Source organism: Marinomonas rhodophyticola, from assembly GCF_026113935.1.
Taxonomy (GTDB): Bacteria; Pseudomonadota; Gammaproteobacteria; order Pseudomonadales; family Marinomonadaceae; genus Marinomonas; species Marinomonas rhodophyticola.
The window spans coordinates 1-115343 of record NZ_JAPEUL010000011.1 but is presented as its reverse complement, the minus strand read 5'-3'; the positions used below and the strand labels follow the sequence as shown (position 1 = coordinate 115343).

111 protein-coding genes and 4 pseudogenes (1 of these 115 running past the window's edge) are annotated in these 115343 nt (G+C 41.8%); 34 read left to right on the top strand and 81 right to left on the bottom strand.

Going from position 1 to position 115343, the window contains the following annotated elements; translation table 11 throughout:
• Nucleotides 1–475, bottom strand: the 5' portion of a protein-coding gene (locus ONZ52_RS20095) for an ABC transporter substrate-binding protein (protein WP_265220435.1). Its footprint begins 1076 nt before the window's first position; the window shows 475 of its 1551 coding nt (coding positions 1–475); the start codon lies at nucleotides 473–475; its stop codon lies beyond the left edge, outside the window.
• A 197-nt stretch (nucleotides 476–672) separates the two neighbouring features.
• On the opposite strand from ONZ52_RS20095, the gene ONZ52_RS20090 reads away from it, so the two are divergent.
• Nucleotides 673–1617: a LysR family transcriptional regulator gene (locus ONZ52_RS20090; RefSeq protein WP_265220434.1), complete on the top strand. Its 945-nt coding sequence runs from the start codon at nucleotides 673–675 to the stop codon at nucleotides 1615–1617.
• A gap of 98 nt (nucleotides 1618–1715) precedes the next feature.
• On the opposite strand, the gene ONZ52_RS24900 is transcribed toward ONZ52_RS20090, so the two are convergent.
• The 3 genes from ONZ52_RS24900 to ONZ52_RS20080 are packed head-to-tail and all read right to left on the bottom strand — an operon-like array spanning nucleotide 1716 to nucleotide 4556.
• Complete coding sequence (locus ONZ52_RS24900; protein WP_321160386.1) at nucleotides 1716–2000, bottom strand: hypothetical protein; 285 nt, start codon at nucleotides 1998–2000, stop codon at nucleotides 1716–1718.
• On the bottom strand, nucleotides 1963–3039 hold the full coding sequence (dsdA, locus tag ONZ52_RS20085; protein ID WP_321160385.1) for a D-serine ammonia-lyase: 1077 nt from the start codon (nucleotides 3037–3039) through the stop codon (nucleotides 1963–1965). Before dsdA ends, ONZ52_RS24900 begins: the two co-directional genes overlap by 38 nt.
• Before the next feature lie 29 nt (nucleotides 3040–3068).
• Nucleotides 3069–4556 carry an amidase gene (locus tag ONZ52_RS20080; protein ID WP_265220433.1) on the bottom strand — a complete coding sequence of 496 codons (1488 nt, stop codon included), beginning with the start codon at nucleotides 4554–4556 and terminating at the stop codon, nucleotides 3069–3071.
• Between the two features lie 434 nt (nucleotides 4557–4990).
• Here ONZ52_RS20080 and ONZ52_RS20075 point away from each other — a divergent pair, with 434 nt between their 5' ends.
• Genes ONZ52_RS20075 through ONZ52_RS20055 form a run of 5 tightly spaced genes read left to right on the top strand, consistent with a single transcriptional unit; the run spans nucleotide 4991 to nucleotide 9299 of the window.
• Nucleotides 4991–5674 (top strand): thermostable hemolysin, encoded by a 684-nt coding sequence (locus ONZ52_RS20075; RefSeq protein ID WP_265220432.1) that lies wholly within the window; start codon nucleotides 4991–4993, stop codon nucleotides 5672–5674.
• Nucleotides 5674–7149, top strand: coding sequence for an AMP-binding protein (locus tag ONZ52_RS20070; RefSeq protein ID WP_265220431.1), 1476 nt, complete (start codon nucleotides 5674–5676; stop codon nucleotides 7147–7149). The genes ONZ52_RS20075 and ONZ52_RS20070 overlap by 1 nt, the downstream gene beginning before the upstream one ends.
• Nucleotides 7146–7817 (top strand): iron-containing redox enzyme family protein, encoded by a 672-nt coding sequence (locus tag ONZ52_RS20065; RefSeq protein ID WP_265220430.1) that lies wholly within the window; start codon nucleotides 7146–7148, stop codon nucleotides 7815–7817. The genes ONZ52_RS20070 and ONZ52_RS20065 overlap by 4 nt, the downstream gene beginning before the upstream one ends.
• A 10-nt stretch (nucleotides 7818–7827) precedes the next feature.
• Entirely contained in the window at nucleotides 7828–8664 is an 837-nt protein-coding gene (locus ONZ52_RS20060) for an SDR family oxidoreductase (RefSeq protein WP_265220428.1), read from the top strand.
• Nucleotides 8661–9299 (top strand): tetratricopeptide repeat protein, encoded by a 639-nt coding sequence (locus tag ONZ52_RS20055; RefSeq protein ID WP_265220427.1) that lies wholly within the window; start codon nucleotides 8661–8663, stop codon nucleotides 9297–9299. Before ONZ52_RS20060 ends, ONZ52_RS20055 begins: the two co-directional genes overlap by 4 nt.
• 91 nt (nucleotides 9300–9390) lie before the next feature.
• Here ONZ52_RS20055 and ONZ52_RS20050 read toward each other — a convergent pair whose 3' ends face one another.
• The gene (locus ONZ52_RS20050) at nucleotides 9391–10539 is read right to left on the bottom strand and encodes a N(5)-(carboxyethyl)ornithine synthase (protein WP_265220426.1); all 1149 of its coding nucleotides are present in this window, start codon (nucleotides 10537–10539) and stop codon (nucleotides 9391–9393) included.
• 296 nt (nucleotides 10540–10835) lie between these two features.
• On the opposite strand from ONZ52_RS20050, the gene ONZ52_RS20045 reads away from it, so the two are divergent.
• Complete coding sequence (locus tag ONZ52_RS20045) at nucleotides 10836–11957, top strand: DNA alkylation repair protein (protein WP_265220425.1); 1122 nt, start codon at nucleotides 10836–10838, stop codon at nucleotides 11955–11957.
• Here ONZ52_RS20045 and ONZ52_RS20040 read toward each other — a convergent pair.
• The 4 genes and pseudogenes from ONZ52_RS20040 to ONZ52_RS20025 form a co-directional block, all read right to left on the bottom strand.
• Complete coding sequence (locus ONZ52_RS20040) at nucleotides 11954–13288, bottom strand: GGDEF domain-containing protein (protein WP_265220424.1); 1335 nt, start codon at nucleotides 13286–13288, stop codon at nucleotides 11954–11956. The two genes, ONZ52_RS20045 and ONZ52_RS20040, sit on opposite strands and share 4 nt — an antisense overlap.
• Before the next feature lie 65 nt (nucleotides 13289–13353).
• A pseudogene (locus tag ONZ52_RS20035) lies at nucleotides 13354–13889 on the bottom strand (GGDEF domain-containing protein).
• A gap of 473 nt (nucleotides 13890–14362) precedes the next feature.
• Nucleotides 14363–14710: a hypothetical protein gene (locus ONZ52_RS20030; RefSeq protein ID WP_265220423.1), complete on the bottom strand. Its 348-nt coding sequence runs from the start codon at nucleotides 14708–14710 to the stop codon at nucleotides 14363–14365.
• A 130-nt stretch (nucleotides 14711–14840) separates the two neighbouring features.
• Nucleotides 14841–16046 (bottom strand): sugar transporter, encoded by a 1206-nt coding sequence (locus tag ONZ52_RS20025; protein WP_265220422.1) that lies wholly within the window; start codon nucleotides 16044–16046, stop codon nucleotides 14841–14843.
• A 277-nt stretch (nucleotides 16047–16323) separates the two neighbouring features.
• Here ONZ52_RS20025 and ONZ52_RS20020 point away from each other — a divergent pair, with 277 nt between their 5' ends.
• Complete coding sequence (locus tag ONZ52_RS20020) at nucleotides 16324–17937, top strand: methyl-accepting chemotaxis protein (RefSeq protein WP_265220421.1); 1614 nt, start codon at nucleotides 16324–16326, stop codon at nucleotides 17935–17937.
• Nucleotides 17938–18157: 220 nt separating this feature from the next.
• Nucleotides 18158–19228 (top strand): Fe(3+) ABC transporter substrate-binding protein, encoded by a 1071-nt coding sequence (locus ONZ52_RS20015; RefSeq protein WP_321160384.1) that lies wholly within the window; start codon nucleotides 18158–18160, stop codon nucleotides 19226–19228.
• Nucleotides 19229–19269: 41 nt separating this feature from the next.
• On the opposite strand, the pseudogene ilvY reads toward ONZ52_RS20015, so the two are convergent.
• Nucleotides 19270–20159 (bottom strand): annotated as a pseudogene (gene ilvY, locus ONZ52_RS20010) (HTH-type transcriptional activator IlvY).
• 224 nt (nucleotides 20160–20383) lie between these two features.
• On the opposite strand from ilvY, the gene ilvC reads away from it, so the two are divergent.
• Nucleotides 20384–21856 carry a ketol-acid reductoisomerase gene (gene ilvC / locus ONZ52_RS20005; protein WP_265220420.1) on the top strand — a complete coding sequence of 491 codons (1473 nt, stop codon included), beginning with the start codon at nucleotides 20384–20386 and terminating at the stop codon, nucleotides 21854–21856.
• Between the two features lie 269 nt (nucleotides 21857–22125).
• Nucleotides 22126–23562: a molybdate ABC transporter ATP-binding protein ModF gene (modF, locus tag ONZ52_RS20000; RefSeq protein ID WP_265220419.1), complete on the top strand. Its 1437-nt coding sequence runs from the start codon at nucleotides 22126–22128 to the stop codon at nucleotides 23560–23562.
• Nucleotides 23563–23636: 74 nt separating this feature from the next.
• On the opposite strand, the gene ONZ52_RS19995 is transcribed toward modF, so the two are convergent.
• From ONZ52_RS19995 to ONZ52_RS19980, 4 genes are all read right to left on the bottom strand, one after another.
• Nucleotides 23637–24182, bottom strand: coding sequence for a DUF4276 family protein (locus tag ONZ52_RS19995; protein WP_265220418.1), 546 nt, complete (start codon nucleotides 24180–24182; stop codon nucleotides 23637–23639).
• Nucleotide 24183: 1 nt separating this feature from the next.
• The gene (locus ONZ52_RS19990; RefSeq protein ID WP_265220417.1) at nucleotides 24184–24789 is read right to left on the bottom strand and encodes an AAA family ATPase; all 606 of its coding nucleotides are present in this window, start codon (nucleotides 24787–24789) and stop codon (nucleotides 24184–24186) included.
• 35 nt (nucleotides 24790–24824) lie between these two features.
• Entirely contained in the window at nucleotides 24825–25352 is a 528-nt protein-coding gene (locus ONZ52_RS19985; RefSeq protein WP_265220416.1) for an AAA family ATPase, read from the bottom strand.
• Between the two features lie 85 nt (nucleotides 25353–25437).
• Nucleotides 25438–25686, bottom strand: a complete 249-nt coding sequence (locus ONZ52_RS19980) for a type II toxin-antitoxin system Phd/YefM family antitoxin (protein WP_265220415.1) — start codon at nucleotides 25684–25686, stop codon at nucleotides 25438–25440.
• Between the two features lie 198 nt (nucleotides 25687–25884).
• Here ONZ52_RS19980 and aphA point away from each other — a divergent pair, with 198 nt between their 5' ends.
• Nucleotides 25885–26595 carry an acid phosphatase AphA gene (gene aphA / locus ONZ52_RS19975; RefSeq protein ID WP_265220414.1) on the top strand — a complete coding sequence of 237 codons (711 nt, stop codon included), beginning with the start codon at nucleotides 25885–25887 and terminating at the stop codon, nucleotides 26593–26595.
• Between the two features lie 91 nt (nucleotides 26596–26686).
• Here the strand turns inward: aphA and ONZ52_RS19970 are convergent, their stop codons facing one another.
• Both ONZ52_RS19970 and ONZ52_RS19965 read right to left on the bottom strand, forming a co-directional pair.
• Nucleotides 26687–27277, bottom strand: coding sequence for an HD domain-containing protein (locus ONZ52_RS19970; RefSeq protein ID WP_265220413.1), 591 nt, complete (start codon nucleotides 27275–27277; stop codon nucleotides 26687–26689).
• Nucleotides 27278–27379: 102 nt separating this feature from the next.
• On the bottom strand, nucleotides 27380–28426 hold the full coding sequence (locus tag ONZ52_RS19965) for a Stealth CR1 domain-containing protein (protein ID WP_265220412.1): 1047 nt from the start codon (nucleotides 28424–28426) through the stop codon (nucleotides 27380–27382).
• 1259 nt (nucleotides 28427–29685) lie between these two features.
• On the opposite strand from ONZ52_RS19965, the gene ileS reads away from it, so the two are divergent.
• The 3 genes from ileS (at nucleotide 29686) to ONZ52_RS19945 (ending at nucleotide 35499) form a co-directional block, all read left to right on the top strand.
• Nucleotides 29686–32859 carry an isoleucine--tRNA ligase gene (gene ileS, locus ONZ52_RS19960; RefSeq protein ID WP_265220411.1) on the top strand — a complete coding sequence of 1058 codons (3174 nt, stop codon included), beginning with the start codon at nucleotides 29686–29688 and terminating at the stop codon, nucleotides 32857–32859.
• A 437-nt stretch (nucleotides 32860–33296) separates the two neighbouring features.
• Entirely contained in the window at nucleotides 33297–33512 is a 216-nt protein-coding gene (locus ONZ52_RS19950; protein WP_265220410.1) for a YgaP family membrane protein, read from the top strand.
• Between the two features lie 25 nt (nucleotides 33513–33537).
• Nucleotides 33538–35499 carry a putative bifunctional diguanylate cyclase/phosphodiesterase gene (locus ONZ52_RS19945; RefSeq protein ID WP_265220409.1) on the top strand — a complete coding sequence of 654 codons (1962 nt, stop codon included), beginning with the start codon at nucleotides 33538–33540 and terminating at the stop codon, nucleotides 35497–35499.
• Between the two features lie 39 nt (nucleotides 35500–35538).
• Here ONZ52_RS19945 and ONZ52_RS19940 read toward each other — a convergent pair whose 3' ends face one another.
• On the bottom strand, nucleotides 35539–36315 hold the full coding sequence (locus tag ONZ52_RS19940; protein ID WP_265220408.1) for an SHOCT domain-containing protein: 777 nt from the start codon (nucleotides 36313–36315) through the stop codon (nucleotides 35539–35541).
• 291 nt (nucleotides 36316–36606) lie between these two features.
• Nucleotides 36607–36745 (bottom strand): annotated as a pseudogene (locus ONZ52_RS19935) (glutathione-dependent disulfide-bond oxidoreductase); the annotation flags it as partial.
• A gap of 111 nt (nucleotides 36746–36856) precedes the next feature.
• On the opposite strand from ONZ52_RS19935, the gene ONZ52_RS19930 reads away from it, so the two are divergent.
• Nucleotides 36857–37369, top strand: coding sequence for a hypothetical protein (locus ONZ52_RS19930; RefSeq protein ID WP_265220407.1), 513 nt, complete (start codon nucleotides 36857–36859; stop codon nucleotides 37367–37369).
• Nucleotides 37370–37503: 134 nt separating this feature from the next.
• Here the strand turns inward: ONZ52_RS19930 and yghU are convergent, their stop codons facing one another.
• Both yghU and ONZ52_RS19920 read right to left on the bottom strand, forming a co-directional pair.
• The gene (gene yghU, locus ONZ52_RS19925) at nucleotides 37504–38352 is read right to left on the bottom strand and encodes a glutathione-dependent disulfide-bond oxidoreductase (protein WP_265220406.1); all 849 of its coding nucleotides are present in this window, start codon (nucleotides 38350–38352) and stop codon (nucleotides 37504–37506) included.
• Nucleotides 38353–38397: 45 nt separating this feature from the next.
• Entirely contained in the window at nucleotides 38398–39174 is a 777-nt protein-coding gene (locus tag ONZ52_RS19920) for a ferredoxin--NADP reductase (RefSeq protein WP_265220405.1), read from the bottom strand.
• A 336-nt stretch (nucleotides 39175–39510) separates the two neighbouring features.
• Here ONZ52_RS19920 and msrA point away from each other — a divergent pair, with 336 nt between their 5' ends.
• The 3 genes from msrA to nfsA all read left to right on the top strand — a co-directional run bounded on the left by msrA (nucleotide 39511) and on the right by nfsA (nucleotide 41863).
• Nucleotides 39511–40137, top strand: coding sequence for a peptide-methionine (S)-S-oxide reductase MsrA (gene msrA / locus ONZ52_RS19915; protein WP_265220404.1), 627 nt, complete (start codon nucleotides 39511–39513; stop codon nucleotides 40135–40137).
• A 274-nt stretch (nucleotides 40138–40411) separates the two neighbouring features.
• Complete coding sequence (locus tag ONZ52_RS19910) at nucleotides 40412–40981, top strand: porin family protein (protein ID WP_265220403.1); 570 nt, start codon at nucleotides 40412–40414, stop codon at nucleotides 40979–40981.
• Between the two features lie 144 nt (nucleotides 40982–41125).
• The gene (gene nfsA, locus ONZ52_RS19905; RefSeq protein ID WP_265220402.1) at nucleotides 41126–41863 is read left to right on the top strand and encodes an oxygen-insensitive NADPH nitroreductase; all 738 of its coding nucleotides are present in this window, start codon (nucleotides 41126–41128) and stop codon (nucleotides 41861–41863) included.
• A gap of 5 nt (nucleotides 41864–41868) precedes the next feature.
• Here nfsA and ONZ52_RS19900 read toward each other — a convergent pair whose 3' ends face one another.
• From ONZ52_RS19900 to ONZ52_RS19890, 3 genes are all read right to left on the bottom strand, one after another.
• Nucleotides 41869–43107 (bottom strand): NAD(P)/FAD-dependent oxidoreductase, encoded by a 1239-nt coding sequence (locus ONZ52_RS19900; protein WP_265220401.1) that lies wholly within the window; start codon nucleotides 43105–43107, stop codon nucleotides 41869–41871.
• Between the two features lie 267 nt (nucleotides 43108–43374).
• Nucleotides 43375–43758, bottom strand: coding sequence for an Hsp20 family protein (locus ONZ52_RS19895; protein ID WP_346433253.1), 384 nt, complete (start codon nucleotides 43756–43758; stop codon nucleotides 43375–43377).
• 184 nt (nucleotides 43759–43942) lie between these two features.
• Nucleotides 43943–44893, bottom strand: coding sequence for a LysR family transcriptional regulator (locus ONZ52_RS19890; protein ID WP_265220400.1), 951 nt, complete (start codon nucleotides 44891–44893; stop codon nucleotides 43943–43945).
• Between the two features lie 157 nt (nucleotides 44894–45050).
• Here ONZ52_RS19890 and ONZ52_RS19885 point away from each other — a divergent pair, with 157 nt between their 5' ends.
• The gene (locus ONZ52_RS19885; RefSeq protein WP_265220399.1) at nucleotides 45051–45608 is read left to right on the top strand and encodes an NAD(P)H-dependent oxidoreductase; all 558 of its coding nucleotides are present in this window, start codon (nucleotides 45051–45053) and stop codon (nucleotides 45606–45608) included.
• 303 nt (nucleotides 45609–45911) lie between these two features.
• Here the strand turns inward: ONZ52_RS19885 and ONZ52_RS19880 are convergent, their stop codons facing one another.
• A complete protein-coding gene (locus tag ONZ52_RS19880) occupies nucleotides 45912–46958 on the bottom strand; it encodes an RpnC/YadD family protein (protein WP_265220398.1) in 1047 nt (348 codons plus the stop codon).
• Nucleotides 46959–47180: 222 nt separating this feature from the next.
• Between ONZ52_RS19880 and ONZ52_RS19875 the strand changes: the two genes are divergently transcribed.
• The 5 genes from ONZ52_RS19875 to ONZ52_RS19855 all read left to right on the top strand — a co-directional run bounded on the left by ONZ52_RS19875 (nucleotide 47181) and on the right by ONZ52_RS19855 (nucleotide 53113).
• On the top strand, nucleotides 47181–49325 hold the full coding sequence (locus ONZ52_RS19875; RefSeq protein ID WP_265220397.1) for a TonB-dependent hemoglobin/transferrin/lactoferrin family receptor: 2145 nt from the start codon (nucleotides 47181–47183) through the stop codon (nucleotides 49323–49325).
• Nucleotides 49326–49407: 82 nt separating this feature from the next.
• Nucleotides 49408–50520 carry a hemin-degrading factor gene (locus ONZ52_RS19870; RefSeq protein WP_265220396.1) on the top strand — a complete coding sequence of 371 codons (1113 nt, stop codon included), beginning with the start codon at nucleotides 49408–49410 and terminating at the stop codon, nucleotides 50518–50520.
• Nucleotides 50478–51269, top strand: a complete 792-nt coding sequence (locus tag ONZ52_RS19865) for a heme/hemin ABC transporter substrate-binding protein (RefSeq protein WP_265220395.1) — start codon at nucleotides 50478–50480, stop codon at nucleotides 51267–51269. Before ONZ52_RS19870 ends, ONZ52_RS19865 begins: the two co-directional genes overlap by 43 nt.
• A gap of 51 nt (nucleotides 51270–51320) precedes the next feature.
• Nucleotides 51321–52334, top strand: a complete 1014-nt coding sequence (locus ONZ52_RS19860; protein WP_265220394.1) for a FecCD family ABC transporter permease — start codon at nucleotides 51321–51323, stop codon at nucleotides 52332–52334.
• Nucleotides 52334–53113: an ATP-binding cassette domain-containing protein gene (locus tag ONZ52_RS19855; RefSeq protein WP_265220393.1), complete on the top strand. Its 780-nt coding sequence runs from the start codon at nucleotides 52334–52336 to the stop codon at nucleotides 53111–53113. Before ONZ52_RS19860 ends, ONZ52_RS19855 begins: the two co-directional genes overlap by 1 nt.
• A gap of 206 nt (nucleotides 53114–53319) precedes the next feature.
• Here ONZ52_RS19855 and ONZ52_RS19850 read toward each other — a convergent pair whose 3' ends face one another.
• Entirely contained in the window at nucleotides 53320–54324 is a 1005-nt protein-coding gene (locus ONZ52_RS19850) for a glycosyltransferase family 32 protein (RefSeq protein ID WP_265220392.1), read from the bottom strand.
• A gap of 58 nt (nucleotides 54325–54382) precedes the next feature.
• Nucleotides 54383–55753: an MATE family efflux transporter gene (locus ONZ52_RS19845; protein ID WP_265220391.1), complete on the bottom strand. Its 1371-nt coding sequence runs from the start codon at nucleotides 55751–55753 to the stop codon at nucleotides 54383–54385.
• Nucleotides 55754–55965: 212 nt separating this feature from the next.
• Here ONZ52_RS19845 and ONZ52_RS19840 point away from each other — a divergent pair, with 212 nt between their 5' ends.
• From ONZ52_RS19840 to ONZ52_RS19820, 5 genes and pseudogenes are all read left to right on the top strand, one after another.
• Nucleotides 55966–56880 (top strand): LysO family transporter, encoded by a 915-nt coding sequence (locus ONZ52_RS19840; protein ID WP_265220390.1) that lies wholly within the window; start codon nucleotides 55966–55968, stop codon nucleotides 56878–56880.
• A gap of 391 nt (nucleotides 56881–57271) precedes the next feature.
• Nucleotides 57272–58204 carry a glycosyltransferase gene (locus ONZ52_RS19835; protein WP_265220389.1) on the top strand — a complete coding sequence of 311 codons (933 nt, stop codon included), beginning with the start codon at nucleotides 57272–57274 and terminating at the stop codon, nucleotides 58202–58204.
• A gap of 449 nt (nucleotides 58205–58653) precedes the next feature.
• Nucleotides 58654–59385 (top strand): BamJ family beta-barrel-assembly machinery protein, encoded by a 732-nt coding sequence (bamJ, locus tag ONZ52_RS19830; protein ID WP_265220388.1) that lies wholly within the window; start codon nucleotides 58654–58656, stop codon nucleotides 59383–59385.
• Between the two features lie 240 nt (nucleotides 59386–59625).
• Nucleotides 59626–60948 carry an O-antigen ligase family protein gene (locus tag ONZ52_RS19825; protein WP_265220387.1) on the top strand — a complete coding sequence of 441 codons (1323 nt, stop codon included), beginning with the start codon at nucleotides 59626–59628 and terminating at the stop codon, nucleotides 60946–60948.
• 298 nt (nucleotides 60949–61246) lie between these two features.
• Nucleotides 61247–62419, top strand: a pseudogene (locus tag ONZ52_RS19820) (undecaprenyl-phosphate glucose phosphotransferase); the annotation flags it as partial.
• A 3-nt stretch (nucleotides 62420–62422) separates the two neighbouring features.
• On the opposite strand, the gene ONZ52_RS19815 reads toward ONZ52_RS19820, so the two are convergent.
• The 34 genes from ONZ52_RS19815 to ONZ52_RS19650 all read right to left on the bottom strand — a co-directional run bounded on the left by ONZ52_RS19815 (nucleotide 62423) and on the right by ONZ52_RS19650 (nucleotide 90578).
• Complete coding sequence (locus ONZ52_RS19815; protein ID WP_265220386.1) at nucleotides 62423–63385, bottom strand: glycosyltransferase; 963 nt, start codon at nucleotides 63383–63385, stop codon at nucleotides 62423–62425.
• The gene (locus tag ONZ52_RS19810; RefSeq protein ID WP_265220385.1) at nucleotides 63340–63561 is read right to left on the bottom strand and encodes a hypothetical protein; all 222 of its coding nucleotides are present in this window, start codon (nucleotides 63559–63561) and stop codon (nucleotides 63340–63342) included. Before ONZ52_RS19810 ends, ONZ52_RS19815 begins: the two co-directional genes overlap by 46 nt.
• Before the next feature lie 10 nt (nucleotides 63562–63571).
• Complete coding sequence (locus ONZ52_RS19805) at nucleotides 63572–64171, bottom strand: glycosyltransferase family 4 protein (RefSeq protein ID WP_265220384.1); 600 nt, start codon at nucleotides 64169–64171, stop codon at nucleotides 63572–63574.
• A gap of 380 nt (nucleotides 64172–64551) precedes the next feature.
• Nucleotides 64552–65280 (bottom strand): GDP-mannose 4,6-dehydratase, encoded by a 729-nt coding sequence (locus tag ONZ52_RS19800; RefSeq protein WP_265220737.1) that lies wholly within the window; start codon nucleotides 65278–65280, stop codon nucleotides 64552–64554.
• Entirely contained in the window at nucleotides 65277–65429 is a 153-nt protein-coding gene (locus ONZ52_RS25095) for an NAD-dependent epimerase/dehydratase family protein (RefSeq protein ID WP_265220383.1), read from the bottom strand. The genes ONZ52_RS19800 and ONZ52_RS25095 overlap by 4 nt, the downstream gene beginning before the upstream one ends.
• Nucleotides 65430–65498: 69 nt before the next feature.
• Nucleotides 65499–66533: a GDP-mannose 4,6-dehydratase gene (gene gmd, locus ONZ52_RS19790; protein ID WP_265220382.1), complete on the bottom strand. Its 1035-nt coding sequence runs from the start codon at nucleotides 66531–66533 to the stop codon at nucleotides 65499–65501.
• 15 nt (nucleotides 66534–66548) lie between these two features.
• A complete protein-coding gene (locus tag ONZ52_RS19785) occupies nucleotides 66549–67301 on the bottom strand; it encodes a glycosyltransferase family 2 protein (protein WP_265220381.1) in 753 nt (250 codons plus the stop codon).
• A 5-nt stretch (nucleotides 67302–67306) separates the two neighbouring features.
• Nucleotides 67307–67639: a hypothetical protein gene (locus ONZ52_RS19780; RefSeq protein WP_265220380.1), complete on the bottom strand. Its 333-nt coding sequence runs from the start codon at nucleotides 67637–67639 to the stop codon at nucleotides 67307–67309.
• Entirely contained in the window at nucleotides 67617–68711 is a 1095-nt protein-coding gene (locus ONZ52_RS19775) for a nuclear transport factor 2 family protein (RefSeq protein ID WP_265220379.1), read from the bottom strand. The genes ONZ52_RS19780 and ONZ52_RS19775 overlap by 23 nt, the downstream gene beginning before the upstream one ends.
• Nucleotides 68708–69340, bottom strand: a complete 633-nt coding sequence (locus tag ONZ52_RS19770) for an HAD family hydrolase (protein ID WP_265220378.1) — start codon at nucleotides 69338–69340, stop codon at nucleotides 68708–68710. The genes ONZ52_RS19775 and ONZ52_RS19770 overlap by 4 nt, the downstream gene beginning before the upstream one ends.
• The gene (locus tag ONZ52_RS19765) at nucleotides 69333–69968 is read right to left on the bottom strand and encodes a PI-PLC domain-containing protein (protein ID WP_265220377.1); all 636 of its coding nucleotides are present in this window, start codon (nucleotides 69966–69968) and stop codon (nucleotides 69333–69335) included. Before ONZ52_RS19765 ends, ONZ52_RS19770 begins: the two co-directional genes overlap by 8 nt.
• Nucleotides 69969–69970: 2 nt before the next feature.
• Nucleotides 69971–70558: a DegT/DnrJ/EryC1/StrS family aminotransferase gene (locus ONZ52_RS19760; protein WP_265220376.1), complete on the bottom strand. Its 588-nt coding sequence runs from the start codon at nucleotides 70556–70558 to the stop codon at nucleotides 69971–69973.
• On the bottom strand, nucleotides 70536–71129 hold the full coding sequence (locus ONZ52_RS19755; RefSeq protein ID WP_265220375.1) for an aminotransferase class I/II-fold pyridoxal phosphate-dependent enzyme: 594 nt from the start codon (nucleotides 71127–71129) through the stop codon (nucleotides 70536–70538). Before ONZ52_RS19755 ends, ONZ52_RS19760 begins: the two co-directional genes overlap by 23 nt.
• A gap of 109 nt (nucleotides 71130–71238) precedes the next feature.
• Nucleotides 71239–72018, bottom strand: a complete 780-nt coding sequence (locus tag ONZ52_RS19750) for a GNAT family N-acetyltransferase (protein ID WP_265220374.1) — start codon at nucleotides 72016–72018, stop codon at nucleotides 71239–71241.
• A 41-nt stretch (nucleotides 72019–72059) separates the two neighbouring features.
• Nucleotides 72060–72884, bottom strand: coding sequence for an MATE family efflux transporter (locus tag ONZ52_RS19745; protein ID WP_265220373.1), 825 nt, complete (start codon nucleotides 72882–72884; stop codon nucleotides 72060–72062).
• 600 nt (nucleotides 72885–73484) lie between these two features.
• Complete coding sequence (locus ONZ52_RS19740; RefSeq protein WP_265220372.1) at nucleotides 73485–74255, bottom strand: hypothetical protein; 771 nt, start codon at nucleotides 74253–74255, stop codon at nucleotides 73485–73487.
• A gap of 57 nt (nucleotides 74256–74312) precedes the next feature.
• Entirely contained in the window at nucleotides 74313–75329 is a 1017-nt protein-coding gene (locus ONZ52_RS19735) for a glycosyltransferase family 2 protein (RefSeq protein WP_265220371.1), read from the bottom strand.
• 4 nt (nucleotides 75330–75333) lie between these two features.
• On the bottom strand, nucleotides 75334–76422 hold the full coding sequence (locus ONZ52_RS19730; protein ID WP_265220370.1) for a UDP-N-acetyl glucosamine 2-epimerase: 1089 nt from the start codon (nucleotides 76420–76422) through the stop codon (nucleotides 75334–75336).
• Nucleotides 76419–77357: a glycosyltransferase family 2 protein gene (locus ONZ52_RS19725; RefSeq protein WP_265220369.1), complete on the bottom strand. Its 939-nt coding sequence runs from the start codon at nucleotides 77355–77357 to the stop codon at nucleotides 76419–76421. Before ONZ52_RS19725 ends, ONZ52_RS19730 begins: the two co-directional genes overlap by 4 nt.
• Nucleotides 77358–77365: 8 nt before the next feature.
• Nucleotides 77366–79069, bottom strand: coding sequence for a glycosyltransferase family protein (locus ONZ52_RS19720; protein WP_265220368.1), 1704 nt, complete (start codon nucleotides 79067–79069; stop codon nucleotides 77366–77368).
• 124 nt (nucleotides 79070–79193) lie between these two features.
• Nucleotides 79194–79754, bottom strand: coding sequence for a glycosyltransferase (locus ONZ52_RS19715; RefSeq protein ID WP_265220367.1), 561 nt, complete (start codon nucleotides 79752–79754; stop codon nucleotides 79194–79196).
• A 169-nt stretch (nucleotides 79755–79923) separates the two neighbouring features.
• Nucleotides 79924–80838, bottom strand: a complete 915-nt coding sequence (locus ONZ52_RS19710) for a glycosyltransferase family protein (protein ID WP_265220366.1) — start codon at nucleotides 80836–80838, stop codon at nucleotides 79924–79926.
• 125 nt (nucleotides 80839–80963) lie between these two features.
• Entirely contained in the window at nucleotides 80964–81590 is a 627-nt protein-coding gene (locus ONZ52_RS19705) for a hypothetical protein (protein WP_265220365.1), read from the bottom strand.
• Nucleotides 81590–81793 (bottom strand): hypothetical protein, encoded by a 204-nt coding sequence (locus ONZ52_RS19700; RefSeq protein WP_265220363.1) that lies wholly within the window; start codon nucleotides 81791–81793, stop codon nucleotides 81590–81592. The genes ONZ52_RS19705 and ONZ52_RS19700 overlap by 1 nt, the downstream gene beginning before the upstream one ends.
• A 42-nt stretch (nucleotides 81794–81835) precedes the next feature.
• Nucleotides 81836–83185, bottom strand: coding sequence for a glycosyltransferase family 4 protein (locus tag ONZ52_RS19695; RefSeq protein ID WP_265220362.1), 1350 nt, complete (start codon nucleotides 83183–83185; stop codon nucleotides 81836–81838).
• Nucleotides 83182–83421 (bottom strand): hypothetical protein, encoded by a 240-nt coding sequence (locus tag ONZ52_RS19690; protein ID WP_265220361.1) that lies wholly within the window; start codon nucleotides 83419–83421, stop codon nucleotides 83182–83184. The genes ONZ52_RS19695 and ONZ52_RS19690 overlap by 4 nt, the downstream gene beginning before the upstream one ends.
• A gap of 14 nt (nucleotides 83422–83435) precedes the next feature.
• Nucleotides 83436–84659 carry an ABC transporter ATP-binding protein gene (locus tag ONZ52_RS19685; RefSeq protein ID WP_265220360.1) on the bottom strand — a complete coding sequence of 408 codons (1224 nt, stop codon included), beginning with the start codon at nucleotides 84657–84659 and terminating at the stop codon, nucleotides 83436–83438.
• Complete coding sequence (locus ONZ52_RS19680) at nucleotides 84659–85453, bottom strand: ABC transporter permease (RefSeq protein ID WP_265220359.1); 795 nt, start codon at nucleotides 85451–85453, stop codon at nucleotides 84659–84661. Before ONZ52_RS19680 ends, ONZ52_RS19685 begins: the two co-directional genes overlap by 1 nt.
• A gap of 29 nt (nucleotides 85454–85482) precedes the next feature.
• Nucleotides 85483–86970 (bottom strand): phosphomannomutase, encoded by a 1488-nt coding sequence (locus ONZ52_RS19675; RefSeq protein WP_265220358.1) that lies wholly within the window; start codon nucleotides 86968–86970, stop codon nucleotides 85483–85485.
• A gap of 15 nt (nucleotides 86971–86985) precedes the next feature.
• Nucleotides 86986–88383 carry a mannose-1-phosphate guanylyltransferase/mannose-6-phosphate isomerase gene (locus ONZ52_RS19670; protein WP_265220357.1) on the bottom strand — a complete coding sequence of 466 codons (1398 nt, stop codon included), beginning with the start codon at nucleotides 88381–88383 and terminating at the stop codon, nucleotides 86986–86988.
• Between the two features lie 183 nt (nucleotides 88384–88566).
• Nucleotides 88567–89586, bottom strand: coding sequence for a UDP-glucose 4-epimerase GalE (gene galE / locus ONZ52_RS19665; protein ID WP_265220356.1), 1020 nt, complete (start codon nucleotides 89584–89586; stop codon nucleotides 88567–88569).
• Nucleotides 89587–89816: 230 nt separating this feature from the next.
• Nucleotides 89817–89954, bottom strand: coding sequence for a hypothetical protein (locus ONZ52_RS19660; RefSeq protein ID WP_265220355.1), 138 nt, complete (start codon nucleotides 89952–89954; stop codon nucleotides 89817–89819).
• A 22-nt stretch (nucleotides 89955–89976) separates the two neighbouring features.
• Complete coding sequence (locus ONZ52_RS19655; RefSeq protein WP_265220354.1) at nucleotides 89977–90279, bottom strand: hypothetical protein; 303 nt, start codon at nucleotides 90277–90279, stop codon at nucleotides 89977–89979.
• Nucleotides 90276–90578, bottom strand: a complete 303-nt coding sequence (locus ONZ52_RS19650; RefSeq protein ID WP_265220353.1) for a nucleotidyltransferase domain-containing protein — start codon at nucleotides 90576–90578, stop codon at nucleotides 90276–90278. Before ONZ52_RS19650 ends, ONZ52_RS19655 begins: the two co-directional genes overlap by 4 nt.
• 182 nt (nucleotides 90579–90760) lie before the next feature.
• Between ONZ52_RS19650 and ONZ52_RS19645 the strand changes: the two genes are divergently transcribed.
• On the top strand, nucleotides 90761–91795 hold the full coding sequence (locus tag ONZ52_RS19645) for a T6SS phospholipase effector Tle1-like catalytic domain-containing protein (RefSeq protein WP_265220352.1): 1035 nt from the start codon (nucleotides 90761–90763) through the stop codon (nucleotides 91793–91795).
• A gap of 1100 nt (nucleotides 91796–92895) precedes the next feature.
• Here ONZ52_RS19645 and ONZ52_RS19640 read toward each other — a convergent pair.
• The 19 genes from ONZ52_RS19640 to ONZ52_RS19555 all read right to left on the bottom strand — a co-directional run bounded on the left by ONZ52_RS19640 (nucleotide 92896) and on the right by ONZ52_RS19555 (nucleotide 111794).
• Entirely contained in the window at nucleotides 92896–94872 is a 1977-nt protein-coding gene (locus ONZ52_RS19640; protein WP_265220351.1) for a polysaccharide biosynthesis protein, read from the bottom strand.
• Nucleotides 94873–95184: 312 nt separating this feature from the next.
• Complete coding sequence (locus ONZ52_RS19635) at nucleotides 95185–95649, bottom strand: sugar transferase (protein ID WP_321160383.1); 465 nt, start codon at nucleotides 95647–95649, stop codon at nucleotides 95185–95187.
• The gene (locus ONZ52_RS19630) at nucleotides 95634–96605 is read right to left on the bottom strand and encodes a UDP-glucose 4-epimerase family protein (protein WP_265220350.1); all 972 of its coding nucleotides are present in this window, start codon (nucleotides 96603–96605) and stop codon (nucleotides 95634–95636) included. The genes ONZ52_RS19635 and ONZ52_RS19630 overlap by 16 nt, the downstream gene beginning before the upstream one ends.
• A complete protein-coding gene (locus ONZ52_RS19625; RefSeq protein WP_265220349.1) occupies nucleotides 96595–97770 on the bottom strand; it encodes a glycosyltransferase family 4 protein in 1176 nt (391 codons plus the stop codon). Before ONZ52_RS19625 ends, ONZ52_RS19630 begins: the two co-directional genes overlap by 11 nt.
• Nucleotides 97767–99359: a heparinase II/III family protein gene (locus ONZ52_RS19620; RefSeq protein ID WP_265220348.1), complete on the bottom strand. Its 1593-nt coding sequence runs from the start codon at nucleotides 99357–99359 to the stop codon at nucleotides 97767–97769. Before ONZ52_RS19620 ends, ONZ52_RS19625 begins: the two co-directional genes overlap by 4 nt.
• 53 nt (nucleotides 99360–99412) lie before the next feature.
• A complete protein-coding gene (locus ONZ52_RS19615) occupies nucleotides 99413–100738 on the bottom strand; it encodes a hypothetical protein (RefSeq protein WP_265220347.1) in 1326 nt (441 codons plus the stop codon).
• Nucleotides 100739–100771: 33 nt separating this feature from the next.
• Nucleotides 100772–101128, bottom strand: coding sequence for a glycosyltransferase (locus ONZ52_RS19610; RefSeq protein ID WP_321160394.1), 357 nt, complete (start codon nucleotides 101126–101128; stop codon nucleotides 100772–100774).
• A 556-nt stretch (nucleotides 101129–101684) separates the two neighbouring features.
• Complete coding sequence (locus ONZ52_RS19605; protein ID WP_265220346.1) at nucleotides 101685–101855, bottom strand: hypothetical protein; 171 nt, start codon at nucleotides 101853–101855, stop codon at nucleotides 101685–101687.
• On the bottom strand, nucleotides 101827–102837 hold the full coding sequence (locus ONZ52_RS19600; protein WP_265220345.1) for an O-antigen ligase family protein: 1011 nt from the start codon (nucleotides 102835–102837) through the stop codon (nucleotides 101827–101829). The genes ONZ52_RS19605 and ONZ52_RS19600 overlap by 29 nt, the downstream gene beginning before the upstream one ends.
• Nucleotides 102838–103362: 525 nt before the next feature.
• Nucleotides 103363–104256 (bottom strand): hypothetical protein, encoded by an 894-nt coding sequence (locus ONZ52_RS19595; RefSeq protein ID WP_265220344.1) that lies wholly within the window; start codon nucleotides 104254–104256, stop codon nucleotides 103363–103365.
• Nucleotides 104257–104261: 5 nt separating this feature from the next.
• Entirely contained in the window at nucleotides 104262–105530 is a 1269-nt protein-coding gene (wecC, locus tag ONZ52_RS19590) for a UDP-N-acetyl-D-mannosamine dehydrogenase (protein ID WP_265220343.1), read from the bottom strand.
• A 171-nt stretch (nucleotides 105531–105701) separates the two neighbouring features.
• Nucleotides 105702–106817: a non-hydrolyzing UDP-N-acetylglucosamine 2-epimerase gene (gene wecB / locus ONZ52_RS19585; protein WP_265220342.1), complete on the bottom strand. Its 1116-nt coding sequence runs from the start codon at nucleotides 106815–106817 to the stop codon at nucleotides 105702–105704.
• A 231-nt stretch (nucleotides 106818–107048) separates the two neighbouring features.
• On the bottom strand, nucleotides 107049–107279 hold the full coding sequence (locus tag ONZ52_RS19580; RefSeq protein WP_265220341.1) for a WxcM-like domain-containing protein: 231 nt from the start codon (nucleotides 107277–107279) through the stop codon (nucleotides 107049–107051).
• Nucleotides 107276–108157, bottom strand: a complete 882-nt coding sequence (gene rfbA, locus ONZ52_RS19575; RefSeq protein ID WP_265220340.1) for a glucose-1-phosphate thymidylyltransferase RfbA — start codon at nucleotides 108155–108157, stop codon at nucleotides 107276–107278. Before rfbA ends, ONZ52_RS19580 begins: the two co-directional genes overlap by 4 nt.
• Complete coding sequence (gene rfbB / locus ONZ52_RS19570; RefSeq protein ID WP_265220339.1) at nucleotides 108154–109239, bottom strand: dTDP-glucose 4,6-dehydratase; 1086 nt, start codon at nucleotides 109237–109239, stop codon at nucleotides 108154–108156. The genes rfbA and rfbB overlap by 4 nt, the downstream gene beginning before the upstream one ends.
• A 289-nt stretch (nucleotides 109240–109528) precedes the next feature.
• On the bottom strand, nucleotides 109529–109807 hold the full coding sequence (locus tag ONZ52_RS19565) for a MarR family EPS-associated transcriptional regulator (RefSeq protein ID WP_265220338.1): 279 nt from the start codon (nucleotides 109805–109807) through the stop codon (nucleotides 109529–109531).
• Between the two features lie 340 nt (nucleotides 109808–110147).
• Nucleotides 110148–110282: a HepT-like ribonuclease domain-containing protein gene (locus ONZ52_RS25495; RefSeq protein WP_409419874.1), complete on the bottom strand. Its 135-nt coding sequence runs from the start codon at nucleotides 110280–110282 to the stop codon at nucleotides 110148–110150.
• A 197-nt stretch (nucleotides 110283–110479) separates the two neighbouring features.
• Nucleotides 110480–110770, bottom strand: coding sequence for a nucleotidyltransferase family protein (locus ONZ52_RS19560; RefSeq protein WP_265220337.1), 291 nt, complete (start codon nucleotides 110768–110770; stop codon nucleotides 110480–110482).
• Nucleotides 110771–111074: 304 nt separating this feature from the next.
• Entirely contained in the window at nucleotides 111075–111794 is a 720-nt protein-coding gene (locus ONZ52_RS19555; protein WP_265220336.1) for an HI0074 family nucleotidyltransferase substrate-binding subunit, read from the bottom strand.
• Between the two features lie 355 nt (nucleotides 111795–112149).
• Between ONZ52_RS19555 and ONZ52_RS19550 the strand changes: the two genes are divergently transcribed.
• The 3 genes from ONZ52_RS19550 (at nucleotide 112150) to ONZ52_RS19545 (ending at nucleotide 114176) form a co-directional block, all read left to right on the top strand.
• A complete protein-coding gene (locus tag ONZ52_RS19550) occupies nucleotides 112150–113526 on the top strand; it encodes an MBL fold metallo-hydrolase (protein ID WP_321160382.1) in 1377 nt (458 codons plus the stop codon).
• Nucleotides 113486–113599 carry a hypothetical protein gene (locus ONZ52_RS24895; protein WP_321160381.1) on the top strand — a complete coding sequence of 38 codons (114 nt, stop codon included), beginning with the start codon at nucleotides 113486–113488 and terminating at the stop codon, nucleotides 113597–113599. The genes ONZ52_RS19550 and ONZ52_RS24895 overlap by 41 nt, the downstream gene beginning before the upstream one ends.
• 127 nt (nucleotides 113600–113726) lie before the next feature.
• Nucleotides 113727–114176 carry a type II toxin-antitoxin system HicB family antitoxin gene (locus tag ONZ52_RS19545; RefSeq protein ID WP_265220335.1) on the top strand — a complete coding sequence of 150 codons (450 nt, stop codon included), beginning with the start codon at nucleotides 113727–113729 and terminating at the stop codon, nucleotides 114174–114176.
• A 160-nt stretch (nucleotides 114177–114336) separates the two neighbouring features.
• On the opposite strand, the gene ONZ52_RS25490 is transcribed toward ONZ52_RS19545, so the two are convergent.
• Nucleotides 114337–114420 (bottom strand): hypothetical protein, encoded by an 84-nt coding sequence (locus ONZ52_RS25490; RefSeq protein ID WP_428981195.1) that lies wholly within the window; start codon nucleotides 114418–114420, stop codon nucleotides 114337–114339.
• Between the two features lie 55 nt (nucleotides 114421–114475).
• Nucleotides 114476–115285 carry a Wzz/FepE/Etk N-terminal domain-containing protein gene (locus tag ONZ52_RS19540; RefSeq protein WP_265220334.1) on the bottom strand — a complete coding sequence of 270 codons (810 nt, stop codon included), beginning with the start codon at nucleotides 115283–115285 and terminating at the stop codon, nucleotides 114476–114478.
• Nucleotides 115286–115343: the final 58 nt, after the last annotated feature.

The following is a 115343-nucleotide window of genomic DNA, read 5'->3' as shown; positions in this document are numbered from 1 at the left end:
GTTTCAACACTAAACGCACGGTGTAATCATCGACTTTTTCTGCACGCTCAATCCAGTCGACATTTTGGCGTGTGACAATTTTTGACTCAGGCGATGTCACATAATTAAATGTAAAAGCCACATCATCGGCGCTAAATGCATCACCATTTTGGAAGGTCACACCTTCGCGTAACGTGAACAACAAATGTGTGGCATCTTCCCATTTCCAACTGGTCGCTAATAAAGGTTTGTATTCACCAGTCTTGGTATCACGATAAATTAACGTATCCCAAGCCAAATGAGACAAAATAATCCCTTCCCGCACATTGTTGTGATAAGGACTGACGTTTTCTGGCTCAAGTCCCACGGCATATACCAAAGTATCATTCGCTTTATTGGCTAATACGGGAGCTGAGATACCAACTAAAGAACCAGCAACAAGAGTAGCGACCAACGTTCTACGTAGAGCAAAGTGGTTAAAACTGAATTTTTTCATCGTTTCGTTCCTTTTGACCTTTTTAATTTGATATTCACGCAATGCAACTTTCATTCACACTATGCAAAAACAACCATTGCCACAATTAAAAAAAATGCAAAGAAACGTTGCCAAAAAAGCATGCCTATGGCGAAATGACAGACATCATAAAATCTGATAAAAACCATTAATAGTTGATAAAATTCAGGAAAAATGCCATGAAAGCCGCATTACGCTTACAAGACACTGCGCTACGTTATTTTTTAGAGGTTGCAAGGTATGGCTCTATTAGTGAAGCATCTTTGCACCTAAATGTGGCAGCCAGCGCGATAAGTAGGCAGATAAATAGCCTAGAGGATATTCTCGGTACAACACTCTTCGAACGCCGCCCTCGCGGGATGGAATTGAGTGCAGCAGGGGAAATGTTAGCCGTGTATGCACGTAAGAACGCACTAGAATCGGACAGAGTTGTGTCAGAAATTGCCGCTTTAGAGGGCCTAAACCGAGGTCATGTAAACATCTCTTGCTCGGAAGGTTTTGCGATGGAATTCTTACCACGCAACATCGCAAATTTTCGCAAACAACACGAAGGCATTCATTTTCATATTTATGTCAGTTCACCTGCAGAGGTATCACGACGCGTCAGCCACGGTGATGCAGACATAGGCATAACATTAAATTTATCTCCCGCCAAAGACATTCAAGTTGCATATCGACAACCCTCCCCCGTCGTTGCGGTAGTGCATCCCAACCATCCATTGGCAAACAAAAAAACCGTTACTTTAGCGCAACTACAGCCCTATCCGATTGCCCTACCAGAAGAAAACACTACCGTAAGACAGCTGTTCGATATCTGTTGCAGTCGCTTAAACCTGTTATTCGATCCGGTTCTGGTCTCTAACAACATGGCGACCTTGAATCGCTTTACGACTTATGAAGGCGGCGTGCATCTTGCGGGAGAAATCTCTATGCGCCATCAACTCGCGTCTAACGAACTGGTTGCTATCCCCATTCGGGATCGAGGCATGGACATCCGCAATATTGAGGTGCAAACCCTCTCTGGCCGCACCTTACCTGCTGCCGTAAGAGTATTTCTAAATTACATGATTGAAAAAATGCAGCATGAAGAGAACATTGAAGATATAAACTTGGCTCTTTCATAAAAGCGCCGCAGCAGCCATTAAAAAAATAGGGTAAAAAGAGCCAAAGCATTACTTTTGGCTCTTTCAGCAAGACAAATGTGCTTTAAGACAATAAGACTTTAAGACAGCAAGGCTTGGCCTTTTTGATAGTAGGCTTTTCTTTCTTCTTCCGGCACCATGTCACCGCCCGTCGCCCAGATGATATGCGTCGCTTGCGACATTTTATCTTCAATTTGATGTGCGGTTAGGTAATCGCCACTCTCAGCTAACACTCGCAGTACGCCACTTACGCCAGCTGCGCCAGACGGCTCCACAGGAATGCCTTCTGCATCCACCAGCATGGCCAAATGGCGAGACATATTATCGTCAGAAACCGTATAAACACCACTGAGCAGCGAATCCATCCATAGGACCAACAAAGGCTGAAGGTCGGCCAACCGCTAAGCCATCGGCACAGGTTTGATTATCAATACCTAACTCTTGGACTGAGATACCATTATGCAAGCCTGTTTCCATACCTAACACCATGCAAGGCGAATGGGTTGGCTCAGCAAAGAAACAATGCACATGATCACCAAATACTTGTTTTAAGCCAAAAGTAATACCGCCAGGTGCGCCACCAACACCGCAAGGCAAGTAGACAAACAAGGGATGATCTTTATCGACAACAATGCCCTGCTCGACTAGCTGTTTTTGTAGACGTAACGCCGCTACGCTGTAGCCTAAAAACAGCGAAGTGGAATCTTCGTCATCGATAAAATACGCCGTGTCTTTTTGCATGGCTTCCTGTCGCCCTTGCTCTACAGCAACGCCATAATCAGCTGTATGTTCAACGACATTAACGCCCTTACTTCTCAGCAAGGCTTTTTTCCATTCACGAGCATCCGACGACATATGAACCGTGACATCAAAGCCCAGTTTGGCGCTCATAATGCCGATACTCAGGCCTAGATTTCCAGTTGAGCCAACGACGATCTGATGCTTGGAAAACAGCGCTCGAAAAGGCTCAGAATCAAATATTCGATAGTCGTCACTGTTTTTCAATAAGCCATTACCTAACGCCAAACGCTCGGCATGCAACAAGACTTCATAAATACCACCGCGCGCTTTAATGGAACCCGCAATCGGCAATTGATTATCACACTTCATCAACAAGCGACCAGAAATGTCGAGATTCACCGAGTCTGATAAGGCATGCTGCATAGCAGGAATGGCTTTCAATTCAGATTCAATGATTCCATTAGTAGCTGACGTTTCGGGAAACACTTGAGCAAGGTAAGGCGCAAAACGCGTGAGTCGATCCGAGGCATCGAGCATATCTGACATTTGTAGGGACAGATCAGATTGCACCTGATCAAAGCGCACTTTTCTCGGATTGAACCAAGTGATTTCCTGCAACGCAATAAGCGACTGCACAACGGAATTAGAAATATAATCAGTCACTCAAATACTCCATAAAAGACCTCGATAGATTAGAAGCCCATAAAACCTTCGGCATGTTTCAACGCGGGTAAACGAGACAACAAAGCAATATCGACTCTTGGGCGTGCTAAATCTGGCGTTTTATCTAATAAGGCTTCTAACGCTTTGGCAAACGCCAAGGTAGATAAATCATCACCGCGTCGGCCAATAATTTGCAAGCCAAACGGCATGTTGTTTTTGTCTCGTCCCACTGGCAAGGTTACAGACGGGTGACCTGTTAAAGTCGATGCATACGCCATAGAAAGCCAGTGATAATAACTTTGTGTCGGCTTACCATCAATCTGCTCTGGGTAAAGTTCATGCCAATCTCGCGGACTAATGGTAGTGGTGGGCGCTAGAATAAAATCATACTCGTCAAAAAATACCTGCCAGGCACGATACATCACCGTTTGTTTGTTTAGCGCACTTACCACGTCTAATGCGCTGTATGACTCGCCCTCTTTAATATTCATCAGAATATTTGGCCCCATTTGCTCTGGGTATTGGTGGGACAAATCGCGATGATGACCGGAAAAATTAAGCGCTCTTAATACCGCAAAAATATGATCGGCGTTGTCGCAATTAGGATGGGCGTTGTCACATTGGGCGAATACAGAACCAAATTTGTCGATTTTTTCTTGGAAGGATTCTTTGATCAAATTTTCCGTCATGGCAAAACCAAAGTCGTTGGTAAACGCCACTTTCGCACTACTCAAATCAAAGTCTGGCAAATGACGATAAGCATCGGCGTTGTGTTGCCCAACGCCTTCCACCACAGACACCCAAGGATCTCGGCGATCTGGACGAATCATCTGCGATAACATCAAACCAACGTCTTCGACAGAACGCGCCATCGGACCATTGGTTGAAATAGGAATTAAACCAATTGGCCGACTGTGTCCAGGCACCACACCTGGAGAAGGACGAAAGCCCACCACGCCACAAAAAGCCGCTGGATTTCGCAAACTTCCACCCGTATCTGATCCCGTTGCTAATGGTGTCATACCACAAGCCAACGCCACCGCCGAGCCACCAGACGATCCGGCCGCTGAACGCGTCACATCAAACGGATTCGCCGTTGCGCCATACACCGCATTGCGTGTATTGCCGCCTGCACTCCATTCCGGATTATTGGCTTTCCCCAGCGGCAAAGCGCCTGCTTGACGTAGCTGCGCGACCATTGGGTCATCGGATGTGGCCATATTGTCTTTGTAAATAGTACTGCCAAACGTCGTCGGGAATCCCTTCAGGTCGACCATGTCTTTCACGCTCAATGGCAAACCATGCAATACGCCCAACGGTTCCCCCTTATCAATAGCTTGTTGAGCCAGCTTTGCTTGGGCCATAAGATCGTCTGGATCACAGGCAACGATCGCGTTGACAGCATGATTCACGGCATTCATTCGTGTAATACAGCTTTGTGCTAACTCCATAACAGACAACGACTTTTGCGCCATCAAGCGGCGCGCTTCAGCGGCATTTAGATCACAGGCTTCCATCCATACCTTCTTAGTGAGTTCTTCACATCTTCATTAAAATAAAAAGATGTTAAGCCGCAAAAAAGCATCGAAAAAGCGGAATAATTCGAAAGACGCCATGCATTTTAAGCAAGGCAAAATCAAGAGCGAACCTTAGGATCAAAAAAGCAGCCTATCTTGTCAAAAAATATAGCGATATTTTTATAGTGAATAGCCATCCATTGCTTAATTTCAAGCGCTTTCTTAAGAATCCTTAAGAAAACTTTTTTCTGAAGAAATCAACACTTCTTTAAAAAATCAAAAAACGACCATAACCCAATGAAAATAAAAGCTTTTCCTTAATAAAGGATTGGCGAAATTAATTTATTAATATTAATAAATTAATGATTAGACATAAGGTTTCCTTAATTCTATGTCTCTAATCTGAAGCTATATAAATTAAGGGGTATCCCATTATGCAGCCTTCAGATTCAGTACATACCAACATCCAGCGGAACAAAGTCGCAACACCGACCATGCCCTATGAATTTGTTGCCGCGAGCGTTGATGGTGGTGCTCGACGAGATTTAGAAAACTTCGTAAAAGACGGTTTTGCGAAAAAGTATCAAGCCGATATCAATACGTTTATGCCGATTCTACTTGGCATAAAGGCACAAGGGTTAAGAGCAGTAATGGGCGTTCGTCGCGGCACTCAACCATTGTTTGTCGAACAGTATCTGCCTATGTCGATCACCGATAGCCTGCAAAAACACGGCGTTTGGACAGAACGTTCGAATGTGGCGGAGCTGGGGAATCTGTATAGCCAAAACCAACGTTTTACCTTGCCATTGTTAATGACGGTGGTCATGGGATTGTATCTTTCTGAGGTGAACTATTTGGTCTTTGCTGGCACAGATAAGGTACGTCAGCTACTTAATAAGCTGAAATTACCACTGACTTTTTTAGCCGATGCAAACCCTAACTTGCTAAAAAGTGACGGCACTCAATGGGGCAGCTATTACGACAATCACCCTAAGGTCATGTTTCTGGATGTAAAAAAAGCCGTCGCACTAGCGCTGCAACAACCTGAACTTGAAGCCTTAATGGATCTTGTACAAGCCAACTTTCAACATTTATTGCTACAGCTAAGGAACGCATAATGTGGTATTTCTCTTCTCCAGAATGGGCCAATAATGTCGCCCTAATACAACAAGATAAAAAGCTCACTTATCAAGCATTAGCCAATGCCGTAACTGCTCGTAAAAACTGGCTGATAGAGCAACAAGTGTCTCGGGTTGCCATCGCCATGGACAACACCATTGAGTGGGTTTTATTTGATCTGGCTTGCCAAGACGCAGAGCTTTGCTGCGTGCCAGTGCCGAGCTTTTTTAGCCCTCAACAAACGGCTCACTTGCTAAATGAAAGCGGCATCGAATTGATGCTGACACAAGACAACAACAGCCCAGCTAACCATGACGCAACAGACAGCCCGTTTGAAGGGGTTTATGTCTCTCGTTTAACCGTACAAAACAAGCCACAAATTCCAACTGGCACTCATAAAATCACCTTTACATCGGGCACCACAGGCAATCCGAAAGGCGTCTGTTTGAGCAATGAATCGCAGCTCAATGTCGCCCATTCCCTTGCCAAGGCGGTCGCCCTGCAAGACGTTCGTCATTTGTGTCTATTGCCTTTGGCGACCTTGTTAGAAAACATCGCGGGGATTTATTCGCCTCTTTTGGTTGGCGGCACCATTATTTTGGCAAACCAAGAAGAACGCGGCTTTAGCGGCAGCCGTTTGACTCAGCCACAACAATTACTAGCATTGATCAGCCAACAACAGCCTACCAGTTTAATTTTGGTACCAGAGTTACTGTCACTGTTTCTTGGTGCCTGCCTGCAGGGATGGAAGCCGCCGACCTCGTTACAATTTATCGCGGTTGGTGGTGGTAAAGTCGCGGCGGGGTTGGTGCAAAAAGCGCACGCCCTTGGTTTGCCAGTTTATCAAGGTTACGGTTTGTCTGAATGCGCCTCTGTGGTGTCATTAAATACGCCAGCACAACAAGATCAAGCCTCCGCAGGTGCCGTGTTGCCTCACAATCAACTACACATTGAGCAAGGCGAATTGGTGATCACTGGCAACCTATTCCTTGGTTACCTCAATCAACCAGAAAGCTTCTACCCAAAAGAAGTCCGCACTGGTGATTTGGTCAGCCTAACCAATGGCTTTTTGAACATTGATGGGCGCCAAAAGAACATCATCATTAACTCGTTTGGTCGCAACGTGTCACCAGAATGGGTAGAAGCCGAACTTATGGCGACAGGGTATTTCCGCGAAGTATTAGTGTTTGGTGAAGCAAGGCCTTATTGCGGCGCCTTACTCAGCCCTGCAGCAAACATCACCGAAGAACAAATTCAACACGTGATTTCCATGGTGAATCAACACTTGCCAGACTACGCCCGGATTGGCACTTGGCTTCCACTCGAGCAGCCATTAATGACGATTCCTGGCATGGTCACCGCGACAGGAAAACCAATTCGTCACAAAATTTTGGTGCATTTTGCCGACCAGATTGAACCTTTATACCAAAACACTTTTTCACAATTGAACACCGCACTTGGAGAATCCCTATGACACTTTACCAACGCCTACAACAGGAAACCCTAGCCGAAAGACAATACTTGGTGACCTCACCGATTATTCAGCGCTGTTTCCATGGCCAAATCACTTTAGAAAACTACGTCGACTTTTTGACTCAAGCCTATCATCACGTCAAACACACCGTGCCATTATTGATGGCAGTGGGCAGTCGTTTACCCGAAGAAAAAGAATGGCTACGGGAAGCCGTTGGCGAATACATAGAAGAAGAAATGGGCCATCAAGAATGGATCCTAAACGACATCGCAGCCTGCGGCGCCGATAAAGAAGCCGTCCGTAAAAGCCAACCCGCATCTGCAACAGAATTGATGGTGGCGTATGCTTACGACACGATCAATCGTATCAATCCATTGCGTTTTTTCGGCATGGTTTTTGTACTTGAGGGCACCAGCATTGCCTTAGCGGATAACGCCGCAGAGCAAATTAAAAACAAACTCGATTTACCTGCGAATGCCTTTAGCTATTTGCGTTCACATGGCTCATTGGATCAAGAACACATTGTCTTCTTTGAAAATCTGATGAATAAAATCACTGATAAAAACGAGCAAGATCAGATCATTCACAGCGCAAAAATGTTTTTCAAACTGTACGCCAATATTTTCCGTGAGCTAGACAATGCGGCGGCTCAAGCCGACGCGGCATAGGAGAAACATCATGCAATGGCAACAACAAACCTGTTTATTAACTGGCGCGACGGGGGGCATAGGTCAAGCCATCGCGAAAGCCTTAGCCAACAAAGGGGTAAGTTTGATTCTGCAAGGTCGAAGTGAATCGCGCTTACAACAACTTAGCAACTCCTTGACTGGCGAACATCAGATACTCGTGGCGGACATCACCACAACCCAAGGCCGTGAAAAGATCTGCAGTATGGCTGAATTGAACACCATCAGCATGCTGATTAATAACGCAGGTGTTGGGCAATTTTCCTTGTTAGAAGACACTGAAGAAGCCGTCATTGTAGACACCTTAGAAGCCAACTTATTGGCACCGATATTACTCAGCAAGGCATTGCTGCCTGTGTTGCAAAAAACCAATCAGCGACAAGCTACACCATCGTACTTGGTCAACATTGGCTCAGCATTTGGCAGCATTGGTTTCGCCGGACAATCTATCTACTGCGCCAGCAAATTTGGTCTACGCGGTTTTACTGAAGCCTTGCACCGTGAATTAGCAGATACCAATGTTCATGTTCATTACTTTGCGCCACGGGCCACGGCCACCAGCATTAATAGCGATCAGGCCATGGCGATGAACCAAGCCTTGGGCAATAGCATCGATTCACCAGAAAGCGTTGCTAATTCACTCATTCAGCAACTTGAAACAGGTCACGCCAGACAATTTGTCGGTTTTCCTGAAAAACTCTTTGTCAAAATCAACGGTGCTTTCCCACACATTGTGGACAAGGCGCTGTTCAAAAAACTTCCCATTATTAAACGCTTTCTACGTCGTGAAAAAGACGTCGAGCAAACCGCACAAGAGGTATTATCATGAAATCATTTATCACAGCTAGCCTACTCACCCTCGGCTTAGTTTCCTCTACTTGGGCCGCTGGCACCTCTAGTTTGTTAGAGATTCAACAGCGTTGGGCACAAATCAATTACCAAATAGAAGGCGACGACGCCAAAGAAGCGGCCTTTAACGACCTTGCGCTCAAGGCGCAAGAATTAGTTAATGCAGAACCTAACAATCCAGACGATCTGATTTGGCTTGGTATTATTCAATCCAGCACCGCAGGCGCAAAAGGCGGATTAGGGGCGTTATCATTAGCAGAAGCGGCAAAACAATCATTCGAAGCTGCCATAACCATGAATCCCAAGGCATTATCGGGTTCTGCCATGACCAGCTTAGGCGTGCTGTACCATAAAGTACCCGGTTGGCCGATTGGGTTTGGTGATGACAAAAAAGCCAAAGAACTCTTAGTGCAATCCTATAAACTGAACCCAACAGGCATCGACAGCAACTATTTTCTTGCGGAATTTTTATACGACGATGGTGATTATCAGGGCGCCAAACAGCATCTCGACATCGCCAAAAAAGCCGCCCCAAGACCAGACCGCCCAATTGCCGATATGGGCCGCCACAAAGAAATAGAGGCTTTAATGGTAAAAGTAAATAAAGAGCTGTAATACACATATTCCCCCTACAATAAAGCGCAGCATAAGACCACAGCCAATGCGACCTATCTGACTGGAACATTGGCTGTTTTCTTTGGCTGATTTATATCGTTAAAGCAGCATAAGGCGGTGTCATTTCCCGATGTTGGAACGACAAGATCAGCGGATTCTTAATCACACCTTCGTCGATGTTTATCGCGCGGCGAATGGTTTCATTGTGCTGCCAATGTTCGCGGCCTTCTAAAACATTTTCGAGATAAACAATCAAGGCAGCAGAAATAGAACGTGTAGCGCTTTCCCACAAGTAACTTGGGGTATGATCAACCGCGTAATAATCGATCGTGTTGTACTGAAACATTGGTGCTTGGAAGCTAGTTGGCTTGGCAAAGAAAAAGCCCATGCCTTCGTCACAGCTGACATCGATAATCAAGCAATTTGACTTCAATGACGCCGCTTCGGATTCAATAACAAAGTTAGTTGGATGATCGGTTTCTTGGAAAGTCCCGTTGACGATAATGTCTGTTTCACGGATTAACTCCGTTAAAGGACGAATCGTGCCATCGTGTTCAACCACCACCATGCGGGCTTCGCCTTTTTGACCTTCGCGTACTTTTACATAATGACAGTCGAGCACTTCTTCCCGCACTTCATGATCTGGCCGCTGAATACAAATCGTTATATCCCGAAATCCATGGGCTTTAAGCGCATAAATAGCCCCACGACTGACGGCCCCAAAACTAAAGATAATCACCTTGCGTTGATTACCATAATGCCCATCGATGCCTTTTAATTGCAAAGCATGAATGACCGCACAGTAACCCGCCATTTCGTTATTTTTGTAAAAGGTATGGCGACCGACTTGCCCCTTTGGAGACCAAACAAACATATCCTCAAAAGCAATCAAGGTAAGCTTGCGATCCAGCGCAGCTTGAGTAATCTCACGTTGTTGAACACAGTGAACGTATCCCCATAAAATCCCGCCTTCACGCAATTCTTCTAAATCGGCCAAGACAGGTTTAGCAATAATTACCGCACCAATATCAGCTAATATCTCGTGCCGGGTGGCAATACCGCCTGTTTGTGCAGCGATCTCGTCGTCAGAAATATTAAACGCAGCGCCATAACCTTCTTCAAAAATTAAGCGATGACGAAGGTATTCAGGGATGCGCACTAAGTGTTCTGGATGAATGGGATAACGACGCTCATCTGTTTTTCTAGAGGTACCGATCACACCGAAAGTTAATTGACTCATACTGTTTCCTTAAAAAATAAAACCTGTGCGAGTTCATAAACGTACGATCAAAACGCTGACAAACTGATGTTAAACAAGATTGCTATGGTGATATTGTCTGTTGATGGATAAAAGATATGAAGTGAGCTGAAACACGGCTTAGCGGTGAACGCTAGTCGATCATGACGGGCATGAATCGTTGCAAAGACAAACCACTATAGCACTAAAATCGAAGGAAAACGGTTTTATCCTGACAAGAACTGACAAGCGGCACAGATAGCGTTATTCTACGATCCATCATCTAGGAAACTCAGCTCATGTCAGAACCCTTTAAGAACCTCTTCAATAGCAAAGTGATCCACAACATGGCAGACCACTTTTGGCGCCATTGGAAAGACTTTAACAAACAAGGTTTTATTGATGCCGCATCGCATCAGCTTGACGAACTAGAACTGAAAGCCCGCTCACAGCAAATCACCAGCGCCATGGAAGCGTATCTGCCTAAGGATTTTGACCACGCTGGACAAATATTACTCGCTAGCCTCGCGCCAGAGTCACCGCATGAAGGAGAAAATGAGCAAGACGGCATTTCGGGATGGGCCGTCATGCCAATGGGCGATTATGTGGGCATCCATGGCCTAGCACATCATGACCTTTCGATGACCCTACTCAATGCCATGACACGTCGCTTTACCTCTGAATTTAGCATTCGGTTTTTCTTACTGGCCTCCCAAGACAAAACCCTCGATACCCTCAAAAGCTGGCTCAAAGACGACAACAAACATGTGCGTCGTTTGATCTCTGAAGGCACTCGACCACGCTTGCCTTGGGCCATGCAATTGCCGCAATTTATACAAAATCCGGCGCCTGTTATTGCGTTACTTGAAGCCCTCAAGGACGACCCAGAAGACTACGTGCGTCGCTCGGTGGCCAACAATCTTAATGACATTGCCAAAGACCATCCTGACCTTGTGGCAGACATCGCCAAAACATGGATGCAAGGCGCTAACACAAATCGGCAAAAATTAATTCGTCATGCTTGTCGCACCTTATTAAAACAAGGTCACCCTAAGGTGCTCGAAGTGTTTGGTTATGAAAAACCAGAGCTAGGCAAGATTGAATTGGAAATACAACAAGAACACATTGCGCTAAACGAGAATCTTGAGTTTTCACTCAAAATACAATCCGTCAGCGACCAAGATCAAACCTTGATGATCGACTACATGATTCATCACCAAAAGAAAAATGGCACCACATCACCCAAGGTATTTAAATGGAAAAAAATCACGTTACCCGCAAGAAAAACGCTTTCGATGAGCAAAAAGCATCCCTTTAAAATCATCACCACGCGAGTCTATTATAAAGGAGAGCACGCAATAGACGTGCTTGTTAATGGCCAACCGATGGCCAGAAAGCACTTCTTTTTATCGACGGATTAACCCACCATCACACAATTACGTCCCGCACCCTTGGCTTCGTAGAGCAACACATCAGCACGCTTTACTATTTTTTGTTGATCGTCGCAATCTTGGTAATCGGTCACACCAACACTAATGGTAAAATGCGGAATGTGGTCTATTTTCAAAGTGGCGACGCTCTTGCGCAATTGTTCCGCCAGCGTCGCCGCATCGGCCAAACGAGTGTCTTTTAACAAGATAGCAAACTCTTCGCCCCCCACGCGGCACAATACATCGGTTTCTCTAAGCCGTTTTCGTAAGGTAGTCACCAGCAACTTAAGCACGCGATCTCCGACATCATGACCATGGTTGTCGTTGATTTTCTTAAAGTGATCAACATCCAGTAAAATCAAACTAAAATGATGACCTCGGTTCGCCAGTGCCAATTCGACTTTAATCTGCTCATCCCATTTGTGGCGATTAAAAGCACCGGTCAGTTTGTCTCGTGTCGCCAGCTCAATAAGTTGTGTTTCTACTTCATCACGATTATGCATTTCTTTCGAAAACTGTTTAACAAGCGCTTTTAAGTCCGTTTCTAGCTCATCCAGCTCATCTAACCCTGCCTGTCTAGTCGGGAGATGACTGCGATCCACAACAATGGAACGATGCAGAGACTCAATCTGTCCACGTAATGACCAGATACGCTTACGAAAAGTGATAATGATGTAAAAGGTTAAATAAGTACCAATGGCAAACGCGGACAAACCTAAAATGGCATTCATAGTCACAAAATGCCGTTCTTGATTTTCAACCGTTGCTGAGACGCTTATGGTTAACTGGTCTATTTTTTTAAGCAACTCATCGGCTTGTGCATCCAATTCCGCATCTTGTTTTTCTAACTCAGTCCAAACACTCGAAAGGGATGGTTTCTCCTGCGCAAAAAAGATGTCAACAAGGCGGTCAAAGTTCATTCGATGCTCATGTAACACGCTAATTTGCTGCATGAGCGCCTGATGATCCATTAATTTAATTCTGACACTACCAAAGCCAAGCCCTGTGCGAAGTATCTCCGTCGCCTTATCCAATTGTGTGGCTAACTGGGCACTAAATTCATCAAATCCTCTTATGCTATTGGCGTGTATAGAGGCATCGGCAAAAAACGCATCGCCTTGCTGGCGAATACTTTCCATTAATAAATGCTGTTTAAGTTGCAACATTTCAATGTCAGAAATCACTTCAGACAAGGGCACATCAATTTCAGCGACTTCGTGCATTTCTTGATAGATGCGCTGGGATTGATAAGCAGAGTAAACAATCACCACAAATAAAAAGGACAAGAGTACAAATGACAAACCGCTAATTTTTCGTGTCATAGAAACGTTTAACCAATGAAACATATAAAACTGAATACCTATCGTTAAACTAAGAATGCGAAAAGTTAACCAGCCACCACTCGATTACGTCCGGCCCCTTTGGCTTGATAAAGCAGGGTATCCGCGCGTTTTACGATATCGCTCTGGTCATCAAAATCCTGATACTCAGTAACGCCAAGACTAATGGTAAAAATAGGGATATTCTTTTCATCCAGTATCGAAATTTTTTTCGCAGCTGCTCGGCCAAAAAGTGGGCATCATCAAGATGAGTGTCTCTCAATAATACCGCAAACTCCTCACCGCCAATTCTGAACAACATATCCGTTTCACGCAGACGCTTTCGCAAAATTTTGACCAATAATTTCAGTACATTATCACCGACATCATGCCCATGGCTGTCGTTGATTGTCTTAAAATGATCAACATCTAACAAAATCAAACTGAAATGATGGCCTCGATTAGCCAGTGCCAATTCGGCCTTAATCTGTTCATCCCATTTATGACGATTAAACGCACCAGTCAGCTTATCTCGTGTTGCCAGCTCAATAAGCTGTGTTTCTACTTCATCACGGTTGTTTTTTTCCAAAGAAAAGCGCGCCATAAGTATCTTCAGATCTTTTTCAAGTTCGTCTAATTCATCCGTGCCATGATAACGAAATGATTGGTCGAGAGTGTCGGGAGACATAGAACGATGCAATGATTCAATTTGACCACGCAATGACCCCACTTTACGACGAAAAGACAAAATTGTGTACAGCGTCAAATAACCACCAATGGCGAAGGCAGACATCCCCAGCATAGCATTCACAATCATAAAATCGCGCTCTTGCTTTTCTACCGTCGCGGCAACCTTCATGGTGAGCTGCTCAATATTCACAAGCAGCTTCTCAGCCTCTGCATCCAATAAATCATCCTGCTTTTCCAGTTCATTCCAAGACACAGCATAATGTGCTTCTCCTATGCCTACAAAATCAGCAAACAAAGCTTCAAAGCCTATTCTATGACTATGCAGCGCCTTTATTTGCTGGATTAAGGCTTGATGATCGGCCACATTGATGCGAATGCTACCCAATGTCATACCGGAATGAAGAATACCAATGCTCTTCTCAAGCAAAGAAGACAGGCTTTGGCTAAAGGTATCAACCCCTTTGATACCTTCTTGCCGCAACCTATCGTTCGAAAAAAAGCCTCGCCCTGTAAGCGAATCTTCTCCATTAATAAATGCTGCTTCAATTGTAGTATTTCAATATCTGCAATCACCTCAGACAATGGAATATCTATTTCTGCAACTTCTTGCATTTCTCCGTAGATTTTTTGCGTCTGATAGTTTGAATAGATAATAACCACAAATAAAAATGACAGAAGAACGAAAGAAAGACTGCTGATTTTTCGTGTCGTAGAAACCGTTAACCAATGAAACATAAAAAATTCTTATTCGCTAAGATCAAAATAAAACGTCTCTGCGCCACCTTTACTCAAGGTTACCCCTGTTGAACACACAAACACTTGATGCGTTTAACACCAGCACCCTAATCAGGGTACTGGCTATACTTTATTCAACAACAGGAGCGCTCGGTTTTGCTGTACGTTTTAACAGCATGATAAGCACCACAAGAGCACCGACACCTAAAAGTGCCCCAGTAAAACCAACACTTTCTAAGCCAATATAATGAATAGCTTGACCACCAACCAAGGCCCCTGCACCGATGCCCAAATTAATGATACCGGAATACAAAGACATAATAATATCGGCGGCGCTGTTATCGACTTTTAACACTCGTATTTGCATACTTAAGCCAATAATCATGATAGAAGCGCCCCACAACAGGATACAACCAATCAGCAAAGAGTCGCTTGGCGCAACGAAATACAAAACACTCATGCACATAGAGGCCAGCGTCACACTCGTCAACAACATCAAGGTATTCGATTTATCACCAAAATAACTGAACAATACACTGCCCACAATGCCTGCCGTACCGAACAAGAGTAGAACTAAGGTAGTGAAACTGCCACTGACAGCACCGATATCTTTTAAAAAAGGCTCAATGTAACTGTAAGCGGTATAATGAGCGGAAAAAATCATAAAGGTAAAAAAGTACATCGCCAGCAAAATACGATTACTCAATACCTCAGGCACCTTACTAAGAGACCCAGAGAACAAACTTGGCAAACTCGGCAGCAATCGGTACATCGCTAACATGATAAATAGAGCAATCACGGCAATCACCGCAAAGGTAGTGCGCCAATCTAAAAGCTGACCGATAATCCGTCCCGCAGGCACCCCCAACACCATAGCAAGCCCCGTTCCCGTCGCCAAGACACTCAAAGCAAACGTGTGCTTGCCTTGAGGTGCCACTCGAATAGCAATGGACGCGGTAATCGACCAAAACACCGCATGAGCAAACGCAATACCAATGCGGCTGACCAAGAGAACAGTGAAATTCCACGCCACAACAGACAAGATATGGCTAACCACGAACAAGCCAAACAGCCACATTAGCAAAACTTTGCGCTCAACTTTGCGCGTCAGCAGCATCATGGGCAAAGACATTAGTGCCACAATCCAAGCATAAATCGTCAGCATCCAGCCCACCTGAGCCGGCGCAATCAAAAAGCTTTGTGCAATGTCAGACAATAATCCAACGGGCACAAACTCAGTGGTGTTAAAAATAAACGCACTGAAGCCTAGCACAAAAACGCGCAAGTACTGGACACGGCGAGAAACCGTTTCCTCAGAAAGTGGGATAGAAGTCATGATAACCTGCAGGAAGATGAGCGAGAAGTAATCGTATTATTGTCCACTTTTTTGCCCATAACGGAATAGTGAAATATGAATGTTTATTGACAGTTACAATAATTCTTATCCTGCTCAATCTAAAAAAACCAAACAGGCCTTTACACCTTACGAAATAATCGTTCACAAATAAGAATTACTTTGATTTTTCATAAGAAATGCCATACAAAATACGCACTAAAATGACGCACCAAGCCGCTCCAAAAAAAGCACAAAAATCAACGTTGAAGGAACCAGCATGAACAATTTATCTGTTAAGGCAAAATTCATTACGCTTATTTTATCTATCATCATTATATTTTTAGTCGCACTCAGTTTAATAAAAGCAAAAAGTACAGAATTAGCAAACCGCTTTGACCGATTCTATGAAGAAAACCACAATGTCTCACTCAACCTAGAACGAGTTAAAGAAGCACAGATTAATATCATTCTTAATGTACGAGGCCTACAGATTGCTTATCTATTATCACTTGATCAGCAAATTCCGAGTTACCTAGAAGCTATATCAAAGAGCTACAACACAACACCATCCTTGATAAATGAACTTAATAAGGGCTTTTCTGAGCAGTCTGACGAGTCCACTAAACTGCTAACTCTCGTCAATGATTTTCAAAGCAAGACAAAAACCTTTGTCAGCGCTATGGAAAACTCAGCGGATAACAAAGCGCCTTTCCCCGTATTTTCTGCTTTCATCGCCTCATATAATGACTTGATGGCATACTTCACAGCACTCACAGACAAAACAAACACGGACGTCATACAGGCCAAACAACAAACAGAACGCCTGATTACAGAAATCGAAATCAACTTCTGGGCCTCCATCCTAGTGGCACTCATTATTTCTATTGTCCTTAGTTACTTGATATCAAACAACATAGTTCGAGGCATTTTAACGGTTCGTAATGCAGCCCAAGATATGGCAGAAGGCTACCTAAATAAGCCCGTCCACTTATCAGGAAAAGACGAAATCGCCGAACTTGGACACGCCATTAATACTTCTGCGAAGAATTTACGCTCTGTTCTATCGGGCGTTTTAAAGTCTGTTGATACAGTAAATAAAAATAGCCAAGACGTGCTAGACGCAAATCGAGAAGTGGGCGAATACTCCATTAGAATTATGGAAAATACGGCGCAAGTCGCCGTTGCCCTAGACCAGATGTCAGCCAATAACCGCACAATATCTCACAATACCCAACACTCTGCGCAAGCGACCGATGAAATACGCACAGTGGCACAAAACAGCTTATCCACTGCCAATAGCACATTAGAGGCCATCAACCAGCTCGTAACTTCGCTAAAAGACACAGGCACCATGGTCACGGCACTGCGAAGTGAAACGAGCAATATTGAAACCATACTTGACGTTATTCACGCCATTGCAGAACAAACCAATTTACTTGCTCTTAACGCAGCCATTGAAGCTGCGAGAGCGGGTGAACAGGGACGAGGGTTTGCCGTGGTGGCTGATGAAGTCAGAAACTTAGCTCAGCGTTCACAAGAAAGTGTAGGGGAAATAGAAAAACTGCTGACGCAACTCAATGCTGCCAGTACAAAAGCAGTCAGTAGCATGGAAACCTCAATGACCTTAGCGGAATCTTCGCGCAGCCAAGTAGAGCAAACCAATGCCCTCACAGGCAATATTCTCCATAGTATAAAAAACGTCTCCGAACAGACAAGGCTTATTGCCTCCTCTGCGGAAGAGCAAACTCTAGTCTGTGAAGATATCAGCAAAAAGATGCACGCCGTGAAAGACTTAACCCAACACAACGCGGACATAGCACAGAATTCTGGACGAGAAATGGCAGCCAGTAGCGTAGATGTCCAACAACAGCTTAGCTTCTTTAAACTCTAACACCACAATAACAAGGTCTCTAGCCTAAAAGATGAGAGTATAAAATCATAGCAGTGAGAGGCCTTCTCCTATTTCCAGCGACATTCGCTACTACTTGAACAAAAAAATCATGCAAAATTGACAAAAAATAACAAGAACAGGAACTATTCCCATTATTGTTTGTCGACTTGTATGTAGAATAGCTTCCAATGCACACTGTTTACATAAAAAGGAAATAATAATGACCCTGTTAGTAAAAACGACCATAGCGTCCTCAATCCGCAAAGCCTCTACATTGCTTGCCGTTGTAGGCACATCTGCACTGTCTTTTAGCAGCCTATCAGCGCATGCTGCTGGCGAAGTGAACGTTTACTCAGCACGTGCCGAAGCTCTAATCGCACCGCTTTTAGACAATTTTTCTAAGGAAAATGACGTCAAAGTCAACCTGATCACAGGTGATGCCGATGCCCTATTGAGCCGCTTACAATCCGAAGGCAGCGCAGTCCCAGCTGACGTATTTATTACCGTTGACGCAGGTCGTTTGTACCGTGCAAAAGACGCTGGCGTATTACAAGCATTTGAAACAGATAAGCTTAAAGAGGTTGTGCCAAGTCACCTTCAAGACCGTGATGGCTACTGGTATGGCTTATCGCAGCGCGCCCGCGTATTTTTATACAATCCAGAAACCGTTAATCCAGCCGAGCTTTCTACCTATGAAGATCTAGCCGATCCGAAGTGGAAAGGCAAAATTTGCATCCGCTCTTCAGGCAATATTTACAACCAATCTTTGGTTGCCTCAATGATCGACGCGCATGGCGAAGCCAAAACTCTAGAATGGATCAAAGGCTTAGTCGCGAACTTTGCTCGTCCACCAGCAGGCGGTGACACAGACCAGATTAAAGCCGCGGCAGCTGGCGTGTGTGACATTGCCATTGCCAATACTTACTACTTCGGTCGCCTAGGCCAAAGCGAAAAGCAAGAAGAACGTGATGTCTACAACAAACTGGTTATGTTCTGGCCAAACCAAGGCGCTAATGAGCGTGGTGTTCACGTTAACGTCAGTGGTATTGGCATGACAGCGTCAGCGAAAAACAAAGAAAATGCCACCAAACTGGTGGAGTTTTTAACCAACCAACAAAGCCAAGCATGGTACGCCGAAGTCAACAACGAATACCCTGTTGTTGAAGGCATTGCGCCACCGAAAAACCTCACCGTCTTTGGTGATTTCAAAGCCGATCAAGTGTCTTTGAGCGTATTGGGTGAAAATAATCGTCAGGCCGTCAAATTGATGGACCAAGGCGGCTGGAAATAAGCGAAACCTTCACCTGATATAGCAATCAAGAAGAGGCGTAATCACGCCTCTTCTTTCATCAAATTCCAAAACGCGTCGACCAGTGGATTCTTTAGGCTTTTCTTCAGTGTAAACAAGCCAATATCATAAGGCTCCAACTCAGGCTTCACATCCAGTACTTTAATCCGGTCCACCAACGGGCTGTTATCCAACACAATCTTTGGCACCACGCCAATACCAAAACCCAAACTCACCATGCTCACGATGGCTTCGTTACCGGTGACTTGTGCGTAGATACGTGGCGCAATGTCATGTTGGCGAAACCATTCATCGACACGGGTTCGAGACACACCACTTTCCGAGAGGATCATTGGAATATTCGCCCACTCTTGCTCTGTAATGGGTGTGTGAGTCGGCACATTTGGCACTTGCTGTTCAAGTGGCGCAATAAACAGCAAAGGCGAAATAGCGATCGGTTTGAACGCCAAACCACGGGGCAAATTCGCTGGCCTCGCGGCAATAGTAATGTCTTCTTTGCCATCTAAAATATGCGCAATAGCGTGTTCTGGATCACCGGTACGCAGTTTAATTTCAATCGCCGGATAAGCAATACGAAAGCGACGCAATAACTCGTACAAAAAACTGTAACTGGCTGTGACCGAGCCATAAAGGCTAATTTCGCCACTAAGTTGATCGGAATTATCCGTCAGTTCGTGGCGAATCAAGTTCCATTGCCGACTGGTATCCGGGCGTATTTAAGGAAGGTCTGCCCTTCTTTGGTCAAGACCACCGTCCGATTATCGCGATTAAACAGCGCGACGCCTAACTCGTCTTCTAAATGTCGAATGTTACGCGACAGGGCAGAAATACTAATATGGCATTCGTCGCTGGCACGGCCAAAATTCAACGTTTCCGCCAAAGCAAGAAATTGTTTAAGTGTCTTAATATTCATCCTGAAACCTTCATACAATGACTGTGCAATCATCATAAAACATGTTTGCAAAAAATGGGACACTGTATTGCAAATATATCAATTTACGAAAAGATTGCGCTAGGATACATTAACCCTACTCGCAGGACGTCATGAAAAGCATGGCTTGGCGACTGTGTAATCCATTTTTAATATCGGCGTGTTTTTATCGCAGATACCGTAATTTATCTTATAGGATGTGTAACATGGCTAACTACTTCAATACTTTGCCGCTACGTGAACAACTAGCAGAACTAGCAAAATGTCGCTTCATGAACAGCTCTGAATTTGCAGACGGCGTAGAAGCGTTGAAAGGCAAAAAAATGGTGGTTATCGGTTGTGGTGCACAAGGTCTTAACCAAGGCTTGAACCTACGCGACTCAGGTCTAGATGTGTCTTACGCATTGCGCCCAGAAGCCATTGCTCAAAAACGCCAATCTTGGAAAAACGCCACTGAAAACGGCTTCACTGTTGGCACATACGAAGAATTGATTCCAACCGCTGACGTGGTACTTAACCTAACACCAGATAAGCAACACACTGCGGTTGTAAACGCTGTTATGCCACTAATGAAAGAAGGCGCTTGCCTATCTTACTCTCACGGCTTCAACATCGTTGAAGAAGGCATGAAAATCCGTAAAGACTTGACCGTTATCATGGTGGCGCCTAAGTGCCCTGGCTCTGAAGTACGTGCAGAATACGTTCGTGGCTTCGGTGTTCCTACATTGATCGCGGTTCACGAAGACAACGATCCTAAAGGCGAAGGTCTTGCGCTAGCAAAAGCGTACGCTGTGGGTACGGGCGGTCACAAAGCAGGCGTTCTAATGTCTTCTTTCATCGCTGAAGTAAAATCTGACCTTATGGGCGAGCAAACCATCCTTTGTGGTATGTTGCAAACAGGTTCTATCCTTTGCTTCGACAAAATGGTTGAAGAAGGCATCGACCCAGGTTATGCGTCTCGCTTGATCCAATACGGTTGGGAAACCATCACCGAAGCCTTGAAATACGGCGGCGTAACCAACATGCTAGATCGTCTTTCTAACCCAGCTAAGATCAAAGCGTTCGATCTTTCTGAAGAGCTAAAAGTGATCATGCGTCCTTTGTACAACAAGCATCAAGACGACATCATCAGTGGCCACTTCTCTCAAACTATGATGGAAGACTGGGCCAACGACGACGTTAACTTGCTGAAGTGGCGTGCAGAAACCGCTGAAACTAACTTCGAGAAAACACCAGCTGGCGATGTGAAAATTTCTGAACAAGAATTCTTTGACAACGGTATATTGATGGTGGCTATGGTTAAAGCCGGCGTAGAGCTTGCTTTCGAAACTATGACTGCAGCGGGCATCGTTGCAGAATCGGCTTACTACGAGTCTCTACACGAAACACCATTGATCGCAAACACCATCGCTCGTAAGAAATTGTACGAAATGAACGCGACCATCTCTGATACTGCGGAATACGGTTGCTACCTATACAACCACGCGTGTGTACCACTGTTGGCAGACTTCATGAAAGGCATCAAAACTGACGTGATCGGTAAAGGTCTTTCTGTAGAAGACAATGGCGTAGACAACAAACGCTTGATCGAAGTAAACACAGCGCTACGCTCTCACCCAGTTGAGGCTGTAGGTGCGGTGTTACGCGGTCATATGGCGGACATGAAAAAGATCGTTTAATACGATTATTACGCTCGCCAATACTTTGTTAAAAATAGACTCGAAATGCTCAAAAATCTGTAGGAACAGATTTAAACAGCTTTAGCTGGCCCGAAGGGTGGAGCGCAGGATGCGCGGAGTATTTATACTTATAAACTCTGCTTTCTCGTCTATTTTTGCCTCGTCTTGGCTTCGCTCATGACATCGTAATGTTTATATAAAAAGCCGAGTTATCGTAAGAAACTCGGCTTTTTTGTCTCTTTTTTCTCATTACCACATTAGGAAATACCATGGACAGCCTCCGCTTAGACAGTATTCTCTTCAAACAAGTAACAGTGAACTTTGATGATCGCTTTACCCTAAGCGAGATTGACTGGACCATTGAACCCAACCAACATTGGGTGATTACTGGCACCAATGGTGCTGGAAAATCGGCTTTAGCCGCTGTATTAGCGGGAGTTGGCGACATTGAACGCGGCACCGTCACTGGCCTTCCGAAAAACGTGGGATTGGTCTCTTTTGAAGCCCAAGCGGAGCTGATTGCTAAAGAGTTGAAAAAAGACGACGCCGACATCATGGATGTAATTTCCCTTGGCACGCCAGTACGGGAAATGATTTTCGATCACTGCCAGGATCCAGAACTTGCACAGGAACTAGTGGAAAAGTTTGGTATTTATCCACTGTTGGATCGCGCCTTTCGCAAACTCTCTACCGGCGAAACCCGCAAAGTCATGTTAATTCGCGCGTTGGCGAACAAGCCTGACTTGCTGATATTAGACGAACCCTTTGATGGTTTAGACGTCGACACCCTTGCCATGCTGCAAGCTCACCTTGCTTCCATCATAGACACCACACCCATGGTCATGGTGCTCAATCGCTTCGATGAAATGCCTGACTTTATTACTCATATTGCGTATGTTGATAATGGACGTTTGGCACTGACGGTAGATAAAAGCGACGACAACGCCTTCAACGAGCTGTACCAATTACTGCATTTGAAAACCACGAATCTAGACATCCCAGAGGCAGATCCAGTCAATAAACTGCCCGTACTAGACCCATGCCAGCCTCTGGTGAAACTCAACCAAGCCACCATTAAATACGGCGATACCATCATTGTTGATAAACTGGATTGGACCATTGAACGCGGCCAGCACTGGCAACTCAGTGGCCCCAACGGCAGCGGCAAAACCGGCGTATTGTCATTGATCACCGGCGATCATCCCCAGTGTTACGTAAACGATATTTTCGTCTTCGGCTTCCAACGTGGTAAGGGCGAAAGCATCTGGCAAATCAAACAATTTATCGGCTATGTTTCCACATCCTTGCAATGGGAATACCGCGTCAGCACCAGTTGCAAAAACGTCATAATTTCTGGCTTCTACGACAGCATCGGCATGTACACCAAATCCTCCGATAACCAGAAGAAAATCGCCGACCAATGGCTTGCGCTGCTTGGCATGACAGACCGCGCCGACCAACCCTTTAACAAACTATCTTATGGCGACCAGCGCCTACTGCTAATCGCCCGCGCCATGGTGAAACACCCGCCACTCTTGATCCTAGACGAACCCTGCCTCGGCCTCGACGACATGAACCGACAGCTCGTCCTCGCCCTCATAGAGAAAATTTGCCAAGGCTCCGAGACCACTGTTTTGTATGTTAACCATCACGCAGAAGATAAGATCAAAGGGATAGAGAACTACTTGGAGTTGAAGAAGAGCTGATAGGATTTACTCCGCTCAGAAACGACAAAAGCCAACTCAATGAGTTGGCTTTTGTGTTTTTAATTTCTCAGAATCTATTTAGCAAGACTCTCTATCTTACATAGCCATTCGTGGAAACCAAGACACATTTCTCGTATTTTAGGGATACCCATTTCTTCTGCTATATTTGGCCCATGTGTCGTTTTTCTATATTTCGTATGCTTTAACAAACGCTTAGAAGGGGCGGTTTCTACAGAGTTATTAATAGCTTCAGGATTGCCATTAAATTCGCTCAAGACATCCTGACACCATTGCAGAACATCACTATCATTTAATCCTCTCGCCATAGATTCAGGGCAAGAAAATAAAAGACCTTCGAACTCATACATTTGAACATATGGAATAAGTCTTGGCTTCACACCTGCATGAACAGAATCTATCAACCTTTGTTCTAATTCTTCTTTAGTTTCGTTACCTAATCTTTTTTTGAACCCATAAAAATCATACAGAGTTGTAACAAAGTCAAAATTATTAGCAATCTTTTTCAACTCATTTTTAGCACGCTCAACATTCACATCACCACCCATTGAGATAGGCGTCATATAAATTCCTTTCGCAGCTAAATACGGTTCTAAAACCATTTTAACAAACCGTTCTTCCGTGGGGCCTTCGACTGATATCCCTATTCTTACCATTCAGGGCGCCCCCTATAATATTTTTAGACCAAATGTCTCCCATGGCGTAATCTTCTAACCAATCTTTTAGATCAACCTCATCAACCCGTTTAAACGTTGATGCGCCTTTTTCCTGATCAACAACAATGAAGTCTTCTGGATTAAACTGATTGGCAAAAGTAACAGACTGAGTAGAACAGATAACTTGATTTTCTTTCGCCGTCGCTTTCACAATATCAGCTAGTACCTCTAAAGCTGCTGGGTGCAAACCAAGCTCAGGTTCATCAAGAATAATCGTTTTTGGCCTCAATGACTTAGGCTGTAAGAACAAGGTTGCCATGCAAATAAAACGTGCCGTACCATCCGACAGTTGATTTGCAGAAAAAGGCTCATCATGATCTCGATGAATCCATTTAAGTAACACCTTCTGATCACCATCATTACCGCGAGGTTCAAGATAAAAATCGTGGAAATAAGGCGCTACCGTTTTTATCGCATCCACTATATCTCGATAACTCTTAAAGAACTCATTAGTTTCTTCACTGTCTTTCAAAAAGTATAAAAAAGCAGCCAAATTGCCTGCGTCATGCTGTAGATAGTCAACAGATTCTAGTGAGGATGCTTTTTAAAAGATGCGGTTGGGCCTGTGTCATGAAAATGATAAACACGACAATCTTCAAGATACTTTCTAGTATAGTTACGAACTGCTGGGCTTTGTGCCTCAGTTCCAGGAAGTAAACCACTTTCGCCTTTAGAACCTACAATCTCAAAGTTCTTTCCTGAGGTCACTATCGTACAAAACTCTTCTTTGAAAACTAAATTGTCATCATTGCTACCATGAACAAATTTCACATGGTATCCATTGAAACCAACTTCAATATCAATTTCTATTTGATTTGTTACTTTAGAGCCAAAATAAAAGAACGTATTTGCGAAACCATTTTGTTCAATATAAGTCCGTAGTTTTCCTTCTGACAAATTTCGCAGAAAAGTAAATAAGGAAATAAAATTAGACTTGCCCGAGCCATTAGCTCCAATGACAATATTGATAGGCTTCATTTTCAAATCCATCTCTTTGATAGACTTAAAGCCTTTGATAGCGACACGCTCTAAGTGTGTGCTCTGATTATCAGTCATTTTACACCTACAAACTACATTAATTATGAGTCACAGTATACCAATAGATCATGTCTAAACACGATCCAATTGGGCTTAGCTAAAATTATAAGTCTGCGATGCTGACTGAGATACTTTCTTCATTGGCGCGTTCCTTCGCGAGAGCTAACAATTCCATATCTTCCAATTTATCCATTAAGGCTTCATAGGCTTCAGCTGGAACACAGTAAAACGCAGGTTCATTGCGGTTTAATACCGCAACCGCTTTACCATGTGCGCTTGCAGCAACTTTCATCGGGTTAGCTTTAAATTCCGTAATGCTTGCAGCCACATCGGAAAGGATTCTAGAAGTCATTTAAAAGCACCTTTAATCGACCTATTAAAAGATCATTTCAATTTCCATTTGATCACTTATCAAGCAGAGGTTTATTAACTAGCTCTAGATAAAGTATTTGCTCTGCCCTTCACTCAAACCAAAACAAGTTGATAGAAAGTCGTATTTTTTAGAGATAAGATAAACAAACCATCAATAATGAAACCTATAGGAAACACTGTGAATCATACTCTACGCTCGATAACGCTTGTACTGGCTTGTGTCGCCAGTCTCTCTGCTCACGCAGATCCAAAAACACCAGGCACTCATAAAGGCTATTCCACCATTGATATGACGACGGCGGGTATGCCGTCGGATGTCACTATGATCTCTGTTGCGGACATTAAGCAAGAGCTTCAAGGCAAAGCGCCGTTTGCGGTGGGCTTTGATATCGATGATACGACCCTGTTTAGCACACCCGTTTTTTATCGTGGTCAGCAAGAGTTTTCGCCAAATGGTTACTCTTACCTAACGAATCAAGACTTTTGGGATAAAGCAAACTGTGGCTGGGACGCATTCAGCATGCCTAAGAACATTGCTAAAGAGTTAATTGCCATGCACCAAGAACGCGGCGATAGCATTTACTTTATTACAGGCCGTACTGGTTCCGATTGTAACTTTACTACGGAGTACTTGAAAAAAGCATTTGATATCAAAGAGATGCACGATGTCATTTTTGCGGGATCAAGCCGTACCGAATACACCAAGACCAAATACATAAAACAGCATGACATCAAAATTTATTACGGTGATGCAGATGGCGACATTATTTCTGCCCGTGACGCAGGCGCCGAGGGTATTCGTGTCATGCGCGCAGCGAACTCTAGCTACACACCGATTCCTAAAAATGGCATCTATGGCGAACGAGTGTTGAAAGACTCCCAGTACTAATCTCACTTTCGATTAGTATCAGATAACAAAAACCAACAATCATGGGATTGTTGGCTTTTTCTAGTATTTCGCTAATTCAAGACAGCGAACTCTATCTATGAAAATACTGGCTAACCAATTTTTGCACTAGATTCCAGATGCTTTTTGAACCTGCGCTAATCACTGAACCATAACGCTGTTTAACTTGTTCATGACTGACATTACCTTCAATCCATGTACCGCCATTGGTTGCTACGTTGTGAATCAATGGTTGTAGTCGGTCTAGAGATTTCGCAAATATGGCGTCATTTGTTTCAGCGGCTTCAAATTCGTACCAAAGGGCTTTGAGTTCTTCACCTTGCGATGTTGGTAATAAACCAAAGAGACGATCCGCAGCTTTTTGCTCTGCCTCATCTTGAGCTGTGTTATCCACCGTTTCATGTATCGGGTGATCACCCGCGTCGATTTCAACAATGTCATGGATCAAGAGCATTTTGATCACGCGCTCAATATTAATCTCTTTGTCAGAACTGTCTTTTAGGATTAAGGCATACATTGCCAAATGCCACGAATGTTCGGCAGAGTTCTCTCTTCGTGATTGATCAATCAATGGCGATTTACGGATAACAGATTTTAGCTGGTCTATCTCACGTAAAAAGGCAAATTGTTTATCGAGAGTTTGGTCGTTTAGCTGCTTTGGCATGAAATACCTTAATCTGTCTTAACTGAAAATTTGATCAAGAGTAACCAAGAATCCATGAGAATTCGACCCTAAGCTTTCAAAACTACTCTTCAGATAGAAGCATTATGCTTCTGCCAAATTTGTCATCGCTTCCTCTGATTGCAGGCGCAATTCTTCAATCACTGTATTTAGCCCCGGAAAGCCGCCAATGGCTTGAGCAATCCAATCCGCTGCGTTTGGAATGATTTCTACTAATTGAGGAAGATCATTGACGCATAAAAACTTGATGCCAGGATCGGTCGCTTTGCTAAGCAACGCTAGCGTGTCGCTGGCTGGTTGTCCTTTCCCCTGCCCGCTTGAAATATGAAGATGATCATCTACCAGGCTGATTTTGGCTTCTTGGTCATGGATACAAGCGTGGTTGTGCAACCCCTGCGGGAGAAATTGCGCCAAGTTGCGAAATCGATACGTTATGTTAATGAAAAAGTCATCAGGATAACGGGCAAACAATTCGGCCATCTTTGAACGTCGAAAGGGATGAACAACATGCGCCGCAGAAAACAGTTTTGTGGCGGGATATCCTGTGATTTGCGCCGCATTGATCTGCATAAAACAATGAAATTTCGCTGGGTCTTCTCGCATTTCGTCACAGCTAAGCACCTGACTGTAATCAACCCATTTGCCTCGCAGAATAGGAGTAAGACCGTCAAAAACATCAACAGGACTGAGCGGTGCCGTTAAAAACACATCGTCATTGAAGTACATAAATCGCTCACTCAGCCCTTCTATCCGCCAGAGCATGCTCTCAATCGCCAAGGAGTTGAAAGTCGGCAAAAATTGTGTGAAGCCATCAAAGATTTCCGCATGATAAACAAGATGTACTTTGGCTTTAATGCTTTCTGAGAGGCTTGATAAATCAGGACCTTCCTCATCCACAACCACCCAAATTTTGTTTATCCATGGCGCGTGGTTTTCAATGGATTGAATACAGAACAAAATTTCATCGCTGCATACCCAGCGATGTGGATTGGCGGCATTTTCGTGTAGCGGTAATGGCTCCATTGCCATATAGGTTTGCCGCTTCTGGCGGTGTTTCGTAGCATTCCCATTAACCCAAGTGATAACCGCATCAATTGGATCAAGCTCGTGCTCGGTTGCATTACTTAGCATATCAGTATCCGTATACATTGATGATATTTTAGCTGATGCCACAACGGGTTCAGACTGATCATCGAGCGAGTCAATTCTAGGTAGGTCAACTCTTCACTGAGTTGATTTGATAGTGAGTCTATCGATTACTTTTAGCCATTAAGAGGAGATAAAGAGCGATATATGGCTAGTTTTCTAATGATACCACACATCAAGAACTGCCTGATCTTATTCGTCTTTCATCAACTAACGAGCAGATTTCATTGCTAATATTGATATCCATTACCTCAAAAATACCACTGTTCGCGAAAGAAAATAGTGTTCTAATTTAATGAAACAATAGAAAATGAGATTTATTATTTTTCAGGACTTGAGGGAATCAATCAATGGAATGGCGTGATGTTTTGACAGCGTTAAAAAACAAAGGCTACAACGCTAAATTCAATGACGCTCGTAATCAAATAATAATCGGATCATGGAGAAATAATTACCGTTTTAACATATGTCGCAATGTAGTCACCAAACGCCTCTGCACTGGAATATACTCCTAGCTCACAATTTTTATTTGGCTTTTGGGTAAGTAGCTTCATCATAATATTTAACTCTTCATCATTCCGAGGCCTATCTGATACGTTAAGCCTAAGCTTTTATGCCTTTATGTTTTTGAGCATTCTTTATATTCGTTATCTTGGTAAAAAAGAACGTAGTACCAAACAGGACTTAGATGCTCTACTTTTTGAACTAAACCTAGACGAGTACAAGGCGAATCAAACACTTACTGACGCATAATGACACAATAAAACGAGATAAAAGCATAATGAAGTAAACAAAACGAATTTCGAGTTTACTGCCTAAGGCGCTAACAAACTCTTTTCAGGCGTTGATAGTTTGACGTCTGCAGAATGATTTTCGATACGAGAAATAGCATTTTTTGTGTATGCAACCGATCAGCAAGATCCATTTGCGTTAGACCAGCACTGATGAGAAGTACCTTTTAGGAGAACACAAAACTTAAGAACCTGAAAACCGTCATCGTAATTCTCAAAAAACTCACATCATTAGCCTTGCACATTTGCAATGTATTATTTTTTAGATCTCTCTTGACGCTTCCCCTTTGCAAGCGTAAAAATAAGCCCTATGACTAACCTATCTCTTACTCAACAACGAATTATTATCATCATTCCTAGGAGTGGTGGGTTCGTTGTTGAGTAAAATAAAGCAAACCCGCCCAAGAGGCGGGTTTCTTTTTTCTGCTTCTTGGGTCTTAACAGGAAGCCAATATGAATACACACGATTCCCCTACCCATGTAGCCGATGAGGCTGACAATACAGCTTCGTCCGCACGCTTTTCGTTCGTTGAGGCCGAGCACGCTGTACTCAAGTTTTGGCAGGACAAGCAGATTTTCAAGCGCTCTCTTGAAGCGTCTAAGCCCAAACCAGACTACGTATTTTATGACGGCCCACCCTTTGCAACTGGCTTGCCCCATCACGGACATTTGGTTGCCTCGACGATCAAAGACATCATTCCACGTTACTTCACCATGAAGGGTTTCCATGTAGAGCGTCGTTTTGGTTGGGATTGTCATGGTTTGCCTATCGAACACGAAATCGATAAATCCCTCGGCATGTCAGCCAAAGAAGCGGTAGAAAGCTTGGGCATTGCCCGCTACAACGCGGAATGCCGTGGCATCGTGCAGCGCTATGCCAGTGAATGGGAGAAAACCATCACTCGCCTTGGCCGTTGGGTGGACTTTGAAAACGACTACCGCACCATGGAGCCTTGGTATATGGAATCCGTCTGGTGGGTGTTCAAACAGTTATGGGACAAAGGGCTGGTCTATCAAGGCGACAAGGTAATCGCCTATTCCACTGAGCTGGAAACCGTACTGTCTAACTTTGAAGCCAGCTCTAACTACAAGGAGGTGCAAGACCCTGCCATCACGGTATTGTTCAAATTAACCGACGAAGACGCCTATTTTGCCGCTTGGACCACCACGCCTTGGACCCTGCCGTCCAACCTTGCCCTGTGTGTTGGCCCCAATATCCCCTACGTCAAAGTACACGACGCAACCATGGGCAAAACGCTTTGGCTTGCTCAGGCTCAGCTCGACACTGTCTGCAAAGGTCGAGAGGTGGAGATTCTGGATCGTGCGTTAGGTGCTGAGCTGAGTGGCAAACACTACGAGCCGCTTTTTCCCTATTTCAGCCACTTGAATGAAGCTGGCGCTTTTCACGTATTCGCGGACGATTTTGTCTCCACTGGAAGCGGCACTGGCATCGTCCACATCGCCCCCGCATTCGGAGAAGACGATAACCGCGTCTGCAAAGCCAATGGTTTGCAAGCCACCGTTTGTCCACTGGACAGCCGCGGACGCTTTACCCATGACGTAGCCGATTACCAAGGCCAATATGTAAAAGATGCCGACAAAGCCATCATGCAAGCCCTAAAAGCCCGTGATGTGCTTTATCGTCAAGAAACCATCGTACACAGCTATCCATTCTGTCCGCGCTCCGACACACCGATCATCTACCGTTCTGTGCCATCTTGGTACATTAAAGTAGAACAAATGCGTGGTGAACTGTTGGCAAACAACGAACAAATCAACTGGGTGCCAGATCACATCCAGCAAGGCCGCATGGGCAAATGGTTAGAAGGCGCGATCGACTGGTCTGTGTCACGCAACCGTTACTGGGGGACACCTCTTCCCATCTGGGTCAACGATGTCACAGGCAATCACCTTTGTCTTGGCTCTCGGCAAGAGCTGAAAGCCTACACAGGCGCGGACGTGGACGACTTACACCGCGACCACGTGGACGAACTTAGCTTCTCCCTTACAGGAGAAGCAGGCACCTATCGACGTATTGCCGAAGTATTCGACTGCTGGTTTGAATCCGGTGCCATGCCTTACGCCCAAGTGCATTATCCCTTTGAAAATAAAGAACAATTTGAGCATAACTTTCCTGCGGCCTTTATCGCAGAAGGCGTCGATCAAACACGCGGTTGGTTTTATACCTTACAAGTACTTAGCCAGTGCTTGTTCGGACAACCTGCGTTTAAAAACGTCATCGTCAATGGCATTGTCATGGCGGAAGACGGCAAAAAGATGTCCAAACGCCTAAAAAACTATACACCACCCGATACGCTGATGGAAAACTATGGTGCCGATGCTCTACGGCTTTACCTCATCAACTCAGGATTGGTGAAGGCTGAAGAGCAACGCTTTGCCGACACAGGTGTGCAAGACATGGTGCGGCAAGTCTTATTGCCTTGGCTAAATGGCTTTCGCTTTTTTGCCACCTACGCCGAAATCGACCAGTGGCAAGACAAAGGCAGCAATGAGGCACCCAACAACATCTTGGATCAGTGGATCTTGTCCCGTCTACAAACGCTCACCGCCAAGGTCAATCAGGAGATGCAAGCCTACCACTTGTATAACGTGGTGCCTGCGTTATTCGAGTTTATAGAAGACCTCACCAACGGCTACATCCGTTTGAATCGCGCTCGCTTTTGGCAAAAAGAATTAAACGCCGATAAGCAGCAAGCCTTTCAAACCTTGTATCGCTGCTTAGATACGTTCAACCGATTGATGGCACCTTTCACGCCATTTATGGCAGAACACTTATATCAAGCACTTTTGCCTTTCTCGGCAAGCAGCCAAGCAGAGTCTGTGCATTTGTGTGATTATCCAAGTACCGATGGCAACCTGAAACAAGAGGATTTAGAAGCCAGTGTCGCGCGCGTTCAACACATCTTGGTGATGGGGCGACAACTGCGCAACGACCTTAGAATCAAATTAAAAACGCCACTTAAAACACTCACCGTGTTGCATAAAGACGCCTACGTGCTGGAAGACATCACCCGTCTTAAAGATTACATCCAAACGGAACTGAATATAAAAAACGTGCTGTTTAGCCGCCAAGAAAGTGACTATATCGACTTTTATGCCAAAGCGAACTTTCCCGTCTTAGGTAAACGTCTAGGGAAGCAAATGAAGCACTACGCTGCCCTCATCGCCAAACTGGATGAAACAACCTTAGATCACTTGGAGAAGCAAGGTGAAATAGAACTGGATGGATTGACCTTCAATCAAGAAGAAATCCAACTCTTTAGACAGGCCAAAGCCAGCACAGTGACGGCTTCCAATCGCTTTATTTCGATCAACATTGATCCAGAGCTAACCGAGGAATTAATCGCCGAAGGCGCTATGCGCGAGATAGTGAGCCACATCCAAAAACTTCGTAAGCAGCAAGATTATAAAGTACTGGATCGAATCCATGTGTCTATCGACGCCAGCGATACTGTGAAGCATTGGTGTCAGCAACACCTTAGTTATATCCAATCAGAAACGTTAGCTGACGAGGTGCACTTTACGCCTTTGCCTGACAGGGTTGTGTCTATAACGACCGACCTTGGCGAAGTGAAAGTTGCAGTTGAAAAAGCAACAAATCACTAAGCTTATCCAGCGCGCCATAGTGTTTGTTTATGGCGCGCTGGATCTTTCTTTTTTAGCTTATGTCATCGCTATTATTGCGCGCCTCTGGCATATCAGAAAAATACTCCACTGCCTCTAGGTTATTTGCCACATAAGCAAACTGCGCAACTCACTCACCAGCTGCATTGGCTGTGGTTGTTTGTCCTTAACCCAGTGCCCGCTCTATAACGAAGAAGACAAACTGGCAAGCGAAGGGACAGGGCCGATTCTGTTAGATCGCAAGGTATCCCTTAGTTAACGTCGCTGCTGACCCACTTTGTAACATGGGGTTTCAGCACTTCGTCATTCGGTCGCTTACATTGCGATGCAATTACTTACAGTCTCCCTATTGTCAATTTTTCGGCTAAAGCGGACTATTTATAAACGATCGAACTGTTGATTAGTGAGGACACAATACAGTGAAAAAGAACCTACATCCTCTAGATAGAAGTATCCGCGGTGTTATCGGCATATTGTTTACTGGCATCGCTCTGTTTAATGGTGATCTATTAAACGACCCATTGCTAGAGACACTGATCGGTATATTTGGCTCGCTGAACTTGATTTCTTTAGCATTTGGATGGTGCCCAGTCTACCATCTTGCCAACATCAGTACCTGTAAAGAAAAAGAATAAGTAAGGCGAGTTATCTGGGGTCTTTATGCCACCACTACAGGAACTACAAAGAGACAAATCCTTCCGCATCAAACTCATCTTGGTTTGTCTTGTGGTTGCCTTATCCGTCTCGGCCATTTATGTGACCGTGTCCTATCGCTTGGCCAATGATATTGGCGCTCAAGCAGATCTCGAATCCCTTCATCGTCAAGCTCTATTGATTCATGGACAATTAGCACTTAAAGGCCAAACAGACTCATCCGATTTCGTCGCAAAACTGATTCATCAAGTCTACTTTACAGACGAAAACCCCGAATTGTATATCGAGATTCATGGCCCAGATTTAAACTGGTCGATTAATAACAATATTAACTCCGATGTCATTGATCATTTGCTGTACACAATTAATCAAGCAGACAGCGATACCATTGGCGACTTAAGCTTATCAAATGGACATATTGACATAGACGAACATCATTTCCTTTGGCAAAAAGTGGTCGACAATACATACCAAGTTCTGGTTCTGAAAAATTCAAATTATATTCAACAAACCCTTTCCTTTGTTACCAAGCGCCTTGGCATCACATCACTGATTGTCTTCTGGCTTGCAACCTGGTTTGCCCTCACTTTATCCTCTTGGATGAATAAACGCGTTCAGGACAAAAACGATTCATTAGCACATCTTGCGACTCATGACACTTTAACAGGATTACCCAATCGTCTTTATTTAAGAAACCTACTGCAAGACATCATGCCTGAAGCGATGTCCCCCTCTTTACCAAACGCTACTAAAACGCATACATCTGATGTTACTCAAGCTTGTCTTTTCGTCATTGACCTCGATAAATTCAAAGAAGTGAACGATGCTTTTGGCCATACAACCGGAGACAGTTTACTGGCTAAAATAGCTCAAAAGCTTAAGGATACGTTAGACCGTACTCAGACACTAATTCGTTTTTCTGGCGACAAATTCATTATTTGGGCACCAGAAATAGATATTGAGCACGCCGAACTCTTAGTAAAAAAGCTTATTGATAGATCAAATGAGCCAGTATTGATCAATAAACTGGCCATCAGCACCGGTGCAAGTATCGGTATTGCCCATTACCCAAGCCAAGCAACCGACAGTGAAACTCTCATCATGTACGCCGATGCGGCCATGAGTGAAGCCAAACAAAATCGTTCTGGTTGGGCGACTTTTAGTGAGAAAAATATCGAATGTGGCAAGCAACACCTAAAGCGCCGCGCAGAATTAGAAGTTGCCCTGTCCGAAGCTCAAATCAAACTACATTATCAACCCAAAGTATCAGTGGCCGATGGTCAGATTATCGGTGTTGAAGGACTTGCTCGTTGGTATCACCCTACCGATGGCATTTTATCTCCGATAAACTTTATTGACCTCATTGAGCATAGTGGTCGGGTGCAAGAATTTGGTCGTTATATTATTACTCAAGCCATTTCGCAACTCGGCCAGTGGCATCAACAAGGATGGTTCACGCCAATCGCTATCAATTTGTCGCCCTATAATTTGCTCGATCCAACCTTACTGGAATTCACGCTGAGCTTACTTAAGCAGCATGATATTCCGCCAAATAAGCTAGAAATAGAACTGATTGAATCTGAAACCACTCTTAGCATTGACCTTATTTCAAAGCAACTCAATGCCTTCAAAGAGGCTGGAGTACAAGTTGCCATTGACGACTTTGGTACAGGTATGAGTTCGCTATCTTATATCAGTACACTTAATGTCAATCACATAAAAATTGACCGCTCTTTTATTGATGGCATAGAGCAAGATACTAGAAAACAAGCCATAGTATCTTCTGTCATTATGCTGGCTCATTCTTTCGAATGTGAAGTGATAGCAGAGGGAATAGAAAATAAATTACAAGCCGACATGTTAATCAAAATGGGTTGTCTTTATGGACAAGGCTATTATTACGCTAAACCAATGACGGCAGAAAACATACAAGCTATCTTAAAAACTAATACCATTCTGCCGCTCTAATTTTTACAAACTACCTCACAATACACGCAATTGACTCAATCAAATACGATTCAATAAATCGGTCTTCTTCGAATTGTATTCGTTTTCTGAAATAGCTCCCATGTCACGCAACTTTGCCAACTTCTCGATCAATTGGATTACGTCATCAATAGACGATACATTCGTCAAATTCTGAGGGACTTGCACTGCAGGAGCGGGTGAACATGCCATGGCAGCAGACGGCTCAATAAAGTTATTGTGTGGTGCAGGCATTGGAGCAGAAGAAGCAGAACTCCCGCCGGACACGACAGGTAAGGAGCTGACGAGAATGGTGCCGTATTGGCTGGAAAATGTCAGTGACGAATTTCCGCCCTGCTGCTGGCTTATACCACCAATGTTATTGTCTAACGTATCGTAAACCGTGACTTGACCATTTACTTCCACTGCCAGACGATTGGGGAAAATCGCGTAACGCGTGCTATTTTGCGCACCACTACTAAACGGCTGACCCAAATCACCTGGCCACCACTGATTGCCGGATCTTGAACCTTTTGGCAACGGCATAAATACCTGCATGTTTGCTAAGCCATTGGCCAGCTCGTTACACAAGTTGTCCACAGTCGATTTCAAACCATAATTAAACATGTCGCCGACCATGGTCATACCACCACGCATCCACTGGCCACCACCACCCAATTCTGGGCAATTGAACTGTGCCATCGACCCATTACCATTATTCACAGCGATTAGCATATGCATGACGGCATCAAAGCTTAGGTTGTAACGACGGGAAAGGGAATGAACGAGGTTTTGTCCATCTTGCGTTAAATTTTGCATTATAAAGCTCTCTAAAAGGGACGTAGAGCTGTTCTCTTTTATCTCGCCGCTGCAAAAAAAGAAGGCAAACATCGCCTCGTACATGGACACAAACAAAGAGTAGGTTGCAGCATCATGCTGGCCAACAGATTTCGTAGGCCTTCACTCTAACACATATCAGTCTGACAAAATGGTGACAAGCCACAGAATAAACACAAATAACTGTTTATTTTTTAAACTCTTCTTATTTATTACCAACAATAAAGAGACAAGCCATTTTATGCCTTGTCTCTTTATAAAAATAACCAATGCCAACAACTCTTTCAGCACAATGGTCACTTTTGGACTATTAAAGGGAATAAAGCTGCAGTGAATGCTTACCAACAGGCAATACTTTTTCATGTGTGGCACCCGAAACAGGACGGTTGGTACTGGCAAACTTACCAACGTTTTCTGTATTTCATGTCTACACTTCAGGAGGAACATACAATATTGATTTAATTTAAGAAACATATTATTAATATTTGCACTGAACATTAAATAAAGGAAGGATAATTAAACCATGGTTAATTTAAACATTTTATTATTAATATTTTTTATATTGACATCTATCTCTTTCAATGTTCAAGCAAATGAAAGAGCCATTAATGGAGGAATTTATGCAGGGATATTAGTCGGGGAGTCTGATGAAGATGGTTTAATTGACTCAGGAGCAGCTGAAATAGGCCTAAAAATAAATGAAAGGGGGAGTTATAGAGGTGGAAGCGCCTCATTTATTACAATGGAACTGCAAGATACTCAATATAATGGCTTCCAAATTTCAACAAACCTTAATACCAACTCAACTCCAGTGCTAGCGTCTTTAGGAGTCGGATTGATATTAGCCTCTGTTACTGATAATAATGAGTGTGAAGATAATTGTGATAGTGATGATTTAGCACTTGGTATTTATCCAGAGCTGAGCATTCAATTTAATTTATTCCCTCAAATAATGTTTGGCTTTTATGCTCGTAAATACTTTATTGAATCGTTATCGGAAGAGGTAAAAGGTATTTATATCGGTGTGAATTTTTAATGTAAGCCTTACTCGGTAAGCGTATGATAAACCACACATAAGTATCATTAATTTATCTTAGTAAAGCTTGTACGCAAGACCAAGACAAAAAACAAGCTATTCCGTAGCTTGCCTTTTGCCCTCACTGGTGAAGATCAAATAAGACCATCAAAATCCGACGCATCATGACGCTCTTGAAGCTTTGCTCCATCACCAAAAGCTTTATTAACAATACGGCCTCGTTGCACAGCAGGACGCTGCTCAATCGCTTTTGCCCAACGCAGTACATTGGTATAATTGGCTACATCAAGAAATTCAGCCGCACTGTATAAATTACCTAGCACCAAATTGCCATACCAAGGCCAGATAGCAATATCCGCAATAGAATACTCGTCACCCGCCATGTAAGTGTGATCCGCCAAATGCTTATCCAGTACATCCAACTGACGCTTGGTTTCCATGGTAAAACGGTCAATCGGATACTGCATTTTCGTTGGCGCATAGGCGTAAAAATGGCCAAAACCACCGCCTACATAAGGCGCCGATCCCATTTGCCAAAATAACCAGTTACGGCATTCCGTTTTGGAGGCTAAGTCTTTTGGCACCAAGGCATCGAACTTTTCGGCCAAATATTGCAAAATAGAACCAGACTCAAATACACGAGTCGGTGGCGTCGTACTGTGATCCATCAAAGCAGGTATTTTTGAGTTCGGATTGATCTCAACAAAACCAGAACCAAACTGGTCGCCTTCACCAATATTAATCAAATACGCATCGTATTCAGCAGCGGAAATGCCCAATGCCAACAACTCTTCCAGCATAATGGTCACTTTTTGACCATTGGGCGTAGCAAGGGAATGAAGCTGCAGTGAATGCTTACCAACAGGCAATACTTTTTCATGTGTGGCACCCGAAACAGGACGGTTGGTACTGGCAAACTTACCGCCGTTTTCTGTATTCCATGTCCACACCTTGGGAGGAAGGTAATCTTGGCTAGAACTCATAACATCTCCTAAATATATTCATCAACGAAAGCGTAACCCTCGCGACTAATGCTCGACAAACGCTCGCTCGATAACATAATCCCCAGGCACACCGATTTTGGGTGACTCATTAAAACCTAGCTCATCAAGCAAAGCCGACGTATCTTTTAACATACTTGGACTACCACAAATCATCACTCTGTCATTCATGGGGCTAAGTTGCGGTAATCCAATGTCTTCGGCCAATTTACCACTGCGAATCAAATCGGTCAGACGACCTTGATTACGGAACGCTTCACGAGTCACTGTTGGATAATAAATTAATTTATCTCTTACCTGTTCGCCAAAAAATTCATTCTCAGGCAATACTTTTTCAATAAAATCCGCATACGCCAACTCATTAATGTGACGAACACCATGGACCAAAACAATTTTTTCGTATTGCTCATAGGCGTCAAAATCTTGAATCACACTTAAAAACGGCGCCAAACCGGTTCCCGTGGATAACAAATAAAGATGTTTTCCTGGCAGCAAATCCCGCGTCACAAGGGTGCCAGTCGGTTTACGGCTAACCAAGATATCATCACCGACTTGCAAGTGCTGTAAACGCGACGTTAACGGGCCATTAGGCACCTTAATACTAAAAAATTCCAAATGTTCTTCGTAATTTGGACTGGCAATACTGTAAGCACGCATCAAAGGCCGAGTTTCTGTTTCCAAACCGATCATCACAAACTGACCATTCTCAAAGCGCAAACTTGGATTGCGAGTCGTTTTAAAACTGAATAAATTGTCATTCCAGTGATGAACACTCAAAACACGTTCCGTAACAAATGCGCTCATAGCAACCCCATTAAAAATTAAACAAACACTCTAAACTGGTACTCATACTATAAGACAAATCTATATTTGTTTAATTGATTATCTAGATGTCTTTAATATGCTCAGCATATATAAAAATCGATGGTAAACCATCAATACACATGCATCAGTGTGCCATTAAAATGTACAAAAAATGAGCGACGATGTAGGAATAATCAAGCATGCTGCCAAAATACCGCCGTCCTATACACAGCATACTACGATGATCTGTAAGAAAAAGCCTTGTGAGTACGTCAAAGCAATGAACAATGTAAAGCGTCACCATGACATCATGCCAGCAATCAGAGGACTCTCTCAATGACAATCAACAATACCTTCAACCGTGCCTTAGGCTTAGTGATTCTCGGTGGCACCGCCGCCTTTAGTGGCACGCTACAAGCGGCCCCACAAACCATGATGGTCGCCGGTGGCTGCTTTTGGTGTGTGGAATCCGATTTTGAATTGGTACAAGGTGTCAGTGATGTGGTTTCAGGATATACCGGAGGTCACACTGAAAACCCAACCTACAAACAAGTATCCGCAGGAAACACCGGACACTTTGAAGCCGTGGTGATTCATTTTGACGATGACATAGTGTCATTAAAGTCATTGGCGGACTATTACTGGAAAACCATCGACCCAACCGACGCAGAAGGTCAGTTCTGCGACAAAGGAGCCCCTTACAAAACCGCCATGTTTTATCAGAACGACCAACAAAAAGCGGTTTTTGAAGCCTCTCTCGCCAATGTCAAAAAAACCAAACCATTTAAAGACGAGGTAGTGACACAGATTCTTCCGGCAAAAACCTTTTACCCTGCTGAGGAGTATCATCAAAGCTACTACACCAAAAACCCAATTCGTTATGCCTATTATCGCGCCAGCTGCGGACGAGACAATCGTATTGAACGTTTATGGGGAGAAGTGGCCAGTCATCAGTACCATTAATACGACACACTCGTGTCCTTTTAATGCGTTGTATTCCACTAAAAAGATGCCAAACAACGGGCATCTTTTTCTTATTTAAAACCACTTCCCCTCTTTTATAAAACGAAAAAACGATCTCGCAAGTATCAGTAAAGTGTTTCTTACCTAGGTTTAACGCATAGAAAATGAAGCAAATAGGTAACTGATCGCGAAAGCCTAGCCTTCAGCCCAGTCATACGCCACATTAATAGCGCAACTCACGAAGTTCCAAAAAGTAACTAAAAGGAGTTATAAAATGAAAAAATTCATTCCCGTCATAGCAGGTAGCATCGCTTTAGCTTCTCTCAGTGGCGTAGCAAAAGCTGAAAACATGGCTGACAACAACAGCGGTCTTTATGTTGGTGGTAACTACGGCTACCTCAAAGTGGAAAGCGACGACGACTTTGACGATAACAACGATGTAGTACAGGGCATCGTCGGCTATCGTTTTAATTCTTTCCTTGCTTTAGAAGGCAGCTATATTGACTTTGGTAAATACGGTGGCAGCGCGGCTAACGCGGAAACGACGGGTTACACTGCGGCTTTAAAAGGCACCATTCCGATCACTCAGACAGTTGAACTCTTTGCTAAAGCCGGTCAGCTATGGCACGAAACCGATTACAATATTGCCTCAATCAAAGGCAGTTCAGACGATCGAAGCTTATTCGCAGGTGCCGGTGTTAACTTCAAAGTAACAGAAAATCTACTGGTGAACGCTCAATACACCTGGTACGACGTTGACTTGAATGCAGATAATGTCAACTCTGACTCAGAATTTGACACCGACTTCAAACAAGCCAGTGTAGGTGCTGAATACCGTTTCTAAAACTGACATTTCCCTTGAACGAAAGACTTAACCTAGCGGTTAGGTCTTTCCTTTGTTTATGCTTATTTCTTAACCTGAAGCTCTTTGACCCATCCATACTAAGGCTCTAGTATTTATGCATCTCATTAATAAAAGATGTTAACGATGAATCCAATCCTACAAGCTCAGTCCAACCATAAGTCCATTCGTCAATACACAAACAAAACGATTGATGAATCCCTCATAACACAACTGATCCAAAGTGCCCAAGGCGCCGCGTCTTCAAGCTTTATTCAAGCTTACTCCATTGTCCAAGTGAGCAACCCAGAAAATCGTCAAAAAATTGCCACCTTAGCGGGTGGACAAAAATGGGTCGAATCGGCAGCGGAATTTTTCGTTATTTGCGCGGACCTGACTCGCGTTGAATATTGCAGTCTTAAACAAGGCTTAGGGGCATTAGAAGGCAACACAGAACACTTTATTGCGGCCACAACAGACGCCACTTTTTTTGCGCAAAACCTAATGCTAGGCGCGGAGTCGGTCGGTCTTGGTGCCGTCTTTATTGGTGGCATTCGCAACGATCCTGAGCAAGTCGCCGAGCTGTTAAACCTACCCAATCAAGTGTATCCCATCTTTGGCCTTTGCTTGGGTTATCCTGACGCTCAGCCCGACTTAAAACCTCGTCTGCCCGTCGATGTTATATTGCACAAAGACAGCTACGATAGCCGGCGCTGCGCTGACGATGTCAACGCCTACGACGCACAAATGCAAGCCTACTACCAAAGTCGTGGCGACAATCAGAAAAACAGCAACTGGTCTGAGCAAACCGCCGCCGCGGTGCAAAAGAAAAAGCGTGAACACATGCTTCCCTTCCTGCAATCACGCGGTTTCTTAAAGCGCTAAACATTTTATCGAGCTAACCGTTTTACAGGTGAAAGTGCCTCTAACAAGGGGCTACTTTCCCCTTCTACAGCCTTAATCAATAAATCTGACGTGGTCGGGCCAAGCGTAAAGCCCTGATGCCCATGACCAAAATGAAACCACAAACCTTTATGATTGGGTGCAGCCCCTACTAAAGGCAACATATCTGGCATGCAAGGACGCGTACCCGACCATTGTGGTTCGTCTACTTTTTGCCCTAAATCGATCATCTCATTTAATGCAGCGGCTCCACGCTCAAGCTGCTTAATGTTTTTCGCGGCCTTCATAGGCACCAACGCAGCCCCCGTTGTGACTCTGGTCCCTTGTCGCATTGGCGCGGCTAAAACCCCATTTGCCACATCTAAAAATGGACGTTGGAGCGTATTAGGGGCATTAAAATGCCCATGATAACCTCGCTTGTAAACCATAGGAATGCGATAACCGAAGCGTTTTAATAGCTCTGGAGACCAAGGCCCAAGCGCCACCACCACTTGCCCAGCGGTTAACTCGCCATCACGAGTTAGAATTTTCCAACCCGACACACCATGCTGCAAGGTACTGGCATCGCCTGTCACAAATCGTCCACCACGTTTAACAAACAAATCACAATACGCCTTGGTCAAACCTCCCGGCGAAGCACAGCTCCAACTTTGCGTATAATGCACGGCTCCAGCTGGCGCTTTCTTCAGTGCTGGTTCTTTTTGCTGATAACTCTTACCATCAAAAATATCGGCAGTAACACCATATTCTCGTAACAGAAATTCGGCTTTCTTCGCCGCTTTTTCAAATTCATTTTCATCACGATGCAGCATCACAAGACCACAATGACTGATCAAGTGCTCAGATTCCGAGTCGCGAATTAAAGGCTCATGGTCCGCCGTAGAGCGAAAGGTTAATTGCGCATGAATGTGAGAAATCTTAGCGTGCTTTTCTAACGATGAATGACGAAAATACGACCACAAGGCAGGCGCCATTTGTAAGGCACCAGACAATGTCCAAGTCACATCATTACTGATCTCGAAGGCGTATTTAAACAGCGTCACCATGTCCCTTGGTAAGGCATAAGGCTCCGCCGCCTCGACCTGAATCATACCTGCATTGCCATAACTGGTTTCCAGACCCGCACCAGTGCGATCCACAATGGTAACCTGATGACCACGAGCCTGTAGCGCCAAAGCACTGCTCACACCCACCATTCCAGCACCCAACACAAGAAACTCCGCCATATCCCTACCTCGACAGCATTGCAAAAAAAATGATTTACGCTCTGGACTATAACAATATCCAGTATAGATGAGCCAACCGTCAATAGAAGGAACTACGCGGATAAAAACAAAAAAGGGCCGTGACTAATCACCGCCCTTTACGATCATCATGTATAAACAAGTTTTACTCAGGCTACCTTAGCATCCTGTTGTGCTGAGCTTTCTTTTTGATGCTCAAGAACACTGCGAGAAGCCTTGTTGATGGCAATACTTCTGGGTTTCATTGCCTCAGGAATCTCTTTCACCAAACTGATGGTAAGGAAGCCCATTTTTTAACTCAGCATCGGTTACCTCAACATAATCGGCAAGATTGAACTTGCGTTCAAATGAACGGTTTGCAATGCCTTGATGGAGATACCTATGTTCACCAGAGTCCGCTTTATCACCGCGAATGGTCAACACATTCTTTTCCACTTTAATATCCAAATCGCTTTCATCAAAGCCTGCTAAAGCAAGCGAAATGGCATAACGGTTATCATCAACCACCTCGATGTTGTAAGGCGGATAACCAGCAGACACATTGTCTGTTGTTAGCGCGCTATCGAGCAAAGAGGCCAAGCGGTCGAAACCAATACTGCTACGATAAAGTGGGCTAAGATCAATTGAGTTCATAATAAATCCTCCTAATTGAAGCAAAATACTAATCGTCAAAAGTAGTAACAGGCACTCTATTCATAACCAGACGAACCTGCTACATCCCTCAAAATAGGATCTCAGCTACCATTTTCAAGTGTTTTTTATAGAAAATTTCTGTCTATGAAAATACACATTTTTTATAAAACAACACGTAATCAGCTTATTCTTCCAATACACTCTTTGCTATAAAACCTCGCTCGACCAATTGTCCCAAAAGCGCCGTCGTACGTTCGCGAAACATATCACGCAATAGCCTTACGGTTGGGGTAATCGATTGACGACTAGGGCAAACCAACCACAATTCACCGGAGGGAATGGTATAATTCGGCAGAAGTGGTACTAGACGTTCGGCCAGCAGATCGTTAGCAATATCCAGCGACGACTTTATCGCCACCCCTTTTCCAGCCACGCACCAACGCCGTACCAGATCCCCATCATTAGCCGCACAATAGGCTTTGGGCTTAATTTTGTAAGATCGTTCCGTCCCTGACGCTTTACACGAGAAGTGCCAAGTATCATTGAGTATATTCTGCAACTGATAAAACAACCCCTGATGATGCAGCAACTCTTTAGGGTGTTCAGGTAAGCCTTGAGCCTCAAGATAACTGGGACTGGCCACCAGCAAACGTGGCACATTGCAGATTTTAAAACCGTATAAATTAGAATCGGCTGGCGGGCCGTAACGCAATGCGATATCCAGCGCATCACGATAAAAGTCAATGTTGCTGTCACTAACATGCACCCGCAAAGTCACTTTAGGGTGCTGTGTCATGAACGCATCAACCCAAGGGATCGCCACATTTCGACCTAAATCAGACGACACCGCCAAACGGATTTCCCCACTAATAATGTCCAAATCATTGTGTATCGTTTGCTTGGCTTGCTCTAATAAAGCCAGCGCCGCCGTACACTGTGGCAAATAACGCTCGCCCGCACTAGAAAGACGCAAATGACGCGTCGTACGCACGAATAGCTCGACACCAAGTGACGCTTCAACCCGCTTAACCGCCGCACTGGCCGTAGCTATCTGCATATCTAGATGAGTCGCTGCTGCCGTGATATTGCGAAACTCCGCTACTTTTAGCACAACACGAAGATCTTCCAGCTGCATAGCCTAACCCTTAAAGAAAAAATGATGGGCTTATTATCAAATATATTTTGATAATAACTCAATAAAAACCCTATTTTTCATTTAATAAAGTCTCGTTACCATAGCGCCATCAAGACTCACCACGCGTGAGTCATCACCCTAATGATGGAAACAAAAAATGGCACACCCAATTATTACCGACCTAGAAAAACGCTACACAGCAAAACACTACGATGCCGCAAAACGCATTCCCCAAGCAGATCTAGAAGTCATCTACGAAGCACTGCGCTTATCCCCTTCTTCCATTAACTCACAACCATGGAAGTTCATCGTGATTGAGAGCGATACCGCCAAACAACGCTTCCACGATACTTTTGCGAACAAATTCCAGTTCAACCAAAAACACGCAAAAAGCGCGTCACACATCGTACTGTTTGCACACAAAACCCACTACAAGCGCGAGGACTACGCAAAAGTCGTCGACAAAGGCATTATGGATGGCCGTACAAAACCAGAAAACAGAGAACAGGCATTTGGTAGCTTCGCCTTTGCCGAACTAAACACAGATGAAAACGGCAGCACAGCACAATGGACCAAAGCACAAGCTTACATCGCTCTAGGTAACCTAATGCACACATTGGCACGTCTCAACATCGACTCGACCCCAATGGAAGGTGTGGATGCCGAATTAATTGGCGAGCTATTTCACAACGAGGCTCGTGGGTTACCAATGTGACGTAGCACTCGCGATCGGTTATCACCACAAAGACGAAGACTACAACGCGACATTACCAAAATCTCGCCTCGCCTTAGAAGACGTCGTCACCGTATTGTAAAATCCACCTCAAATTAGACACAGAAGACAGTTCAGATCTGCCCCTCCCCCTTGTGTTTTTAAGGGAGAGGTTGGGTGGGACAATGACAGTTCAGGTCTGCTCCTCCCCCTTGTGTTTTTAAGGGGGAGGTTGGGAGGGGGTTACAGTTCATGACCCCATCCTAGCCCCCTTGGAAGTGATAAGGGGAAGGGACAATGTGAACATCAATGAAAAATATCTTCTATTTTCTCAGCGAAGAGGAGTCGTTCGGACCATTCCAGTAGGGTGTCGGTATCAGCTTTCTCAACCTGATCACGGTAAGCCGTAGCCACATCAACACCGTATTTTCTTGTTATCTGACGCAATAGCATATTAGCCTCACCTTGTTGCATTCCTTGTTGCATTCCTTGTTGCATTCCTTGTTGCATTCCTTGTTGCATTCCTTGTTGCATTCCTTGTTGCATTCCTTGTTGCATTCCTTGTTGCATTCCTTGTTGCATTCCTTGTTGCATTCCTTTCTCAATTCCAAAACGCTCTGCACTCGTTACATAAGGCATTTTTTTAGACTCCTCTAGTTGATATACCGACTCTAAGAACTGACGTTCCAACGCGTCTGGTAAACGGATCATCCAATCAATAACCCGGAACAGTTCTAATATAACATCACGTTCATAGCCCCGCTCGTACATTAATTGCACAAGCTGAAATTTCCACGCTTGTCGTTCTTCGGCTCTTTTACTGCTTTTGGCACGAAGTTGCGCCATCACCACCAAGGCAAACACATTGTCACTGCGTTCTAACTGCGCCCAGTGATCTTGCCAATCCAGTAGTTTTACACGGGGAAAACGAAAGTCTAACTCACAGCCCCAGCGCTTCCAATGATAGCTATTGGGCCGAAAGTTTCGGTTAGTATCGGCGAGCACGCCTAAACTGACCACATCCATCTGATACCGATCAAACAGTCTGTAGTGATACACATACATACGCTCGGCAAAATCCCGCTCTGCTTCGCCCTGCACTTCCACATGAATCAACACCCATGTTTCTGTGCCATCCCGTGCAAAAACCTTAACCAGCTTATCGGCATAACGTCGCCCCAGCTCGGCATCCTGAACAACCTGCTGGAGCTCTTTATCCAAAAACTCTCGCCCTTGGCTCCAGTCCACCTGTTCGTAAACATCAGGAAACAGCAACGCCAAAAACTCTGGAAAACGCTGCTCTAACGCTTCTTTCCACGGGCTATCATGATCATCCACTGATCTTGTATTCATATCAAATCCTTCTTTTATTAACGCCAACCCCATCCTAGGGTCGCGGTGCATAAGCACGTTAATACTATATAAATACCACTAAAACACCAACCCGTTGACCAGACATTCATTAACAATTCTTAATGAAAATCATTTTCATTAAATTCAACATATTTGTGATAATCATTCTCATAAAGGATTGCATACACATAGGGAAGACTTAATTTATTGATGAGAAGAAACATGAAAAAAACGGCTTTTCCTACTCCCTTATCTTTCCTTGCTTTGTCTATCATGGCGGCGTCACCCGCGTTTTCTGCCGACACCACTATTCAAGAAAATCAGTTGAGCACCATCAACATTGAAGCGGATTCGCTCACTGAAACCACCACGGAGCTGGGCAGCTCGGTTTCTAAAATCGAAAGTGACGATATTGAAAAAACATTAACTCGTAATTTAGACGATCTAGTACGCTATGAACCAGGGGTAGAAGCCAGCCAAGATTCTCGTTTTGGTATCAGTAGTGTTAACATCCGCGGCTTAGATGGCGATCGAGTCAAAATCAGTGTCGATGGTGTTTCGCAAGCCGATGCATACGGCCCGACAACCACCTATTTACGCACTGGACGAAACACCGTCGACATGGATTCATTAGAATCTGTCGATATTATTAAAGGTGGCGACGTAGTAGAAGGCAGCGGCGCTCTGGGTGGCGTAGTAAAATACACCACCAAAGAACCTAGTAGCTTTTTAGCGCCAGAAGGTAATGACACCAGTGTTTCCTTAAAAGCAGGCTACAAAAGCGCCTCCGACGAATATAGCCAAACCCTCACCACGGCGAACCGCACAGGCAAAGTAGAGTCCTTACTGCTGTATACCCATCGCGATGGCCATGAAAACGAGAATCATCAAGGCGATGCAGGCTCTGATCAAACGGTTGGCGTAACAAGAGAATCAGTAGACCCCGCAGACACTGGATCAGACAATGTCCTTGCTAAAGTACAAGTACAAGTAAACGACACCAACCGTATCGGCGTGGTCGGTGAATACTTCCACAGTACCACTGAATCCGACTTATATTCAGAAAGCTCTGCCACAGACCAACAAAGCTCAGATGACAAAAGTGTCCGCCGCCGCATTGGTTTCTTCCATGAAAACACCCAAGCTAATACGCTTTATGATCGCTTAAAATGGCAATTGGATTACCAAGACACTAAAACCACCAACATTACGAATAGAACATCGGGCAATCGCGTTGTTGACCGATTTTATGATGAAGAAAGTATCAGCTTCAAAGCGGATTGGGTCAAACAAATCGAGGCACATCAACTTCGTTACGGCATAAATTACGACGATAAGTCTTTAGAAAATCTCAATAAAAACACCGTCTCTGGCGTCACCACCGCGTCGCGTTTTTCACCCGTAGCCGACGCCAATATTGTCGGCTTATATCTAGAAGACAGCTGGGCAGCGACAGACAAGCTCACTCTTGTGCCCGCTATTCGCTACGATAACTACCAATACACCACCAAGGGCGACGAATACATCGAATCATGGGGCGATAATAAAAACGAGGCTGTGACCGCACAACTTTCCGCTGATTTTGCCATCAACGACACCTACAGTATTTTTGGTAAAACCGGCTCTGGCTTTAGAGCTCCAAATTTAGACGAGCTTTATTATTACTTTGAAAACTCTGCGTCTTATGGCGCCTATAGAATCAAGCCTAATCCAGACTTAAAACCGGAAGAAAGTCTGTTCGTAGAAGCTGGCGTTCGAGCTCAAAATACCTACGGCACCGCTGAATTGGTCGCTTTTTATAACGACTACACCAACTTTATCGAGCAGGTCTCTTTAGGCACCTCTAGCACATACAGATTAGGGGAATATACCAACAAAAACCTTGCTCATGTCGTCATCAAAGGCGCTGAAATTAAAGGCACTTTAGATCTATCCAAAAGTATCGATGCGCTTAATGACGGCTGGACACTCAATGGCGCTGTCGCTTATGCCGAAGGCGATAACCTAGAGGATAATGAACCTCTCGACAGCATATCACCGCTAAGCGCCGTGGTGGGTCTTGGCTACGACGCGCCTTCAGAGCAATGGGGTGGAAAGCTCAATCTAACCTGGGCGTCTGGCAAGAAAAAATCGGATTTGACCAGCAGCAACCAGTGGCTCGCCACATCCGACTATCAACTTGTTGATCTAACGGCTTATTACAAACCCACGGACAACCTCACCTTTAACGCGGGGCTGTTTAACCTGACCAATGAAAAATATCTCAATTGGAATGACATCCGCAACATTACCAACACCAGCACGAATCTGGACCGTTACACCCGTGCAGGTCGTAACCTTGGTATCGACGCAACACTGTCTTTCTAAGCCTTTTTTCACCGCAGCGTAGGTCAAAAAGCATTGTATTTTTGACCTATGCCAACCAGTTAACGCTAGACGGAGCATCAACATGCCTCAAACCACAGCCATAAGACCAAACACAGAACATCCGGCGTATTCTCGCTATCAAGCGGCCATCACATCGGGTTCTACCTTACGAGCCAGAGAACTGGCCAAAGAACTGGGCATCACCGAAGGCGACCTCGTCGCATGCCGACAAAATATCGATACATGGCAGCTACGCGCGCCCTTTCACCTTTTATTAGCTGAACTGAAAAATGTCGGCGAGGTCATGACCATCACCCGTAACGACCAAGCCGTGCATGAAACAACTGGCGTATATCACAGCTTCCAGTTTGCTGAGGCTAGAAAAACCGGCTTAGTGCTATCGGACGCCATCGACTTACGCCTCTTCATTGGCCAATGGCACAGTGGTTTTCATGTGGTGGAAAAAGGCCGCCATAGTCTGCAATTTTTCGACAAACATGGCCTCGCTGTGCATAAGATCTATCGAACAGACAATACTCTTGCTGATAAGTGGGACGCTCTGCTAGCAGAATATTGCGATGCGTCACCTGTTATTCCTGCATACTTGCCATTAAAAGAAACACCCATTAACCAACCACCAGCGGCATTTGATCAAGCCGCCTTCGCAGACGATTGGGCAAACTTAAAAGACGTACACGAATACCACGGCATGCTGCAAAAGCATGGGCTTTCTCGCACCCAAGCGCTGGCTCTGATTGGCTCACAATGGGCAACACCGCTTATCCCAAATAGCCTTGCCTATGTACTCACACTCGCGCAAGAAAGAGCCGCCGACATCATGGTATTTGTTGGCAATCCTGGTTGCATCCAAATCTATTCAGGTCCGGTTCACAAGCTCTTAACCCAAGGACCATGGTTCAATGTATTGGACGCGGCATTCAACCTTCACCTAAGAACCGATCAAATTGCCCAAGCGTGGGTGATCGAACGCCCTAGCAGCGATGGCATCATCACGTCCATTGAAGCCTTTAGCGCCAAAGGGGATTCCATCATTACCCTGTTTGGTAAACGCAAACCAGGACAACCAGAACTCACCTCATGGCGCGACATTGTTCATGCCACCAAACAACAGTACACAGAGGAGGCTCAGCTATGTTCGCTAAGCTGCGTTTTTTCATGGGACTGGCATCCGTGATCTTGATATCCACTGGGGCAAACGCAACACAACGGGTCGTCAGCATCGGTGGCACCGTCACCGAAATCGTCTATCTGTTAGGTGCAGAGTCTCAACTGGTCGCTAGTGACACCAGCAGCATCTATCCAGAGGCGGCCAACCAGATGCCTAAAGTCGGCTATCAGCGCACCTTATCCGCAGAAGGCGTACTTAGCGTACGCCCAGATATCTTGCTCATTACCCCAGCCACTGGGCCTGCAAAAGTATTGCAACAACTAAAAGACACCGGCATCCATTTGATCACCATCGAAGCGCCCGATTCAAAGCAAGGCATACTAGATAAAGTCACTCAAGTGGCCAACGCCTTACAGCAGGAGGAAAAAGGCAAACATCTCGTTCAACAAATAGAACACGCATTTGAGGCATTAAGCACACCCAAAGCATGGAATGAACAACGACCACCACGCTTGCTTTTTGTCTTGCAAATGGGTGGTGCGCCAATGGTGGCAGGCAACAATACCGCGCCGGATGCTTTATTTAAATTAGCAGGTGCCACCAATGCAATGGGCACGTTAGACGGCTACAAAACCCTCACCCCAGAAGCCATTTTATTGGCTCAGCCAGACGCCATTGTCGTCACCCAACAAGGCCTCAGTCGCACAGGCGAACAAGCCATCTGGGCGCTGCACTGGCATGTTAGCCACACCTGCAGGAAAAGATCAACGCCTGCTCTCGTTGGATGCTTTACTTGCCCTCGGCCTTGGTCCTAGAACGCCAGAAGCCATCCAATCGCTACAACAACAGCTACAAGAATGGGCGCCATGAAACACACCCCGTATTCTCATATTCCGTATCCCCTGCTGATCACTGTATTAGGCATGGTGGGATTATTCGCCCTCACTCAAGGGGCGTATTCTATCGGCTGGAAAGAGATGCTTTTGTCGTCCATGAACGACATAGACAAACAAATCCTCATCACAGTGCGGCTACCGAGATTATTCATGGCGATCTTAGTTGGTGCGGCCTTGGCGGTATCTGGCGCGCTCATGCAAGCCCTCTTCCGCAACCCATTGGCAGATCCTGGGTTACTGGGCGTCTCTTCAGGGGCATCGGTCTTTGTTGGTATCTTGATCGTTCTCAACCCATTTTCAGGTAACTTGCCCCTTTGGGCACAGTCTTATATGCAAAGCAGTGCGGCCTTTCTTGGGGCCGTATTAACCTGCTGGCTGATTTTTCAATTATCCAAACACAAAGGACAAGTCTCTGTATTACACCTATTACTCGCAGGGATTGCCATTAACGCCCTATCAGGTTCCGCCACCGGCTTACTGACCTACTTGAGCAACGATGAACAATTGCGCGCGCTGACATTTTGGGCCATGGGCAACCTTGGCGGCGCACGATGGGAACAAGTCGCCGTTGTCGCCAGCCTTTTATTGCCATTGCTGTGTTATGTGTGGCGTCAGTCTAAAAATCTGAATCTGCTATTACTAGGAGAAGAAGAAGCCCGTTATCTTGGCTTGGATGTGGAGAAATTTAAAATCAAACTCATTGCCGTTGTGGCGTTATGTGTTGGCGTGACCGTTGCCTTCACCGGGTTAATTGGCTTTATTGGCCTCATGGTACCGCACTTAATACGCATGATGTTTGGTGCCGACAACCGCATCGTCATTCCCTGCTCAGCCTTACTCGGCGCCAGCTTACTCACCAGTGCCGACACCCTAGCTAGAATCCTAGTGATTCCAGCCGAACTGCCCGTTGGCCTCGTCACCAGCTTACTCGGCGGGCCGTTCTTTTTATGGCTACTGTTAAAAAATATTCGAGCAACCAACTAATGTTAACCGTCAACCAACTGTCTCTTAGCCGATCTGGCAAACCGCTCTTGGATCAGGTGTCTTTTTCCATCAAACCGGGTCAACTGACCATTGTACTGGGACCAAATGGCGCGGGAAAATCCACCTTACTCAAATGCTGCTCTGGGGCGCTTCAAGCCGACACGGGACACATTAACCTAGACGACAAACCGCTAGCGGATTGGTCTCTGGCTGACTTAGCCAAAAAACGCGCAGTATTGACCCAACAAATACACATGCCTTTTACACTCACCGTTAAAGAAGTGGTGTCATTAGGGACCGCACCGTGGACCTTGTCCAACCAACAAGCCAACCGCTTAATACATGACACCCTCAGCGAAGTCGGCATGGTCGACACTGACACACGCATCTACGCCAGCTTGTCCGGTGGAGAGCAACAACGCATCCAACTTGCCCGAGTCCTAGTGCAAATCTACGCGGACCCAAACCAACACCCACAAGCCGCAAAATACCTGCTGTTAGACGAAGCTCATTTCTGCCCTAGACCTACACCAACAACAACGGATATTGCGACTTTTAAAAACACTCAGCCAAAAAGGCCTAGGCATACTCTGCATACTGCACGACATCAACCTAGCCGCACTCTACGGCGACAAGCTTGTCCTACTCGAACAAGGCAAAATCACCTTCAACAGCGAACCCAGCCAACTCGCCCAAGGAAAGCAAATAGAAACCACCTACCAAGCAGACCTAATCCGCCTGTCACACCCAGACACCCAACTACCGCAATGGCAATTTAAACAATAAAGCGGGGCAGAAGCAGGCTGGTTTTATCCCCTCCCCTTGTGTCTTTGAAGGGGAGGGCTAGGGTGGGGTTTTAGGGCTTATACAGGTCTACAAAACTCGCTCGCGACCTTTAGCGACAGCCTCGAAGGCGGGAACCCATATTCCTTGTAGATCAGATGAACCGAGGAACGAGGCGCTTACCTCAAAAATCAGCCCAATATTACAAACGACTTAAAACCCAAGCTTTTCTGTTCAAATACACATTTGAATCTTGATAATCTTTCTTATATGTTTGCTTAGAAACAAAACTGTTTTTTACTATATCTAAATCACTATTATTAATGGCGTGATGGTTTGGTTTTTTTAACAAACCCTCCATAATTTCTTTCCCATTTTGACGACTAAAAGCCTCATTAAAAAAATAGCCAACACTAAAATATGGCATGAAATTAAATTTCTCAGCATTTAAAACAACATCTTTACCAAACCGCTCACTACCACTATCTGAAAGACCCAATGTCTTAAGTCTGTTCGAAATAAACAAGCTGTTCTTTCTATCTTTAAACAAATGATCCAAAAACAATGCCAATACGTCTTTAATAATAAAATGGCCTTTTTCAGACGCAATAAACCAAGCTTCTATAGGCCTAGTCTGATTTGTCATATGCCTAAAGGTAAATAATCCATTTTCTGAAACACACTCAGGTAACCATTGATCTAAAGCCTGGATACAAAAACTGGTACTGTCTACCCAAATGCCGCCATGCATACTTAATAAATATAAACGTAAGATATCCGCTTTCATGGCATATCCTAAATTCACTGTTGCGATATAAAAAACCGAGTTGAAATCAAAGCCTAAATACTCCTCAATATTGTCATCTGTTAAAATGATAACATCATAAGCAGGATTCATTTCCTTCCACGTTTTAATACTTACTTTCACAACGTCAGGGGCTTTATCAATAGACGAATTCCAATACAGCCAAATTGTCTTAGGTATACCAGCAGAACTTTCATGATGCGATAAAAGCGCTTTTCTTAAGTGATTTTCAAGCACATCCGTTGCAACATTCACGTTGTCTACCACATGAGGATACTTTTTTGAGGGTAAACTTTGATAATTGATCCCATGGTAATAGTGATAAGCGTGTCTTAACCTAGGAAAGAACCGTCTTAGAAAAAATAAATTTCTCTCAAAAAACTTGCTACCTATTAATGCCATAATCAGACTTTCCTAATCTTTCACTTAAATTCAATCACTTGATTTGACATTTTTTCCGTTACGCCACTTCCCTTGGGGAAGCAATGCGTCGGCCTTCGTATCGAGCCAATACCACCCGAAAACGCACAATCAAGATCACCGCCAACAAGGTCAACCCCGCGCCCAAGCCAATATAAAAACCGCGCAGCGATAAGGTCTCCGCCCAAGGGCTATAATGAGACAACCAAAAACCAAACGGCATACTCAAACCAAACAGAGACACCGCAAAAGCAATCATCGTAGAACGCGTATCACGGAAGCCTCGCAACGCCCCAGTAAACACCGTCTGCAACATATCAGGGAATTGATAACACGAAGAGATCAACAAAATACTCGCCGCCAGCGCCACCACTTCCGCATTATTGCTATAGATAAACGGAATCTGCTCATGAAACACCTGAGTAATCACAAAACAGGTACTCACATAGGTAAGACCTAACCACACGATCACACGAATGCGTTTTCTAACCCCATCAACGCCCTCTTTCGACATGGCTTTCGCCACCACAATCGCCGTCACCGCACTCATCGCCATCATAGGTGTAAACAAGAAAGACGTGTAAGACATCACAATCTGTCCGCCGCCCAACGCCAAATCACCAAACGAAGAAATCAGCCAAGTCATGGAAGAAAACAGCCCAACCTCAAACGCAAAAGCAAAACCGGCTGGCGCACCAATGTTTAACAAAATGGAAAATTTACGCGTATAACGCCACACCAAACTCGTAAACAAAGGCGTTTTATTGAGAAACCGGTCATAGACAAAAAACAACGCCACTGCCAAATACAAAGACAAAGCAGACGCCAGGGCCGCACCTTTAGCGCCCATTTCAGGAAAACCAAAACGACCAAAAATCAGCACATAATTAAACAGTATGTTTAACACTAACCCAAAACTGGCGACAAACAACGGAAATCCCGGACGACCCGCGGCTTCAAACAAATTCTTGTACGCGGTCATTAAAGCCAACATCGGTAACGCAGGCGCAAAAATATACAAATACGAAATAGAAACCTGTCGCGTTTCCTCTTCAGTTGCCATCAACCCTGCAAAATAAGGCAACACCGTAATCGCCACCAAGCTTGCCAACACCCCAAGCACAAGCGACAACCCCACCGCCTGCGACATATACAGGTTAACCAGTTTAGGCTGCCGACCATGTAAATGTCGTGTCACCAATGGCGTAATACCAAACGTTACACCAATCAGGAAACACCCAACCGGCAACCACAAACTCGATGCCAAGCCAACCGCCGCCAAATGCAACGCACTGTAATGCCCAAGCATAATGGTATCCACCACACTAATAGACAACTCCAATGTCATCGTCAACACCATAGGGAACAGCAAATGCAACACTTCTCTCAACACCGGAAAACGCACAACCACACATCACCACCGACTATCCATAGAAAACGACAAAAAACAGCCGAGCAATTTACCACCGATCCCCCCACATTGCACCCAATCACCTGTCGGCCGCGCCTTCAGGCCGACAAAAAAGCCATGCAACAACACCAAACTTGTATTTACCGGTAAATACCGAGAAAATGCCGCTCTTATTTTTTATCAAGCACCCTGTCTAGGAAGACCTTGCCTACATGACTATTATCGCGACACTTGGCCCACTACTTATTGCATTACTCTTCGGCTACTGGGTAAACATCAAACTCTTTACCCCAGCTCGTGTGGCAAAAGGACTCGAACAGCTTGTCTATCTTATACTCGGACTCATCGGTTTCAGTTTGGGAGCCTTGGACAACCTTGCCGAAAAATTATTCATTGCTGGCTACCAAGCATTGGTTCTCTTTGTCCTCATTAGCGTCATTGGCCTTACAGGGGCTCTATCTAAGCGGCTTACGCTTTGGCGGCACACACGCCGACAGCCTAGCATCGGTCCAAATGACAGCAAAACCCATGCACTGATTGACGCGCTAAAAACCATTGCTTGGGTAATAGGTGGTCTAATAATCGGCATATTTGCCAAAGACTGGCTAACAGGGGTCGATGAACTGGTAACAGGCTTGCTTTACGTACTGCTGTTTTTGATTGGCTGCCAACTGCGCCAAGGCAACCACCGTTTGCGCAAACTTTTCCTCAACGTTCAAGGCGTCATCATCGCCCTCGTCACCATCGCAACCACCCTATTAGCTGGCTGGGTTGGTAGCCTAATTCTTGGACTAAGCTGGAACCAAGGACTCGCCGTGGTATCAGGCTTTGGTTGGTATAGCCTGTCTGGCATCCTCATTACTGGCTTAGGCGACCCAGTACTTGGCACCACCGCGTTCTTGCTCGACCTAAGCCGAGAAATCCTAGCGCTCATGCTAATTCCCTTCTTAGCCCGCCTCAACAGCCACATGTCAGTCGGCTATTCCGGTGCCACCGCCATGGACTTCACCCTCCCCATGCTCGGCAAATTTCATGGTGCACAGATCGTCCCCGTCTGCATCGCCAGCGGCTTCATCATGAGCATACTTGTACCAATACTGATTCCGCTGTTTATGGGAATAAGTTAAAAAAGCATCCTTTTCGCGTTTGTCGGCCATTAGGCCGTCAAAAGCCCAATCACACCAAACCAAAACCCTCTTCACGATGAATGACGCCTTGTCACACTTTAGGTTACTATTACTCCTCAGTATTTAAGTCAAAAGAGATGCAACTCATGCGCACATTGGTCGTTGTAAGAACATTAAAAACTGGCGGGATGGAGCGTGTTGCCGTTAACCTAGCCGATGCCTTCGCAGATCAAGGCCATGAAAGTCATTTACTCTACTTCAAAATACGCAAAGACCCACTCTACCCAAATAACAAAAGCGTTATATTACATGAATTTAATGTCAACAAACTGACACTCGGCCGACCGTTAAGTATCTTCGCCGAAATCGCCGCCAAGCTTTGCAACCTTGTATGGCGAAAATCGCACTTCCTTATCGCTGGGTGGTATGGGGGTCAACAGCTACAAAAAAAGTCGCTCAATTGGAAAAACAATACGGTCAATTTGACCGTATTGTCTTCAGAGGCGAAGGAACCTACGAAAGCGTATGGTCATTCCAACATGACAACGCCGTCTACGTGTTAGAAAACATAGTCAAAGCCAATTCAAACAGCAAACGCTTGTCCAAAAAGCGCTTTCACGTTCTTTTCCAAAATAAGCAACTTGCCGCTGTCTCCAATGGCGTAAAAAATGCCGCCATCGCACTATTTGACAAAGAAAACATTACCCCTCAACACATCCAAGTGATTACCAACCCTTGCCCGATTGCACAAATTCGTCAGCAAGCAGACGCCGAAAAACCACAGGGAATGCCTAACGGCCCCTATATTGTCAACGTAGCAAGACTGGTCCCACAAAAAGACCAACAAATGCTACTAGAAGCCTACGCCAAAAGCCGCACAACACAGCCCTTGGTAATCGTTGGAGAAGGCAAATTAAAGACCGAATTACAAAATACCGCAAAGTCCCTAGGAATAGATAACAAGGTACTCTTTGTTGGCAACCAAGCGAACCCCTATGTATGGATGAAACACGCCAGCTTATTCGTACTAAGCTCTAAATTCGAAGGACTAGGCATTGTACTTTTTGAATCCCTTGCTTGTGGCACCCCCATTATCTCCGTCGACTGCCCCGGCGGAGTTCGAGACATTTTCAAAGACGAACTCGAACCCTACCTATGCGAGCAACATGCCGACGCACTCGCACAAAAAATAGATCAAATCGTCGAACAAAACGGCTACCCAATACAAGAAAAATGGATAGAAGACTTCAAACCAGAAAACGTCGTCAAAGCCTTCCTACAAAAAAACCATCCCCTGTCGGCCTTTAGGCCGACAAAAATCTAATCACACCAACCCCCTGACTTAGGCCGACAGTCAACAAACCGTAAAGAGCAACAAATAAACAAAACAGCTTTAGCAAACACTGTCATGCTTGTGTAAAAGCGATTGTCTCAGCAAAGAGCAGAGGATTAATCTCACTAAACGTCTTGTGCTTTGTGGAATCATTCTTGAAATTAAATGAGATCTTTTGGAACTCAAACAAAGTGTGCAGGTGAAGGGGTCGCTTTGGTAACATGAAAACATATAAATTGGCATAAACAGCCTATCTTATGTTAGAACACTTATGTTACATAGGAACGACGGATCTGATTTGCAAAGCACAAGGCGTATATCATTGTTCCTGCTTTGTTTTCGCCCCATGAAATGTTAATTAACAATAAGCAAATCAAACTCCGTCTGAATGCTTTACATCACTGAGTGATAAACCAACAAATAATGGAACACCTCTCCTTATGAAAAAAATAGTTATGAAAAAAACGCTTATTGCGGCGCTGGTCATGTCTTCCGTTTCTTTTGCATACGCAGCGGATAATACAGTTAAACTCGACTCCAAAGAACAACGCCTTGGCTACAGCATAGGTACTATGTTTGGTTCACGCATGTCACAAGACTTTTCTGACCTAGACATCAAAACCTTCATGGCAGGCTTCCAAGACGCTTTTGCCGGTAAAGAAGGTCAAATGACCATGGATGAAGTCACACAAACCATTCAAAGCTACCAGCAAGAACAAATGGCAAAAGCACAGCTTGAAGAAGAAAAAGCGGCAGAAGAAGCCAAAGCCGCCTCTGCAGCGTGGCTGAAAGAAAAAGAAGCCGAAAAGGGCGTGAAGAAAACGGAATCTGGCTTGCTCTATAAAGTCATCACCGAAGGCAAAGGCGATAAGCCAAGCGCCAATGACACAGTAGAAGTGGACTACGAAGGTAGCCTAATTGACGGCACTGTATTCGACAGTTCATACCAACGTGGTGAATCCATCTCTTTCCCTCTTAATGGCGTAATCGCCGGATGGACAGAAGGCCTACAATTGATGACCGCTGGCTCTAAATACGAGCTTTATATCCCAGCAGACCTAGCTTATGGTCCTGGTGGAACAGGTCCTATTCCACCTAATGCCGCACTGAAATTTGTGGTAGAACTACACAAGGTAGTAAACGAAGAAAGCGAGACAGAAGCCGCCAAGTAAATACCTTGCTATGAAAAATAAATGGGTTCAAAATGGTCATCAGCCGATGACCATTTTTACCATTTTTTTACACCAAGCATCTAAGCGAATCGCTTTACATCAGGCACCGCCATTCCAATTCCACCGCACCAAATCGCAACTTTCAGTCATATCTTATATACCTAAACCCGTAACTATTTGTATACTACGCGCCGATCATATTTTTTCCTTAAAGTACCATCTCACGAACATGAGTTTATAATGACTTTTTCTGCTACGGGATTTACCCGCTTATTTGAACGCCGAGCATCAGAAGACCAACCTACCTGGCTAATCACAATAGGACTATTATCCATCGTCGTATACGCGCTGACACGAACAGGCTTTTCCGACATCGCTGGTGTCGCGTCAACCATTGCCACGCTGACAGGTTTCTGGGGGCTATACAAATACGGCAGCCAAGTGAACAGTCATGTCTTATTCCGTTTTGTCTGGATCGCCATCGCCTTTCAGCTTATTTCATGGGGTCTATCGTTATACGTCACGCCTGAATGGGCAGAAAGTATACCAAAATTAGATAAAGTCACCCGTTGGTTTGTTTTTATCCCACTAGCATGGTGGGTAGCTCAACACAAAAACGCCATTTGGCTTGTGTGGGGCAGTGCCGCATTGGGCATTATTGTTTCTCCTTGGGTGACAGGAGAGGGGATTCCCGAAATAATACGCGGCCTAAATGGAGAGCGAGTGTTTTTTGGGCTACGTCAAGCACAACATACCAGCCTATTTTTTGGCGTCACTTTAATTGGCCTACTATGTTTCGCGCGCGCGATTATCACCAAGAATAAATGGCTATCTATTCCACTTTTATTAGTCATTCTCTACTGCCTGTTAGTCATATACATTAATGCATCACGTCAAGCATGGTTAGCCCTACTCATCACCGCGGCGATAATGGCAACTTACTTCACGGTAAAGCGCTTTAAGCAAGCAACAGCAAAACAAAAAATCATTACAGTGTGCGTGTTTGTCGCTGGGATATTGAGCTTTGGTACAGTGATCGTAAACAACGATACAATCGTAAAAAGAGTCATGTTAGAGAAAGAGGCATTAAATGCAATCTCTACTTTAAACTTTGACGATGTCCCCTACTCAAGTTTTGGAATACGCCTACATAGCTGGGTCGCAGCGACTGAATTCATCAAACAGAAGCCGATATTTGGTTGGGGAAGCAATGGCCATAGTCTCGTTATGGAAAAAACAGAAAGATTTCCTGATTGGATTAAAAATGGCTTTGGACATCTTCATAATACCTATATAGAAATGCTGGTGAATTTTGGTATTGTCGGACTGGTCTTCTACTTCAGTATATGGATAATCATGGCCAAAAGCCTCTTCGAGCAAATCAAAGAGGGAAAAATCGAAAAAAATATAGGCTATTTTTTTACAGGCTTTTTAATTTTTTGGAGCATTATGAACTGCTTCGAAGCCTATCAAAACTTCTGGACAGGGGTGTTTTACTTTACAATATTCATGACGGGAATACAGGCAAAAATCTGGCGCGCTAAACACACATGTAAGAATTAAAACAACGATCTAAAGCAATTTTGTACATTAAACTAACATCAGAGAAACACGTGAAAAAAGGACTATCCCTAAAAGAACATAGCACATCACTGAGCATCGTACTGAGAATCATAGACTGTGCGGGACTATTATTAGCTGGCCTTTTTAGTTATTGGCTAAGGTTTTCAAACCTTGATCTTAGTGTCACCTACAAAAATGTTTTTTTGTTGGGCGTTTTAATAGGTGCAGCAAGTCTTTCTTTTTTGGCGCCTACAGAGCATGGCGTGGCGCAACCTTTACGTCAGAAGTACAGTGTGTTGTTAGCGCCACACTAACAACCTTTTTATTGCTCATCATTAGCGGCTTTGTGACTCAATCATCCGAACTCTTCTCACGTATTTGGATTATAAGCTGGCTGCTTACTTCTACCACGACCATCTTAGTCTATCGCTTAATACTGAGAAAAACTCTTGGAGCATTAAGGGCAAAGGGATTCAATATCAGAGCTGTGATAATCATTGGAGATGGGGCGCTTGCGCAACAAGTTGCTGATCGATTAGAGCAGCACCCAGAAATGGGGTTAATAGTGCAAGGGATCATTGGGACCCATGAACAAGTAAATGGCCTAACAACACACAAAGGCACTGTTGTTCCCTGCTTAGGGAACCTTAATGATCTAGAAAGTGTAGCGAAAAAGAATAAAACAGATCAGGTTTGGATTGCTCTTCCAATGAGCGAAGTAGAGAAAATGGAGCAAGTACAATCAATATTAAGCAATAGCTCCATCGCGATTAGAATGGTGCCAGATATCTTTGGCTTTAGATTATTGAACCAATCCATGACAGAAGTCGCGGGATTGCCCGTTATCAACATTTCAACCTCTCATATGCTAGAAGGTAAAAATCGCTTTTTAAAATCACTTGAAGACAAAATACTGGCCTTCATCATACTGTTACTCATCAGCCCAATTTTGATAGGCTTAGCCATCACGATAAAATTGACGTCCAAAGGCCCCATTTTATTCAAACAGTACCGAACAGGCGCAAATGGACAAGACTTCAAAGTCTACAAATTTCGGTCTATGGTGGTTCATAACGAAGAAGACGGGAAAGTCACACAAGCAACAAAAGGCGACAGCCGAATCACACCAATTGGTGCTTTTATGAGAAGAACATCATTAGATGAACTTCCACAGTTTATAAACGTACTTCAAGGCAGAATGTCAATCGTAGAGTCCAGACCACATGCCCTAGCACACAATGAACACTATAAAACACTAGTGGAATCTTACATGCGACGCCACATGGTCAAACCTGGTATTACAGGGTGGGCGCAGGTAAACGGCTTTCGTGGTGAAACAGATACCATAGACAAAATGGAAAGCCGTGTTGAATACGACTTATATTATATTGAAAACTGGTCTGTCTGGTTCGATCTCCGAATTATCTTCCTAACTGTTTTCAAAGGCTTTATGCATAAAAATGCAATTTGATGTTCAACGAACATCAAATTGCAAACCTTTTTCTTCACACTTTTCGTAGACAAAACGTTTAAAGTTAACTTTAAAAACAGCAGTAGAAAAGTTCATGGCGTGAGCTCTAATCTCACTCGCATCAAGCAATAAATCGCGATTTTTCTCAAACTCACTTACGGCTTCAATAATAGAATCTGTTGTCTGTTGATAAAAATAAATACCGGTTTTTTTGTCAATCACAGTATCTAAAGAACCACCTTTACCAAAAGCGATCACTGGTGTTCCACAAGCCTGAGCCTCTAAAGGAACTATACCGAAATCTTCTTCGGCGGCAAAAATAAAAGCCTTAGCTTTCATCATGTGCTCTTTAAGCACTTTATATTCTTGATAACCCAAATATTCTACGTTATTGGATAATGCCGCTATTTTTTCCACTTTAGAACGCTCTGGCCCATCACCAATTATCACTAGTTTTTTCTCAGGCATCATCGCGAAAGCTTCCGCAATGAGCGCCAAGCGTTTATAAGGCACAAGACGTGAGGCAGTGAAATAAAAGTCCTCCTTAACTTCACACAGGGGAAAAGCGTCGACATCTACATTAGGATAAATAATGGTAGACTCTCGCCGATAACACTTATAAATCCTTTCCTTTATAAAGTGACTAATCGCGATAAAATGATCCACATTATTACTAGAAATAAAATCCCATGCTTTTATTTTATGCAGAAAATACCTTGCAAGAATAGACTTCAAACCCTTAGTAAGATTTGATTCTTTTAAGTATTCAAACTTCATATCCCAAGCGTAACGTATAGGAGAATAACAATAACAAATATGTAATTGATTTGGTGAAGTAATAACCCCTTTAGCAACAGCATGACTACTACTAATCACCAAATCATAACCAGTTAGATCCAGTTGTTCGATAGCAAATGGCATTAAAGGTAAATATGCACGATATTTTTCTTTGAAAATGGCAAACATTGAATGAAAGTATTTTTGGTACACTTCCCACGCAAAAACCGTTCCCTCAAGTCATCACTAAAAAAGTCAACAACAGAAAAAATATCAGCTGTTGGAAAAACATCAATCATGGCTTGTAGTACGTTCTCAGCCCCACCTGGGTTAACAAACCAATCGTGGACAATCGCAATTTTCATCTATGTAAACCTAAATATTGTTTAATGTTTTTGCTAAATCGTTGGAGCACTTGTCCCAGTTGTAAAGTTTGGCTTTTTCAATACCAGCCATACGGTACTCGTTTATAAGTTTTTCAGAGTTCAATAAAGTACTTATCCCTCTAGAAATATCCTCTACTGACAAGGGGTCTACAAGTAGCGCACACCCTCCTGAAACTTCTTTTGTTGCCCCTATATCAGAAGTAACAACAGGAGTACCAGATGCCATCGACTCTAAAACAGGTAAACCAAACCCTTCGTACAATGAAGGAAAAACCGTCAGCTTTGCTCCTTTATATAAGGTCGCAAGTGTACGTTCATTGACATAACCCATAAAATGAACACGATCAATAATATTTAGATTTTCCAATAGTTTTTTTAGATCATCAGTCATTTCACCAGTAAAAATCAAATTTAAGTTATGAGTTTTATATATTTCATAAAAAGCTAAGATTAATCTCTCTTCATTTTTATGTTTTTTTCTATTAGATGGGCAGAATATATAGTCAAAATCACAACTATAGGAAGAATCATTATCAAAAAATATATCGGATACTCCGCAAGCTACATTAATAACTTTACTCTTATCCACCCCACTCCACTCTACAATTCTTTTTTTGAAAACTCAGAAATAGTAATTATTTTTTCAGCTCTATAACATCCAGGCTTAATAACAAACTTATAGAAAAGTTTTTTTAGAAAACTTGAATTATGAGGTACATCTATATGATTAAGGTCATATATAACAAAAATAAATTTTTGCTTTGAAAATAATGGAGGAATATATCCAAAATAAAGAAAAACATCGGTTGAATTATAAAACAAACTCTGAATAGAATAGTAAATAGTCGAAAATGGAGATGCTGGAAATGAAATTTTATTTAATTTTTCCCCTCATTGAGACGACAAAAAACCTCACTATAGAATCTACCAATACCGCCCTTACCCTCCCATGATGGGTCAACTCTCAATCTACGCATCAAACATCTTCTTTAATGTATCTTCTAAACAATATACAGGTGGATGATTGATAATTCTCATTAACTTTGAATTATCACCACAAAGTTTTTTTATTTCGTTAGATCTAACAAAAGAAGGATTAATATTCACTTCTATTTTATAATCAGCAATTTCTTCCATCTTTTCGACAATAAAAAACAATGAATATAAAGAACCTGAACATAAGTTCACAAACTCAGATTTAACATCTGATTCTAGCAAATCCACATAATATGAACTAATGTCACGCACGTCGCTAAAGTCACGATATACATCTAGATTGCCAAGCTCTATCGTTTTTTCGTTGCGACGAAAATGATCAACTATTTTAGGGATCAGAAATTTTAGATCTTGACCAACACCAGTGTAATTAAAAGGTCGAGTTATTAAGATAGGAAGTTTATCAAACCACAACTTACACATATGCTCCATAGCAAGCTTACTCATCGCATAGTGGTTTACAGGAGAAGGCGGCTGATCTTCAGAAATAAGCTCAACATCAGGATTACCATAAATATTAGCACTACTAGATATAATTATTTTTGAAATATCTAAGTCCAATTCATTACATGCTTCTAGAATATTCAGTGTGGAAAAGAGATTCACATCATAAAAAGCTCTAGCGTCATGATGACCAACAAAAGATAGAGCGGCCAAATGGATAATATAGTCGGGCTGAATCTTACTAAAAACATATTTTATGTGGGCTTTATCAGATAAATCACATTCAACTTGATCAGTTGAGTTTTTTTCCTCACTATTTCAACAACATCGTAGCCACGGCGTTTAAGCTCAGTAACGACGTAGCGACCAGTAAAACCGTTTGAACCAGTAACAAGTACTCTTCTCATTTGAAAGCTCCTAACATAAAAAATAAAGGCGACCTCATGTCGCCTTTATACACTTTCAACAATACAAAATTAAAATGAAAAGCCTTGTGTATTGCGACGAAGATCAGCTTCCACCATCATCTGGCAAAGTTCTTCTAGAGTTGTGGTTGGTTTCCAACCTAGCTCTTTCTCTGCCTTTTCTGGGTTACCAATCAGTAACTCTACTTCGGCTGGGCGGTAAAATTTAGGGTTAACCTTAACAACAGTTTTACCGGTTGCTTTATCTACTGCGGTCTCAGATTCTTCAGAACCTGACCATTCTAATGCAATATCAGCCGCCTTAAATGCCATAGTGACAAAATCACGCACAGTTTCAGTACGGTTGGTTGCCAAAACATAGGTATCAGGCTTATCAGCTTGAAGCATACGCCACATACCTTCAACATAGTCTTTGGCAAAGCCCCAGTCACGCTTCGCATCCATATTCCCCAACTCAAGAACATCTTGTTTGCCGAGTTTGATTTTCGCGACAGTATCTGTAATTTTACGGGTAACAAATTCTTGACCACGTAAAGGCGACTCATGGTTAAATAAAATACCACTTGTGGCAAAAATATCGTAAGACTCGCGATAGTTAATCACCATCCAGTGAGCATACAACTTAGCCACACCATATGGGCTACGTGGATAAAACGGTGTTGACTCTCGCTGAGGTATTTCTTGAACCTTACCAAACATCTCAGAAGTAGAAGCTTGATAAAAACGAATTTTTGGGTTAACAATACGAATGGCTTCAAGCAAATTCACAGGACCTAAACCAGTAATCTCGGCCGTTGTAAGTGGCTGATCAAACGAAACACCGACAAAGCTTTGAGCTGCAAGATTATAAACCTCGTCAGGTTTTGTTGATTCAAGCAAACGAATACTGGAACTTAGATCAGTCAGATCGTACTCAACCAACTCAAGATTAGCATGACCTTTGATACCAAGCTCTTCAATACGCCAAAAGTTAACAGAACTAGTACGACGATATGTACCGTAAACAGTGTAGCCTTTCTCAAGTAGTAGCTCAGCTAAATAGGCAGCATCCTGACCAGTGATACCTGTAATTACAGCTGTTTTCATTAAACTCTCCAAAAATTAAAAATTAGTTGCCTTCTTTGCCACATCAAGGCTTAAAAACAATTCAAGATCAGATGGGATACCAAGTCCAAACATTCCGTTGGCTTCTTCACCAATATTAAAAACCCCTATATTACCACCTTTTTCAGCCAAATAAGTATATACAGGTGCAACATAAAACTCCCCATTACTGCGTAAGTCTTGTTGGATCATTTTATCAGCTAGTTGGCAGAAGTCTTTGCCTCTTTTGAAGTTATAAATACCCACAGTGGCTTCATCAGAAACAACTATTTTTTCGACAACTTCGGTTACAAGACCGTTACTATCAACCTTTGCATATGACCATTTTGGGTCACTTGCTTTCATAGTCAATATACTTCCATCTAATGCTCGACGCTCCATATCGAGAAGATAGTCATCAATACTCATATCTACCCACTGATCAGAGTTCGCAATCATCAGTGGATCATCATTATCAATAAATTCCCTTGCCTTTAAAACGGTTATGGCCGCCCCTTCTGTGATTCCATCTATACCGATTAATTCATAGTCTGGACAAATCTTTGAAAAAATATTATCAAGCGAAAACTCTGTAATATGCTGCTGCTGACACACAAAAATAAAACGGTGAGGCTGTTTTGGCTTTAAATTATTTATAACCACCTCAATCATATGCTTGCCATTGACATCAATTAATGGCTTAGGCAACTTGTAGCCTTCCTTAGCAAAACGACTGCCTCTTCCAGCCATAGGGACAACAATATTTAACAAGCTTTCTACTCCTCAAGATATTTATCATTTAATGCTCCAGGCAACTTCACCACAACTGTCGTGGTGTCCTCCAGAGCTTCAAAATCAGTATAAGTGCCAGGTTCAATCTTTATAATTTCGCCTTCGTTAATAATAATACCCTTCATTAGAGCCTTACCCTTAACAATAGCTGTAATTTCAGTAGCAATCTTATGGCAGTGAGATGCTTCTTTATCACCTTTTTTAAAATACTGAATAGCAACTTCAACATCAGTCGTTTTATATAAAGTTGGTTCAAAACCACCAACAAACCAACCACGAAGAAAGTCCTCTAATTTATAATGATTCATTTTTTTCATATAGATAGGCATCCATCGTAAGCATTAGACCCGTAGTACTCCACCGGATAACATCTGTACCAATTAAACAAGTTCCATCAATATTCAATTCGAATTCAATAACACTATGATGCTCATTGGAAACAATAACTTTTTTTGCTTTAAATGATAAAGATTTTGCCTTATTAAAAATATTAGCTATGTATTCAATGACATTCTCTTTACCTGATACCTTTGCAGAAGGATCCGTTAAAACGAAGTCATCTGCGAAAAAAGCCTCTAGTTTACCAATATCTTTTGAATCAAAGGCTGAAATATATTCATTAGTGCGAGTATTAATATGAGAAATAGCAGTTCTGCTTTCAGATATAATTGCTTCTTCAAAATTTTCTAATGCGTGTTCATCATTGATATGAAAATAACGCTCTTTATCTATCGGAATAGCCTTTACCACTCCTTCTTTAAGAATAATCTCATTTAAAGTGGGAGCAATAAAAAACAAATTATTTGTTTTTTCATCCTTACGAATCATACTCTTAGCGGCTTCAATAAAAATTGAGGCTGTCTTAAAAAAATAAAAACCTGCAACAGCATGGCGGCTAATTGGATTTTTTTCAGCAGCTTGAAAAACATGATGGTTCTCATTAAAGCTGACATAAGACCATTTTGGATGAATTGCATCAAAAGTGAGGACGCCTGCATCAACTTTTTCATGAATAAAAGTTTCAACATAAGGAGTTAAATCAAAGTCTAACACCTGTTCGAAGCTAGATATAATAAGTGGCTTATCAAGCTCCAACGCTTCAATAGCAAGAAGCGCTGAGCACACAGCCCCTTGAGTTTTACCGTTGATATTGCAGACATTAAAATCAGGGCTAAGTAAGCTTAATACTTTGTCTAGTCGATATTTTTTAGACTCATCTTTTGGTAAAGCAACAATAACTTTTTTAGGAAAATCTAGTTTAACAAATGCGTTGGCGGCTCTTTCTATAAGCAGCTTACCATCAATTTCATTCAATATTTTAGGAAATGAATTTGCGTCATTCGTCTTAAAAGTGCTTTTACCGGCTAAGGGAATTAGGATATTTATCATAAAGCTTCTACCTCAGCGATGAATTTCTTGATGTTTTCAAATGTAACATCGTGAACTGTTTCAACCTTAAAAACATGAGCACCGGATGCTCGAGCCGCTTTTATACCATTTTCATTATCTTCCACAATGACACATTCTGATGGCTTTAATCTAAGTTTATTTATAGCTAAGGAGTAAATTTCAGGATCCGGTTTTCCCTTGCTAACATCTTGGTTTGAAAGATAAAAATCTAAGTATTCCATTAAACTAGACCTTTCCATCATAACTTTAACTGTGTTTCTAATGGAATTGGAAGCAACGGCAAGGTGATAGCCTTCTTGACGAAGCTTCGATAAAGCGTACTGATGATTAAACATAGGTTTGCAAAGTTGATGAGTAATATCCATTGTGTATTGCTGCTTCATTTCATTTATAAATGAATGCAAAGAGCTAGGAAGTACATGCGTTTTTGATAGGATATTTAACTTTTGGTTTGTTGACAGACCATCAAAGGTTGAAAGATGGTCATAACGACTTATTTCAAGACCAAATATAGCGAGCGCTTTATTTAATGCTTCGTAATGCCAATCTTTTGCATCTATCAATACACCATCCATATCAAATATGACAGCTTTTATTTTATTACTCATTAAAATAACTCCTAGCAGCTTCTGGTATATCAGTACACAGTATCAGGCGATCAGAGGAGTATATTTTTGAATCAATTTCAGAAATTTCCTTCCACAATGAAACGTGATCACGACCGTGTAATTCAGAAGAAACTATACAAACTTTTTTGCCACTATTTATAACATCTATCAATATTTCTTTATTTAAAGAAGCGCCATTGAAATTATCATACCACACTCCTTGACAATAAGACCATAAAAGAGATGGTGGTTCATATTCACTATACCTAGCAAAACAAGTTAAACCGTGCCGTAAAGAAACTAAACAATCAGGGACGGACATATCAAAAAGAAAGTAATTTTTAACACCAAATTTATTTAATTCTTTTAAAACAATCTCTTGGAGGCCATCAGCCTTAATATTTAAGGCTAAAGTTCCATTACATTGACTTGCCACATAAATGTTTAATAACTCTGTAAATGATATTTCACTTCCTTTTGGCATGTCATGACTAATTACAACTTCACCACCCGCATCACGCAAGTCAGTTTCCGTACCAAAACCAAGCAAAAAAGACCTTTCAAAAGCCTCTATGCAATTCTTTTCAGATGGCTGTTTCCAGTAACCACGATGAGAAATAATTTCCATATTTATATTCTTCCGTTTTTAATTTCATCATAAAATTTAATGATATTCTCACACACATAAGAAACCTCTTCATTAGTAAGCTCATAAAAAAGAGGTAGCCTGACTAATCGTTGGCTTTCGATACTTGTGTTAATATCCTCCCCTATAAATTCACCTAGTTCAAGACCACATTTTGATGTATGCAAGGGGATATAATGAAATACTGCCATAACACCACGTTCAAAAAGATACGAAATTAATGCTGTACGCTCTTCAATATCCTTACACTTTAGATAGAAAATATGTGCATTATTACTAGAATAGCTAGGTACAATTGGCAAAGTCACTAAAGAACTTTTTTCCAAAATAGATAGTTTTTCAAAATATGTTTTCCATAGCTCTAGACGACGCTGAAGAATTTTATCTTTATTTTCTAATTGGGCAAGCAGGTAAGCAGCTTGAAGTTCAGATGGCAAGAAACTCGAACCAACATCGACCCAGGTATATTTATCGACATTTCCTCTTAAAAAAAGCTTTCTGTTAGTTCCTTTTTCTCTAATAATTTCAGCCCTTTCGATAAATGTCTCATCATTTATTAAAAGAGGCTCCACCCTCACCACCACTGGTAATATTCTTCGTCTCATGAAAACTAAAAACGCCCAAGTGCCCAATCGTACCAAGCGCTTTGCCTTTATAGCTATTACCAATTGCCTGAGCTGCGTCTTCGATGACAAATAAATTGTGAGTAGCCGCGATGCCCATTATTTCATCCATTTTACAACTGACCCCTGCATAATGAACAACGACAATTGCTTTGGTTCTAGGCGTGATGGCCGCTTTAATTGCAGAAGGTGAAATGTTCATCGTATCAGCTTCTACATCCACAAATATAACTTTTGCACCTCGTAGCACAAAAGCATTCGCAGTAGAAACGAAAGTGAAGCTGGGTAGAATAACTTCATCACCTGGTTGTATGTTAACTAGCATTGCACAAATTTCTAGACCAGCGGTACAAGATGGCATCAGTAAGGCTTTTTTAGTCCCCGTCATATTTTCCAAAGTGGCCTCACACTTCCTGGAAAAGACGCCGTCACCAGCCAAATACTTAGAGTCAATAGCTTCGCGTATGTAGTCTATCTCAATTCCAACCACTGGACTTTTATTAAATGGAATTTTGTTCACAATTTTCCCCATATTTTTGCTTATCAATTAGTATCATACACTACACAATTACAGATCTTTCAGAAAGCAAGTTTTAGATAAATGACACACGCAAAGAACAGCGTAGTACCTACTTATACCATTTATGAAATGATAACTCAGGCTCTGGAAATGAAAAACCTAAACCCACATAAAGATTAAAGATTGCAATATTATGAGAGGAAATACTTGTTGAAACCTTACTATAACCCCGATCTTTTATATAACAAAGCATGGTCTTCCACACACTACTAGCTAGCCCCTTACCACGAAACGCTTCCATCATTCCTACCAAAGACAAAAAAGCTTCACTATCAGATACCTTATCTACAACAAAAAATGCTACTGTTGCATCAAGAGAATCCGTACATTTATAGACCAACTGAGTATCAACACTAATAGAATTAACTAACCAATTCTTATATCGAATATCGGCAAGCTTATTGGGAATGCGTTCATCCTGATGATAACGTCCAAATTTAAACATATCACCAATCTGTTCGCTAATCGACATAACCTCACTATCCGTACACAGACTAATCGAAAAAAAATCATTTGGTGAAAAAAACATATCTGAACAGTTCAAAAAAGGACGATAACTTGCTTCTATGTAACGAAAACCGTCATTCTCTAAAGCATTAATAACATGTAAATTAGACTGTGTTATACGAGTAGTCATTAAATCAACTTTCAAAGAGCGAGCCTTATCATCAATAGTAGACAAGAATTCATGAATTGACGCATCTCTAAGAGTCTCATCAAGAGATAGATCATATACATTAAAGCCAAAAAGCTTCATATCCCAAGGAATATCACGCAACGTAGCTTTATTACCTTTATACTCCAAAAAATATTTTTCCTGATCAAACATAATATTTAAACTTTTCTCTATTATTAGATTGCGCACATAAATTAAATGCTCTTTTTACTCTTTCCTTTAAAAACCTTAAAAAGGCAAAAAATATTACTAAAAAGCAAAAAAAGCATCATTAATGCAACTAAAAGCGATAAATTAATTGGACTATCTATCATGCCGGACATAGCAAAAACAAAGTACAATAGAAGTATCACCAATGTATATTTAATGTATGTATATTCATTTACAGCCATTAGATAACCAAAAATAACTACATTTACACTCAAGATAGTCATAGAGAATGAGAGTATTTGAAAAGACTCTGCACTAGATAGAAATTTCTCACCAAAAAGTAGACCTATAATTTCACTAGGGAAAATGACTGAACATAGAATAACAACGCTACCACAAAGAAATGAGGCCAAAGAAGCTAGTATTAGAATTTTCAAAGAACTTCCCCACTGCGAAACCTCACCCTTAATCATAGCAAAAACCACGCCACTAACGCCACCAGAAACAAAAAAAGCAATCTTTCCTAGATTTGAAGAAACAGAATAATCTGCAACTAAAGATGGAGAAAACAGATATTTAGCCAAAATTAAATCCGAAGAAAGCAATGATCCAACTATGAAAAAATTAATAGCAACAGGAGTAGATTTTAAAACAAACCCTCTAATCAATGAGAAACTCTTATCAAAAGCAAAAATTATCGGTTTTAATCTCATGTATAAAAATAAAGTTGAAAGAACGGTAGCAATTAGTTCAGCGTAAAGCACTGAATACACATCATATCCAAATACCTCAAAAAAAATGTAAGTCATAATAACTTTTATTACAACTAAAAAGAGAACCTGAACCTGAACAAGATTAAACTTTTGCAACCCTTGGCAATGTCCAACAAAAATTTGTAAGAGCAACGTATTCAACAGACAGAAAGAATAAACAAACATAGGAAGAGCTGATTCTATATTAAGAAACCTACTTATTGGGATGGAAAAGAAACTTAATAAAAAAAGAAAAACAAAGACACACTTAAAACCAATGTATTAAGTTGAGATATCACCATAGCCTTTTCTCTTCCGTCACTAAGTTCTTTAGCGTTGAAAGCTATTACATATATAGAAGGAATGACAAAAAGAAAAGAGGACAGGGTATTACCAGTCGCTGTTACCGATGCAAAAATAGACAGATCTTGTTTAGTTAACGATCTAGATATAAAGATCATTTGAATATAATTCAATATATTGGAAATATTTGAAAGCAATATTAAAGATATACCTGTCTTTAAAATCGAACGCACATAGCACTCCTTAAAATACAAGAAAATTTATTATTAAAAGACAAGCATTTGAATGAAAAACATAATAACTAATATAAAATTTAACTAATTTAGAGTTATACAAAAAACAAAATTAAAAAATAGACACAAACATGCTAAACAACAGTAAAATGGGACAATTTTTTAATTATCATATAAAACATCAGCCTCGATCATTAAAAAGTGAATTATAAATTTCGTAATTATTCTCGATCAACATATCTTTAGTTGTATATTCTTTAGCTTTACCTTCTACATCAGAATCACAAAAATGAAATGCAGGTATAAGCATGTCATAATATCCAGTGTAATAAGGTTTAAATAATAGCTTAATATAAGCTTTTTTCTCTACTGCACCAGGAGAATTTATACCACTTGGGATTGCTCTAATTGTCTCATTAAGGAATTTACCGTTGGTAATGGTTGCAGCTAATGAAAACTGTTCATGGAAATTTCTATACCACCATCTTTTGGACACATAACATTTTCCCTCTTTTACCAACAGCTCTCCAGAAATAAGTTTATTATCATCATACCAAGACATTGGCTCCGGATTCTTTTCAGAAAACCATTGCATCCCTCTACAAGAAAGCTTTATTTGCATAACATTTGAATGTCTGGCAGCTTCGATTGCCTTTTCAATTGGATAATCAAAAATCCACACAAAATCATCAGGAAGAAAAATGAAATAATCATTTTTTACAACATCATTTATATGCTTTAATCTGTCGATATATGAGCAATTTGGAAGATGATATAACTCAATATTATGCTTATCATAAAACACTTTTTGCTCTGTTATATCTTTAGATGAATCAAATACTATGTGCCTAACATCTATAGGGTTAAATTTATGAAAACTAGCAAATGATTTCTCTAAATATTGAACACGTTTTTTGTTATCAAAATTAACTAACGAAACAACTTCAATCATCTTTAATATCCTTGGTTCCATCATAGCTTTTTAGTGTTGGCTTCATTCCTAACGACTTTAATATTGTATGAAAAATAATTGAAGAAGCGGTAAATACACAAAGCGGCAAATGAAAAAAGAAAACAACTTTTTTCTTTTAATTAAAAGATATACTGTATCCAGTAGCGCAGGAAAAATTAAAAGAGAATAAGGTATGAATAAAAACTTTTTATATTTTCCAACCTTTCCATTTCTTTTAGCCATAAGGCTCTCACGCATTAGAAAACCAGATGCACCAACACCTTTAACGTGGTAAATGTTATTTCTAATTCGCCAACTGATTTTATTTAAGTATTTACTTATTGATTCAGAAGAGTAGTGCGCCAAGCTATGTGTTTTACATACTCCAATTCGCGTATCTTTACTGAGTAAAACATAAAATAAATGAGGTAAATTTTCCGGTTTTTTAACTACATCACTAAAGTTATCCAGGAAATATTTTTTATTTATTAGAGTACCCATCGCAAGTAACTCTATGAGTGGAAGAGCTTTGTCATGTCCGAAATCAACAACACAACTTCGAGCATTTTCATTTGAAATGACATAATGCTTACTTAGATCAGCTACAAAAATATCAGGAGATTTAGAAACACGATAAACGAATAGACTAAATGGATCTCCATATTCGTTAATATAATCGTTAATAAGATGCTCACCTTCAGGATTAACATATCCAGCAGAAATCACCGTCTGGACATTGTTAACAAGCATACATTCTACTTGATCGACTAGGCAATAAGGTGAGGTATAGACCTCATCATGATCCAAATAAACAATCAGATCTGTTTTCGACTCTACAAAACCAAGAAACTTCGCATATACAGGCTCTGTTCTAGGATTAGAAATGATCGAACACCCTCTTTCATAGCCATAATCAATAGTTTCATCAGTTGAGCCACCATCAACGAGCATAACAGTAATCTTTTCTTTGGGATAACTTTGATTATCTATAGCATTCAGAACACGCGGCAAGACATGCATAGAATTATAGGTCGCTATAATAACAGTAACTTTTGGCAACTCCATTGTAATCATAAGGCTATCCTTCAATCTCAATAAGGCTGTCTACTATAATTTTAGAAGGATGGCTAAAATTTAACTTTGAGTCATATTTATATTTGTATGGATCCATTAAAAATTCATCAATCAATCTATGCGACTTTTTAGAAAGAACGACATTAGTCCCAAGTCCTTCCGTTCTTTCAGTATGAGTACGCAATATCAAACATGGTTTTCCCATGTAATACGCTTCCTCCTGATTACTTCCACCATCAGTTACCAGATATTCACAAGAGGTAAGTACCCGCATAAAATCAATATATTCTAGGCGTGGAATCAGAGTGAAATTTATATTCCTCCGAAGCTCTTCGAGCAGCCCTAATTCATCAAGTTTGGATCGTGTTAGTTCATGCAATACCAAAACACAATGCGTCTTTTCAGACTCCTGAATACAACGTGAAACCATAAACTTAACAAATTCAGTGTCGAATAAGTTTTCTTGCCGGTGTATAACAAATACAAAATAAGGCTTCCCTTTAGGAGTATAATCATTTCCTACTTCAACAGATTTCGAAAGCCTCAAACTATCTAGCAATGTATTTTCACCAGAACTAATAATAATATTATTATTTCTTTTATTTTTTATATTACTAGAAGCCCATTCATTTGGTGAAAAATGAACTCTAGCTAGTCTCGATGTTAATACCCTATCAAGCTCTTCAGGAAAAGGATTTAAGTAATTAAATGAACGTAGACCAGCTTCCACATGACATACAGTCATCCCCATGAGTTTACCTAACATTGCCCCTAATAGAGTTGATACGGTATCACCATGTACAATAAGAACCTTGCCTTTTAATTTACCATATTTATTTTTTATACTTTTACGACCTTTTAAAAGAGTCTTAATGAACCATGTAATTAACCCAAGGGAGGTCTGCTTATGGGACGTATCAGATAAAACTAAACTAGGCCCTTTCAATTCAAATTTTTGTAAAATACTCGAATTTCTAATGTCATTTTGACCGCTCGATATAATCTCGTAGTCTAGATTACGGTTTTTCATCTCAACCATTATAGGAAACAGTTTTATTAACTCAGCAGTGGTACCGACAAAAAAATAAATCATTTTTCAACCTCATCTGAAATTACATAAAGAGGTCTATCTACAACCTGCACGTGAATCCGACCGATGTATACTGCAATAAAACCGATAGATGACAGCACGGTTCCTGTTAGAAATGTGTTAAACACTACAAAGTAGGCTAAAGGTGTAAATACTTGAGTTCCGATGGCTTCGGTTATCAACATATAAGCTACAAGTAATGAACATCCGATTAGAATTAAAGCACCCAAGGTACCTGCAATTTTGAGAGGTAGCAGTGAAAATGAAGTAAAGCTGTTTAATGCTAGCGTTGATAGCTTACGAAAAGAATAAGCTGCTTCGCCATTCAGCCTCGCAGGAGCAACAAATTCAATATAACATTTTTTAAAACCTAACCACTCTATCAATCCTCTAAACATGACAGTCTTTTCTTTAAACTTTAAAAACTCTTTTGCGATATTTTTATCAATTAATTTAAAATCAGTTAATCCTCTTGGAAGCTCTATGTCACCAAAAAAATTCATAACAGAATAAAATAAGTTTGATGATACTCTCTTAAACCAAGTGTAATCATCTGCGCTGCTCCTAATACCTGATATATTTTTATATCCGGCTTCCCATTTCCTTAGAAATTGTGGAATTAATTTTGGAGGGTGTTGAAGATCTGCATCCATAAATATAATAGCATCTGAATCAACACTTGAGGTCAATCCAGCAACTAAAGCAGGCTCTTTTCCAAAGTTTGAAGAAAACCTTATTGCCTTTATTGAGATGCCATCATACTTTTCAAGTGAGGATATAACCTCCCAAGTATTATCCGTACTACAATCATCAACAAACTGTACAATCCAGTCATACTTATTTTCATTAATTACAACTGCATTAATCTCATCCAGAAGTGGCAAAATATTCTCTGATTCATTATAGGCAGGTACAACAATAGTGATCTTCTTTTTCATAATTGAGCCTATTTCATTATTCTATGTAAAAATTCAGTAACATTAATACCATCAAAAATATGAGGATACTCCACTTTGAAAATCAAAACAAAATCATCTTTTGAAAGCAACTTAACTTTCTCTGAAGCAAGTAAAACTTCCATAGCATCAGTATTTTTTTGCGATACCGCAATGTACGAAATACCGTTATCTATTAAACTATCTAATACTTCTATACTCAAATTATTGATTTCTTTAGAAAGGATATCAAGCCTATCTCTATATATAGTATTATTGGATCCATAATAAATTTGGTTAGCAATAGGTTTATTGTGATAAATTCTATTAGCTAAATACGCATAATTACTCTCAGGAGGTGCTGTTATTGGTGAGTAAAAAGGGATTTCCAATAGTATACCATTTGGCTCAGTTGCTAATGAAGCGTATGCCTCTTTTTTATCTAACTTTAAGCCAGAAAACCTATTAAACATGTCAAATCGAGCGACATCATTGTGAACCAACAATACAATAAGGACTATCATTGAAGAAAATAAAAATTTCCCTTTATATCCTTGATCCTTACTAAATAGTTTAGGAATCTCCAACAGTAATATGGCTAATATAATAAACATGCCAATATTAAAATATAGCAAAGATCTTAGCCCTACTCTGAACATCGGCGCTATTTCATAGGTAACGAAAACTAAAGAGAATGGGTTCTCTGGTGATAATGTGAATAAAAACATTAGCAATGAGGCAAAAAACCAAGGACAAAGTTTTTTTACTGTTTGTAAAAACAAACTAAAATCTTTAACAAATATTGTATATAAAAACACTAATACAAGCATAGGTATTACAATACCCAGCCTATATGACATTTCCCATATGTCTGTATGAAAAACATCTCTATTCAAGAGTTTATCAAAAAACACTATATTAGATTCAAAAACTGGAAAAATTGTTTTTAACGTATAAATCGTAAAACTATTCCAATCATGTACATGTGTATTTAAAATATGACCATTAGACTTGATGAAGAGAAAGTTTATAATTGGTTTTGTCAAGATATTAGGATATAAAACCAACATCGCAACGATAAAAAACAGTGCTGCAATAATAATAGATTTTAGAAAATTTAAAAATTCGATTTTTTTATAATTTGTTAATATAAAAACTATAAAAAAGCCGATGGTAAAAATAACACCAAAATATCCATAGTATTCGTTCACATTAATATTGAACGCATGAGCCAATGATAACAAAACAAAAGATTTGGTATGTAGGTTTCTTGCTACATAGAGAGTAGACCAAACGACTAAAAGTGGAGCAAAGGAAACACCTAGCCCGAATAAATGTGCTTGTGCTCTAATAATTGTATTATCCATTGAGGCAAACGAAATACACAACAGCAGAGCAATAAATTTGTTAAGACCTATATAGCGAAAAAGTCCATACCCGACAAGTAAGGTAGACAAAAAGCCAAGCATAGCAATAACATCATAAGAAGTTTCAGCTGTAAAAAAACTTCCTACTGAATAGCTTATTATTTTCCAAAATTGACTTGATGGACCAGGATTTGCAAGCGCTTGTCCATTATTTTGATACAAAATCATATCTGAAAATAAATAGCTCCAACCACCATTGCTTACTAAATCTTGCAAAGCATAAATACCAGCAATAGTACCAAGACCATCTCCAGAGTTAGCTAAAACTAAATCATGAGAAAACAGCACCTTACTATATTTAAAAACACTAAATAGACATAAGAATGGGAACACTATTAAAAAAAGCTTCTTCTCTTTATTAAATCTAAAAAATTAAAATGCATAGTGTTCTCCTGAAGACTAATCCATTCATTTAGTTTACTCCTATTGCCTTATTAAAAAAAACAGTTGAACTTTGTTTCCAGCTGAGCCAATGCATCGTTGAAGAATTAGGATGTAACTTTTGTTTATTTAGCTCTACCCAATCAGATAGTGTTTCAGCGATATTAATGTCAGAATCTCCACTGAAGTAATAAGCACTATCTCCAGCAACTTCTCTGAAAACTGGAATATCTCTTGCAATTATAGGCAGAGAGTACTGTGCAGCCTCAATTAGTGGAAGACCAAAACCTTCGCCAAAAGAAGCCGCTATCAATGCTGAGCAAGAGTTATATAACAAATCTAATTCTCTATCATCAACATTTTCCTTCCATTGAATATTTAAAGAGTTAACATTTAAATAATTTAACTTTTCAATTAAATTATCATTACCCCATCCAGCTTTTCCTACTATTAATAATTTATATTGAGGGTACTCTTTTAGAAAATATTCAAAAGCTCTTAATATCTGATCATGCCCTTTCCTTGGTTCAATAGTACCAACCATCAAAAAAGTATTTTCGTAGTTACTACTAACAGAGTCACAGATATTCATAAAATCTGCTCCAAGATGAAAAAATCTATCTTTTGCGTAAAATAACGAGGTTTCTTTATATTTGCACAATTAAGATATGATTGAACTTCATGCTTGACAGCTTCCGATATACAAATAATTTTATCAGCCGAATAGGCAACTACTTCCAACCACTCAGCAAATGCAATACTCAAATTTTCATTAAAAAATGCGGACATTGCACTGGCAATATATCATATACAACAAATGAAAGCGTAACCCCGCGGACTCGCCAAACCTCATATAATTTCTGCCGCTGATCAAGATGACCTAAGAACAAATCAAGAGCTAAAAAATGATCGCCATGAGAAGGCACAGCAATACCTTCTCTAGCACTTTTACCAAGTTTTTCTTGATGAAAATCATGGGCATAGTCATACCAACCACCAGAATTGTACTTAACCAAATATATTCGCTCTGAAAACTCCGAAGGAATATTTTCAATAATCGATTTAACAACTCGTTGTATACCTGTTTTTGCATCAGCAGTTGATATTTCAGTAACATCTATATAAATATAACTATTTCTAGTAAAAAAAAGTTGTTCAATACTCTGCGCAGACCTGATGAGATCATTATCAGTAAAGGCCGATGTAGTCTTTTTAAATTCAGATAAAAATATTTTCTGGTCGTATATCTTACGACCACCACTTGTTTTTTTATTAAATTTAAGGTCTTTGATAGCTCTATTAAAAACCTTTACAGATTTATCTAAATTATATTCAATATCTAATCCATTGCTAGACAAACTATTACCTAGATAAAAATCAACTCTTTCGAATATATTGTAAAGACTAAGGTTTAAGGACATCCAACAATCTAAATCAATAACTGTATTATATCTATCGCCGGCATCGTTATTTACATTAAATTCAACAGTAAACTCTTTCAATTCGTTAAAGAGTTTCGTTTTTTCCGGTTTAATCCCCACCTTATTTTCGGAACATTCCTTTAATTTTGCTGGGCATATAGATAAATAAGGAAATTCTTTGGTATTTTCTTTCTTGAAATCCCTCGAATTTACTATTAATAATTCACAGAAAAAATTACCATCATGTGAATTCATTTCGTCATCAGGCAGATCGATTATTGCAAACAATTTAATTTTAAATTTGTTAGCACACTGCACTTTCTCAAAAGCATAAAAGAAATTTTTTAGTTCTTCTTTATTAGAAAACTCTATATATACATTTAGAAAAAAATTTCTTTTCTTCTCTTATCACATAGAGTTTTAAACTTTGGTATATTAAAACTCTCACAGTTCTGCTCAGAGGAATTACCTTTTCTAGATACCTCCTTTACATTATAGTCAGCAAGAAAAAAGTCGGCTTTCGATAGTCGTTTGTTCTTTTTCTTATACCAATAATTATGATATAAGTTAGCCCCATTATTAAATTGTGAGAGGGAACTGTTATAGATAACTCCAACTAAACCTTCTATTTCAGGCACTGTAGTTAAACAGTGACCATTAAGATGATCAAAATAACCAAAAATTATAAACACATCTGGAGAAGTCTTTCTAACAAATTCATCTCTCACTAACTCAGATGCATTATCAAGATATCCCACACCATTTTCTATTGGCAAATGAATATTTGAGTAACAACAATGTATGTTATCTAAAGGTAGAAATGTTTCTAAATATGCCCTCAACTCCAGTGAATCAGATAACATTTGTTCATTTATTAAAACATGCACATCAACACTCTTATTATCTGCATGATGAAGCATCTGGAGAAATAATATATGTGATATGTAATATTCTTTAGGAAATAATTTATCTTGCAGTGCCTGTAGATCGAACAGAACCTTAAACATTACTTATATATCTCTAAAAATATTTTTTCAGCAACTTGACTCAGAGGTATTTTTTCAGGCTCTCTAACCTCTGTTTTATAAATAAATCTTCTAATCCGCTCTTTCAACAAAGGAAACCTTAAAAAAAATGCTTTCGCCAAAAAATCAACCTTGAGGCAAACAAAAAATTCAACATATATAAATTTTAATAATTTCTTTATCATAAAATATTCTCTAAAATTTTATAGTCTATTAGGATATATATTTCAAAGTGCCAGTGAAATTTCATTATCAGCGATGCAATTTGCAATTATTCTTATTTCTTTATCTAAATACTCATATCCAGATTCAACAAAAATAGATCGGATTAATTCATCTTGACTATATACATTACTTCCTTTGGCTTTTATATTTTTTTCGCAAAGATCTTTTGCTTTATTTAATAATAAATCTGTTGTCTTAACCCAAGAAAAAATCTTTGCTCTTTTTCTTGCATTATCCTTTAATCGATTTCTAAAGCTTTCGTCTACTATTGCTTCTTTTAATTTCTCAGTGATACTACTAATGTTATCAGGTGAAAATGTAGCTTCTTCAAGTCCAATAACTTCTGGTAGGCTTGACACATTTGAACATATGGTAACGGCATCACACATCATTGCTTCAAGTACAGGCAGACCAAACCCTTCATGAAAGGAAGGAAAAATAAAAACAAAGCATTGTGTGTACAAATTTTGTAATTCTTTATTAGAAATAAAACCTGTAAATATAATTTTTTCTGGTTTGATTCCTTTACTTGCAACAAATTTCCTTAAATTTTTAATATCATTTTCAGAATATTTCCCTACTAACACAACATCAAGCCTATTTTTTATGTCTTGATCCAGATTAGAATATGCAGATAACAAACCTTTTAAGTTTTTCCTTTCATCACAAGCACCAGAATATAATATGAATTCGTTATGTATTAAAAAACGACTGCTCAAATCAATTCTTTCATGAACCTCTAGTGCTTTATAACCAGAATCGCCAGCAGAAGATATATTAACAATATTTTTTTCCGATATACCACCTAGTTCAAGAAACTCATTTTTAGAGCTTTCAGATATTGAGAATATAACATCAGCTTTTTTAGCCTCTGCTAACTTTTCGTAATACCATTCCTTCATGTTTTCTGTTGGTAGGTGTAGATCAGGATTATAGAGAGGTATTAGATCATAACCGATAACGCCAACTTTATAATTTCGATTATCCTTTATATCACAGACAAAATCCTCCGTTGCACCTTCAAATAATGAGGTGATCAAAACAAAATCAGGATTTAGTGCATTTATATAATAGTCACGAAGGATTGAAGCAGCCTTTCTTAATCTATCAACACCAAGTAAACAAGAAACATTATGCGGTGCTTTGAAAATTTTAATTTTATCAATTGCATAGTAGCCATCTAATTCTTTAAAGACCACTTCAGCCGATTCTTTACAGTAATCATTTAATAAAAATACAACTTCGATATCATCCCTTAAAATCATTTCTTTTATGAGTGATAAGGTATAGTGGCCAATCCCTCTAGTACGACTAGAAGTTTGCATACTTTGAATATCTATAAGTATCTTCATTTTTTTAGCTGGCCTTGATCTATAATTTCTATTATCTTTTTGTACACATTATAACTACTAGGAGATAAGTAAGTTATCTCCTCGCTTACTTCACTTTGGTTATTTAATTTTTTATACCATATGTAGACTTTAGATCCACTATCCTTACCTAAAAACTTTATTGCATTTTTTCTTATCATTGGATTTCTTAAAAAATAGTCAACTAAGACCATAAAATATTTAGCTTTTCTTTTCAAAATAAACCCCAAATTCATTTATTTATAACTTTAAGCTCTGGATATAATTTACTAAATCCAACGAATGATTTATTTTTTTCTGGAATAATTTGAAAAGTATGAGCTACATCTACCCATTCATAATTTTCACTTAAATGATTTTCACCCCCTCCAAGAGAGGTTTGTAGTGAATACTCACCGACACCAATATCAAGTTTAATAGAAAACTCAAAATCATATGTCGATCCAGGCTTTACACAATATAGGATTTGATTTAATAAATAGGTGTTTGTACCATAAACGGTTTGGCCTAGCCTATCTTTGAAAGAGAACCCTAAAACTAATTTTTCAATTTCTTTTTTAACAGCAACACTTATTTTAATTTTTATCAGCTCGCCAACATTAAAATTATTTCTGGAGCTTCCGTTATTATCAATAAGATCAATATTAAATACGCTAGCCTCATCTGTGCCGGATATTGTTTTAGTCTTACCGTTACTTAAAAGATTCTGTTTAACATTTGAACTACCACTACTCGAAAGCTTAGCGTTATATAGATCCATAACAGCTTCTGATAAACCAACTTTAGCAATAGTACCAAGCTCTAATAAAATTGCCGTACCACATATAGATCTCACTGCACCGGTATCATGAGACACAAATAATAACGTTGTGCCTTCTTTACAGTATTGCTTTATTCTTTCTAAGCTTTTATGTTGAAAATACACATCACCTACAGATAAAGCCTCATCAACAATAAGAATATCTGGGCGTATTGCCGTCGCAACTGAAAACGCCAGTCTCACTTGCATACCACTCGAGTACACACGTACTGGCATGTCTATGTAGTCACCTATTTCAGCGAACTCTTCAATGCTGGGAAACAGCTTATCCATTTCTTGCTTACTAATGCCCATTAGTTGACCGGACATATAAGCGTTTTCACGACCCGTAAATTCAGGATGAAACCCCATCCCTAACTCTAATAATGCAGCGACTCGACCTTGCATTTCAATTGAGCCAGTCGTAGGTTGAGTAGTACCTGTAATCATCTTAAGTAGAGTGCTTTTACCGGCACCATTGACGCCTACGATACCGACGGCTTCGCCAGGTTTTATATCGAAATTAATGTCTTTTAACACCCATTTCAACGTGTGTCTTTTTCCTAAAAATGGGAAGATCCACTCAACCACTTTAGACAACTTTCTTGGATATTGCTTGTAAGCTTTACCCACATTTTTAACAATGATTCTACCCATTAGAGTTCATCCACCATATCGCCTGAATGCTTTTTAAACAAATACAGACCAATTAGAAGTGACGCAGAAGCCAATGCACATAACTGAACAATGTCTTTCAGAGTAGGTAGAGTCTGGGTCAACATGATATTTTGATACACTTCGATAAAGTGGACCATGGGATTAAGATAAATATAGAAATGTGCCCATTCAGGTATGATTGCAAGGGTGTATACTATTGGCGTCCCCCAAAAAAGAAATTGCAAAGCCACATCAACGAGTTGCCCCACATCTCTAAAGAAAACGTTTAACACACCAAGAGCAACGCCCAATCCTAAAGTAAACAATAACTGAATTAATAGAACCGGAAATACAGCCAAGAAATTGATACCTGGAAAGTGACCGCTTAAGATTAAAAAAACAACAAAGAGGCTGTAAATAATAAAAAAGTTCATCACTGCAGATATGGCAACGATGAGAGGAAGGCAAAATTTTGGAAAAGTCACCTTTTTCATTAAATTTGCGTTTTCAATAAAGGTATTTTTCGTCCTATTAAGTTGCTCAGCAAACAGCCCCCAAGCAAGAAGCCCTGAACATAAATAAATACTGTATGCGAAACCGCTGTCATTCCCTGGTATCTTAGCTTGCATTACCTTTGAAAAAATAAGCGTGTAAACCAGTATCATAGCTAAAGGCTGGATAACTAACCAAGCAATGCCTAACAGGCTTGATTGATAACGCGTTTGAAAGTCTCGCCGAACACTCGCCCAAATAAATCCTCGGTATTGAAATATGGTGTTTATACTTTCTTTCATTTATTTCTCAATTTATTAAAGTCAATGCATTAAGCAGATAGGGCTGATTGTATATAGTGCAACACGATTTGAACCATAATATCAGCCTTGTGTCCTTGATCACTCTCCACATAACACCTTAACTCTGGTGCATTGCCAGACGGTCTTAAATGAACAATGTCGCCATTATTGAGCGTCATGCGTAGTCCATCCGTTTCATCGATTGAAACGACATCAGGTACATCACCATCTTGCGCTAGCGCGGAGAATAATTCGCTCCGCTTTGACTGGTTTGCCTTAATATCTGCAATCAGCTGTCGACTGGTTTCCGTTGGAATACCTTTAATACGATCACTCGCGGTGAAGCGCGCGGGAAACTCGGCCGTCAATTGACTAATAGGACGCGCTTGTTCAAACGACATGGCTAATACAATTAAAGCCGGTAATACGGAATCGCGCGTTGGCAATGCATGTAATGTTTGCCCATTCACCACAAAATCCGCCCCCACCAAAAAACCGCCATTGGCTTCATAACCAACGACTCTGGCATCAGGTGACGCCTGTAATAATGTATCCATACCGGCAATCACATAAGGGGAGCCAATTTGAGTGCGTAGCGTTTTCCTGATCGGGGTTTGCAACGCCCCTCTCAGTTCAAGCACTGTATTCACATTGACTGGCGCGGCAACATGCGTTGCGGCCAGGTAGTCTGCACACAAAACACCAAGAATATCACCGCGTAACCATTCACCGCTTTCATTAGCAATCAGCGGACGATCGCCATCACCGTCTGTGGAGATAATGGCATCCAACTGATATTCTTTAGACCAGTTCAAGCCTTTTTGAACATCCTCTTGCGATACGGCTTCCGTATCGATCGGCACAAACGTCTCGGTCCGCTCTAACGACACCACCTCAGCACCAAAATGACGTAACAATTCTTTGATTACGTCACGGGCGACGCTCGAATGTTCATAGACACCGACACGTTTGCCTTGCAACATAATCGAAGGAAAAAGCGAGGTGTAACGCTGTTTAAAAAGTGTTATTGCAACGTCATCAACATTCGGCAAAGCCAACTGAGCGACTTGCTCAGAGAGCGTTTCAGGTACCACCACGATACCGTCCATAATCGCGGCTTCGTCGGCTTTACTGATTTCCCCGTCGGGGCGATAGAACTTAATGCCATTACGATCAAACGGAATGTGGCTGCCCGTTATCATCACTGCAGGCATGGCATTTTGCATAGCATAAAGCGCCAAAGCTGGCGTGGGTAAGGCCCCACAAAATACGACGTTAGCGCCAAAATATTCTGCGGCCAGCACCACCGCTTTAGCGATATCAGGACTGCTCGGGCGTAAATCCACACCCACTACCACACGAGATGCAGAAGGGCAGACCTCTTGCAGAAAAGAGCGCACAAACGCAAAGCAAAGCTCAGGAGTTAAGTCTTTTACCAAACCACGCACGCCACTCGTGCCAAAGGCCACACCCAATTCATTGCTAAGTTGTTTGACCTGCACAGCATTAGAACTCATTTTATCAATCCTTGCTTAACGACCATAACGATCACTGAAACGTACAATATCGTCTTCGCCTAAATAACTGCCCGACTGCACTTCCACCAGCTCTAATGGAATCTTGCCAGGGTTTTCCAAAGCATGAACCACACCCACCGGAATATAGGTGGATTCGTTTTCGGTCAACAGGATTTCACGATCACCATTTTGAACCTTCGCCGTACCAGACACCACCACCCAATGCTCGGCACGATGATGATGCATTTGCACGCTTAATTTCTCGCCAGGCTTCACCATAATACGTTTCACTTGATGGCGGTTTCCAAGATCGACAGTTTGATAACTTCCCCAAGGGCGATGAACAGTGGTGTGAAACATATGTTCTTCACGGCCTTCTGCTTGAATACGTTTCACAACCTTCTTCACATCTTGGGCATTGTTTTTGTCCATCACCAACACCGCATCCGCCGTCTCGACAATGACTAAATCTTGCACCCCCACAGCGGCAATCAAACGCGATTCAGAACGAATCAAACAATTCGTTGACCCTTCAACCATCACATCGCCAAGCAGCACGTTATTGTCTGCGTCTTTATCCGCGTAATCATACAAGGCATCCCAAGCCCCAATATCGCTCCAATCCCCCGCATAAGGCACGACTTTTGCTTTTTTGGTCGGCTCCATCACCGCAAAATCAATCGACTCTTCAGGACATTGCGCGAACAAGGTGGCATCGATACGCACAAAATCCAAATCTTCCGTACGCTGCTGATAGGCATGACTAACCGCTTGGTAAATATCCCCACGATGAACCGCCAATTCGTCCAAAAACGCTTTGGCGCGGAACAAAAACATCCCACTGTTCCACAGGTACTCACCCGAATCTAAATACGCCTGCGCTTTTTCAAGGTTGGGCTTTTCAACAAACTCCACCACCGCGAAGTGCTCACCAGAGCGAATATAACCATAACCGGTTTCCGGGCGAGTCGGCTGCACACCAAAGGTCACTAATGCATCGTCTTTCGCCAGTTCAACCGCTTGTTTAATCGTGGCTTCAAACGCCGCAATATCACGAATCACATGATCCGCAGGCAACACCAACATAATAGCGTCATCTGAAGGATCGAGCATCGCCTCAAAAGCCGCCAAAGCAATCGCAGGTGCGGTATTACGGCCTTCGAGAACCAGCACGATACGGGCGTTTTTCACACCAATTGACTGCAACTGCTGTGCGATCAAAAAGCGATGGTCTTCATTGCACACGATAATAGGATCACCCACCTCAAGAGACTGTGTTCTCAGTATCGTTTGCTGTAAAAGACTGTATTCTTTGTCGGTTAAAGGAAGGCATTGCTTAGGAAAGTGCTCACGAGAAAGTGGCCACAAGCGGCTTCCGACACCACCAGATAAGATAACAGGAATAATTTTCAAGACAGGTCCTTCGCATATGACAAAATAATTGCGAAGATTCTAACAAACTTCTAAAGGAAGGAATATAAAAATGCAGAAATAAAGGACAAACGCGACAAACGCCAAACCAGGCAAAATCACCTGTAGGTCGGCCTTTAGGCCGTCAAAAGCCACGAAAAGGATTCTAACCCTTACGTCCTATTCCTACGCATCAAATCCATTCGGATTACTCGACTGCCAGCACCATGAATCCCGACACATATCCTCTAAAGACAAGCTCACTTCCCAGCCCAAGATGTTGCGGGCTTTTTCCGCGTTCGCATAGAATTCAGCAATATCACCAGCACGTCTTGGCATAATCTCATAAGGAATAGCCTGCCCAGAGGCTTTTTCAAAGGCCTTAACAACATCTAAAACACTAAAACCAATGCCTGCACCAAGATTATAGGCATCAATACTTTTTACGGCTTGGCTCGCCAATTTCTCCAAAGCCTTAATATGACCCAAAGCCAAATCCACTACATGGATGTAATCACGCACGCCCGTACCATCATGTGTTGCATAATCACCACCAAACACACTCAATTGCGCACGCTTCCCCACGGCAACTTGAGTGATAAAAGGCATAAGATTATTGGGGACACCGCGAGGATCTTCACCCATCAAGCCACTCGGATGCGCACCAACTGGGTTAAAGTAACGTAACAAAGACACATTCCAGCGCTTATCCGAAGCATAAGCGTCTTGCAAGAACTGCTCTATCATCACCTTTGTTCGACCATAGGGACTAGTCGAACTAAGAGGGAAATGCTCAACATAAGGAATTGGGTTGTTTTCTCCATATACCGTCGCAGAAGAACTAAATACCAAATCAAACACGCCATGTTCTGCCATCACATCGAGCAAATTTAGCGTACCAGTTAAGTTATTGTGATAATAAGCCAAAGGAATCTTCGTCGATTCACCTACTGCCTTCAAACCCGCAAAATGAATCACAGCCTGAATAGCATGAGCTTCAAAAACCCGATTTAAGGCTGGTTTGTCCAATAAATCTAATTGATAAAAAGTTACTTGTTTTCCCGTAATACGCTCTATACGGTGCAAAACTTCAACATTCGAATTACACAAGTTATCAACCACGACAACATCATAACCTTGATTTAACAACTCAACACAGGTATGGCTTCCAATAAAACCTGTTCCACCCGTCACCAAAACAAACATCCAACACTCCCTATAAACAAAAAACCACATCACCTGTCGGCCTTTAGGCCGACAAAAACCGAATCACACCAACCAAAACCCTTGACGCGCTAAAGCACGACCTACAAAAAATACTCCACACAACATCCCGTAGGTCAGATGAGACGAGGCACGAGGCGTTATCTGACGCATGAGGCGCTTACCTACAAAAAACCGTGACGATTAAAACCAGCAAGCATAACAAAACTTACTCATTGATACTTAGCCGCAAAACGAACCACGTGATCTAGACATTGCAACAACAGACCAGCCATACCGAACGCTTTATTCAATAACGCCGATTGTATTTCAGGATCATCAGGGTAATCATGGGCAAATTGGTTACGCATTTCCCGTAACTTCAGCCACTGTTCAACAGAATCCAGGGACTCCTATCTTTTCAAGTCGATTTAACTTATCAATAAAGGTAGTAAGCTCACCTTCTTCATGCGTTAGCTCGATTACTGCAGGCAATAACTTTGCCCCCATCACATCCTGCAATTTTGAAAACCGGACAATAAACTGATCAAATACCGCAAGTTCCATTTCTGTAAGTTCAGACAAACTGGCCGCAGTGTAGGGGTGTTTATCTGCCAAGTGCTGCATAGACCAATTCAAACGTTCTGCATGCGTTTGGCAAATATTAACGATCCCCTGAAATACCTCCTTATTCATAAGCGAATACCGCTCTCTTTTGCGATTTTATAGATAGGCAAAAAGTTTCCAGACTTACGGTTGATTACCAAATCAATTTTCTGCTCACCAAGCAGCAAATGAAGTTCAACCAAAGCATTCAATTTAGCCTCAACAATATCATCGGCCTCATGCAAATCAGGCTCAATATACAAATCAATATCCCCGCCACGGGCATTATCATCGGCCCTAGAACCAAAAACTAGCAAATCAGATCCTTCGCCGAAATGCTTCAATAACACATGCTTAATTGTCTCTTGCTGGTATTTAGTCAAACGCATATCGGACTCCTTAAACTAACAAAAAACCACACCAAATCACCAAATCACCTGTAGGTCGGCCTTTAGGCCAAAAAAGCTAATCACACCAAACCAAACCCTCAAATACCACACCAATAAAAAACCATGTTATGCTACCCCCAACCATCAGGAAGATGGGGTCAAGACAACAAGGAGGACACACAATGTCGACGTTATTTTTTCATTTCGATGGCACAGACAATAGCCCAAATGACGCCTACGCACCAGAACACAGCGTATCCAGCATCACCAACGTATTAAAATCTCATCTATTACTGGGTGGTCGCGTAAAAAACCACATAGACACAACGCCCACACACCTCCCCCATCGCAGCTTTTACTACGCCGGCATCGGCACCTACGGCCACTGGCTGGAACAAAAAATCAACGCCGCGTTTGCCATTGAATCCGGCCACGTAGCCAACATCTTAAACCGCGCCTTAAACGACTTCAAAAACCATTATAGCCGCTCTACACGCCACATTGTCTTAATAGGCTTTAGCCGAGGCGCAGCCTTAGCAAGACGCTTTGCCGCGCTCATCACCCCACTTATTGATCGCCCTATCATCATAGAAGCCGTCATCGACACCGTCGCTTCCATAGGCTGGCCAAACTTAGACACCCGCCAACGCCCGCAAAGCGACGTGGTATTTGAACATGGACACACACTGCCAGAAGGCGTTCACCGCGCCTTACACCTGGCTGCTTTAGACGAACAACGACTCGCTTTTCGTCCCACATTGATCAACCACGATGGAAGAGCACTCGAAATCTGGCTAGCAGGAGCACATTCAGACATTGGCGGTGGCTACCGCAAAGATGGCATAGGAGACATAGCATTACGTCTCCTAATAGACTGGATAGAACAACAAACCAAACAAAATGCTTATCAAACAACACGCCTAGCAAAAAGTCAGCCGCCCCACTGGCAACCACTGCTCACCATAGAACCCAAACACCTAGGCAAAATACACTACCAACAACGCAACCTAAACGTCTGGCGCGACCTCACCCTCGCCCCACGGCACTGCTGCGTCTTAGAAAACGACCGCCCCAACCCCGAACTATCCCCACACTGGCACCACAGCGTCACCCAACGCATCCACAGCAACCTCGGCTACTTCCCCATCGCCCACTGCCCAACACCCGCCATACTCTGGCAACCAACACGCCCTTCCCCTTATCTCCTCCAAGGCTAGGATGGTGTTTGTCTATTGTTCCTTCCCCTTATCACTTCCAAGGGGAAGGCTAGGATGGGGTTGTCTCTTGTTCCCTCCCCTTATCTCTTCCAAGGGGGAGGGCTAGGGAGGGGTTCTGAACTTGCAACCCCCTCCCGACCTCCCCCTTAAAAACACAAGGGGGAGGAGCAGACCTGAAAAGTCCCTTCCCCTTATTTCTTCCAAGGGAAGGCTAGGATTGGGGTTGTCACTTGTTCCCTCCCCTTATCTCTTCCAAGGGAAGGCTAGGATTGGGGTTGTCTCTTGTTCCCTCCCCTTATCTCTTCCAAGGGGAGGGCTAGGGAGGGGTTCTGAACTTGCAACCCCCTCCCGACCTCCCCCTTAAAAACACAAGGGGGAGGAGCAGACCTGAAAAGTCCCTTCCCCTTATTTCTTCCAAGGGAAGGCTAGGATTGGGGTTGTCACTTGTTCCCTCCCCTTATCTCTTCCAAGGGGAAGGCTAGGATTGGGGTTGTCTCTTGTTCCCTCCCCTTATCTCTTCCAAGGGGAGGGCTAGGGAGGGGTTCTGAACTTGCAACCCCTCCCGACCTCCCCCTTAAAAACACAAGGGGGAGGAGCAGACCTGAAAAGTCCCTTCCCCTTATTTCTTCCAAGGGAAGGCTAGGATTGGGGTTGTCACTTGTTCCCTCCCCTTATCTCTTCCAAGGGGAGGGCTAGGGAGGGGTTGTCTATTGTTCCCTCCCCTTATCTCTTCCAAGGGGAAGGCTAGGATTGGGGTTGTCTCTTGTTCCCTCCCCTTATCACTTCCAAGGGGAGGGCTAGGGAGGGGTTCTGAACTTGCAACCCCATCCCGACCTCCCCCTTAAAAACACAAGGGGGAGGAGCAGACCTGAAAAGTCCCTTCCCCTTATTTCTTCCAAGGGGAAGGCTATGATTGGGGTTGTCTCTTGTTCCCTCCCCTTATCTCTTCCAAGGGGAGGGCTAGGGAGGGGTTCTGAACTTGCAACCCCCTCCCGACCTCCCCCTTAAAAACACAAGGGGGAGGAGCAGACCTGAAAAGTCCCTTCCCCTTATTTTTTCCAAGGGGAAGGTTAGGATGGGGTTTGCTCTTGACCATCAATCTACAATACCTGTTTCTTCAAGGGCACGACGTTAGATTCTTCGATCTTCTGATCTTGTGCCTGTTTTGCATTCCACACCAAATCGCCGATACCATCCGTTGGCTGAAAATCGGTTGGCGCACTGATCAAGATCTCACGCACTTTTTCATGATCAAAATCATGACAAGCTTTATCCAGCTTCTCCATGGTTTGCACAAAATCTGGCAAAGACAAAAAGCGTTCATGAGCGGTCATAATGCGTTTGTGCTGGGTTTTTTGGACATTGTCGCCAATCAATAACTCTTCAAACAACTTTTCACCAGGGCGCAAACCCGTGAACTGAATTTCAATATCCCCATTCGGATTTTCAGGCGATTTCACTTCCAATCCAGACAAGCGAATCAGGTTTGTCGCCAAATCCACTATCTTTACGGGTTCACCCATATCCAATACAAATACATCGCCACCTTTGCCCATGGCGCCAGCCTGAATAACCAATTGAGCCGCTTCAGGAATCGTCATGAAATAACGAATAATATCCGGATGAGTCACGGTAATCGGCTGATTTTCCTGTATTTGTTTTTTAAATACTGGAATCACAGAACCAGACGAACCGAGCACGTTACCAAAACGCACCATACAAAAACGAGTATACGTTTCCTGCCTCGCTTCTTTTTTGGCTTCTTCTTCCGCCAGCGCCTGTAAGCCCAATTCAGCCATGCGTTTGGTCGCTCCCATGACATTGGTTGGACGTACAGCTTTATCGGTGGAAATCAACACAAAAGACTCAACACCGCTTTCAATCGCTGCTTTAGCGCAATAGTAGGTACCAAAGGCGTTATTACGCACCCCTTCGACAACATTGTATTCCACCAGTGGCACATGTTTATAAGCCGCCGCATGATAAACCGTATGCACCCCAAACGCCTTCATCGTCGATGCCAAACGATTAATGCGCTGTACAGATCCGATCAAAGGCACAATGGTAACGTTAAAAGGCAAGGTCTCTAACAGCTCATTCAACTCTTGATCTATGTTGTACACCGCAAACTCAGACACATCGAATAACACCAATTTCGATGGCTGCTGAGCCAATATTTGTCGGCACAGTTCAGAACCAATCGAACCACCTGCGCCCGTTACCATCACCACCTTGCCAGCAATATTCGACTGCATTAGCGACGCCACAGGCGCCACCACATCACGACCTAACAAATCATCTACCGCCACATCCTGCAGCTCACTCACCTTGGCTTTACCCGTGACAATATCGTCAAAATCCGGCACGGTTAACACTTCCACCGCATAAGGCAGCAACTGATCAATCACCTTCTTACGGTCAGAACGGCTGGCTTTCGGAATCGCTAACAATACTTTTTCGATTTGATACTTCTCAATCAACTCCTCTAACTTAGCCACATCATAAACAGGAATCCCCTGAATAATAGTATTCGCCAACGACGCATCATGATCAATAAAACCCTTCACCCGATAACAAGACGCCTGGCGCAATGCCAAGGTTAACTGCCGCCCCGTAGAACCCGCACCAAACACCAAAACAGATTCATAACCTTTACGTGGCGATTGCGTGATCAAACCACGAATCAACAAACGCGCCCCACCACACAACATCACCAAAAAAGGGAAATAAATAATAGGAACCGTACGAGGAATAGACGCTTCAAAAAAGTAAGCAAACGTCGTAATGCTTAACGCAGACGCCGCCGCACCGCACAAAATCGCGGTAAACGCATGAAAAGTTAAATAACGCAAAATAGCACGGTACAAACCTAGCTTAATATTCACCAACAAGGTAACGGCCACCGTACCAACCAACACATACCAAACAGCATGATTGGAAAAACTGGTAAACTCACCTAAACGCGCCCAATAAGCAAACGTAAAAGCCAAACACACAAACAGGGCGTCGACAGCCAAACTAATCAAACGCTTATAAAACCGCGGCAAAGACCAAAGAAAATCCAACTTTTTTATCATCTAATACACCCTGTATACACAAACGCAAAATGTAGATCGGCCTTCAGGCCGTCAAAAACCCAACAACACCAAATCAAATATAGGTCGGCCTTTAGGCCGTCAAAAAAATGCTATCTACAAAAACGAAAATGCCGCGCTAAACCACGACATACAAAAACAAACTCAACTAAAACATTTTACGCCAAATTTGCAAACAATGCGCATGTAAGATTTGCGAAAATCATCACTCACCCTTCACCCGATCACCAGACCCACTGCCCGTTACCGTCTTGATGATATAAGAAAAATAATGCGCCAAAGACAAACTCTGAATCATCTTAGCATCAGTGTCCGCCAACAACTCGGGGGTCGACATATCAATATCCGAAATTTGTGCCAATCCCGTAATACCGGGCGCACAGCAAATACCCCTTTGACATCGCGCGCTTGAGTCAATTCAGTTTGATTAAACAACCCAGGTCGCGGCCCAACCAAGCTCATTTCACCTTTCAATACATTCCAAAGCTGCGGCAATTCATCCAACTTGGTTTTACGTAAAAACCCGCCCAAAGGCGTGATGGAACTGGTAGAGGCCAAATGACTCGCCACTGACGCCGTGTCCACCGACATAGTACGAAACTTCACCAGCACAAATGGCTTTTTGTTGCGACCAACGCGCTCTTGACGAAAGATAGGTGAGCCAGTGTCAAATAAGCCAATGATAAAAATAATCAACAACACAGGAAAGCCACACACCAGGCCTAACAGGGCAAACACAAAATCTAATACACGAAACATTTTATCATCCAATCATCACGAGTTTTTTTAGCAGCCAGTTGAAAACCATGTTCAACCGTATAAGGGGGAACCCAATCAAGCGTTTTTTTAGTGTGCTCGATATCGAGCTGCAAAGACCCAACCAAGCGATCCACCACGGCCTCTTTCTTAAAAAGCTTGCCCGCCAGTTTGAAACACCAGACTGGCACAGGAAGAGATAAGTTTGTTTTGCCCTGAACCTTGGCCATCAAAGCAACCATTTGAGCCGTGGATAAATCATTATCATCCGATACCAAAAACACTTGGTTTGCCGCGTTGGGGTGATCAATACACACCTTAATCAAATCCACCAAATTATACACAGAAACTAAACTACGTTTATTCTGATTAATCGCTCGAAACGGCAAGGGAAAACCTTTACCAACCAGTTTCATCAAAGAGGCAAAATTGGCTTTTACCCCTTCACCATAAACCAAAGGCGGACGAATAATCACGATCTCCATGCCTGTTTCTTTGCCTAACGCCAATAACTGTTCTTCTGCTTCAGATTTAGACATGCCGTAAGGGTCTTCTGGATTACGCATATCAGAAGCCGTAAAGGGGTTACAATTCGAAGTAGATTCACCGTTTACCTTAATCGAACTCAAGAAAATAAACCGCTTCACACCCGCCTCGGCGGCTCGGCGAGCTAGGTTTAATGTACCTTCGGTGTTGACCGCGCGAAACTCAGCAAGCGGATCTGAAGAGGAATCGTTCATGATATGGACGCGAGCGGCGAGATGGATAACCACATCTACATTATTAAACGCCCCTAAATACTGAGTGTCTGGTTGTATTTGCCCCCTAACAAAGTAAGCATCAGGGATACCCAAATCTCTCCGCCCAAAAAAACTTATCCTACTAGCCGGTAAAGCGGATAGTAAAACGGCACCAACAAAACCAGAACCACCGGTAATGAAAATTCTTTTATTGCTCATTTTTTTCACCAAATTCAACAATATCATGAGCCATTTGAGTCATGATTTGCTCGCGAGAAAACTTACTAATAAACTCTCTCCTTGGCCGAACCCCAAACTCTAGTGCATCAAAAGAACGATAAGCTTGCTCATCATTACTTGGATAAAATACCGACGAGTTATCAACCTCTTCTTTTAGGAAGTCTGCAGCATAACCAGAAACGCCCGCCCAGACAGGCTTACCTAAGGCTGCATATTCAAATATTTTGGATGGTAACACCTTACGAAATGCAGGATAGTCATTTAAATGAAGAAATAACACATCAGCATTCTGATATTCTTTTATTAACTCACTTCGACTGACAGGCGGCAGTAATTCAACGTTAGTCACGCCCGCAAGTTGTAATTGTAGCAATGCCTTTCGTCCACCATCACCAATAATTCTAAATTGCACTTTACCCTCTAGTCGCTTAGCTAACTTGGGCAAAATAGTATGAAGACCTTGACCTTCACCAATATTACCAGCATAGAGCACTGTTGAAACGTCGTTCCGCTGTGAAGAGTCAGTTGTTTGAGGTGCAACAGCCAAAAACTCGTTATCTATACCATTAGTAAAATATTTGTATTCTGCCTTAGGGTAGCAACTTGAAAAATAGTCAGCAAAGCCTTTCGATACTAAGTTAATTCGTTTAGCTTTCCGGAAAGTGTATGACTCAATCAAAGAAAAAAGAGGTTTTACAATCCAAGTAATTTTAGGAGATAACACATCCTTAATCGTATCAACAAAGATATCTCTAATATCTAAGTATAAGGGCAATTTTTTAGACGATGCTATCCGCGCACCTAAGAATGCAGTAAATAATCGGGAGGATGTTGCAAACACTAAGTCATAATGCTTATCGTTAGTGAGTTTAACGGCTTGTTTGTAAAACGCAGTAAAAGCTTTCACTTGATCCAGCATACCACTGTTATGTGACGGCAATGGAATACGATGAACTTCAACACCATCTTTTATCTCATATTCGGGAGCATCAGCCGAAAAGGAAGCATAACGATTAGGGAGTGTCGTTATAACCTCTAACTCGACATCAGGAATTTTTTTGAGCTTATCGACAAGGGCCGTCGTTCTGAACGAACCAGCACAAAGGTCAGGGGCATAATAAAAAGTCAGTATTAAAATTTTCAACTCTTGTCCTTTAAAATTGTAATTTTTGCACTTAAACGTCCTGCATTAAATGGAACTACGATTTTTTTATTAGAAACAGAAACGCCAAACTCAGGATGCCACGTACTCTCTTCTAATATCAAAGGGCATTCACATTCAAATTGAATTAACGTCAAACAAGGTAATTGAAGTGTTAGCTTCTGTTTCTCAGCGTTAACGATAAGTACATCAGGATGTATATGTAAATGGAAAGAAGCATCTGTAGGGTGAGATAACTCATCTAAAAGAGTAAAGTGCTCTGCATTGGAAGTAATGGTTCTCTTATGGACTATTTTAGGATTTAGTCTCTTATAACCATCATGACTTGCCGATAACGTCACCACACCATCTGTCTCGTCACTTTTTAACAATGTTGCATAGGCCCTGCGTGCGACTCTAAATCCTGACCACACCTCTGATGAACTTTTTCCATTTACAACAACGGTATTGTGTGCCGAGGTCTCTCTTTGTCTCAATCTCTCAGCACTTACACCATAAAGTGATGTACCAGAGTTCACAAAAACACGTTGAACGCCAACAGACATTTCAAAACTTAACGTATCGGCATGAGCATGGCCTGGCAAGTAATCTGGCCCCACATTCGCGTGGTCAAAAAACAGTGTGAAAAAACCAGTATCCACTCTACTATAACCACTGGTCTCATTGGTCATTAATACTTTTTTATTAACCTCATAAGATAGCTTGAGCTTATCTGCATAAGCAAATATTTGATGTGGTTTTGCCGCTATTCCAATAGCTGCATCATTAAAAAAGCTTATCTCACCATCAGGGTGCATCATGGTCTTAAGCCAACGCAAAGCCTTTTCCGCAACCACACGCCATTGAGAATGACGCTCTACTAAACTTGGATTTTGACTCACTTCTGCTAAATCTATGAGCTCCAATAGATCCCATAGTAAAATCTCGTGGTACATAGGCGATAGCTCAAAGTGAGCACCGTCGTCTAAAAACTGCTCGGGTATTTCGCGATCCAGTATTTTCAAACCTAAATCTAGAAATCGTTTAGCATCTTTTCCCTGTAAATAAGCCCCAACAAAAACCAATGCTTTAGCGTTGGCAAATAAATGATTACCTAAAATGTGATATTCAAGCTGTTGTGTTAGCGCATCCGCTTGTATGGCTATGCTATTAAGATATTTTTGTTCAACGGACTCTTTTCTGCTAAACCACTTAACCCAATTCACTAAGCGTAATGAGATGGGATAAGGTTCCCAGCCATTACCGAAGCAAGCAGGATTCTCAGCAATCCAACGATCAATAAATTGATAATGAATTAATTCACGCTCTGCATAGCTTTCAGAATTAAGATCATCAAAATAATGCAAGTTATATAACCAAAGCTTGGAGTATTGAGGTGAATTCCAAGCATTCTTGGAGTTAACAACCCCGCCTTCATTCAAGAACAACACTATATCATTTTTAAAAATCGACTGATTATATAGAGTTTCACCCGACCAGCGCCACGAACTACAACCACTACTAACGATGGAAGTAATTTTCACTTTCTTTAAATAATAAAATAGGCGATAATAGACTTGATTAAACTTCAAATACTTAATGGTCCAGAGCAATAAAAAAATTTAAATGTTATCTTTCTCATTCACTAACCCATAAGAAGGTCATTTACTATAAATCTATGCTTACCTCTGATTGTGAGAGGTATATCATCTACAAGTTGATAGCTTATATCTAACGAGCTACCTACTTTATTTTGAAACGCTAGACATATTAAATAAGGATCAACCTCTTTATTAAAAGATCCTTCCACTTGAAGCCTTAAAGTACAACAACCAACTTCAGATTGAAAAAATTGATACTTCCTTACTCTATTTAAAACATCACTATGTATATTTAAGGATGTCATTGTTATCTTTTGTCCGTCTTTACCTATCAAGTAATCTTTACCCCATCTACCTGATAGCTGGGAAAATTTAATTAAGTTGGAACTTTCATTTATGTCCAGAGTATCACCGGTTTTATACCTAACTAATCTTGTTGCTTTATTCCAAAATCCTGTTCCAACAATTTCATAATTTAACACTTCGGTATACCCATAAAGAGGGTTGGGTTCATAATTACCTGAATTATAAGGAGCAAAAACGACTCTTTCTGACATCCCATAAAATGTAACAACCTTAGCTCTAAACGCCTTATTTATTATTTCCAGCTGAGAAGAGGTTGCACTTTCTGAAACCAACAATATGTGTTTAATTGAATCTAAGCAAACACCTAAATCTAAAACAATTCTAGCAAGTTCTGCAACTGAAGAGGGATAGCCATGTATCCACGACGCATTATAATTAAGAATTTTCTTATAATTATCACTAAAAGCCTTTGCTGTTAACTTAAAAGGCGATATTAATAACTCTTTATAGAGGTAATTATAAGCCAACAAATCGTTTACAGGAATACCTTCAACTCCCCTCAAACACAGGCGCTTAGAATTTACATCAATTCCTTCACGATTCAAATAATAATTAACAAATGCCCATTCAATTCCATATAAACTATTAGACATTAAAAATTCTGTCTGCTTACCGGTAGTACCACCCGTACTAACTTTATAGCTATTTTTTTTATAACGGTTATCAATAAACCAACTCAGATCAGACGAGAGCATATCCTTACAAATGATTGGAAAATCATATAATTGTTCGGCTGACTCAATAATACTGATACTCTTGGTTTTTGCAAAATCTTTATAAAATGGCACATACTTTATTGCTTCATTTAAATTTTCAACAAGCAAATTATCAGCATACACCTTTTTTATTTCAGGTGTGAGTTTTGAAAATTCATTTTGTAAATACATAGTCTTTCGATAGCTTGGCCCACAAAAAATCGAAAATGGTAAATAACATAATGGCTTAAATAACTCAGGTGGAAGCGTCTTATAAATCTTCTTTATTTTTGACAGATCAACTCTCATAAAAATACATAGACCCTTAAAAAACATATAAAATCATTTATACTCGAAAAAAATTTCATTTATTTTTTTTATATTTTTTTCCCATAAAAAGTCACTAGCAATATTGTATGCACTACCAACAATCTCATCATACACCATACTAATCTCATTGATAAAACCACAATCGAATATATTATTAACCCTTTTATCATCTAGCCTTATATAGTTAACCCCATCAATGCCAATATCATTAAGAATTCCAACAGGAGTACTAAAAACTAGAACTTTAGATAACATTGCTTCGATTGTAGTAATACCAAAACTTTCTTCTTTCGAAAAAGAAACAAAAAAATCTGACATATTAAAAACACTTGATTTTTTATTACCCTTAACAGCACCAATAAAGAATATATTTTTTTACTGCAACATTTCTCTTTAATAATTTCTTTCTCAATACCATCACCACAAACCAATAAACATGAATCATCATTAGACTGCTCAATAAAGAAATCAATAACATCTTGAACACGCTTACGATCTTCTAAAACAGATATAGAGAGAAAAACCCATTTATATTTCTCTCTTATATTAAGAAAATATTCATCAATACTTTCGTCGAGAGAAATTGGAGGCTGAACTGGCAATATAAAATACCTACAGTTTGTCTTTAAAATACTGTCAAAAAAACAAAAACTCTCCCTTGAAACAAAACAAACATTTTGGCAAAAATTCAACGAAAGCTTTATTAAAAATTTAACAGAGCTTTTCTCATAAAAAGTTTTAAATTCTCCTCCGTGTACTAAAAAAACAATATGACTTTTTGAAAAAAAACGCACTATAATTAATAGCGCTGTTTTTTCCCAAAACCCCCAGTAACTACTTGAATTTAAAAGCACATAATCAAAATTTTGAGATGCCAGAACTTTAAAAAAAGACCAAAAAACAAGAAAGCTTGCTTTAATTTCCTTTAATGAGAAAGAAGATTTTTTTGGATTTTACGACTTTTAACTTTATAGGTATCAAAGTAATCAACCTGATAAGATTGATTGCCACTCATACTTTCAAGATAGGACTTCATGAAATTTGATATTCCCCCAACCAAATCTATATCAGGTCCGACAGCCAATACTTTTTTCATATTTTTCTCTTAAAATTAATTGGAAAACATACATAAATAAAATTGAATTTAAAATATTAATTTTAGCATCATGAAACATTGGATCGACTAAAGATAGCAATATAACAATGCCAATCGGGAAGAGCTTAATTGACATATTTCTAAAAGAAAAATCACTCCATATGCTTTTAAAATTTAAACTAAATATATATATTATAGGAGCATAAGCTACTAGCATTCCCAATAGACCATACCTTAGCATCCATACGGTCTGTGTCGAATCTGGTGTCCTCAGAGATAGATCAAATGCATAAGGGTGCGAAAATTGTGACATATACTCTTTACTATCCCCAACACCAAACAACACAGTAATCCAATGATCTGATATCGTATCAAGCGCCCATAGCTTTGATACTAAACGATGGCTTGCTGTAGAGTAATTACCTGATTCAAGATCAAATCCTCTAGACAACATCTTAAAATACTCAGGCTCTAAAAATAAAACATATGAAAAAACAAAAAAAATCATTGCATATAAAAACAACTTCAGTTTAAAACCACTACCAAAGAATATTATTACAGACAAAATCAATATTAAAGCAGTCCTTGACAAGGTTAAACTTGCAGAAATAAGTGAAAAAAATACAATCACATAAACTATAATTTTATTATTTGAATAAATTCTTAAATGCAATAATGCTATCATCGTAGATATAACTGAAAAAATACCTGCCTTACCTGGTTGACCAATAATACCGAAAGCTCTATATCTAGCATAACCCTCATTGTAAACCTTGCCTTCACCATATAAAACAACTAAATTATCAGTGTAAAAAGTTAGCTTAGGCAAAATCGAAAGTAGAAAATTAGCAACAGACAAAATCAGCAAAGCAAACAATAATAACTGAAAAAAATCTCGCTCGCTCAATTTTGAGCTTGTCTTCAGTAACATCAAGATCAAAAAAGGCATAATAAATGAATAACTTCGACTTAACTCACTCAAGTCACTCTCATACAATACTATATCCGTAAAAATTGGAACAAATAAATCTGAAACAAGCTGAAAAAACATCAAAACAGATGATAATAAAATAAAAAAACAATAGTAAGATTTTATTTTTTTCTTTAACAGAAAAAAATGCAATCATAAACACAAACATAAGAAACATCATTATAATAAAATTTGATGCTTTATATGCGCCTTCTCCACCATAAGGAATCAAAATAAGACATGGCAACAAAAAAACGCACAATCTATGAACATGAAGACGATCAAGTAACATAAAAAAGCACCTTTTTTCTAATTTTTATGTAACGTATAGCTGTAATTATTGGAAGCATAATCATAACAATCGACAATGAATATTCATTAAAAAACTTAATAGAGATAAAAAAACAAACAAAAATACCAAAAAAATTAAAAAATTCATCTTTAAGAGATATTTTGTCCTAGACACAAAAATGAGATAATTACAATCAAACAAGGATATTTGTGAAAAATAAATATAGAAAGAAACACAGAGTAATATCAAAAAATTAACATTACTTTCAAAAAATAAAGAATCAAAAAAATCATAACCACAGAAATAAATATACCACAGCATAAAAATTTATAGTTTTTACTATTTAAATCCTCTATAAATTTTTTTACACCTGCTCCTTTCCCAACAACCTCCGAAAAGTCTGGTAGCACTCTAATCAGCAGCATTCTAGGTAAAAGCATACCCAAACCAAGCCAAGAAACATATTTCGCAGTAATTATAACAAAGTCAGGATTAATTTTCTCCATCATAAAAGGCAATAGCAACAAAATCCCACCAGAGCAAAAATTAGACGCACCGTTATAAAAAGCTTCTTTAATTTCTCTAACAACCCATTTCAAGTCTTTTCTAAAAAAACACACACCATTAAATAAAAAACAAAATACATATATAATAAAAAACAAAAAAACAAAAAAATAAAAACCATTAAATTCATTAAAAAAAATAAATATAAAAAATACAATTTGAACGGAGAAAACAATATCCCAAAAAACTACCATTTTAAAGTTTCGTTGACTTAGCATTAAACTTCTTTGCAGTTGATTTATAGAAAACAAAACAGAAGAAAAATAAAACCAGAAAGGCTCACTTATCAAACCTAACCACCAAAGAAAGAGGACCAATGGAAAATACAATATAGAGGTCAACAAAAGCACATAAAATCGATAAACTAATAATTCACTATATTCTTGAATACCATTCAATTTTATAAGATGTGTTCCTTGAGAAACTATAAAAAAAATTGACAATGAAAAAAACAAAGCTAACTCTGAAACGAAGCTAGCTTGATTAGAAAGAACAAGATAACCTGCTATATATATTAGAAAAAGTCTAAGTCCTCCTTGAAATGAAGCTATAAATAGCGAATATACATTCAGCATATTAATCACCAAATACCTTTTGTATCAATAAGGCAGTTACCTCCAAAAGACTCTTTCTTAAATTCTTTATGATCCACCAGCAACAAATGAACATCCGCCATTTTTTCCGCTTCTTCAAAGCTCACAAGCCGAAGCGCTGTATTAACAACAGGAAGCTCTTTTATATTTGGCTCTACCGCAATCACTTTTCCCGCATGCATTTCTGCAATTTTTTTCGTGATATTCAGTGCTGGGCTTTCGCGTAGATCATCAATATCAGGCTTAAAAGCTAAGCCATAACAAGCAATGGTAACGTCTTTCGCTGTTTTCTCTGGATTCGCTTGTAGAAAGTCTGCAATCGCAATCTTAACTTTATTAATTACCCATTCAGGTTTGGCATCGTTTACTTTACGTGCTGTATGAATCAGTTTGGCTTCATTTGGTGTTTTACTAACGATGAACCAAGGGTCAACCGCAATGCAGTGTCCGCCAACACCAGGACCTGGTTGTAGAATATTGATACGTGGATGACGGTTCGCGAGTGATATTAGCTCCCATACGTCGATATCAAGCTTGTCACAAATAATAGACAACTCATTGGCAAAGGCAATTTGCACGTCACGGCATGAGTTTTCCGTTAGTTTTGCCATTTCTGCAGTACGAGCATTGGTAATAACGCACTCACCTTGAACAAAGGTTTTATATAACTCAACAGCGCGAGCAGAGCATTTCGCCGTCATGCCGCCTATTACGCGATCATTCTCAACCAATTCACGTACCACATGACCAGGCAAAACACGTTCAGGGCAATGGGCCACATTGACATCGGCATTGTCTCCCGCCGCTTGCGGGAAAGTTAAATCTGGGCGCGCTGCAGCAAGCCACTCTGCCATTTGTTCCGTTGCGCCCACAGGTGACGTTGATTCCAGAATAACCAAGTCACCTTTTTTTAACATGGGTGCAATCGCGTTTGCTGCCGCTTCTATGTACTTTAAATCAGGCTGAGGAATATCCCCTTCCATTTGAACTGGCAAAAAAGGTGTCGGAACCGCAATTAAAAAAGCATCCGCCGGCTCCGGCGTTAATACGGCTTTTAAATAGCCTTCTGTGACGGCAGCATGAACTATCATGTCTAAATCAGGCTCCACAATGTGAATCTCTCCACGGTTGATGGTGTCTACTGCCCGTTGATTGACATCGACACCAATCACCTTTTTCTTTCTAGAGGCAAACATAGCCGCGGTTGGTAGGCCTATATACCCTAAACCAATCACAGAAATCGTATTAAAAGACATGATATTCCTTCATTTTTAAAATTTGTTGTTGCTGTAGTAATTGTCGGCCTAAAGGCACGACCTACATTACTGTTAACCTGACCATTGTCGGCCTAAAGGCACGACCTACATTACTGTTAATCTGACTATTGTCGGCCTGAAGGCACGACCTACAGATTATAAATATTTACATTAGACTGCTAAAATTTCACAAATTCGTTGGCATGCTTTGCCATCACCATAAGGGTTATGAGCACGGCTCATTTCACTGTATGCAATTTCGTCCGTTAGTAGCTTATTCAGTGCCGTGGTGATTTTTACCACATCGGTTCCAACCAGTTTCACCGTACCAGCGTCTACCGCCTCAGGGCGCTCTGTTGTATCTCGCATCACTAAAACAGGCTTGCCTAAACTTGGCGCTTCTTCTTGTATACCACCTGAGTCCGTTAAAATAATGTGCGAGCGGTTCATTAAATACACAAAGGGTAAGTATTGCTGTGGCTCAATCAAATACACGTTATCTACGTCACTTAAAATGCGATTTACTGGTTCTTGTACATTCGGGTTTAAGTGTACTGGGTAGAGTATTTGGACATCTGGGTGCGCTTTTGCGGTTTGCGCCAATGCTTCACAAATGCGCTCAAAACCACCGCCAAAGCTTTCACGTCTATGACCTGTCACTAGTATCAGCTTTTTGCTGCTGTCTAACATGGGGAATTGAGCTGACAGAGAATCGGTTAACACTGTGTCAGATTCAATTTGAGCTTTTACCAGTAATAAGGCATCTATTACTGTATTGCCCGTTACGTGGATATTTGAACTGCTGATGTTTTCATTCAGCAGATTTTGCTTGGAATTTTCTGTCGGTGCGAAATGGTATTTTGTTAAAGCTCCCGTTAGTTTACGGTTGCCTTCTTCAGGCCAAGGTGAATAAATATTGCCTGTGCGTAACCCTGCTTCAACATGACCAACGGCTATTTGCTCGTAATACGCCGCTAAGCTTGTCGCAAAAGTCGTTGCTGTATCGCCATGAACCAACACTACGTCTGGTTTAAACTCTTTTAAAACGGGTGTGAGTTCCAACAAAATACGGCTGGTTACTTCTGGCAGCGTCTGCCCCGCTTTCATCAGGTTTAAGTCATAATCTGGCGTGATTTTAAATAGTTCTAATACCTGGTCTAGCATTTCACGATGCTGAGCGGTGACACACACTTTGGATTCAAATCGTTCATCATTTGCTAAAGTATGAACCAAAGGGGCCATTTTTATGGCTTCAGGGCGCGTACCAAATACGGTTAGAATTTTCATTGTTGATTATAAATCTCGCTATTTTTGATAGTCTTCAATTTTGGCTGAATAATAATTTATGGCCTTTATTTACCGTCAGATCACGCCTCGTTCCTCGTCTAATCTGACCTACGGTTTTTATAGGCGTCTTTATCGCGATACATCTTTTGTCGGCCTAAAGGCACGACCTACATAAATGCATGGCTTAGATCAGGGTCTTGTTGCAATTCTTTTAGAATTTTGTAGCGGTATTCATCCGTTAGCATATTTTTGCACCTTGGCGATGCGTGTTAAAAAAGAAAATAGGTACAAAAAGAAGTACTGTTTAGTTTTGTAGTAAGAGTGATTTCCTCTTGGCACATCTGGTTGTGTTCCATAAATATAAAACACACCTTTTGCTTCAAAAGGAGCGTTTTTATTGGATTCTATTGCAACCCATTTCCCACGATGATCACCGAGAACGTTGTGCTCACTTAAACTCATGCCACACCTTCTATAAGATCTAATAGATACTGACCATAGCTGTTTTTTTGTAGCGGCTTAGCCAGCATTTTAAGTTCTTCTTTTGTCAACCAACCGTGATTAAATGCAATTTCTTCTAAACAAGCGATTTTATAGCCTTGGCGCTTTTCTATGGTTTCGACAAATTGTGCGGCTTCTAATAAGCTTTCGTGGGTGCCTGTGTCTAACCAAGCAAAGCCACGACCTAGCATTTCGACATTCAGCTTGTTTTGTTTAAGGTACATTTCATTAAGACAAGTAATTTCCAGCTCACCACGCTCAGATGGCTGCACTTGTTTGGCTAACTGAACAACGGAGTTATCGTAAAAGTACAAGCCCGTCACAGCGAAATTGGACTTCGGTTTAACGGGTTTCTCTTCTATCGAAATAGCTTTTTTATTTGCATCAAACTCCACAACACCAAAACGCTCAGGGTCTTTTACCTGATAGCCAAAGACCGTCGCACCTTGACCATTTTTCGCGTTTTCTACGGCTTGCCTTAGTTTAGGCGTAAATCCTTGACCGTAGAAAATATTATCCCCCAAGACCAAACATACATCATCGCTGCCAATAAAGCCTTCGCCTAGAATAAAAGCTTGAGCAAGCCCGTCAGGACTCGGCTGCACCACATAACTTAATTCAATGCCAAATTTTGAGCCATCACCTAAAAGACGCTGAAAGCTAGCTTGGTCTTCTGCTGTAGTGATGATCAGTATTTCTCGAATACCCGCCAGCATAAGCACAGAAAGAGGATAGTAAATCATTGGCTTGTCATAAATAGGAAGCAGCTGTTTAGATACCCCAATAGTAATAGGATAAAGCCGCGTACCTGAGCCTCCCGCTAAAATGATCCCTTTCATTGTTGCAACTCCGGCTCTAGGGTACCTAAACGTTCTCGCTGATAAGAACCATCCTGTACGTTATGACACCAATCTTGATTAGCTAAATACCATTCAACTGTTTTTCGAAGACCTGTTTCAAAGGTTTCTTGTGGATGCCAATTCAACTCTCGACTCATCTTAGACGCGTCTATCGCATAACGGCGATCATGTCCTGGCCGATCAGTCACAAAAGTAATTTGTTCCGCGTATTTAGCCTCTTTAGGGCGAAGTTCGTCCAAGATCTCACAAATGGTTTTCACCACGTCAATGTTTTGCTTTTCGTTATGGCCGCCAATATTGTAGGTTTCGCCTACTTTTCCTTCTGTCACCACTTTATACAAGGCTCTGGCATGGTCTTCTACGTACAGCCAATCACGTATTTGATCGCCTTTTCCGTAAACAGGCAGAGCCTTACCTTCTAGTGCATTTAGAATAACTAATGGGATCAGCTTTTCAGGAAAATGATAGGGACCATAATTATTGGAGCAATTTGTCACCATCGTTGGAAAACCATACGTTCTTAACCAAGCGCGAACTAAATGATCGCTTGATGCTTTGCTTGCAGAATAAGGGCTACTTGGCGCATAAGGCGTGCTTTCAGTAAATAATGATAGCGCACCAGTCATTTCATCAGGATGCGGCAAGTCACCATACACCTCGTCTGTGGAAATGTGATGAAAGCGAAAAGCGGTTTTACGATCTTTCCCTAAAGTACTCCAATATTCGCGAGCCGCTTCCAATAATGTATATGTCCCCACAATATTGGTTTGAATGAAATCTGCAGGGCCAGTAATCGAGCGATCAACGTGACTTTCGGCGGCTAAATGCATTACGGCATCGGGCTGATAGGTAGCAAAAACACGGTCTAACGCTGCCCTATCGCAAATATCAACCTGCTCAAAAGCGTAACGATCTGAATGATCAACATTCGCAAGGCTTTCAAGATTCCCCGCGTAGGTAAGCTTATCGACATTCACCACACTGTCTTGGGTGTTTTGGATAATATGGCGGATCACTGCAGAACCAATAAAACCCGCACCGCCAGTTACTAGAATTTTCATTCAGCCGTTTCCATAATTTTTAAATCTTGTTTATTGTCAATTTATTATCAATTAAAACAGTTCGTTGCTTAGTTTATCTGCAACTGTCAGATCACGCTTCGTTCCTCATCTCATCTGACCTACGGTTCTTATAGATCGTCATTCATCGCGATACGTCTTTTGTCGGCCTAAAGGCGCGACCTACATGATGCAGTGATCTGTCGTGGCACGTCTTTTGTCGGTCTAAAGGCCGGCCTACAAGTAACGCGTTATGTTTTTACTTCTTGGCGCAGTTGTTCTATTTCTTGTTCTAGGGCTTCGTATTCGGCGATTTTCTCTGTAAAAAACGCTGTGTAAGGGTGACTTTTTCTTCTATGCCTTTTGGGGTAAGTAGGTATAAGTAACCGGTTTTGTTGGCGCTGTTTTTAAAGTTGTCTGCTTTTATTGAGCCTTTTTCAATTAGGGCCTTCAGGCAAAAGTTGGCTTTGCCTAGGCTTATGCCCAGTCGTTTGGCGAGCTCACGCTGGCTGAGGTCTGGGTCTTGTTGCAGTTCTTTTAGAATTTTGTAGCGGTATTCATCCGTTAGCATGTTTGCACCCTGGCGATGCGTGTTAAAAAGGAAAAATAGGCACGGAAAGAAGTGGTGTATTGTGGTGTAAGTAAGCTTTCCATGCGTTTGCCTCGTTTGATATTGATCGCTGTTTATTTGACCATGTTCAATTGGTGAACGATGATAATTCAAGAAGGGTAATTATGCAAAGAATGTGTTTGAAAAATGTTTGTAAAGTGGGCGTTTTTTAAACGTTTTTGGTTATATAGATAGAAACGAAATCCGTTTTAGGTTTTGGTTGTGCGGTGAGCTGGGCGATGATGGTTTGTATTGTGTTTTGTAGGGCATAATGAGTACGACGTTATGATCCTTTTGCTTTCTAAGCGCTACCGTCAAGCATTTTATGCATAACCAGCTCTAAGGGATATAAATGCTCTTCAATAACAGATTTAATTGTTACGGGATCTATATCTCCCAGATAGTTGTGCACCAATATATTTCTGAAGCCACTGATTTCTGTCTAGGGTATATCCGGGTAAGCAGACTTCAACTCTTCCGGTAGCCTCTGCGTAGCTTCCGACATTGTCTGGAGGTTTCTGACCGCCGCATCATAGAGAATATCATCTTCGGCTATGTCACCACGTACCATGATGCGCCGGATTTTAGTCATACTGTCCAAAATATGATGCGCATAGGGTTGCCATGCTTTGCTCATAGCTCTATTGACTCATGCATTACAGTATTACGAATATATTTATTCAGTTCATGCTCCGGAATGAGGTCGACTTTCCGACCTAACAGGGCTTCCAGTGACTGCTTAAATTTCATTCGCTGTTTGAATAAATCGTACCCTTCAGGGAATTCAACCAGAAAATCCACATCACTGTCTTCGGTGTCTTCACCGCGCGCAACAGATCCAAACACCCGCACATGGCTAGCGCCGTATTGGTGAGCCAGAGCGTTAATCGCATCTTTTTTTGCATTTAATGTCTGTAATAACATGTTTATGCCACCTAATTGATCTGCACGTGTCTCAAAGATTTTGACGAATTTATACGGATTGTTCAATAAGCGAATGATGGCAATTTAAGGTAAGGGATTATGCAAATAATGCGTTTAAAGATTGTTTGTAAAATGAGCGTTTTTGTCGGCCGGATGAGGAAGACATGGCCTTTATCTGGTTCGAAGTGTAATGTGCCGTTTGATGATGTTGGTTATGAATGTCAGATTACGCCTCGTGCCTCGTCTTATCTGACATATGGGTGGGTTGGTGTGGATCATGAGATTGGTTGGTTTATGCATTGACTCATTTGTTGAGTTCAATTTTTCGTCCATGTTGTGCTATGTGTGCCAGCATTTCTTCGGATTTTATGGTGTTTAAATCTAAGATATCAAAGAAATAGGGAAAGGTGGTTTCTTCATTGAGCAGGTTAGATAACCGTGTAACCACTGAATGATCTAGTTTATCTCCAGAGATAACCATGTCTACGTCAGAACCTGGCTTGTAGGTACCTTTGGCTCTTGACCCAAAAATCATTACAGATTCAATCTCATGAAAGCTTTGAATGATGCTATTTAGCTCTTCAAGCTCTGCTGAGGTTAACCCAAAGTCGGCTTCCATCATTTGGTTAGTCTCTGAGTAAAGTTTCGATGAAAATCCTTTAAGATCGGGTAATAAGTCGACTTTATTTTTTAGCTCGACGAGTTGAGCTGTTTCCTCTTGATAAGTGTGCACTGTTAAGTTTCTATCGCTCAAGGCTTCTAGCCATTCTTTGCCGTTTCCAATCAGCTGATATTGAAACGCGGTTTTTATTGCGTCACGTGGGCTGCTTATCGAAAAGCCTTCTTCTTCTTGATAGTCTTTCAGCACTTTCCAAGCAAGCTCAAAGGATATTTCGAAAAACTGAATCATTCCTGCTCGTTCAATAACGGATAGTTTTTCCAGTTCAGTAGTGGTTTTTAGCAACATAAAACTTCTGGAAAAGTTTTGAAATCGTTGCTTCCAGCGTGATTCATGATAGTTCATATGTTCATTCCAAATACACTAAAACGACAAACATCATACTAACAAAATGCAGTACAGTTGACCATTCGTGACGTTATGCGTTTCCCTTGTCTCTTCCAAGGCTTAGGGTGAAGTGTTGGTCTTGTAACCCCCTCCCCGGCCTCCCCCTTAAAAAAGACACAAGGGGGAGGAGCAGAGCTGGGGTGTTGGTCTTGTAACCCCCTCCCGACCTCCCCCTTAAAGACACAAGGGGGAGGAGCAGAGCTGGGGTGCCGATCTTACCCTCCCCGCCTTCGCCGGAAAGATCGGGGCGGCGGTTGTCGTTGGGTGTTGTTGTGGGGTAAGGTTATTTTTTGTCTGTTGCAGAGGGATTTGTATGTTGGATATTCAGCACCACGGTGCGGTAAACGGTGTAACTGGGTCTTGTCATGAGTTGTGTGTGGATGGTGATAACTCGGTTCTGGTAGATTGCGGTTTGTTTCAGGGGGCGGAGACGTCTGGGGCTGGGGCGGATTCGAATCGCTTGGAGATCGAGTTTGATGTGTCGACGGTGCGGGCTTTGGTGGTGACCCATGTGCACATCGATCATGTGGGTCGGTTGCCCTATTTGCTGGCCGCGGGGTTTGATGGGCCAATTTATTGTTCGAAGCCGAGCGCGGCGTTGTTGCCCTTGGTGATTGAAGATGCGCTTAAAGTCGGTGTTACACGCAATGCCAGTATTATTGAGGCGTGTTTAGATCGTTTGGCTTCGCAGTTGGTACCGTTGGGATACAAGCAATGGACGAGTATTCCGCTGGCAACGGAAGCGTCTAGTGTGCAGGTACGTTTGTGTCGTGCGGGGCATATTTTAGGCTCGGCGTATGTGACGTTTCGGGTTAAGGGTGATGCGATCTGTCGGCCTGAAGGAGCGACCTACAAAAAATATCATGATGTGGTGTTTTCGGGGGATTTGGGCGCGCCCTATTCGCCTTTGTTGCCGGCACCGCAGTCGCCTTATCGGGCGGATCAGTTGATTTTAGAAAGTACCTATGGCGATAAAAATCATGAGAATCGTGCCACGCGACGTCAGCGTTTGCAGCAAAGCTTAGAGCACGCCTTGAGGGATTCGGGCACGGTATTGATTCCCGCGTTTAGTATTGGCCGCACCCAGGAATTGCTTTATGAGTTAGAGCATATTATTCATCAGAACAAGCAAAAAGCCGTGAGCCAAACGCGTTCTGGTGTGCCTCTTCGTTGGGAAGACATGGATATTATTATCGACTCCCCGCTTGCTAGCCGTTTTACCCGTGTTTATCGATCCCTTGAACCCTACTGGGATGCCGAAGCGAAACGCCGTGTGAAGGCGGGGCGGCATCCGTTGAGTTTTGAACAAGTGACGACGATAGACGATCATGACACTCATCTGCAAACCGTGTCTTACCTGCAACGTCAAACCCGTCCTGCCATTGTGATTGCCGCATCGGGCATGTGCGCCGGTGGACGTATCGTGAATTATTTGAAGGCGTTATTAGGCGATGAACGTAACGACGTGCTGTTTGTGGGTTATCAGGCTGCGGGCACACCAGGACGAGATATTTTGCGTTATCACGATCAACCCAATGGCTATGTGATGTTCGATGGCGAGCGATATCCCATCAAAGCCAAGGTACAACAAATCAGCGGTTATTCCGCCCACGCGGGGCAAGGGGATTTATTAAAATTTTATAAAAGGCATGCGAGTGCGACCCGGAAAAGTGCATTTGGTGCATGGTGACGATCGCGCCAAGCAGACATTGAAAGGCCTGATTGAACAGGCACACCCGACATGTGACGTCATCGTGCCGTAGAAAAACTCGAATCATACTTACGCGTGTGTATAGTTTATCCTGATCCAAGGAAAACCAGTTCGGTATAAGGATGTAAACATGAACTCAAAGGATCTTTTTAAACAGCTCAAAGACAATGGATGTGTGTTTGTCAGGCACGGTAAACGAGGTGATTATGTTATTTATGGTTGGTATAGAACGCCCACAGGACAACAACACGGCGTGGGGTATTATTGTTCCGGTGTTTGAAGAATTAGGATATGGTTGCGTTTCTGCCGCCGATGAGCAAGGCGAAGTGTTGTATCGTGCCAAAGAAGTGATTCTTTTAATGGCCGAAGAGGTCATCGCTAATGGACATATGCTATCAACATTAAATACTGGGTTTGTTGATTATCGTGCTAAGTACCCTGCGTTTACCGAATGGTTAGCCATTGAAGTGCCTGTCGAAGGTTTAAAAGGTAAACAAAAACGTGTCAACATCACCTTATCTGAACCACTTTTAGCACGAGTTGATGCCTATGTCGGCTTTCATCATGCATTTAAAGACCGGTCTGATTTTTTAGCAAAAGCCGCCGATCGTTATATGCAGATGAAGTAACGTGTGTTTTCGTAGACCGGATGAGGGAGGCTCGACCGTTATCCGGTGTTGGATTGTGACGATGGTGCTATGTTTTTTTGTAGGTCGTGCTTTAGCGCGACAAGAGCGTTGGTTCGATGTGATCCTTTTTTGTCGGCCTAAAGGCCGACCTACATAAAAATTAGTCTTTTTTGGCGAAGGCGTAGCGTATGAGTACGATTGCCATGCCGAGCATGCCGCCGAGTAATACGGCGAGTACGCAGATGAGGGCGCGTTTGGGGCCGGCTTTTTCTTCAGGGACAACGGCTGGGTCTATGGTTTTAAAGGCGAATCTCGTCTTGTACTTGTGCCAACATAAGGTTTTTGGTTTGCTCTTCTATCAGTTGATAAAAGACAGATTGCATGTCTGATATGCTGGTTTTTTTAATTTGCTCTTCTAGGTAGCCAATATTGCGACGGGTTTCGTCTAGCGATTCTTTTTTCACCCAGGCGTTTAGATCTGTCACTAGCCAGTCTACCCATTGTTTGGCTATGGTGGGGGACAAGTGCGTGATAGACAGGGTCACTAGGCCGTTGTCTTTGCTTTCGGATACGGCGATCAGTTTTTTGAACTCTTTGTAAGCTTCCCAATCGGTTGGTATTGGCGATTTTCCAGGCTCAACTTCACGCAGCCAAGTTTTCGTTTCAGGGTCGTATATTTCAGGGTCCAGTACCAGAGTATCAGTAGACTCACTCCATTTTTCACCGGCCATGAGCGGTACAAGTAAGTCGTATTTGTTGATAAAAGCGTTAATGAATTGACGCGACTGCAATACTGCGAGCGCCATGGCTTTGCTGTCTGTACCACCACCGCCTAGGTTGATGCCCGCGAGAGAAGCGAGACCGCCAAATTGCGCCGCCATACCAGCCAAACCACCCGATTGGTTATCATTTGCTGAAGCCAATACCGCTTCCGCTTTGTAGGTATTGGGTTGGGATAACGCGTATAACACGCCACCGACGGCAAACACAAAGGTGATGAGTATAATGATCCATTTGCCTCGCCATAGGGCGAGAAACAGTTCTTTCAGGTCTATCTCGTCATCATGGTGCGGATACGGCTGGGAAGGAAAGTTGTAATTATCGTTCATTGTCATTCTTCACTTTATATAGTGTGCACTGCATAGAAAAAGGGCTGGTTTATAGGGA

Excerpts from the sequence above, each read along its gene's own strand:
- galE (WP_265220356.1), bottom strand. The coding sequence starts at position 89,586 with ATGTTTGTTTTGGTGACGGGTGGAACAGGTTTTATTGGAAGCCATACC.
- ONZ52_RS19860 (WP_265220394.1), top strand. The coding sequence starts at position 51,321 with ATGAAACACACCCCGTATTCTCATATTCCGTATCCCCTGCTGATCACT.
- ONZ52_RS19835 (WP_265220389.1), top strand. The coding sequence starts at position 57,272 with ATGGCGAAAATCGCACTTCCTTATCGCTGGGTGGTATGGGGGTCAACA.
- ONZ52_RS19875 (WP_265220397.1), top strand. The coding sequence starts at position 47,181 with ATGAAAAAAACGGCTTTTCCTACTCCCTTATCTTTCCTTGCTTTGTCT.
- gmd (WP_265220382.1), bottom strand. The coding sequence starts at position 66,533 with ATGAAAACAGCTGTAATTACAGGTATCACTGGTCAGGATGCTGCCTAT.
- ONZ52_RS19815 (WP_265220386.1), bottom strand. The coding sequence starts at position 63,385 with ATGTTTGCCATTTTCAAAGAAAAATATCGTGCATATTTACCTTTAATG.
- ONZ52_RS19685 (WP_265220360.1), bottom strand. The coding sequence starts at position 84,659 with ATGGGTAGAATCATTGTTAAAAATGTGGGTAAAGCTTACAAGCAATAT.
- ONZ52_RS19940 (WP_265220408.1), bottom strand. The coding sequence starts at position 36,315 with ATGCAAAATTTAACGCAAGATGGACAAAACCTCGTTCATTCCCTTTCC.
- ONZ52_RS19870 (WP_265220396.1), top strand. The coding sequence starts at position 49,408 with ATGCCTCAAACCACAGCCATAAGACCAAACACAGAACATCCGGCGTAT.
- ONZ52_RS19780 (WP_265220380.1), bottom strand. The coding sequence starts at position 67,639 with ATGAAAAAAATGAATCATTATAAATTAGAGGACTTTCTTCGTGGTTGG.
- ONZ52_RS19825 (WP_265220387.1), top strand. The coding sequence starts at position 59,626 with ATGACTTTTTCTGCTACGGGATTTACCCGCTTATTTGAACGCCGAGCA.
- msrA (WP_265220404.1), top strand. The coding sequence starts at position 39,511 with ATGACAATCAACAATACCTTCAACCGTGCCTTAGGCTTAGTGATTCTC.
- ileS (WP_265220411.1), top strand. The coding sequence starts at position 29,686 with ATGAATACACACGATTCCCCTACCCATGTAGCCGATGAGGCTGACAAT.
- ONZ52_RS25095 (WP_265220383.1), bottom strand. The coding sequence starts at position 65,429 with ATGAGAAGAGTACTTGTTACTGGTTCAAACGGTTTTACTGGTCGCTAC.
- ONZ52_RS19840 (WP_265220390.1), top strand. The coding sequence starts at position 55,966 with ATGACTATTATCGCGACACTTGGCCCACTACTTATTGCATTACTCTTC.
- ONZ52_RS19910 (WP_265220403.1), top strand. The coding sequence starts at position 40,412 with ATGAAAAAATTCATTCCCGTCATAGCAGGTAGCATCGCTTTAGCTTCT.
- ONZ52_RS24895 (WP_321160381.1), top strand. The coding sequence starts at position 113,486 with ATGCGAGTGCGACCCGGAAAAGTGCATTTGGTGCATGGTGACGATCGC.
- ONZ52_RS19740 (WP_265220372.1), bottom strand. The coding sequence starts at position 74,255 with ATGATTGAAGTTGTTTCGTTAGTTAATTTTGATAACAAAAAACGTGTT.
- ONZ52_RS19565 (WP_265220338.1), bottom strand. The coding sequence starts at position 109,807 with ATGCTAACGGATGAATACCGCTACAAAATTCTAAAAGAACTGCAACAA.
- ONZ52_RS24900 (WP_321160386.1), bottom strand. The coding sequence starts at position 2,000 with ATGGATTCGCTGCTCAGTGGTGTTTATACGGTTTCTGACGATAATATG.
- ONZ52_RS20060 (WP_265220428.1), top strand. The coding sequence starts at position 7,828 with ATGCAATGGCAACAACAAACCTGTTTATTAACTGGCGCGACGGGGGGC.
- nfsA (WP_265220402.1), top strand. The coding sequence starts at position 41,126 with ATGAATCCAATCCTACAAGCTCAGTCCAACCATAAGTCCATTCGTCAA.
- ONZ52_RS19700 (WP_265220363.1), bottom strand. The coding sequence starts at position 81,793 with ATGATAAAGAAATTATTAAAATTTATATATGTTGAATTTTTTGTTTGC.
- ONZ52_RS19995 (WP_265220418.1), bottom strand. The coding sequence starts at position 24,182 with ATGGTTTTAGAACCGTATTTAGCTGCGAAAGGAATTTATATGACGCCT.
- ilvC (WP_265220420.1), top strand. The coding sequence starts at position 20,384 with ATGGCTAACTACTTCAATACTTTGCCGCTACGTGAACAACTAGCAGAA.
- ONZ52_RS20015 (WP_321160384.1), top strand. The coding sequence starts at position 18,158 with ATGACCCTGTTAGTAAAAACGACCATAGCGTCCTCAATCCGCAAAGCC.
- ONZ52_RS19890 (WP_265220400.1), bottom strand. The coding sequence starts at position 44,893 with ATGCAGCTGGAAGATCTTCGTGTTGTGCTAAAAGTAGCGGAGTTTCGC.
- ONZ52_RS19770 (WP_265220378.1), bottom strand. The coding sequence starts at position 69,340 with ATGAGTAATAAAATAAAAGCTGTCATATTTGATATGGATGGTGTATTG.
- ONZ52_RS19725 (WP_265220369.1), bottom strand. The coding sequence starts at position 77,357 with ATGAAAAAGAAGATCACTATTGTTGTACCTGCCTATAATGAATCAGAG.
- ONZ52_RS20025 (WP_265220422.1), bottom strand. The coding sequence starts at position 16,046 with ATGACTTCTATCCCACTTTCTGAGGAAACGGTTTCTCGCCGTGTCCAG.
- ONZ52_RS19705 (WP_265220365.1), bottom strand. The coding sequence starts at position 81,590 with ATGTTTAAGGTTCTGTTCGATCTACAGGCACTGCAAGATAAATTATTT.
- ONZ52_RS19730 (WP_265220370.1), bottom strand. The coding sequence starts at position 76,422 with ATGATTTATTTTTTTGTCGGTACCACTGCTGAGTTAATAAAACTGTTT.
- ONZ52_RS19615 (WP_265220347.1), bottom strand. The coding sequence starts at position 100,738 with ATGAGAGTTGATCTGTCAAAAATAAAGAAGATTTATAAGACGCTTCCA.
- ONZ52_RS19580 (WP_265220341.1), bottom strand. The coding sequence starts at position 107,279 with ATGAGTTTAAGTGAGCACAACGTTCTCGGTGATCATCGTGGGAAATGG.
- ONZ52_RS19965 (WP_265220412.1), bottom strand. The coding sequence starts at position 28,426 with ATGCTAAGTAATGCAACCGAGCACGAGCTTGATCCAATTGATGCGGTT.
- ONZ52_RS19750 (WP_265220374.1), bottom strand. The coding sequence starts at position 72,018 with ATGTTTGATCAGGAAAAATATTTTTTGGAGTATAAAGGTAATAAAGCT.
- ONZ52_RS19630 (WP_265220350.1), bottom strand. The coding sequence starts at position 96,605 with ATGAGCAATAAAAGAATTTTCATTACCGGTGGTTCTGGTTTTGTTGGT.
- ONZ52_RS19855 (WP_265220393.1), top strand. The coding sequence starts at position 52,334 with ATGTTAACCGTCAACCAACTGTCTCTTAGCCGATCTGGCAAACCGCTC.
- ONZ52_RS19980 (WP_265220415.1), bottom strand. The coding sequence starts at position 25,686 with ATGACTTCTAGAATCCTTTCCGATGTGGCTGCAAGCATTACGGAATTT.
- ONZ52_RS19920 (WP_265220405.1), bottom strand. The coding sequence starts at position 39,174 with ATGAGCGCATTTGTTACGGAACGTGTTTTGAGTGTTCATCACTGGAAT.
- ONZ52_RS20030 (WP_265220423.1), bottom strand. The coding sequence starts at position 14,710 with ATGTTTCATTGGTTAACGGTTTCTACGACACGAAAAATCAGCAGTCTT.
- ONZ52_RS20040 (WP_265220424.1), bottom strand. The coding sequence starts at position 13,288 with ATGACACGAAAAATTAGCGGTTTGTCATTTGTACTCTTGTCCTTTTTA.
- ONZ52_RS19985 (WP_265220416.1), bottom strand. The coding sequence starts at position 25,352 with ATGACTGATAATCAGAGCACACACTTAGAGCGTGTCGCTATCAAAGGC.
- ONZ52_RS19895 (WP_346433253.1), bottom strand. The coding sequence starts at position 43,758 with ATGAACTCAATTGATCTTAGCCCACTTTATCGTAGCAGTATTGGTTTC.
- ONZ52_RS20050 (WP_265220426.1), bottom strand. The coding sequence starts at position 10,539 with ATGAGTCAATTAACTTTCGGTGTGATCGGTACCTCTAGAAAAACAGAT.
- modF (WP_265220419.1), top strand. The coding sequence starts at position 22,126 with ATGGACAGCCTCCGCTTAGACAGTATTCTCTTCAAACAAGTAACAGTG.
- ONZ52_RS19555 (WP_265220336.1), bottom strand. The coding sequence starts at position 111,794 with ATGAACTATCATGAATCACGCTGGAAGCAACGATTTCAAAACTTTTCC.
- ONZ52_RS20055 (WP_265220427.1), top strand. The coding sequence starts at position 8,661 with ATGAAATCATTTATCACAGCTAGCCTACTCACCCTCGGCTTAGTTTCC.
- ONZ52_RS19540 (WP_265220334.1), bottom strand. The coding sequence starts at position 115,285 with ATGAACGATAATTACAACTTTCCTTCCCAGCCGTATCCGCACCATGAT.
- ONZ52_RS20075 (WP_265220432.1), top strand. The coding sequence starts at position 4,991 with ATGCAGCCTTCAGATTCAGTACATACCAACATCCAGCGGAACAAAGTC.
- ONZ52_RS20070 (WP_265220431.1), top strand. The coding sequence starts at position 5,674 with ATGTGGTATTTCTCTTCTCCAGAATGGGCCAATAATGTCGCCCTAATA.
- rfbB (WP_265220339.1), bottom strand. The coding sequence starts at position 109,239 with ATGAAAATTCTAGTAACTGGCGGTGCGGGTTTTATTGGTTCTGCAGTG.
- ONZ52_RS20080 (WP_265220433.1), bottom strand. The coding sequence starts at position 4,556 with ATGGAAGCCTGTGATCTAAATGCCGCTGAAGCGCGCCGCTTGATGGCG.
- ONZ52_RS19865 (WP_265220395.1), top strand. The coding sequence starts at position 50,478 with ATGTTCGCTAAGCTGCGTTTTTTCATGGGACTGGCATCCGTGATCTTG.
- ONZ52_RS19930 (WP_265220407.1), top strand. The coding sequence starts at position 36,857 with ATGGTTAATTTAAACATTTTATTATTAATATTTTTTATATTGACATCT.
- ONZ52_RS20065 (WP_265220430.1), top strand. The coding sequence starts at position 7,146 with ATGACACTTTACCAACGCCTACAACAGGAAACCCTAGCCGAAAGACAA.
- ONZ52_RS19850 (WP_265220392.1), bottom strand. The coding sequence starts at position 54,324 with ATGGCATTAATAGGTAGCAAGTTTTTTGAGAGAAATTTATTTTTTCTA.
- bamJ (WP_265220388.1), top strand. The coding sequence starts at position 58,654 with ATGAAAAAAATAGTTATGAAAAAAACGCTTATTGCGGCGCTGGTCATG.
- ONZ52_RS19650 (WP_265220353.1), bottom strand. The coding sequence starts at position 90,578 with ATGCGTTTGACTAAATACCAGCAAGAGACAATTAAGCATGTGTTATTG.
- rfbA (WP_265220340.1), bottom strand. The coding sequence starts at position 108,157 with ATGAAAGGGATCATTTTAGCGGGAGGCTCAGGTACGCGGCTTTATCCT.
- ONZ52_RS19605 (WP_265220346.1), bottom strand. The coding sequence starts at position 101,855 with ATGAAAAAAGTATTGGCTGTCGGACCTGATATAGATTTGGTTGGGGGA.
- ONZ52_RS20045 (WP_265220425.1), top strand. The coding sequence starts at position 10,836 with ATGTCAGAACCCTTTAAGAACCTCTTCAATAGCAAAGTGATCCACAAC.
- ONZ52_RS19880 (WP_265220398.1), bottom strand. The coding sequence starts at position 46,958 with ATGAATACAAGATCAGTGGATGATCATGATAGCCCGTGGAAAGAAGCG.
- ONZ52_RS19735 (WP_265220371.1), bottom strand. The coding sequence starts at position 75,329 with ATGATTACAATGGAGTTGCCAAAAGTTACTGTTATTATAGCGACCTAT.
- yghU (WP_265220406.1), bottom strand. The coding sequence starts at position 38,352 with ATGAGTTCTAGCCAAGATTACCTTCCTCCCAAGGTGTGGACATGGAAT.
- ONZ52_RS19945 (WP_265220409.1), top strand. The coding sequence starts at position 33,538 with ATGCCACCACTACAGGAACTACAAAGAGACAAATCCTTCCGCATCAAA.
- ONZ52_RS19595 (WP_265220344.1), bottom strand. The coding sequence starts at position 104,256 with ATGCTGAATGTATATTCGCTATTTATAGCTTCATTTCAAGGAGGACTT.
- ONZ52_RS19550 (WP_321160382.1), top strand. The coding sequence starts at position 112,150 with ATGTTGGATATTCAGCACCACGGTGCGGTAAACGGTGTAACTGGGTCT.
- ONZ52_RS19675 (WP_265220358.1), bottom strand. The coding sequence starts at position 86,970 with ATGAGTTCTAATGCTGTGCAGGTCAAACAACTTAGCAATGAATTGGGT.
- ONZ52_RS20090 (WP_265220434.1), top strand. The coding sequence starts at position 673 with ATGAAAGCCGCATTACGCTTACAAGACACTGCGCTACGTTATTTTTTA.
- wecC (WP_265220343.1), bottom strand. The coding sequence starts at position 105,530 with ATGTCTTTTAATACGATTTCTGTGATTGGTTTAGGGTATATAGGCCTA.
- ONZ52_RS19660 (WP_265220355.1), bottom strand. The coding sequence starts at position 89,954 with ATGCGTAACCAATTTGCCCATGATTACCCTGATGATCCTGAAATACAA.
- ONZ52_RS19645 (WP_265220352.1), top strand. The coding sequence starts at position 90,761 with ATGTCGACGTTATTTTTTCATTTCGATGGCACAGACAATAGCCCAAAT.
- ONZ52_RS20020 (WP_265220421.1), top strand. The coding sequence starts at position 16,324 with ATGAACAATTTATCTGTTAAGGCAAAATTCATTACGCTTATTTTATCT.
- ONZ52_RS19885 (WP_265220399.1), top strand. The coding sequence starts at position 45,051 with ATGGCACACCCAATTATTACCGACCTAGAAAAACGCTACACAGCAAAA.
- ONZ52_RS19560 (WP_265220337.1), bottom strand. The coding sequence starts at position 110,770 with ATGTTATTACAGACATTAAATGCAAAAAAAGATGCGATTAACGCTCTG.
- ONZ52_RS19810 (WP_265220385.1), bottom strand. The coding sequence starts at position 63,561 with ATGAAAATTGCGATTGTCCACGATTGGTTTGTTAACCCAGGTGGGGCT.
- wecB (WP_265220342.1), bottom strand. The coding sequence starts at position 106,817 with ATGAAAATTCTAACCGTATTTGGTACGCGCCCTGAAGCCATAAAAATG.
- ONZ52_RS19695 (WP_265220362.1), bottom strand. The coding sequence starts at position 83,185 with ATGAAGATACTTATAGATATTCAAAGTATGCAAACTTCTAGTCGTACT.
- ONZ52_RS19635 (WP_321160383.1), bottom strand. The coding sequence starts at position 95,649 with ATGTTTCGTGTATTAGATTTTGTGTTTGCCCTGTTAGGCCTGGTGTGT.
- ONZ52_RS19655 (WP_265220354.1), bottom strand. The coding sequence starts at position 90,279 with ATGAATAAGGAGGTATTTCAGGGGATCGTTAATATTTGCCAAACGCAT.
- ONZ52_RS19775 (WP_265220379.1), bottom strand. The coding sequence starts at position 68,711 with ATGATAAATATCCTAATTCCCTTAGCCGGTAAAAGCACTTTTAAGACG.
- ONZ52_RS19680 (WP_265220359.1), bottom strand. The coding sequence starts at position 85,453 with ATGAAAGAAAGTATAAACACCATATTTCAATACCGAGGATTTATTTGG.
- ONZ52_RS19715 (WP_265220367.1), bottom strand. The coding sequence starts at position 79,754 with ATGAATATCTGTGACTCTGTTAGTAGTAACTACGAAAATACTTTTTTG.
- ONZ52_RS19710 (WP_265220366.1), bottom strand. The coding sequence starts at position 80,838 with ATGAATTCACATGATGGTAATTTTTTCTGTGAATTATTAATAGTAAAT.
- ONZ52_RS19900 (WP_265220401.1), bottom strand. The coding sequence starts at position 43,107 with ATGGCGGAGTTTCTTGTGTTGGGTGCTGGAATGGTGGGTGTGAGCAGT.
- ONZ52_RS19640 (WP_265220351.1), bottom strand. The coding sequence starts at position 94,872 with ATGATAAAAAAGTTGGATTTTCTTTGGTCTTTGCCGCGGTTTTATAAG.
- ONZ52_RS19765 (WP_265220377.1), bottom strand. The coding sequence starts at position 69,968 with ATGGAAATTATTTCTCATCGTGGTTACTGGAAACAGCCATCTGAAAAG.
- ONZ52_RS19970 (WP_265220413.1), bottom strand. The coding sequence starts at position 27,277 with ATGCCAAAGCAGCTAAACGACCAAACTCTCGATAAACAATTTGCCTTT.